Genomic DNA, 115,343 nt, shown 5'->3' on the forward strand with positions numbered 1-115,343 from the left:
TAGGGTAGCGCGCACTTTGCTAGATAGTTGCAGCTGGTGCTGACCCTGCACGTTGAGGTAGTGCATGAGGTGGTCGCTGGCTACCGAGGTCGGTGTGAAAACATAGACATCGGTGCTGGCCGTGCCTACTACTTGTAGCTCGGTGCGGGCGCGCTCGTTCCAGTCGTAGCGCAACTGCCCCTGGTACCAGTCGCGGGTAGCTACTTCGCGGGCCTGGTCGGTAGGGTTGGTAGTGTAGAAATACTGGGCGTTGAAATCGCGCCGGTCGAAGCTGGCGCGGGCCGCGGCGCTGAACTTCTCCGTAATCTGGTACGCGCCCGACAGCGAGTAGGTGTTCAGCTTCACATCGTTGCGCTGGGCATTGCTGGGTGCGTCGCGCAGCTGGCCGCTGGCCGTGTTGTTCAAGATACCGCCCGCAAAACGCAGGCCTTTCTCTTGACCATAAAAGCCGGCGTTGGTGCTTTTCAGGCCGTACTCGCCGGCCATGAAGGTGCCCGCCAGCTCGACGCCGTCGGGGCGGTGAGTGGCGGCGAAGGTCTTGGTTACGATGTTGATGAAGCCGCCCACGGCATCTGGTCCGTAGAGGGCGGCGCCGGGTCCGCGCACTATCTCAATTTGCTCTATCTCGGCCGGCGCAATGGGCAGGTAGCCCGCAAAGTGGCCAGTCAGCGGGTCGTTGAGACGCATGCCATCCAGCAGCAGCAGCACCTGGTTGAAGGTGCTACCGCGCAGCGTAATGTCGGCTTGAGCACCAAAGCTGCCGCGGCTTTGCACTTCCAGAGCAGGTAAAAAGCGCAGTAGGTCGTCGAGCGATGTGACGGGGTAGCGGCTGAGCGCCGTGCCGGGCACCACGGTCACGTAGCGGCCAGTTTGGCCCGCTAGCTGCCCTAGGCGAGTGGCATACACGGTTACTTCTTGGAGGCGCTTGGTGCTACTATCGGCAGGGGCGACCAGTTGCTGCGCCTGCGTGGCCAGCGGAAAAGCCAACGCAAAACTTGCGGCAGCTGGTAAAAGTCGGGGCATACAAGGGGCGTAAAAACGGCCGCAAAGGTAGCCCTACTCTGCCCGGGCACATACCCTAGGTCCTAGTATATGCGTATAAGCTGGCAAGCGCGGTGGCCCTTTCCCCACGCTTTATTCTGTGGCCGACACCGTTCTTTATGCCCAACCCTACGGGGATATGATGCTCGCGCCCGAGGTTCCCTGCGTCGTTATAGCCTGGCATGGCTTTGCCAACAGCGAACAGTTTCGCGAGCTTATGGACCGAGGCCTGGAGCTATATCGAGCCGAAGCCCAGCGCACCCAGCCCCTAGGGTGGCTCGCCGACACGCGCAACCACAGCGCCATCCGGGCTGCCGACCAGGAGTGGCTGGCTACCGACTGGAACCGGCGGGCGTACCTAGCTGGCATTCGGCACGTGTGCTTCGTAGTGCCCGACAGCGTGGTTGGCCAGATTACCATCAATACGTTTTCTGCTAACGCCCTGGCTCACCTCGATTATCCCATCACCACCAGCCTGCACCGCACCCTAGCCGAAGCCAAGACAGAGCTGCGCGCCACGCTGCTCGGTCACTAAGCCTCCAGCGCCTACCTAGGGGCCGTGGCGGCCCGCTCGCGGCTCAGCAGGATGCCCAGCGCTAGGCTCTGGCTGTATTGCACGCCGGGGTCTTGGTCGTAGTCGTAGAGCAAGATGCCGCTTAGGCTCACGTTGATATACTTATTTACCTTGGCCGTGATGGTGAGGTCGAGGCGGTGGTCAATCTTTTGGGGCGTAAAGGTTTCGTAGTTACCAAACAGCACGTAGCGCGCCTTTAGGTTTGCATTGGGGCCAAGCGGCTGGTCGAGCTCAGCCAAGGCTTGCGCGGCTAGCACCTCCCAGCGCACCGTGCGGCCGGGGTCTACTCCGTAAATAACATCGGTGGGCGTGCCCTGAAAGCGCGCTAGGTCACGCACCACCGTGAGGCGCGGTGAAAAGGGCGACAGCCGCAGCTTGAACCGCGCCGACGGATGATACTCAATGCCATAGGAACTAGTGATGTAGCCCGGCGCCAGAAAGCTCGACACGAGCCGCGGCTGGTCGTTGTCGTACTGGTAGCCGGGGGCAAACTGCGTCAGCAAGTTTACTGCCGTAAACAGACCCCACTTTTTGGTGAGGTCGTAGCCGTAGTTGGAATCAAGCCACAGCCGGTCGAGGGTTTTGCGGTAGCCCTGGCCCTTAGCATATTGAAAGGCAAATAGAAAATCGGCCTGGTTGGCCCAGGTGTGGCGCTCGCGGTGGTAAGTGGCCTTGCCATTGAAGAGCGCGCTCACGCCAACGGTGCTGGCACCGCCGCCCTTCCAGTTATCCGACAGCAGCGACTCGTTGACGTTCAGGCCCACTTTTAAGCTGGTGCCCCAGTAGCGCACCTGCCCCGAGTCGGCAGCCGCTGGGACCGTTTGGGCCAAAGCTGGCCGCGCGCCGGCCAACGCAACTAGTAGCGTAAGCAGTTTTTTCATACATACACCCTTAAAACTGGTGCAAAAGTAAGAATCGCCTTGCACCACCGCCGCTGCTTTGGGTCACTTAGGGGCCATCAGCTAGCACGTAGCAGCCCTGAATTAGACCAACGCCACCCCACAAAAAAGCGCCCACCGCCCGATGTAAGTCAGGCGGTGGGCGCGTACGGCTAGCGGCTGCTATTCCGTTTCAGGCTGGTCGGCCGGGTCGTGCTGCGGGCCCTCATACGAGCTGGCATCGTTGTCGTAGCTGGCAGCTTCGGTGGCGTAGATGTGCTCCATCTGCTCCATCACCTCGTGGCCATGCACGTCTAGGTCCTTGAGCACGCCGTCGGCGATGTCATACACCAGGCCGTGCAGGCGCGGGGGCTTGGGGCCGCGCATGGCGTTCTGAATAATGTTAATCTTGGCCAGGTTACTTACCTGCTCTATCACATTGAGCTCGACCATGCGGCGTAGGCGCTGTTTTTCGTCCTGAATGCGCAGTAGTTCGGTTTCGTGCAGGCGCACCACGTCGCGGATGTTGACCAGCCAGTTGTCAATCAGCCCGTACTGCTTGCTATTGGCGGCTGCCGCTACGCCACCGCAGCCATAGTGGCCCACTACCATAATGTCCTGCACGCCTAGCACCTCCACGGCGTATTGCAGCACACTCAGCAGGTTCATGTCGGTGTGCACTACCATATTGGCAATGTTGCGGTGCACAAACATTTCGCCCGGGCCCGTACCCGTGATGCCCGAGGCCGGCACCCGCGAGTCGGAGCACCCGATGAACAGGTAGCGCGGCGTTTGGCCATTGGCCAGGTTGGCAAAGAAGTCGGGGTCCTGCGCGTTTTTAGTGGCAACCCACTGCTTGTTATTGTCTAGAATGGTTTGGATACCAGCCATAACGATGCGCTAGCTAAAAGGTGAGTAATAAGTAAAGCGCCGCGAAGATACCGGCCCTGGCCTGTCGTTCGGCATTATCAGCTGCCCTAATGCGGCGCCCTAGCCGCTATACGGCACACGCCATAGCCTTGTCCACATAAAGCTTACGTTCTACAAACCAGCACTAACCTAGGGCCTGGTAATTGTACTACTTCTTAGGTCACGTACTGCCCTAGGTCTAGGCGGGCCGATTGGTAAAAGCTAAGCCGACAGCGCCTTCACTTGTTGCGCTGCGGCTCACCGACAACGTTACCGGTAACGATGCCGCAAATAAATCGCCACCGCGGCTTGCGCCGACGGCTGCCGCAGGTTAGTATTCCCCTACCAAGTTTCTAGCTGGCCTCCTAGGCTGGCACGGAATCGTTTTATTTTGCGCCGCTCCCACCCCGTCGCGCTAGCCCCTTCCGGGACCTAGCCGTTTCCATTCCTTTATGAAGCACTTGCTGCTTGTTCCGGGCGCCTTGCTGGCGCTTGCTGCTGCTCGCCCCGTGGCTCCTACCCCTCCGGCCCTGCCTACCACCGCTGCCGAGCTGCCCGCCGTGCGGCAAGCTCAGTTTAAGAAGGATACCTTTAGCCTGCGCCAGTACGGGGCCGTAGCCGATGGCCAAGCCTTGAACACGGAAGCGTTTCAAAAAGCTATTACGGCCTGCGCTTCGAAGGGGGGCGGCACGGTGCTGGTGCCCGCCGGACTGTGGCTCACGGGGCCCATTGTGCTGCAAAACAATGTAAACCTGCACCTAGCGCCGGGCGCGCTGGTGCAGTTCACGGCCGACCGCAGCCAGTACCCGCTCGTGAAAACCACTTGGGAAGGCGAGGACGCCATTCGTAGCCAAGCGCCCATCTCGGGGGTTGATTTGCAGAACATTGCCATCACGGGCCGCGGCACGTTTGATGGGGCTGGCGATGCTTGGCGGCTCGTTAAAAAGAACAAGCTCAGCGAAGGCGAGTGGAAGAAGCTCGTGGCCTCGGGCGGCGTGCTCAACGACAAGCAGGATACCTGGTACCCCTCAGCCTCTTCGCGCAAGGGCAACCAGCTGGTGGCGGCCGGCACCCCGCGCAAGAGTCTGAACCCCGCCGACTTCGATGATATCCGCGATTTCTTGCGGCCCAACATGCTCAGTCTCACGCGCTGCAAGCAGATTTTGCTCGAAGACTTTACCATCCAAAACTCGCCGGCTTGGACCATCCACCCCCTGCTGTGCGAGGATATTACCCTGCGCCACGTGACCGCCAAAAACCCCTGGTACGGCCAGAACACCGACGCGCTGGACCTGGAGTCGTGCCGCAACGGTCTGGTAGAAGGCTGCACTTTCGACGTGGGCGACGATGGCATTTGCATCAAGAGCGGCCGCGACGCCGAAGGCCGCAAGCGCGGTGTACCCACCGAAAACTTCGTGTTTAGCCACTGCAAGGTGTACCACGCCCACGGCGGCTTCGTGATTGGCTCCGAGATGTCGGGCGGTGCCCGCAATCTGTTTGTGAACGACTGCGCCTTCCTAGGTACCGATGTGGGGCTGCGTTTCAAGACAACGCGCGGCCGCGGCGGCGTGGTCGAAAACATTCACGTCGATGGCGTCGCCATGACGGATATTGCTGGCCAAGCCATCTTGTTTGACATGTACTATGCCGCCAAGGACCCTGTACCAGCGGCTGGCGAATCGAGCGAGCCGCCCGTGATTGCGGCGCAGCCACTAGACGAGGGAACCCCGCAGTTCAAAGGCTTTTACATCAAGAATGTAGTGTGCAAGGGCGCTGAAACGGGCATCCTGGTGCGCGGCCTGCCCGAGATGAACATCAAGGATATCAACCTTGAAAATATTACCCTAGAAAGCAAAAAGGGCATGCTGTGCCAGGAGGCTGAAAACATTCGCCTCAAGAATGTTACCCTGCTTTCGACCCAGACCAAGCCCGTGCTCGAAGTACAGAACAGCAAGAACATCAGCTTTGACAACTTGCGCTACGCCAACGGCGCCGACTTGCTACTGCGCGTAACCGGCGACCGCAGCCAGGGCATCCGCGTGACCAATACCAACACCAAGCTGGCTAAGAAGGACGTAGAACTGGGCCAGAAAGTAGGTAAAAAAACGGTAGTGGTGGCCACGCGCTAGCTTAGCCTCTCGCCCCCTCCGGGAGAGGGGAGCCTAACGTCGCTTTTGCTGATTTTTCCGACTGAAATAATTGCTGCTTTGCGTCGCCAAGTCGTCCGGCTCCCCCTCTCCCGGGGGGAGGGGGCTGGGGGATGGGGTACCACACTCAGGGTAGCTTTACTATATGAAATTTCCCGCCCTCCTGCTTACCACTGCCCTCGCAGCTCCGCTCCTTGCCCCGGCCCAAACGCAGCCCTTGTCGCAGCGCATGGCCGATGCATTTATGGTGTGGCAGCCCGACTCCATCGTGGTGGGCGACCGCAAAACGGCCCGCTGGGACTACGAGCAGGGCCTGATGGACCGGGCCTTGGAGCGCGTATGGCAGCGCACCGGCGACCCTAGGTACTTCACGTATCTCAAAAAGAATATCGACCAGTTTGTGGGCAAGGATGGCAGCATCCGCACCTATAAGCTGGAGGACTACAACCTCGATAACATCGCCGTGGGCCACACGGTGTTGCTGCTGGCCCAAACCTCGGTGCCGGAGCAGGAGAAGTACCGCCTGGCCGCCGCTACCCTGCGCAAGCAGCTCGACACCCACCCGCGCACCAAGGCGGGCGGCTTTTGGCACAAGCAGCGCTACCCCAACCAGATGTGGCTCGACGGCCTCTACATGGCCGAGCCCTTCTACGCCGAGTACAGCGCCCTCACCGCCGACAGCAAGGGCCTCGACGATGTAGCCAAGCAGTTTGCGCTGATTGAGAAGAACCTCGTAGACCCCAAGACCGGCCTGCTCTACCACGGCTACGACGAAAGCCGCGAGCAAAAATGGGCCAACAAAACCACCGGTCAGTCGCCCAACTTCTGGGACCGCGGCATCGGCTGGTACGCCATGGCGCTGGTCGATGTGCTCGACTACTTGCCTGCTGGCAATGCGCACCGGGCCGAGCTTATAAAGGACATCCAGCGCCTAGCCCCGGTGCTGGCCAAGTACCAAGACCCTAAAACAGGCACCTGGAGCCTCGTGATGGGCCAGGAAGGCCGCAAGGGCAACTATGCCGAGGCCTCGGGCTCCAGCATGTTTGTTTACGCGCTGGCCAAGGGCGCCCGCCTAGGGTACCTCGACAAGAAATACGCGGCCATAGCCAAGAAGGGCTACGATGGCTTGGTAAAGAGCTTCGTAGCCACTGACAATGGCGCGCTGGCCTTCAATGGCACCGTGAGCGTGGGCGGCCTGGGCGGCTCGCCCTACCGCGATGGCTCCTACGAGTATTACCTCAGCGAGCCGCTGCGCAAAAACGACCTGAAGGGAGTGGGGCCATTTATCCTGGCGAGCGTGGAAATGGAGATAGCGGCCGAAAACGCCGTGGGCCAAGGCAAAACCGTCGGATTGGATTATTACTTCAACCACGAGTTGCGCAAAAACGCCTTCACCGGCCAGCCCGAGCAATGGCACTACACCTGGGAAGAGCGCACCCACGGCGGCTTCTGGCTATGGGGCAACCAGCTGCGCGAGTTGGGCGCCAAGACCGTGGCCGTGCCTGGCGCCCCCACGGCGGCTTCGCTCAAGGGGTTGAATGTCTATGTTATTGTGGACCCCGACACTAAGAAGGAGAATCCCGCGCCCAATTACATTCAGCCAGCCGACAGCAAAGCCATTACTGATTGGGTAAAGGCCGGCGGCTCGCTGGTGCTGCTGGCCAATGACACGGCCAACTGCGAAATCCGCCACTTTAATGAGCTAGCCAAGAATTTTGGCGTGCAGTTCACTGACAAAAGCATCAACATGGTGCAGGGTAGCCAGTTTGAGCAGGGCCGCGTAGACCTAGGTGGCGGCAAGGCCGTGTTTGCGCAGGCCAAGACGGCTTACGTCAAAGAATTATCGGTGCTACGCGTGCAAGCGCCGGCCCGCCCGTTGGTGAGCAACGCGGCCGGCCAAGTCATTATGGCTACGGCTACCCTAGACAAGGGCAAGGTGTTTGTGCTCGGCGACCCATGGCTGTACAACGAGTACACCGATGGGCGCAAAATACCGGCGGTATATGAAAATTTTCAGGCCGGCAAGGACTTGGGCCGTTGGTTATTGGAAAAATAAAACAAACCGATAGGTGGCAGGACTGCAGCGCAGCGCTACTTTCGCCGTCAAACCACCTATTCCAAGTTTTTCATTTTCCCACCTTGAACAAGCTCGCTACCCTCGACTACATAGTCTTTTTCGTCTACTTTTTAATAGTAGCCGGCTATGGCATTTGGATTTATAATCGCAAAACCGGCCACGATGGCACGGTAGAAGGCGACTCCAAAGATTATTTCCTCGCCGAGGGGTCGCTGACGTGGTGGGCCATTGGCTCGTCGCTTATTGCCTCTAATATTTCGGCCGAGCAGTTTGTGGGTATGGCCGGCTCGGGCTTCAAAATTGGCCTAGCTATCTCGGCCTACGAGTGGATGGCGTCGGTGACGCTCATCATCGTGGCCACGTTCTTCATCCCGGTGTACCTGAAGAATAAAATCTTCACGATGCCGCAGTTCCTGCACCAGCGCTACAACGGCACGGTAGCCATGATTATGGCCATTTTCTGGCTCGCGCTGTATGTGGTCGTGAACCTGACCTCGATTCTGTACCTAGGCGCCATCGCCGTGAGCAGCGTATCGGGCCTGAACCTGACCTTCTGCATGTACGCGCTGGCTATTGCGGCCGTCATCATCACGCTGGGCGGCATGAAGGTTATCGGCTTCACCGACGTTATTCAGGTGTTCTTCCTCATCTTGGGCGGTTTGGCTACCACTTACTTGGCCCTCAACCTGGTATCGGAACACTTCGGCACCACGGGCGTGGTCAATGGCTTTAATCTGCTGATGAACGAGGCTAACAATCACTTCCACATGATTGTGAAGCGTGACGACCCCAACTACCTCGACTTGCCCGGCCTCACGGTACTGCTCGGCGGCCTCTGGATTGTGAACCTCAACTACTGGGGCTGCAACCAGTATATCACGCAGCGCGCCCTAGGTGCCGACCTGCCTACCGCCCGCGGCGGTCTGCTATTCGCAGCCTTCCTCAAGATGCTGATGCCCGTGATTGTAGTGCTGCCCGGTATTGCGGCTTACGTGCTCTATAAGCAAAATGTATTTGGTGCCACCGAGTTTGGCTCGGGTGCTGACCTCAATCCCGACCGTGCTTACCCAGTACTACTCAACATCTTACCTGTTGGCCTAAAAGGATTATCGTTTGCGGCGCTCACGGCGGCCGTAGTGGCCTCGTTGGCTGGTAAGGCTAATTCGATTGCGACCATCTTCACGCTCGACGTGTACAAGAAGGTGCTGAACGTGAACGCCTCGGAAAAGAAGCTAGTAGCCGTGGGCAAAATCTCGGTGGTGGTATCGATGCTGCTAGGCATCCTCATTGCGCCGCACCTAGGCATCGACAAGAAAGGTGGTTTCCAGTTCATTCAGGAGTACACGGGTTTCGTGTCGCCGGGCATCTTCGCCATGTTCATTCTGGGCTTCTTCTGGAAGAAAACCACGTCGAGCGCCGCGCTCTTCGCCACCATTGGCGGCTTCCTGTTCTCGATTGTGCTCAAGTTCCTGCCCGGCATGATGGACCTCTCGTTCCTGGCGCCCTTTGGCTTCGCCGTGAAGCCCGAAGGCTCTAGCATCTACGAGATTCCGTTCCTCGACCGCATGGGCATCGTGTTCGTGTTCTGCATCGTGGGCATGGCCATTATCAGCCTCATCGAAGGCCACGGCCGCACCAACCCCAAAGGCCTGGAAATCGACAGCAGCATGTTCCGCCCCCACCGCAGCTTCGCGATTGGTTCGGTGGTGGTGCTCGCTATCATCACGACGCTCTACACCATTTTCTGGTAAGGCGGCGCGGCTCCGGGGCCTAGGCGGCCGTGGGGAAGCGCTGGCTCGCCAGCCTTGCTTCCCCACCCTGCCCTTTGCCATGCTGCGCATTGCTAAAACTTCGTTGCTGACACTCACTGGGCTCTGGGCCCTGGCTTTCGCGGCCAGGGCCCAGAGCCCAGCTGCTTCTACCCTCTCCCAGGTCTGGGTACCCGACCTAGGCAACGGGATGTACAAAAACCCGGTGCTCTACGCCGACTACTCCGACCCCGACGTGGTGCGCGTGGGCACCGACTACTACCTCACCTCGTCGAGCTTCAGCTCGGTGCCGGGCTTGCAGATTCTGCATTCCAAAGACCTCGTCAACTGGACGATAATCGGCACGGCGCTACCCGTGCAGCCACCCCGCGACCGCTACGACCAGGCGCAGCCCGGCAATGGCGTGTGGGCCCCGGCCTTACGATTTCACAAGGGCGAGTTTTACCTCTACTACCCCGACCCCGACCTCGGCATCTTCGTGACGAAGGCCAAGAACCCGGCCGGGCCGTGGTCGGCGCCGGTGTGCGTGAAGCAGGCCAAGGGTTGGATAGACCCCTGCCCCTTCTGGGATGAAGATGGCCGCGCCTACCTCGTGCATGCCTTCGCGGGCAGCCGGGCGGGCATCAAAAGCGTTATCCACGTCAGTGAAATGGCGCCCGACGGGCTGAGTTTGCTAGGTGAGGATAAACTCGTTTTTGACGGGCATAAGGACCATCCGACTATCGAGGGGCCCAAGTTTTATAAGCGCCACGGCTACTACTACATTTTTGCGCCGGGCGGTGGCGTCAAGCCCGGTTGGCAGGTAGTGCTGCGCTCCAAAAATGTCTTTGGGCCTTACGAAGACAAGATTGTGCTGGCACAGGGCAAGTCACCCATCAACGGGCCGCACCAGGGCGCCTGGGTCGATACGCCCGATGGCAAGCAAGATTGGTTTCTGCACTTTCAGGACCAGGGGGCCTACGGACGAGTGGTGCATTTGCAGCCCATGACCTGGAAAAACGATTGGCCCGTTATGGGCCTTGACCCCGACGGCGACGGCACCGGCGAGCCCGTGCTCACCTACCGCAAGCCCGCCGTGGCAGCCAAAGCCGCCCTTGCCACACCCGCCACCTCCGACGAGTTCGCGGCCAAAACCCTGGGCTTGCAGTGGCAATGGCAGGCCAACCCGCAGCCTAGCTGGTACTCGCTCACAGCCGCACCGGGCAGCGTGCGGCTGGCCGCCGCGCCGCGCCCACCCGCTTACCAAAACTTCTGGCAAGTGCCGAGCCTACTGGTGCAGAAGCTACCCGCCGAGCAGTTTATGGCCACTACCAAGCTCACCTTCCGGCCCCAAGCCGAGGGCGAAAAAGCTGGGCTCGTGATGATGGGGATGGATTATGCCTACCTAGGCGTGACCTACCAAGCTGGCAAGTTGCAATTGGCCCAGGTAGTGTGCACTAGCGCCGACAAGGGTGCGACCGAAGTATCCTCGCCCGTCGTTGCCGTGCCCGCAGGCCAGCCACTGTACCTGCGAGTAGCCGTGCGGCCAGACGCCAAGTGTCAGTTCAGCTACAGTCTCGATGGGCAGCAGTTCACGCCCCTAGGTGCCGAGTTCACGGCTCGTGAGGGCAGATGGGTGGGTGCGAAGATGGGTGTGTTCTCTCTCAGCCCTAACACCACAGCTACCACTGGCTACGCTGATGTAGACTGGTGGCGCGTCGCGCCGATAGCTAAATAAACCGAGTGCGTCGGTCATGCAGCGCGCAGCGAAGCATCTCGCGTGCTGACGCCTGCGAACGTTGGAGAATACTGCGCCACGCGAGATGCTTCGCTACGCGTTGCATGACAGTCGTCAATAACTTATAGCTGATATAAAACCATGAAAAAAAGCAACCTATGCCTAGTTCTGAGCTGGCTCCTACTCCTAGCCAGCGTTGCGCCGGCCCAAGCAGCAGTGCCAACTGGGCCCATCGGCACCTTCACCGTAGCCCAGGATGGCTCGGGTGACTTCCGCACGGTGCAGGAAGCCATTAACGCCGTGCCCGATTTGCGGAAGAAGGAAACTACCATTTTCATCAAAAAAGGCACTTATAAGGAGAAATTGGTACTGGCAGGCAGCAAGACACTAGTGCACCTCGTAGGCGAGGACCGCGACAAAACCATCTTGACCTTCGACGACTACAACCAGAAGAAAAACCGCTTTGGCGAAGAGATGGGCACCTCGGGCTCATCGAGCATTTATATCTATGGCACCGATTTCACGGCTGAAAACCTGACTTTTCAAAACTCGGCCGGGCCAGTGGGTCAAGCGGTGGCCGTGTGGGTGGCCGGCGACCGGGCCAAGTTTAAGAACTGCCGCCTACTGGGCTTTCAGGATACGCTTTACACCTTTGGGCCAGGCAGCCGGCAGTACTATAAGGACTGCTACATCGAGGGCACGGTCGATTTCATCTTCGGCGCGGGCACGGCGTGGTTTGAAGACTGCACCATTTTTTGCAAGCGCGGTGGCTTCGTCACGGCCGCTTCTACGCCCGATACGGCGCGCTACGGCTATGTCTTTCGGCACTGCAAAATCACGGGTGACGCGCCCAAGAACTCGTTTTTCTTAGGTCGGCCCTGGCGGCCCTACGCCAAAGTAGTGTACCTAGGCTGCGAGCTAGGCGCCATCATTAAGCCCGAGGGCTGGGACGAGTGGGGCAAGGAAAGCAACAAGCAAACCGCCTACTACGCCGAGTACCAGTCTACCGGCCCCGGCGCGGCGCCCAAGAGCCGCGTGGCGTGGTCGCACCAGCTCACAGCCGCCGAAGCTGCCCGCTACACTCGCGCCCAGGTGCTGCGCGACTGGAATCCCGACCAACCCCAGCCCTAGGTTCTTTCGCCATGAAGTACATTGCTCAAGCGGCCCTGCTCCTACTGCTGCCGCTAGCTGTCCTAGGCCAAGCTACCCCGCCCAAGCCCGCCGATGGCATGCCGCCGGCCCGCCCGGTGCCCCCGCCCCAGGTGCTGCTGATGCACGTGGCCCAGGATGGTTCGGGCGACTACCGCACCATTCAGGAGGCGGTGAATGCCTCGCGCGATTTGTCGCAGGTCACGGTCACCATTCAGATTAAAAACGGCATCTACCGCGAGAAGTTGGTGGTGCCTTCGCATAAAACGCACGTGCGGCTGGTGGGCGAAAGCGCGGTGGGCACCATTATTACGGGCGCCGACCATACGGGCGACGCTGCGGGTCACGTCACCTACACCTCGCACACGGTGCTGGTGCAAGCCAATGACTTCACAGCCGAGAATATCACCTTCGAAAACGCGGCCGGGCCGGTGGGCCAGGCCGTAGCCCTGCACGTGGAGGGCGACCGCGCCACCTTCCGCCACTGCCGCATGCTGGGCAACCAAGACACGCTGTTTCCGGCCGTCGAAAACAGCCGGCAGTACTACCAGGACTGCTATATCGAGGGTACTACGGATTTCATTTTTGGTACTGCCACGGCCGTGTTCGACAACTGCGAAATCCGTAGCAAGCGTAATTCATACATTGCGGCGGCGGCCACTACCGAGCGGCAGGCATACGGCTTTGTGTTCCGCCGTTGCCGCCTCACCGCCGACTCGGCGGCCCACAAAGTGTACCTAGGGCGGCCCTGGCGTCCTCATTCGCGCACGGTCTATCTAAACTGTGAGCTAGGGCAACACATTTTGCCCCTAGGCTGGGATAACTGGCGCGATGCAGCTAATGAGAAAACTGCTTACTATGCCGAGTATGAGTCTACTGGCCCCGGCGCTAGCCCTGCGGCGCGCGCAAAGTGGACACACCAGCTCACGGCTAAAGAGGCCAAACGCTATACGCTGGCCGCCATCTTTAGCGGAGCAGCATCTTGGCTTCCAGCCGAAAAATAAGAATATTTTTTATAACTTTACTTAGAATCCGGGCAACTGCCTGGATTTTTAATTTGCTATAATTCTTGCAAACAGCAACATTGCTGGCAGAGATTTCGTAGGTAAACTCATCTATAAGTATTTTGTTTTTCTTATATTTAGTAAAAGGCATACTGCCTTCGCTAGGTATAAGCTGTACTGGGCTTTCGAGAAAGTCTTTCTTCACACCTTTTTTCATCTATGCACCTTTCTACCCGTCGGGGACCTACGCGGCCAAGCCGATTGCTTCGCCATGCACTATTTTTTATTAGTCTGATTTTCAGCAGCCAAGCTGCACTAGCCCAAACCCCTGACGCGACGGTAGCCCAAGATGGCAGCGGCAATTTCCGGTTGGTGCAGGCTGCTATCGACGCGGCCCCAGCTGGCCGCACCACGCCTTACGTTATCTACATCAAAAACGGCAAGTACAAGGAGAAAATCAATACTCCTGCCACTAAGCCTTTTCTGCAACTAGTGGGCGAGAGCGTCGGCGGCGTCACGCTGACTTACGACGATTACGCGGGTAAGACCAGCCCGTCGGGCGGCACGTATAGCGCTGGCAGTTCGGCCTCGGTCATCGTGGCCGCCACCGATTTTAGCGCTTTCAATATCACGTTTGAAAACTCGGCCGGGGTCAACCCCGACTTGTTTGCGCTGGCCCTAAACATTAGTAGCGACCGGGGTGCGTTTCGCAACTGCCGCTTCCTAGGTGGGCAAAATACGGTTTATACTAGCAGCAGTGGTACCCGCCAGTACTTCCGCAACTGCTTTATCGATGGCAATACCGACTTCATTTTTGGTAGCGCCACGGCTGTGTTCGACCGCTGCGTTATTTATCCCCGAACCCGGCCCGACAATGGCGCCACCGGCTACATTACGGCAGCCAACACTCCTGCTACCCAAGCCTACGGCTACGTTTTCCGTAATTGCGTAGTTCCTGCAAACCAAGGCGTTACCACCTACAACCTAGGCAGAACCTGGCAAAACGATGCTACTACCGCGGCTGGAGCCAAGGCCAATAACAAAGTTGTTTTCTTAAAGAGCCGCCTAGGTGCCGGTATTATCCGGCCCGAAGGCTGGAGCGTATGGGATGCGGGCACCGATGTTACCTTGACTACTTACGGCGAATACCAATCGCGTGACTTTCGTGGCAACCTGGTGGCTGTAAACCAGCGCGTAAGCTGGGCAAGACAATTGGCTGCTGCCGACACGGCCCAGTACCAGACTGCCAGCGTCCTAGGTAACTGGGACCCTTGCTCGGCAGGTCCTGCTATGTGCGCAGCTTTCACGCCGAGCATTGCCACCGCCAACTTCTTGGGTGCAGCAACTCCTACGGGACTAGCATTCAGCTGGAACGCTAGCTGGGCAATTAGCCAAGTGCAGTTCGAGCTCATGCGCAGTGCTACCCGCAAGGGCACGTATGCTCGCGTGAGCCAGCTTACGGCACCTAATGACACCACGTATAATTTTCGCACTACCGATGCCCCAGCTATAAGCGGCACCTACTTCTATTACCTACGCGCTACCAAGGCTGGCCTAGCTGCATACACCAGCGATACGCTGGCAGTGTCGGCCGTTGGCACCGTCACGGCTACGCTCAACGGCAAGGGCACCACTGCGCTGCAAGTGTATCCCAACCCAGCTACTGAGGCGCTAACGATAGCGCATACCCCAGCTGGCGCCGACGCTACGCTGCTAGTACTAAGCCTCGACGGGCGGCGCGTGGCGAGCCTACGCCCTACAGTTGGCTCGCTCGAAACGCGCTTGTATCTCAGCCAGTTGATTAGCGGCACGTATTTGCTGCGCTACACTGACAGCAAGGGCACGCAAGTAGCGAAGTTTACCAAGCAATAAAGCCACCACCAAAAAGAGCGCCCGTAGCAGCGAAGATACTTCGTCACTACGGGCGCTCTTTTTGGTGCCAGCCCTGCGCGCTAGCAGGCCACTACCGGCAGTTGCGTCGATTCGCGAAGTTGCATGGTGGTGGGAATGGTGGTTGTGGTGATGGGCAGCGCGGGGCGCTGCTTGCGCTCGATGAGGTCTAGCAGGCGCTCAGCAGCGGTCTGGCCGATTTCCTTGGCGGGCTGCACTACGGTGCTCATCGAGGGCGACAACAAATCGGCCACATTGAGGTTGGTGAAGCCGATGAGCGATACCTCGTCGGGAATGTGGATGCGGCGCTGGCGCAGTGCCCCCAGGCACCCTAGGGCCAGCCGGTCGCTGGCCGTGAAGAAGGCATCGGGCCGGGGCGTCAGGGCCAGCAGCTCATCTACCAGCGGTCCTACCTCGTTGGGGCCGAAGGTGCCGAAGCGCACCAAGCTTTCATCGTAGGGCAAGCCATTTTGCTCTAGGGCAGCCCGATAGCCGGCTAGCCGCTCCTGCGTGATACTGAGCCAAGGCTGAATAGTGAGGTGCGCAATGCGCCGCCGCCCAGTCTTGATAAGGTGCTCGGTGGCAGCGAAGGCGCCCCCAAAATTGTCGGCCACCACCCGGGGCGTATTCACCTCGGCCGATACCCGGTCAAATTGCACAATGGGCGTGCCCTGCTGCTGTAGCTCCTGTAGGTGCGTCAGGTCGGAGGTTTCGCTGCTGAGCGAGATGAGCACGCCATCGACGCGGCGGGCTAGGGCCTGGCGCAGGTTGGCTATTTCGCGGTCGTAGGTTTCGTGGGTTTGGAAAATGAGCACATCGTAGCCCCGGCGGTTGGCCACATCTTCAATGCCATTGATAGCCTGCGAAAAGTAATAATTGGCAATCTGCGGCACGATAACCGCGATGGCCTTGCTGCTGCTTCCCTTCAGGCTGAGCGCAATGGGGTTGGGGCGATAGTGCAGGCGCGCCGCACACTCCATCACAATGCGCTTGGTTTCGGCATTTATCTCATAGCTGTCGCGCAAGGCCCGCGACACGGTCGAGACCGAAATATTCAGTTCGCGGGCAATGTCTTTGAGGGTGGCGGCTTCCAAGCTAAAATATAATTAAAATGCAAATATTGGGCTAAAAACCCGGCCTAGGGTTAGCATCTAAAGGTATCACTTAAATCGATGCCGAGGGCTACCCATGCTTTTGCCGGCTCATGAGGCGGGTTTTGGGAACGTTACCGATAACGTTTGCGCAAATAAAAACGCTCCGAGCCTTCATCAGGCGCCCATCCTTCGCTAAACTTCGAGACCCAGGGTAGCCTCTGCCTAGCTCAAATCTGGCATTTTATCCTGCTAAAGTTTAAAAAATAGTTTTTGGCCCGGCCGGCGGCTAGCAGCCCGCCCCTACCTGGCCCTAGGCTCGCTGGCAGTCTTGCTGGCTCGCAGCCCTTCGCTCTTGCTACTTATTTCAATTCCCACCCATTTTTCTCCTGCTGCTCTTATGAAAAGACATTTCCTGTTACTCTGGCTTGTGCTGTGCGCCAGCGTGGGCGCGGCCCTGGCCCAAACCCGCGCAGTGAGTGGCATCGTCAAAGGGTCGGACGGCGAAACCCTACCGGGCGTGACGGTGCTGCTGAAAGGCACCACTACTGGCGCCTCTACTGCCGTCGATGGCGGCTACACCATCAACGTGCCTGCCGATAACAAAACGGCCACGCTGCGCTTCAGCTTCGTGGGCTACGTGAGCCAGGAAGTAGCAGTGGGCGACAAAACCACTATTAACGTTACACTGGTATCGGATGTGCAGTCGCTCGATGATGTAGTAGTCATTGGCTACCAAGAGGTTCGGCGCGGCGACGTGACGAGCGCCATCTCGTCGGTGAATGCCCAGCAGATTAAGGATATCCCCGTAAACTCGGCCGCTGAGGCTCTGACGGGCCGCTTGGCTGGTGTGCAGCTGACCTCTTCGGAAGGCACGCCCGGCAACAACAACGTGCAAGTGAAGGTGCGTGGCGGCGGCTCCATTACCCAGGACAACTCCCCGCTCTACATCGTGGACGGCATCCAGATTGAGAACGCGCTGTCGGTTATCGCCCCGCAAGATATTGCCTCGGTCGATGTGCTGAAAGACGCCTCTTCGACCGCTATCTACGGTGCACGTGGCGCCAACGGCGTAGTTATCATCACCACCAAGGGCGGCCGTGAGGGTCGCACCTCGGTGTCATACAATGGCTTTGGGGGCTTCCGCAAGCTAGCTAAGAAGCTCGATGTGATGGGCCCGGCCGACTACCTGAACTGGGAGTACGAGCGGGCGCAGCTCACGGGCTCGGGCGCCAGCGTATCAGGCGGCACCAATACGTTCCGGCAGGTTTTTGGCTCGCTCAACTTCAACGGCGACACCCTGAACAACCTGCGCAATCTCCCCTACCAAGACTGGCAGGAGCAAGTATTTGGCCGCAGCGCCATTCAGCAAACGCACAACGTATCGGTGAGCGGCGGCACCAAGGCTACGACCTTCAACCTGAGTTTGACCCGCAACCTAGAGGATGGCATTCAGTTGGGCTCGGGCTACGACCGCAAGCTGGTGAACTTCCGCATCGATACCAAAGCCAGCGAGAAGTTTCGCCTGGGCTTCAATGCCCGCTTCAACGACCAGGAGAACCTAGGCGCCGGCACCGGTGCCGCCCTAGGTACCTCCAGCAACGGCCAAGTGGTGAACACCGGCTCTAGCGTGACGTCGCGCCTGCGCAACACGGTGCAGTACATCCCTTTCAACCTGCCCACTAGCGTGGCGGGCGTGGACCCCACCGCCAACTTCGACCCCGACTTCTTCGCCAATTCGTCGCTGGTGAACCCGGTGCTGGCTATTAATAATGAGTACCGCTCCGATAAGCGCCGCACGTTCAACATGGGCGCGACGGCGTCGTTCAACATCCTGCCGTCGCTGGTATTCCGCTCCACGGGTGGTTTTGACATCACGTACAGCGACCTAGGGACCTTCAACGGGCTGTACTCGCCGACCATTCGGCAGGCGGCGGGCGGCTACCAAAACCTGCCCTTCGTGACCATCACCAACGGCATCACGACCACGCTCAACAACTCGAATACTCTTAACTATACGCTGAAGAAAGACAAGCACACGTTCTCGGCATTGCTGGGCGAGGAAACCTACCGCCAGCGCACCACCCAGAACTTCGTGCAAACGAACTTCCTGCCGGCCGACATCACCGCCGAGCGCGCCCTAGCTAACATCAACCAAGCCGTGCTGCCGGTGGGCACCGTGGCCCAGCCTGTGCTGCCGAGCACCGGCATTCCGGTGGACTACGGCCTGGTGTCGGGCTTCACGCGCCTCAGCTACGACTACGACGGCAAGTACCTGCTGTCGGCCACGGCCCGCCTCGACTACTCTTCTAAGTTTGAGCCCGGCGCTACCCGGCGCGGCGTATTCCCCGGTGTATCGGCTGCGTGGCGCATCTCGCAGGAAGACTTCTTCAAGGACTACCTCAACAAGGTGTCGGACCTGAAGCTGCGCGTGAGCTACGGCCAGGCTGGCAACAACCGCATCCCGGACTTCCTGACCAAGCAGCTCTACCAGGCCGGCAACGTCAACTACGCTCTCAACCACGTGACGACGCCCGCCACGGCCCTCACTACGCTGGCCAACCCCACGCTGAAATGGGAAGTGACGACCACCCGCGACATCGGCGTGGACATGGGCTTGTTCAACAACCGCGTGCAGTTCACGGCCGATGTGTACTACAACACCACCCGCGACCTGCTGATTGCGCAGCCGCTGCCGGGCTTCTCGGGCTACACCTCGCAGTTCCGCAACATTGGCTCGACTTCTAACAAGGGCCTCGAACTGCAACTGAGCGGCACGGTCATTCAGACGGAGAACTTCACCTGGTCGGCCACGGCCAACGCTACGTTCAACCGCAACAAAATCACGGACCTAGGCGGGCTGGCCGAAATCCCGAGCATTCAGTCGGGCTGGGCAGGCACTGCCCTATCGGGCCCCGACTACGTGGCCCGCGTGGGCCAGCCAGTAGGCATGATGTACGGCTACGTAACCGACGGCTTCTACACGACTAACGATTTCAAATCATACAACTACGCCACCCGCACCGGCGTGCTCGCCGATGGTGTGGCCAGCAACGCCGCTGTGACGGGCACCGCTGTGGCCATTGGCACGCTCAAGCTGCGCGATGTGAACGGCGACGGCCAGATTACGGAAGCCGACAAGACGGTCATCGGCAACTCGAACCCCAAGATGATTGGGGGCCTCAACCAGCAGTTCACTTACAAAGGCTTCGATGCTAGCGTATTCCTCAACTTCGTGCTGGGCAACGACCTCTACAATGCCAACAAGATTGAGTTTACGACCAGCACGGCCAACACCTCCTACGCCAACCTGCTGAGCGAGATGAACAACCGGGTGCGCTACACCGACAATAACGGCGTGCTCATCACCGATGCCAACACCTTCAACCAGGTGAACGCCAACGCTACCATCTGGAGCCCGGTGCGCGGCAACTACCTGCTGCACTCCTACGCCATCGAGAGCGGCTCGTTCTTGCGCGTCAACAACATCACGGTGGGCTACTCGCTGCCCAAGGGCCTGCTGAGCCGCGCGAAGGTGCAGACGCTGCGCTTCTACGTGACGCTCAACAACCTGTACACCTTCACCAAGTACTCGGGCTACGACCCAGAGGTGAACACCCGCCGCAGCACCCCGCTCACGCCGGGCGTCGACTACGCCGCCTACCCCCGCAGCCGCGCCTTCCTGTTTGGTCTCAACCTAGGGCTGTAATCTTTTCCCACCCGCACTTTAGCTAGTTTCTAGCCTTATGAAAGTTTTTAATTTCACTTCGCGGAAGGCCACGGCGGCGGTGCTGCTGGCCGGGGCGGCCGGACTGGCCACTTCCTGCAAAAGCTACCTTGATATAGAGCCCACTGCCCTCACTACCACCGAGGCCACGTTCAGCACAGTGAGCGGCGCTACCAGCGCCGTGCTGGGCGCCTACGACCCGCTGTCGGGCGACAATACCTACGGCACCCGCATCAGCATGTACTACCCCTACGATACCGATGAGCTCATCGGCTCGTCGGGCACCTTCGACACGGGGCGCCGGGGCATTGCGCGCTACAAGTCCTTTGCCAGCAACACCGAGATTATCAACCCTTGGAACAACTTGTACCAGGGCGTAGAGCGCGCCAATGTCTGCATCAAGTACATTCCGCAGATGGCGCTTTACACCACCGGCACTAGCGCCGACACCGCCGCCCTGCACCGCCTCTACGGCGAGGCCCTGACCTTGCGGGCGCAGTACTACTATGAGCTGATTCGCAACTGGGGCGATGTGCCGGCGCAGTTCGCGCCCTCGAGCTACGACCAAGATTTCAACCTGCCCAACGGCAACCGCAACCAGACGCTGACCGCCCTGATTACGGACCTAGCCACGGCCGAGAAGCTAGTACCCTACCGCTCCAACGCGGGCATTGGCAACGAGCGCATTACCAAGGGCGCGGTGAAAGCGCTGCGAGCCCGCATTGCGCTGCAGCGCGGTGGCTACTCGCTGCAAGGCAACACCATGACGCGCCAAACCGACTACCTCGACTACTACCGCATAGCCCGCCAGGAGTGCCAGGAGCTGATGAGCCAGCGCAGCCAGCACACCTTGAACCCGAGCTACTCGGACTTGTGGCTCGGCTTAAACCAGCAGCGCCGCGATGCTGCCAACGAAATCATTTTTGAGGTGGGCATGGCGGGCTCCACGGCCACCGGCGACTCGAAGCTGGGCTACTACAACGGCCCGCGCCTGAATAACTCGCCCACCTACGGCTCGACGCAAGGCGCCGTGACGGTGGTGCCGACCTACTTCTACGCGTTTGACTCGACCGACGTGCGCCGCGACATCACGGTGGCGCCCTACCAGTTTGCCAATGGCAGCAACAACCAGTCGGGTGTGGCGCTGAATACGATTTACGATGGTAAGTTTCGGCGCGACTGGCACAGCCCCGCCCTACCTGGCACCAACAACTACCTAGGCTACAACTGGCCCCTCATCCGCTTTGCCGATGTGCTACTGATGTTTGCCGAGGCTGATAATGAGCTAAACGGTCCCACCACGGCGGCTCGCGCTGCGCTGCTCGAAGTACGCACCCGGGGCTACAATGGCAATGCCACCCTTGCGGCGGCTAACCTCAACACTGGCAGCAAAGCCGACATGTTCAACGCCATCGTCAACGAGCGCCTATTGGAGTTTGGCTCCGAGGGCATCCGCAAGTACGACCTGCTGCGCTGGAACCTGCTGGCCTCCAAGCTCAGCGAAACCAAGGCCAACCTAAACCTGCTGCGCCAGGGCCTAGCCCCCTACCAGAACGTGCCGCTCTATCAGTTTTACCGGGTAGTGAGCGGCAAGGTGCAGTGGACGCGCTCCTTCTTCAAGCCCACGCCTGCGTCTCTTCTGCCCACTACCCCAGCCACGCCACTACCTAGCGGAATTGTCCGCGTCAACTGGCGCCAGTCCATCGACGGCACCTACGTGGCTAACCTGCAGCCCAATGGCACAGTGGTGCCCATCAGCACCACCACGGGTGGCACCACCACGACCACCAACGTCAACAGCACGGGCACGGGCATGGCGGCCGAGTACGTAGCGGGCCTCGGCAAGGAGCTGCTACCCATTCCGCAAACTACCCTCGATACCGACCCAGCCCTGAAGCAAAACTTCGGCTACTAATTACCAAGCGCCTGAGCGGCTACCTAGGTAACCGCTCAGGTGCCGGCTGGCCTTTCTTTTTACTGATGAATTACTCGTTGCTCGTTGTTGCTACTCTTGGCCTGGCTACGGCCCACCTAGGCGCGTGCCGCAGCCACTCGTTGGCGCTGGCCCCCAGGCTGGCGCAGGCAGCAACCCAAGACAGCACCGCCGAGAAGATGCTCGCCTTTCAGCGCAGCGTGGGCGGCTGGCCCAAGGCCGTGAACGAGGTAAAAGTGGACTACAAGCGCTCCATGAGCGCCACCGACCTACAAGATGCTCGCCGCGATGCCAGCCGCGAAGATGCTACCATTGATAACAACGCCACGACTCGCGAAATCACTTACCTGCTAGGTGCTTTCAAAACCACCCAGAACCCGGCCTATCGCCTAGGTGCCGAAAAAGGCATCCGCTATCTGCTCAAGATGCAGCAGCCCAGCGGTGGCTTTCCGCAGTACTACCCGCTCAGCAACCTCTACCGCGCCCAGATTACCTACAACGACAACGCCATGGTGCATGCCCTGCAAGTGCTGAAGGCGGTGGCTGATAAGAAAGGGGACTTTGCCTTGGTAGACCCCACCCTGGTGGCGCCGGCCCAACGCGCAGTGGACCTAGGTGTGCAGTGCATCCTGAAAACGCAGTATGTGCAGCACGGCAAGCGCACGGTGTGGTGCGCCCAGCACGACCGCCGCACGCTGCTACCCTGCCCGGCCCGCGCCTTCGAGCTGGCCTCACTGAGCGGCGACGAGTCGGTAGGCATTACCGAGTTTTTGATGAGCCTCGACCAGCCTAGCCCTGAAGTGCGCCGCGCCGTGGAAGCAGCCGCGGCCTGGTTCGAAGCCTCCAAAATCGAGAATATGGCCGTGGCTGACATTACCGACCCCAAGCAACCCAAGGGCCGCGACCGGGTGATGGTGCCCTCGCCCGGCAGCACGCTGTGGGCCCGCTTCTATGACCTTGATACCAACCAACCTATTTACGTGGGGCGCGATGGCGTGAAGCACGCCCGCCTAGCCGACATCGAAAATGAGCGCCGCATCGGCTACGTGTACGCTAGCACCTGGCCCGAAAAGCTTTTGACCCGCGAGTACCCCAAATGGCAGCAAAAATGGAAACAGTGAGCAGGTGAGCCCATGACAGGCTTCGCAGGCTTAGGGTATTCATTTGAACAAGCCCTGACCTAGGCGCCGGGCCGACCGGCCACTTCTCAACTATCTACCAGCAGTTGCTATAAAATCTTTGCAAAAACATGCCTGTTCTCTCTCAACTTTTTACGCAAGCCGGCGCGGCCAAGCCCACGGTTGTTCTTCCTACCCCGGCGCTGTTTGAGCTTCCCGAAAAGGTTTTGCAGTTTGGTACCGGCGTGCTGCTGCGCGGGCTACCCAATTTCGTGATTGACCAAGCCAACCGCCAGGGCATTTTTAATGGCCGCGTGGTAGTCGTAAAAAGCACCGACGGCGGGGGCGACGCTGCGGCTTTTGACCGCCAAGACAACCTGTATACGGTGTGCGTGCGGGGCGTGGAAGACGGCCAAACCATCAGCGAGGACGTGGTGTGCGCCGGCATCAGCCGCGTGCTATCGGCCAAAAGCCAGTGGGCCGAGGTGCTGCAAGTAGCCACCAGCCCCGACCTGGAGGTGGTGCTTTCAAATACTACTGAGGTCGGCATCGTGCTCGACGAAAACGAGGACCTAGGGGCCACCCCGCCGCGCTCGTTTCCGGGCAAGCTGCTGGCGGTGCTGCACGCCCGCTTCCAGGCCTTCGGCGGCGCTCCCGACAAGGGCCTCGTGATAGTGCCTACCGAGCTGATACCCGACAACGGCACCAAGCTGCGCAGCATTTTGCAAGAGCTGGCCGAACGCGCCGCCCTAGGTTCCGATTTTATGCACTGGCTCGCCACAGCCAATACCATCTGCAACTCACTGGTTGACCGCATTGTACCGGGCAAGCCGGCGGCAGAAACCTATGCTAGCCTTACCCAAGAGCTGGGCTACGAGGATGAGCTACTCACCATGTCGGAAGTGTACCTGCTGTGGGCCATCGAAGGCGATGAGCGGGTGAAGGAGGTGCTGAGCTTTCAGCAGGTGCACCCCGGCGTAATTGTGCAGCCCGATATCGACCTGTTTCGCGAGTTGAAGCTGCGCCTGCTCAACGGTACGCACTCGCTCAGCTGTGGGCTGGCCTTCCTGAGTGGTGTGCCCACCGTGCGCGAAGCCATGGAAAGCGACTGCCTGGCCACCTACGTCCGCAACCTGATGCTGGCCGACTTGCTGCCCGGCATCCCCTACCCCGTCGATGAGAAGGTGGGCCAGCGCTTTGGCATGCAGGTGCTTGACCGCTTTCGCAACCCCGCCGTGGAGCACCGCTGGCTAGCCATCACGCTCAACTACTCGGCCAAGCTGCGCATGCGCGTGGTGCCCGACCTGCTGCACTACTACGAGCGCTTTCGGGCCGTGCCGCAGTACGTGGCCCTAGGCTTTGCAGCTTACTTACTCTTCGAGCGCGGCACCCGGCAAGAAGGTGATAAGTGGTACGGCGAAACCCAAGGCCAAGAGTATCTCATTCAGGATGAGCAAGCGGGCTACTTTGCCGACCTCTGGCAGCGCCTCCCCTCCGCCGAACTCGTGCAAGCGGCCCTAAGTAACCAAGCCCTCTGGGGCACCGACCTCACGGCTCTACCCGGCTTTGCCGACAGCGTAACACGTTACCTCACCCAGCTTCAGCAAGAGGGCGCTGCTGCTACGCTAGCCACGGTGCTCAATAAGAATCAGAAAGCCGCGGTGTAGCGCGGACGTTTAATCCGCCAGTAGAGACGAGCTTACCCACGCGCGGATTAAAAGTCCGCGCTAGGGAGCAGTTAGCACAAATAGGCTACCATCGTATTGGGCGCTGCCGCAAATACTGCTGACCTTTGTCCCATTGCCTTGTTTAGCAGGGATGAAACCTGCCAAGCGCTAGCTGATACTTGCTACTTGTTAATTGATATTTGCCATGAAGCACCTAGTTGCTAAAATCCACCCCGCCGACAACGTACTCGTTGCCCTCACCGACCTGCCCATCGGCACGCCCGTAACCTGGGATGGGGTGACCGTGACGACGACCGAGAAAATACCCGCGAAGCACAAGCTCGCGCTGCATGATTTTGCGGTAGGCGACGAGATAACCATGTACGGCGTGCTGGTGGGCAAAATGTCGGCCCCCGTGGCCACCGGCGGCCTACTCACCACCGGCAACCTCAAGCACGCCACCAACTCGTACCAGGAAGGCCAACACTCGCAGAGCTGGGCCCAGCCCAATGTGAGCCAGTTTGAAGGCCGCACTTTTATGGGCTACCATCGCCCCGATGGGCGCGTGGGCACGGCCAACTACTGGCTAGTTATTCCGCTGGTGTTCTGCGAGAACCGCAACATCCAGGTGCTCGAAGAAGCCTTGGTGAATGACCTAGGCTACGCCCGCCGCAAAAGCTACCAGCCCCAGACTCAGGCCCTCATCGAGCTGATGCAGGCTGGCAAGTCGGTAGAGGAAATCCTGGCCACCGACTTGCACTCGGCTGAGGTAGACTACCAGAAGCCCAAGCTGTTCCCGAACGTAGACGGTATCCGCTTCCTCAATCACGAGGGCGGCTGCGGCGGCACTCGCCAAGATGCCCAAGCCCTGTGCGGCCTGCTGGCCGGCTACATTACACACCCCAACGTGGCTGGGGCCACCGTGCTCAGCCTAGGGTGCCAAAACGCCCAGGCCACCATGCTGCAAGACGAGATAAAGCTGCGCGACCCCAATTTCAGCAAGCCGCTCTTCATCCTGGACCAGCAGACCTTGGGCACCGAGGAAACTCTCGTGAGCACGGCCCTGCGCCAGACCTTCGCGGGCCTTATGCAGGCTAACCAACAGCAGCGCCAGCCGGCGCCCCTCAGCAAGCTTTGCATCGGGCTGGAGTGCGGCGGCTCGGACGGCTTCTCGGGTATCTCGGCCAACCCCGCGGTGGGCCACACGTCCGACATTTTGGTGGCCCTAGGTGGCTCCGTTATCCTATCCGAGTTCCCGGAGCTGTGCGGCGTAGAGCAGGAAATGGTAAACCGCTCGGTAGACCACGAAACGGCCCAGCGCTTCACCTCGCTTATGAAGTCGTATGGCGATAGCGCCATCGCGGTGGGTTCGGGCTTCGACATGAATCCCTCGCCCGGCAACATTCGCGACGGTCTGATTACCGACGCCATCAAGTCGGCCGGCGCAGCCCGCAAAGGTGGTTCATCGCCAGTGGTGGCCGTGCTCGATTACCCCGAGCTCGTGACCAAGCCCGGCCTCAACCTGCTCTGCACCCCCGGCAACGACGTGGAAAGCACGACCGCCGAAGTGGGCTCGGGCGCCAACGTAGTGCTCTTCACTACCGGCCTCGGCACGCCCACCGGCAACCCAATTGCGCCGGTCATCAAAATCAGCACCAATACCAAGCTGGCCCAGCGCATGCCCGACATCATCGACCTGAACACGGGCACCATCATCGACGGCGAAGAAACCATTGAGCAGGCCGGTGAGCGCATCCTCGAATACGTCATTCAAGTGGCCAGCGGCCTGGAAGTGCATGCTGTGCGCCACGGCCAAACCGACTTCATTCCGTGGAAGCGCGGCGTGTCGCTGTAAGTAAAAATACGCCTGTCATCTTCAAAATACGTCTGTCATCCTGAGCTTACGAAGGACCTTATCGCGGTTGTAGTCATCAGAGATACTATTTCAACGTCTTAGTTCTGACGTGAGAAGGTCCTTCGCAAGCTCAGGATGACAAACGGTTGCTCATTGCTAATTGCTCATTATAATTATGACTCCCTTTCTCTCCGACGACTTCCTGCTGCAGACGCCCACCGCGCGCACGCTCTACCACGAGCACGCCGCGCCGCAGCCCATCATCGACTACCACTGCCACCTACCGCCCGACCAGATTGCCCAAAACCGGCAGTTTGAGAACATCACTCAAATCTGGCTCTATGGCGACCATTATAAGTGGCGGGCCATGCGGGCCAACGGTGTGAATGAGCGTTTCATCACGGGCGACGCGTCGGACTGGGAGAAGTTTGAGAAGTGGGCTGAAACGGTGCCCTACACCGTGCGCAACCCCCTGTACCACTGGACGCACCTAGAGCTGCGCCGCTACTTCGGCATCACTGAGCTGCTGAACAAGGACAGCGCCCGCCGCATCTACGAGCAGTGCAATGCCCTACTGCAAACGCCCGAATACGCGGTGCAGGGCCTGCTGCGCAAGATGAACGTGGCAACTGTGTGCACCACCGACGACCCCGCCGACTCGCTGGAGCAGCACCAAGCCATTGCGACCCAAGGTTTTGAGACGCGCATCCTGCCTACCTTCCGCCCCGACAAGGCCATGACGCCCGAGGCGCCCGACTACCCCGCTTACCTCCAGCGCCTGGGAGCAGCGGCGGGCATCGAAATTCGCGCTTATGCCGACCTGCTGGCGGCCCTTCGCCAGCGCCACGACTTCTTCGCCTCCCTGGGTGGGCGCTTGTCGGACCACGGCCTGGAGCAGATTTATGCTGCTGACTACACCGAAGCCGAAGTGGCCGCCATCTTCGATAAAGCGCGACTCGACCAAGCACTGACCACCGCCGAAATTGAGCAGTTTAAGTCGGCCATGCTAGTCGAGCTGGCTATCATGGACTGGGAGAAGGGCTGGACCCAACAGTTTCACCTAGGGGCACTGCGCAATAATAACGCCCGCGCCCTGCGCCAGCTGGGTCCCGACACCGGTTGGGATTCGATTGGCGACTTTTCGCAGGCGCAGGCGCTTTCGCGCTTCCTCGACCGCCTCGATAACCAGGACAAGCTAACCAAAACCATCCTCTACAACCTCAACCCGGCTGACAACGACATCTTCGCCACCATGATTGGCAACTTCCAAGATGGCTCGGTGGCCGGCAAGATGCAGTTTGGCTCGGGCTGGTGGTTCTTGGACCAGAAGGACGGCATGGAGAAGCAAATCAATGCCCTCAGCAACATGGGCTTGCTGAGCCGCTTTGTGGGCATGCTCACCGATTCGCGCAGCTTCCTCTCCTTCCCGCGCCACGAATACTTCCGCCGCATCTTATGCAACCTGCTGGGCCGCGACGTGGAAAACGGCGAGCTACCCGCCGAGGAACTACCCTGGCTGGGCCAGCTAGTCGAAAACATCAGCTATGGTAATGCTAGCCAGTACTTTGGCTTCGACCAAACAGCCGCACCGGTGAGTTCAGGAGAGTTGGTGGCAAGCTAGCTGATTTCTTTGCCGTAGTGCGGCATTTCAGTCCGCGAGTGCCGAGCGCGTAGCTAGGCTGCCTTAAAGAGCCACGCACTCGCGGACTGAAAATCTGCGCTACTTGCCTATCGACTATCGGCAACGATTACGCTAAAAAATCTTCTTAAACTGCATTTTTGGCTCTAGTCGGCGCCTACCTTTCCGGTCTTAAATTTCCCTAGGTGCCGCTATTGAGCAACTACTAGCCGAAGGCGCGCACCTAGTTTCTTTCGTATATGAAGCAAGTCGTAACCTTCGGCGAAGTGATGATGCGGCTCTCGCCGCCGCTGAACTACCGGCTCCCCCAAACGGCCACTCTCGAAGTAACCTACGGCGGCGGCGACGCCAACGTAGCCGCCGCGCTCGCCCAAATGGGCGTGCCCGCCGCCCACGTCGGCGTGTTTCCAGCTAATGAACTGGGCTATGCAGCCGCCAACCACCTGCGCCGCTACGGCGTGGATATGAGCCGCTGCCTTTTCACCGAAGGCCACCGCCTAGGGCTGTATTTTCTGGAAGTAGGTGCCTCGCTGCGGCCCAGCCGCATTGTGTATGACCGCGCCGATTCGGCTTTTGCGAACCTTGACCCGGCTGCTTTCAACTGGGACGAACTGCTAAAAGACGCGGGCTGGCTACACTGGACGGGCATCACGCCCGCCATTTCGGCCGCCGCTGCGCAGGCCACCGCCGATGCTATCGCGGCGGCGCGGCGCCTAGGTATCACGGTTTCGGCCGATGTGAACTACCGCCGCAACCTGTGGCAATATGGCCAAAAGGCCCAGGACGTAATGCCCGACCTCGTGGCTGGCTGCGATATCGTAGTCTGCACCGAGGGCGACGCTGACGACCTGTTTGGCATTAAGGCGGAGGAAAACTCCGACAACGGCTTTATCTCGATGAGCCAGCAGTTGACCCAACGCTTCCCCCAAATCAAGCGCGTGATTGCGACGCGCCGCCAAACCCAAAGCGCCTCGCACGAGCGCATTTGCGGCCTGCTGTGGGACCAGGGCGAGTTTTTCGAAACGCCGTTCTACGACATCAGCCCCGTGGTAGACCGCATTGGCGGGGGCGACTCGTTTATCTCCGGCTTTATTTACGGCGATGCCCACTACGAGAGCCGCGAGCAGGCCCTGTCTTTCGCCACCATTGCCTCGGCCCTCAAGCACACCATTCACGGCGACATTAACCTAGTAGCGCCGGCCGAAGTCGAGCACCTTATGCAGGGCAACCTGACGGGGCGCCTCCTGCGGTAGTCTATTTAAGCTGTTAGCTATCAGCTGCTAGCTGCTAGCTCCCCTAGGTGGGCCAAGGCAGCTTCCTTTCCACTTTGAACAGGTAGCCAACAGCTAGCAGCTGATAGCTAACAGCTCATAAAAATGTCTTCTTCTGAAGTCCTCGCTCAAGTACTTGCGGCGCCACTGGTGCCGGTTTTCTTCCATGCCGATGCGGCCCATGCCCAAGACATGGTGCGGGCCTGCTATGCAGGCGGCGTCCGGGTGTTTGAGTTTACCAACCGCGGGGCCAACGCCTTCGAGGTGTTTCAAGAGCTAGCCAAGCTCACGGCCACCGACTGCCCCGAGCTGGTGCTGGGCATTGGCACCATCTACAATGCGGCCGACGCCGAGCGCTTCATTGGGGCGGGCGCAGCCTTTGTGGTGCAGCCCATTACGACTGCCGACGTGGCCGAGGCCTGCCAGCGCCACGACGTGGCCTGGGTGCCCGGCGCCATGACCCTCAACGAGATATACGCGGCCACCCAACTCGGCGCGCAGCTAGTGAAAGTATTCCCGGGCAACGTAGTCGGGCCCGACTACATCAAGGCAGTGCGCGGGCCTATGCCGGCCACCAAGCTCATGGTAACGGGTGGCGTCGAGCCCACTGAAGCCAGCCTCGCCGAGTGGTTTGGCGCGGGCATCAACGCCGTAGGCATTGGCTCGCAACTCTTTAAGGGGGCCAGCGACCCGGCCGTGGTTACGGCCCGCGTGGCTCCGCTGATGCGGTTTATTTCTTCTTTGCAGAAATAAGAGCGGCAGGCAGCGCGCAGCGAAGCATCTCGCTCATTTTCAGTTAACCTATCTTCTATGAATCCCACCCTTCACAGCTCGCCGCCCGGCACCGACACCTCGGTGGTAGGCAAGTACCGCTGGACTATTTGTTCACTGGTATTTTTTGCCACCACCATCAACTACCTCGACCGGGCAGTTATCTCGCTGCTGAAGCCCTACCTCGAAACGGCGTTTCATTGGAATGCGGGCGACTACGCCAACATTGAGATTGCCTTCAAGCTGGCCTACGCGGTGGGTATGGTGGGCGTGGGGCGCATTATCGACAAGCTGGGCACCAAGCTGGGGTATGCTATCTCAACAGCCTTGTGGAGTCTGGCGGCTATGGGTCATGCGTTGGTTAGCAGCACGTTTGGCTTCGGGGTGGCGCGGGCTTTCCTAGGTGTCACGGAGGCCGGCAACTTCCCGGCAGCCATCAAGACTACGGCCGAGTGGTTTCCGCAGCGCGAGCGGGCGCTGGCCACGGGCATTTTCAACTCTGGGGCCAATGTGGGAGCCATAGTAGCGCCGCTTACGGTGCCGCTCATTGCCGAAACCATTGGCTGGAAGTGGGCTTTCCTCATCACGGGAGCGCTGGGTTTTGTGTGGCTGGTGCTGTGGTACGCCGTGTATGAAACGCCGGCCAACAGCAAGCGCCTGAGCAAGGCGGAGTTTGACTACATCAACGCAGACATCCCGGCAGGCCTGCCCGCTGAGAGCGCGGTAGTAGAGGAAAAACCAAAGACCTCGTGGGCTACGCTGCTGGGCTTCCGCCAAACGTGGGCCTTCGTGATTGGCAAGTTCCTCACCGACCCTATCTGGTGGTTTTACCTGTTCTGGTTGCCTGACTTCCTTGGTAAGCAGTACCACCTCAAGGGCACGGCCATTGCGTTGCCGGTAGCGGCGGTGTACGTGCTGTCGAGCATTGGGAGTGTGGGCGGTGGCTACCTGCCGTTAGGCTTTATCAAGCGCGGCATGCCCGCCTTCCAAGCCCGCAAAACGGCCATGCTGCTCATTGCCTTTTGCGTGTTCCCAATTGTGTTTGCGCAGTACCTAGGCGAGCTAAACATGTGGCTGGCGGTGCTGGTAATTGGCATTGCGGCGGCGGCTCACCAGGCCTGGAGCGCCAATATTTTCACCACTGTATCGGACATGTTTCCGAAACGGGCAGTGGGCTCGGTTACGGGTATTGGGGGCATGGCGGGTGGCCTGGGGGGAATTGCGCTGTCGGCGCTGGTGCAGAAGCGCATGTTCGTGTATTACGAGGCCCTAGGCCAGCTCAATAAGGCTTACTTCATCATGTTCCTGATTTGCGGCGGCATCTACCTGCTAGCCTGGGTTATCATGTTTACGCTAGTGCCGCGCATGGAGCCTATCAAGCTCGACGCCGACGATATCCTTCCCACCGCTTCTTAAGCTGCTTTTTCTATGAAACGCTCGTTTATCGCCGGAGCCCTACTGGCCTTGCCCGTGCTCACCTATGCCCAAACGCCCGAGACGCGGCTACAGCAGCCTACCAGCAGCAAGGCGCTAATCACGACGCTACCCACGCCCCTAGGTGGCCAAATGACGAAGAAAAACGCAGCGGCGGCCCAAGAAGTGGAGAACCTAGAGCGCCAGCGCTTCGCAGCCCAAGTCAGCAAAGACTACGCTTTCTTGGAAAAGGTTTTCGCCGACGACCTCGTGTATACCCACGCCAACGGCAAACAAAACGGCAAGCTCGACTACCTCCAGAGCATCCGCGATGGCAAAAGTGTGTATGACAAGATTGACGTGGAGAACATTAGCGTGCGGGCCTACAACGACGGTACCGCAGCTGCGGTGCATGGCCAAATCGTCATTTACCAGCCTAATAAGCCCGATGGCACGCCCAACGTGGCCCACATCAAGTACGTGACGATGCAGATTAAAGACCCTAAGAAAGGCTGGCAAGTCGTGCTGTGGCAGTCGCAAAAGCAGCCAGAAGCCAAATAGAAATACTCTTGTCATTGCTTCGTTGTCCCCCCTCGCAATGACAAGAGTATTTTATTGATTAAGTATCATTTATGTCCCCTACCCCTACTCACGACGAACTAGCTACCCCCGTTGGCACCACGCTCGAGCGCTACATCATGCGCAAGCAAGCTGAGTTTCCGTTTGCCACCGGCGAGCTGTCGCAGCTGCTGCGCGATATTGCACTGGCCAGCAAAATCATGGTGCGGGAAGTGAGCCGCGCGGGTCTCAATAGCATTGCTGAGGCAGTAGGCCCCGAGGGCGAGCAGGGCGCCCCGCGCCACCGCCTAGGAGAGGAGGCGCACATCCGATTTGTGCGGGCCCTTACCAATGGACGCGAGTGCTGTGCCGTGCTGAGCGAGGCGCGGCCCGACATCATCGACACGGGCAACCACGAGGGCAAGTACGTGGTGGCACTCAACCCGCTCAATGGGTCAGTGAGCCTGGACTTTAACGTGAGCACGGGCACCATTTTCAGCATTTACCGGCGCGTGAGCCGCTACGGCGGGCCGGCGCGGGCCGAAGACTTTTTGCAGGGCGGGCGAGCGCAGGTGGCGGCCGGCTATATCCTCTACGGCTCCAGCACTATGCTCGTGTACACCACCGGGCACGGTGTAGCAGGCTTCACCTACGAGCCCAGCCTAGGCGAGTTTTTCCTGTCGCACCCCCAGCTCACCATCCCGGCACAAGGCCAGGTCTTTTCGTGCAACGAAGGCAACTGGTTTGACTTTCCCGAGTTTGCCCGCACCTTCCTCACTACCTGCAAGGAGCGCCGCTACACCGCCCGCTACGTGGGCTCGCTGGCAGCCGACTACCACCGCAACCTCTTCACGGGCGGCGTGTATCTCTACCCACCTACCGCCGAGTGGCCCAGCGGCAAGCTGCGCCTGCTCTACGAGTGCTACCCTATTGCTTTCATAACGGAGCAAGCCGGTGGTGTTGCCGTGACCGGCGCCGACGAGGTACTCGAAGTGCCCCCTACTAAAGACCTGCACCAGCGGGTACCGCTTTTTGTGGGCTCGGCCGAGCTGGTGCGCGAGCTGCAAGCCGTAGCTAACGCCTAGGTGCCGCCCCTGTAGCGCGGGCCGAGGCGACCTAGCTAGCTTGGTTTACACCTCCGATTAGGTTACTTAGCGCCAACAATGCGGCGGGCAAGTCGCTTTTTATCCTGTTCTTTCACCGATTTGTGCGGCGTTGGCCGTGCGCACCTTTTCTCATGTCCAAAATTGTTTCGCCTGAGGTAGAGTTCGGCAAGCTGCTGAACGACGTCAAGCAGGCTGTTCCCGAAGTGTTTTCGCCCACGGGCGGCTACCTCAACCTACTAGAAGGCAAGTGGCAGGAGCCCGGCGACCCGCGCCCCTTCCACTCCCCCATCGACGGCTCGGAGATTGGCTCACTGCCCATGCTCAAGCACGATGAGGCCCTGCGCGCTGTGCGCTTTGCCAAAGGCGAAGCAGCCGCCTGGGCAGCTACCGACCTCGACGAGCGCCGCGCTAAAGTGCAGGCTTGCCTCGACCAATTGCGCCCGCACATCGACCTCGTGAGCAAGCTGCTGATGTGGGAAATCGGCAAAACATACAAGCTGGGCTTCAACGACATTGACCGCTGCATCGAGGGCGTGCAATGGTACGTGGACAATATCGAGAGCCTACTCGGCGACCGCCGCCCCCTAGGTCTGGTAAGCAATATTGCGTCGTGGAACTACCCGATGTCGGTGCTTATGCACGCGGTGCTGGTGCAGGTGCTGGCCGGCAATGCTGTGATTGCTAAAACGCCCACCGACGGCGGCTTTATCTCTTTGAGCCTCACCTTCGCCATTGCCCGCCGCTGCGGCCTGCCCGTGACGCTGGTGAGCGGCCCCGGCGGCGAGCTGAGCGACGTGCTGGTGAAAGACCCGGCCGTAGACTGCCTCTCCTTTGTGGGTGGGCGCTACAACGGCCGCAACATCGCCGACGCCCTCAGCCAGGAGCACAAGCGCTACATGCTGGAGATGGAAGGCGTGAACACCTACGGCATCTGGGACTACTCGCAGTGGGACGCGCTGGCCGACCAGCTCAAAAAGGGCTACGACTACGGCAAGCAGCGCTGCACAGCCTATGTGCGCTTTGTGGTGCAGCGCTCGCTGTTTCCCGAGTTCTTAGAAACGTATACCAAGGCCATCGGCAGCCTGCGCGTGGGCAACCCTACGCTGGTAGACAACCCCGGCGATAAGCTGCCCGACCTGGCCTTTGGCCCGGTCATCAATGCCCGGCAGGCCGAGAGCCTCGATGAGCTATTCAACAACGCCACCAAGACCGGCGCTATTCCGTTCTACCAAGGCAAGCTCGACGACTCGCTGTTCTTGCCCGGCCAAGACCGCTCGGCCTACCGCGCGCCGCGCGGCCTGGTGGGCCTGCCCCGCCAAGCCGAGCTGTACTTTAAGGAGCCCTTCGGCCCCATCGACAGCATCGTGCTGGTAGACCGCGTAGAAGAGCTGGTGGGCGAGATGAATATCTCGAATGGCGCCCTCGTCACGGCCCTAGGGTCTGACGACGAGAAGTGGGCCAACCGCACCGCGAAGGAACTGCGGGCCTTCAAAGTAGGCATCAACAAGTTGCGCAGCCGCGGCGACCGCGAAGAAGTATTCGGTGGCCTAGGCGAATCGTGGAAAGGTGCCTTCGTGGGCGGCAAGCTGCTGATAGAAGCCGTGACGCAAGGCGCCCCCTCGCAACCGGTGCTCGGCAATTACCCCGACGCTATTCTGCTGCCCGAGAAGGCGTAGCACTTTCTAAGACAACTATTTCGGGGCCGTTTTCCAGTAGGGAGGCGGCCCCGTTCTATTTCCCACCCCTTGTTGTATGTCCAAGCTTCTCACCGCCCTGCTGGCGCTACTCGCCCTAGGTGCCGCTGCACAGCCTTCGCCGGGCAAGCTGCCTAGCCCCGTCATCGACTGGCGGGCGGCTACTACGCTGCCTACCTACCTTTTGCAGCAGGTGCACGCGCAGTACGAGCCACGGCGGGCCGAGCTGGATAAGGCCCTAGGGTCAGCGACGGGCACCCAGGCCTACCGCGACTCGGTGCGGACGCGCTTTCGGCGGGTGCTGGGGCCGCTGCCGGCACGCACGCCGCTGCGAGCGCGGGTGGTGGGCACAGTGCCGCAGGTGGGGTTTCGAATTGAAAAAGTCGTGTACGAAAGCACACCGCGCCACCACGTCACAGCTAACTTGTACGTGCCCGAGGGCAAGGGCAAAAAGCCAACCGTGCTGCTCTTTTGCGGGCATGAGAACACCAGTAAGGCCACGCCCTCTTACCAGCAAACGGCCCGGTTGTTTGCCCGCAATGGCTTTGTAGTGCTCGTGATTGACCCTATTTCGCAGGGCGAGCGCATGCAGCTGACCGATGCCAGCGGCAAGCCGCTCACCCGGGGCGGCACCACCGAGCACACACTGCTCAATGCCCAGGCGGCGCTCCTAGGTCGTTCATTGCCCGCCGCCGAGCTGTGGGATAACGTGCGCGGCCTCGACTACTTATTCACGCGGCCCGAGGTGGATGCGACCCGCGTGGGCTGCCTCGGCAACTCGGGCGGGGCCACTCAAACGGCCTATTTCATAGGGTACGACGACCGCGTGCAAGTGGCCGCCTTGTGCAGCTACGTGGCCAGCGGCGAGCGCAACCTCAGCCTCACCGGCCCCGCCGATGGCTGCGTGCAGTTGCCGGGCGCGGGGGCAGTCGGCCTCGACATCGCCGATTGGCCCATCATGTTTGCGCCCAAGCCACTGCTATGGCTCACAGGCCGCTATGACTTTGTAGACCAGACCGATATGGAGGCCGCCTACGCCGATACGCACCGCGCTTACGCGGCCCTAGGTCAGCCCGAGCACACAAGTCTATTCACCTACGACGATGGTCACGGCATCTCGGCGCCCAAGCGGGTGGCGGCCGTGGCATGGTTTCGGCGTTGGCTAGGGATGAGTGGGCCAGCGGTACCCGAGGAAACGCCGCTGGTAGCCCTGCCCGAAGCCGCCCTGCGCTGCACTACTACCGGGCAGGTCAATACCAGCTTCAAGGATGAAGAAACCTTGTCGGCTAGCTACTTAATTGAGGCACGGGCCCTCGCTAAACGCCGCCCCTCCTACTCGCCTGAGGCGCTGGCGGCGGTGATAAGAAGACAGCTCGGCATTGATAATACAGGTGGCAACTCCCTCAACATTGACCTACGCGACACCTTGCGCCTACCCAACGGCCAGGCTTGGCAGAACATTCTGCTGCGCAACGCGGACCAGCCACCGCTACCAGCGCGCTTGCTTTTGCCTACTGGCCCCACCCCTACCCGCCTGGTGCTGTGGCTGCCCGACCTAGGGATGGCCACGGTGCTGCGCGACAGCGCCGCCCGCCTGGCCGCCTACCAGCGCCAAGGCACGGCAGTGCTGCTAGCCGACCTGCGCGGCCTGGGCGAAACTGCCGACCCCGCCACATTTAACGACCCCAAGTACTACAACCAGGAGTATCGCCCTACTCAACTGGCTCTGCACCTAGGGCGCCCGCTGCTGGCTCAGCGCGTGGCCGATGTGCGAACGCTCCTCAGCTTTTCGCGCAACGACAGCCGCTTGCGAACCCTGCCCATTTTGCTGCGCGCCGATGGCCGGGCGGCGCTGGTAGCCATGCACGCGGCGCTGCTTAGCCCACTAGTGCCAAAGCTTCCCGTAGCGAATGCCACCGAACAGGCTGGCGCTACTTCGGGCACCTACATACCTCAACTAGAGCAAGTGCAGGTGAGCGGCGGTCCTTCTAGCTTTCAACACTTTCTAGAAAACCCAACGACCAAGGATGCCTACTCGGAAGTGCTGCCGAGGGTGCTGCGCACCTACGATGTGTCAGACCTGCGGCGAGCTCTAGGTAGCCGGCTAGTAAATTATTGAGTTGGCACAGCAAAAAGCTGTTTTTAGCTGCACCATATAGACCTTGAGCAAATAGATACATAAAGAGATAGCCATTAGCACCAACTTTGAATTACTTATTCATTGCCGTTCTTCCTGCTTCGTATGAAATCATTTGTTCTCGCTGCCACGCTATTACTCACGGGGCTGGCTACGCGCCCGGCCCAGGCGCACACGCTCGCCTCTACGCGTTTGGTCCCGCGGGGCTTTTGCTTGTTTGGCCGGCCCACGGTGCGCCCACTCACGCGATACCTCGTCGCTACGCTACACCTCACGCATAGGCAGGCAGTAGCAGTGCAGCGCACCTTGCATGGCCACGCGGCCAAGCGCCTTGCACCTGAGCAACTGTCCCTGAGTCTAGGCCCCGTGCTAAGCCCCGAAGTGCAAGAGCAATTACTGGCTATGCAAGAAAACGCCGCTTCTTACCGAACGCTGACGTACCTCACCGCCCACCATTAGTCTACTCGTAGCAGAGGCTTACCGACAAGGCCCTACTTCCTTGACTTGTGCCCTGGCTACTCAGCTACAACTGCTGCATGGCAGCTTAGCTGGGCTCATCCAGCTTGGTGGGGCGGCCCTCAGGGCCCGGAAACCGGCTGGCGGCCTGGTCGGGCTCTAGGGCGGCAGTAGTTTCTTCGGCCGTTTCGGGCTGCTGCACCGTGGCGAGCTGAGTGTCGAGCGCAATCTCGAAGCGGTCTAGTTCTAGCTCAACCTGGCGGATGGCTTCTTCGCTAAATGCCCCTTCGCGGTGCAGCTTCACCAGCAGTTGGCGCTGGTGGTCGGTCATGGTGAGGCGGGCGCGCAGCAGCTTCTCAAACTCGTTAGCGGCGGCCGATTCAGCTTCGGCCGGGGCATCGAGGTCGGTGGCCTCGTTGGCGGCAAACGCACCGTGCAAGCGCCGCGCCTGACGGCGCTGGATTTCGCGCAAGGTTAGCAGGTTGGGGTCAGAGTCGGTGGCAATAAGACTTTCTAGGTAGCGCAGCGATTCGTTGGTGAGCGTCAGGCGCAGTTGCTGCTCTTCGGCCGCCCGCTGGGCCGGCGACTCCTGCACCCCTAGGCGGCGCACCAGCCAAGGCAGACTCAGGCCCTGCACCACCAGCGTGACCAGGATAACCACGAAGGTGATAAACAGCATGGTATTGCGCTGTGGAAACGGCTGCCCGCCGCGCACCACAAATGGCAGACCTAGGGCCGTAGCCAGCGACACCACACCCCGCATGCCGGCCCACGACGTGATGAAGAGATTGCGCCGGGGCGACCGCTCCTCCTTCCGGCCCAGCCAGCGCCCCAGCCATTCGCCGAGGAAGGACACCGGAAACACCCAGCCCAGCCGGATAGCAATGGCCACCACACTCACCAGCAGCCCATAGCCCAGCACTGGCCAGAAAGCGCTCGAACCGATGCCCTCCAAAATGGTGCGTAGCTGCAAGCCAATCAAGATGAAAACTAATCCGTTGAGCAAGAAACCAAACACGTTCCAGAAGCTGTGCTTGAGCAAGCGGGTTTGCTTGTCGTAGATGTCGTGCGAGCGGCGGCTCATCATCAGGCCCATGGCCACCACCGCCAGCACCCCCGACACGCCCAAGTGCTCGGCGCCTAGGTACACCCCAAAGGGCAGCAGCAGGGTGAGGGCCGTAATTTGGGTGGCGTCGGTTAGAATATTCTGAACGCGCACCATCACGTAGCCGACGACCACGCCCACGGCCACGCCGCCGCCAGCCACCAGCCCAAAGTGCCAGCTGGCATCCCAGAGGCCGAAGGTGCCACTCACTACCGCCGCCACAGCGTAGCGGTAGGCGATGAGCGCCGAGGCATCGTTCACTAGGCTTTCGCCCTCCAAGATGCTGGTGATGCGCCGCGGCAGCCCCAACCCCTTGGTGACGCTGGTGGCGGCCACCGCATCGGGCGGCGAAATGATAGCGCCAAGCACGAAGCCCATGCCCCAGGTAAAGCCCGGAATGAAATAATGCGCCAGCGCCGCAATAACCGTGGTGGTGAGCAGCACCAGCCCCACCGCTAGCAGCAGAATTGGCCGCCGATTGGCCACAAACTCGCGCCACGAAGTATTGTAGCTGGCCTCGTAGAGCAGCGGTGGCAAGAAGATAAAGAACACCAAGTCAGGCTCTAGCTTCAGGGGCGGCAGGCCCGGAATAAGCGCCAGCAGCCCCCCCGCCAATACTAGGAGAACCGGGTAAGGCAGCTTGAGCTTGGGGGCCACGGCCGACAGCCCAACCAGCAGGGCCATGAGGAAAATGACGATGGAAAGATGCTCCATAAACCAGTAGTAGAAGTAGCCCCAGGCCAGCGCCGCGGCCAGCCCAGGGAGCGCCCACCAGTGGCGAGCAAACTACTCTATACGGCAGCTAGCGCCATCCGCCTATCTCCACTAGCGTCTCCTAGGTGAGGCTACTCTTCCAATATCCGTAGCTGCGCCTCCAGCTCAGCCTCCGTAATTGGGTAAGGCTGGCCGCGCCGAATGGATTGATACACGGCCTCAAACAGCCCAGCGTAACTGCCGGGCCCGGCAGCTACAGAAGTAGTGGCAAGCGTGCCATCGGGCCCGAGCACCGTGAGGCGGCCTTCTTGGCCTGGCTGCTCCTGTCCAAAAGCGGGGTCAGTGGGTTGCATACCGGCTTGCAGCTGAGCTTCCTGCGGGTCAGTGCGGTCCTTGCGGTAGCTACCTAGGGTGCCGTGCAGCACAAAGGCCGGGCCGGGGTCGGCCACCAGCAGGCTTGAGGTTAGGTACACGTGCAGGCCGGCCGGGTAGTGCAGATGTAGGCTAAAAAAATCATCAACGAGCGAGTGCGCCCGGTATGCGCCCTGCGCTTTCTCTACCCGTAGTGGCGGGCCAAACAAACTAATGGCTTGGTCAACTAAGTGCGGCCCTAGGTCGAAAAGCAGGCCCGAGCCCGGCACGCCCGCTTCTTCCTTAAATTTCTTAGGGTTGAGCGCCGGCTTGAAGCGGTCGTAGCGGAAATGCACCTCGATGAGCTGGCCGAGCTGGCCGCTTTTCACCACGTCGCGCACGCTGCTAAAGTCAGTGTCCCAGCGGCGGTTTTGGTAGGCCAGCAGCTGGCGGCCCTGCTGCTGGGCCAGCGCTTGCAGCTCGCGCAGCTCGGCCGCGGTGGTGGCCACGGGCTTTTCGAGCAGCACGTGCTTGCCAGCCAGCAGCGCCTGCCGGGCCAGGTCGGCGTGCGTAAAGCTGGGCGTGTTCACCACTACCAGCTCCAGGGCGGGGTCAGCTAGCAACTCGTCCACGCTGCCGTAGCTTTTTATGTGTGGGTAGTCGGCCTGCATGCGCTGCTCGTGCCGCTGCACCACCGCTTGCAAGTCGAAGCTGGGGTGCTGGGTCAGAAACGGTGCGTGAAATATTTTGCCCGACATGCCGTAAGCCAGCAAGCCGGTTTTGATGGGTGCAGAATCGGTGGAGAGCGTCATAGCGCGCAAGGGTTCATAAAGGCAAAGAGGTTTCGCAAGGTAGAACCAGCCACCTTGCGAAACCTCTTTTTACTTCGCGAAGCTGCCTCCCTCAAAGCAGTAAGGTCATGCGCCTTCTCTTGGCGAAACCTCTTTTTACTTCGCGCAACCTCGCGCTTACGCTTCGGCCTCGGCCAGCTCTGGTACGCTTACGGCTGCCCGTAGCGGCGCAGCCAAGCGCACCACGCACACGCCCGCCTGGCGCAGCCAAGCCGCACGTGCCAATTGACCAAGCCCAATGGTACCAGTTAGATAGCTGCCCCGCTGGGCCGAGCGGAACTGCTCATGCACCACCGTAAAATCGGCCTCATCGGGAGCATTGGCTTCGTCGGTAAACGTCACGAGCACATCTACTTCGGCCGCATCGGGCGCTAGGTTCAGATGAGCGTTTTGCTGAATTTTCTTGTACTCATAGCGGTAGCCATAGGTGAGCGCCGACAAGTCTGACAGCACCGCCGACGCCGTGGGGAACGCCCCCGCGCCACGCCCTAGGAAGAACTGCCGGTCGGCAAAGCCGCTCTGCGTCACGAGGCCATTAAACTCGTCGTGCACGTTGCTTAGCTCGTGGCTAGGGGCCACTAGGGTCGGTAGCACCGCCGCCGCAATGCCGCCTTCGGGCAGCCGCCGCGCCTCAGCTACTAGCTTGATGGCCAAGCCCTGCTCGCGGGCATAGGCCGTAGCCAGCGGGCTAATGCGGTCGATACCCACGGCCAGTAAGTCTTCGGGCCCGGCCACCAGCCCAAAGGTGTGGGCCAGCAGCAGCACCAGCTTGTTGCGAGCGTCGAGGCCCTCCACATCAAGCGCCGGGTTGCTTTCCGCAAAGCCCAGCTTTTGGGCCTTGGCCAGCGCATCGCCGTAGGTTTGCCCATCGCGGTTCATGGCCGTCAGGATGTAGTTGGTAGAGCCATTAACGATACCCTCCACCGAGTCGAGCAAGTCGGTATCGTAGTACTCTTCTAGGTTGCGAATGACAGGAATACTGGCACACGCGGCTGCTTCGTAGAGCAGTGGCACGCCCGTGTTTTTTTGCAGCTCGATAAGCTCGGGCAGGTGCTCGGCCAGCATTTTCTTATTGGCCGTCACCACAGCTTTGCCGTTCAGTAAGGCTTGCTTTACAATAACATACGCCTCGTCGGCATTGTCAATCAGCTCCACGATTACGTCTAGGTCCGGGTCGTCGAGCAGGTCTTGTTTGTCGAACGTAAACAGCTCGGTGGGTAGCGTACGGGCTTTGTTGCGGTCCTTCACCGCAATGCGGCCGATGCGGGCGCGCAAGCCGGGCGTGCGCTCTAGCACCGCGTGCAAACCCTGGCCCACCACGCCAAAACCGAACAGGCCGATGGTAATATTAGTACGAGTCATGATGGTAGTTATCGCTATAAAACGACTGTCATGCTGACGAAGGAAGCATCTTACCAGGTTAGAACCCCACTTGATAAGATGCTTCCTTCGCCAGCATGACAGTCACTTTTCAGCTTTATAACGTATTGTTGATTAAGCTACTACCAACTCACCTTCTTTCGTCACTACGTGCTCTTCCTTGGCAGCGGCCAGTTGGTCGAGCGCCTGGGCTAGGTCAGCAATGAGGTCGGCGGCATCTTCGAGGCCGATGCTCAGGCGCACCAGCCCATCGGCTACGCCCGAAGCTTGGCGGGTGGGAGCTGGAATTGACTTGTGGGTCATGGTGGCGGGGTGGCAGAGCAGGCTCTTCGCGCCGCCTAGGCTTTCGGCAAGCTTGAAGTACTTGGTCGACGTCACCAGCTTGGTAGCGGCTTCGATGGTATCTTCGGTGAGGGCCAGGGCAATGATGCCGCCGAAGCCACCCGATTGCTGCTTCTTAGCTACCTCGTGGTTGGGGTGGCTTTCGAGGCCGGGGTAGTACACGCGGGCCACCTCAGGGCGCGTTTCCAAGAATTTAGCCACTTCAAGGGCCGAAGTGCTGGTGCGCTCGATGCGCAGCGGCAGCGTCTCAATACCCCGAATGGTGAGGAAGCAATCGAACGGCCCCAGGATGCCACCCGAAGCATTCTGAATGAACTTCAGCTCTTTAGCCAGCTCTTCGGTCTTGGCTACGGCGATACCCGCGATGAGGTCCGAGTGGCCACCTAGGTACTTGGTGCCGCTGTGCACCACCAAGTCGGCACCCAGCTCGATGGGGCGCTGCAAGATGGGCGAGGCAAACGTGTTATCAACGCAGAGCAAACAGTTGTGCGCCTTAGCAATAGCCGAAATAGCGGCGATGTCCGATACCTTCAGCGTGGGGTTAGAAGGCGATTCCAACCAGATGAGCTTAGTCTTGTCGGTGATGGTTTTGGCGACGTTCTCGGCGTTGGTGGTGTCGCAGTACACGATGTCGATACCTAGGCGGCGGTACACGTGCTCAAACAAGCGGAAGGCACCACCGTAAATGTCGTCGATGGCAACTATCTGGTCACCAGCCGAAAGCAGCTTTACTACCGCATCAATGGCGGCTAGGCCGCTAGCGAAAGCGTAGGCCGCGTGGCCGCCTTCGAGGGTGGCTACCAGGTTTTCGAGGGCCAGGCGAGTGGGGTTGCCGGTGCGGGCATAGTCGAAGCCTTTGTTGACACCGGGAGCTTCCTGCACATAGGTGGAAGTCTGGTAGATGGGCACGGCGATAGCGCCGGTTTGCTCGTCAACGGGAATGGAGTGGAGGAGGCGGGTTGCAACAGACATGGCAAGAGAAGTTTATTGTTTGATTGGAACAGTAAACCCCTATTTCCCAAGCACCTAGTCAAGAATCTCTTACCGAAAGAGCGTAAAAAAAGCCCTTCCGACAAGTCAGAAGAGCGTACACCGCGGCCGCGGCAAGGCATCTTTTAGACTTATCTTCTTCTAAGCTTTGGCCGAAGCCGCGTCTCAGAACAGGAATTAGCACCTTCACATTACTGCTGGTTGCTAAGGCATCACAGGGCCTGTCCCTCCGCCTTTCTTGATAAGTGCCCCGGTAAAGGAGCATGCCACAAAGGTAGAAGCGTAAATTTTGAAAATGCAAGCATTGGCGAAAAAATATTTTTTATCGTCGTCAGCAAGGCACTTTCCTCTCACTGGCAAAACAGCGCGCTATATTCATTAGCATACAACGCTTTATTACTGCTAATGCCTCTGGCTATTTTATCATATAATTCGGCACTCTTACAGACAACCAAAGGCTCAAGCCATCGCCTAACTGTCAGCTAAGTACGCTGTGCAATCGCCGGGCTAACTTCTTTATTTAGACGCAATAAAAACATCAAAAGCTCAAGCTAAACCGTAGCGTAGAATAATTACATAGCTAGCCGCCCTAGGTGGCTATTCGCTTCACCTCTCCTACCCTACTGCCTTATGAGTCTCCAATTCATTCAAGAGCCGCTCGACAAAGCCACACCGCACGTGGTGCCGGCCCAGGCCGTGACGCTCAATGTCAACGGCGAAGACCACACCATTCAGATTGCACCTTGGACCAGCCTGCTCGACGCCCTGCGCGAGTACATGGACCTGACTGGCACCAAAAAAGGTTGCGACCACGGCCAGTGCGGTGCCTGCACCGTCCTCGTTGATGGCAAGCGCATTAACTCTTGCCTGGCGCTGGCTACGGTGTATCAGGGCAAGAAAATTCAGACCATTGAGGGCTTAGGTACCGAGGATAACCTTTCGCCACTTCAGCAGGCGTTTGTAGACCACGACGCGTTCCAATGCGGCTACTGCACGCCGGGCCAGATTTGCTCGGCGCAGGGCCTCATCAACGAGGGCCGCTGCAAGACCGAAGACGAGGTGCGCGAGCACATGAGCGGCAACCTCTGCCGCTGCGGCGCTTACACCAACATCTTGTCGGCCGTGATGGAAGTGCTGCACGACGGCGACGTAGTGGTCGATAACGGCGTGCTCATCACCGTTCCGGTAGCGTCTACTAAAGCCAGCTCGGTCGAATAACCCCTTATCCTTAGTCCCTTATGAATAGTTTCACCCTTACCCAAGCCACGGCCGCCGACGAGGCCGTGCGCGACTTAACCAGCCACGATGGCGCGGCCTATCTAGGCGGCGGCACCAACCTCGTGGACTTGATGAAGTACAACCTCGAGCGGCCGACCCACCTCACTAGCCTGGGCTTGCTGCCACTCACCGACATCACGAGCCTGCCCGATGGCGGCCTGCGTCTGGGCGCGCTGGCTACTAATGCTGATACGGCCTGGCACCCCGAGGTAGAAAAGCGCTACCCGCTGCTGAGCCAGACCATTTTGGCCGGGGCTACGCCGCAGTTGCGCAACGTGGCCACCAACGGCGGCAACCTCAACCAGCGCACCCGCTGCTACTATTTCTACGACTTGGCCACGCCCTGCAACAAGCGCGAGCCCGGCACCGGCTGCTCGGCCCTCACCGGCCCCAACCGCGTGTGCGGCGTGCTAGGCACCAGCGAGAGCTGCATTGCCACCCAGCCCAGCGACATGTGTGTAGCGCTGGCGGCCCTAGAGGCCGTGGTGCGCGTGCAAGGTCCTGACGGCGAGCGCACCATCCAATTTGACGACTATCACCGCCTACCGGGCGACCACCCCGAAAAGGACAACACCCTGAAGCCGGGCGAGCTGGTCGTGTCTATTGACCTGCCCGAGGAAGGCTACGCCGACCACTTCACCTACCTCAAGCTGCGCGACCGCAGCAGCTATGCCTTTGCGCTGGTGAGCGTGGCGGTGGGCTTGAAAATGAGCGGCAACACCATTGAAAAGGCTCGTTTTGCCTTGGGTGGCGTGGCCCATAAGCCTTGGCGCGACCAAGAGGCCGAGAAGATGCTGGAAGGCCAAACGGCTTCGCCCGACTTATTCCGCCAAGTGGCCGCTAAGGTGTTTGCTGAGGCAAAGGGCTATGGCGAAGGCTCGCTGCATAACTCATTTAAGATTGAGCTGGGCAAGCGCGCCATCGTGCGGGCACTCAAGCAAGCCACCGAGATGAGCCAGGTAGTCAACCCGAACGTGTTTTTAAATTCTAATCCGTAAGCTAGTATGAGCCAGACTATTGCCACCCCGCCTACCGTGCGCCTCGACAGCGACGTGATTGGCAAACCTATCAACCGCACCGATGGCCCGGCCAAAGTGAGCGGCGCGGCCAAGTATGCCGCTGAGTTCGGCGTAACCGGCCCGCTGTGGTACGGCTACATCGTGAGTAGCCCCGTAGCTAAGGGTAAGATTACCAAAATCCACGCCGACGAGGTGCTGGCCATTCCGGGCGTGCAACAGGTGTTCTCGCACGAGAATGTGCCCTCCTTTGCCTGGTTCGACCGCGCTTATAAGGACGATGTGGCCCCCGGCGGCTCGCCCTTCCGCCCGCTACACGAGCCCGAAATCATGTTCAACCAGCAGCCGGTGGCGCTGGTGGTAGCTGAGACCTTTGAGCTGGCCCGCTACGCCGCTTCGGTGCTGCGCATCGAGTACGATGTAGAGAAGCATAACACTGACCTAGACTCGGTTATCGGTGAAGCCTTTGATGCTCCGAAGGGTAAAACGGGCTTCGTGCCCCCGCCCAAGCCCAAGGGCGACATGAACAAAGCCTTTGCCGAGGCTCCGCACAAGGTGGCCGGTGAGTACATCCACCGCGCGCAGCACCACAACCCGATGGAGATGTTCGCGACCACCGTGGACTGGCTGGGCGACGGCAAGAAGATGAAAATCTACGATAAGACGCAGGGCGCGCCCAACGTGCAGCAGTATATCGCCAAGATTTTCGGGTTGAGCACCAACGAGGCGCGGGTTATCTCGAAGTTCACGGGCGGCGGTTTTGGCTCGGGTTTGCGGCCCCAGTACCAGGTGTTTCTGGCCGTAATGGCGGCCCTGGAGTTGGAGCACTCGGTGCGGGTAGTGATGACGCGCACGCAGATGTTCAGCTTTGGCCACCGGCCGCATACGCTGCAAAAGCTGCGTATTGCTTCCGATGACCAAGGTCACATTCAAGCGCTGGAACACAAGGCATTGGCTGAGACTTCTCAGTTTGAGAACGCAACCGAAACAGTGGTGAACTGGACGGGTATTCTTTACAACTCGCCCAATACCAACTTCGATTATCAACTGTCCAAAATCGACGTGTACACGCCGCTCGACATGCGGGCACCGGGCGCGGCTACTGGCAACTTTGCCAGCGAAAGCGCCATCGATGAAATGTCGTACAAGGCTGGCAAAGACCCGCTCGATTTCCGCCTGCTCAACTACACTTACAGCGACCCCACCGAGAATAAGCCCTTCACCAGCAAGCGCCTCGACGACTGCTACCACGAAGGCGCCGCCCGCTTCGGCTGGGACCAGCGCAACCCCGAGCCCCGCTCGATGCGCGATGAGAAAGGCATGCTCGTAGGCTGGGGCGTGGCCGCTGGCTGCTGGGATGCCTCTATGCAGAAAGCTGCCGCCAAGGCCGTGCTTTCGGCCGATGGCCACCTCACCGTGAACAGCGCCACCAATGACCAAGGCGCTGGCACCTATGTTATTATGACCCAGATGGCCGCCCAGACCCTCGGGCTGCCCATGAAGCAAGTAACATTCAACCTAGGTGATACCAACATGCCCGCCGCCCCCGTGCAAGGCGGCTCCTGGACGGCCAACTCGGTGGGCGCGGCCGTGAAGGATGCCTGCCAGGAAGTAGGCAAGAAGCTGCTCAAGCTGGCCCAGAAGATGGATGACTCACCCCTAGCCGGCGCAGACTTCGAGGACGTGCAATTTGTGGACGGCCACATCCGCGCCAACGAGGACATCACCCGCTCGGTGGCTATCGAAGACATTCTGGCTGCCAGCGGCGAAGAGAAGATTGAGGCTGACGGCAAAGCCGGTCCCAATCCCATCAACCAACTGAAGTACTCCATGCACTCGCACAACGCGGTGTTTGTGGAAGTGAAGGTGGACGAGGACCTAGGTACCATCCATGTGACGCGTGTGGTAAATGCCGTGGCCGCCGGCCGCATCATGAACCCCAAAACGGCCCGCAGCCAGGTGCTGGGCGGCACGGTGTGGGGCCTGAGCATGGCGATGATGGAGGAAACTTACCTCAACAACGAGCTCGGCCGCTACATGAACCATAACTATGCCGAGTACCACATTCCGGTGAACGCCGACATCCACAAAATCGACGTGATTTTCGTGGAGGAGGAAGACGACATCGCCAGCCCCATCGGCGTTAAAGGCGTTGGTGAAATCGGGATGCTGGGCGTAGCCGCCGCCATTGCCAACGCCGTGTACCATGCTACCGGCAAGCGCGTCCGCGAATTGCCGTTGACGAGTGATAAGCTGCTGTAAACTAGTAGTAAGTTGGATAAGAAAGCGCCCCGTAGCCAATTGGCTGCGGGGCGCTTTCTCGTTAGAAAAATTCTATCATTAAATGTGAATCATTTTCCATTGCCTCAAGCAAAGGAAGTATTTTTTCGAGTTCTTCATCCTTGGTAAGCCAATCGTCTAATTGTGGTGCAAAAAACCTATCCGCTTGACTAGAATTGTACGTTGACGACTGGGCGCATATTATAATATTATAAGGCGTTAAAAATCTAGTTCTAGCTACTGGACGTTCTTCGAAATAAATAAGCTTACCATCCCTGAACATTGCACCATCTTCGCGTTCCTCATCTTTAATTATTTCACCCCTATATAAAGCATAATTTTCCGATGCATATTTTCTAAAACTGAGCTGCGCGGCAATACTAAGAGCAGAGTCTTCTGAATCTTCAAGCGCAGGAACCCCCTTTGTTTTTAAATAAATAAATTCCTTATAAGGTCTTGAACACCTATAAACAGCAACCTTATCTATCTCTAATTCATTCGAACCAAATCGGCATCTCGTTTCACTTAAAACCTCAAATTCCTTAATTGGCATTGATGCTCCACCTCTAAACCACCATATTGGTGTAGCAATGCCACCTTTCCTTAAATTGCCATCAGGATACTGACTAAAAGAAATAGGCTTAGCTAAAAGCAGTTTTAGTCTTTCTATAATTTCTTTCGGTTCGTTAAACCATCTCAAACCACGAACTCCTGGAAACGCTTTACTTAGCCTACCAGAGAAAAAATCATATTGCCTTATTTTAATCTCGTACTTATCATCCCCTATCTTTGAAATGCCATATTCTAGCGTTTCTTCCTCATCGTCTCTTACATTATCATTATCGTCTGCATTCTCAATATTTCCTGTATTACCAGTTATTTTCTCCGTAATCGCTTGAGCTAGTTGCTTACAATCATAACCTTTTATTGATAAATACCCAACTGTTTGCCTAATACCAGGTATCACCGTATCATCTAGCCTAAATGGCAAAATATATTCTTCACTGTTAGCAAAAGCCCTAGCTTGTGCACTTTCCCTTTCATGATTCGTCCACAGCTTTTTTGCATAATGACTAGAAATAAACATAACGCAAAACTTGGATTTATTAGTATATATATCATCTAAATGCGTATAAAGGTCTTTACCCCATAAGCTTATTTGCTCATATCTGTCATAAAACACCTTCAATCCGCTTTTTTTCAGCAGACCTGCAACACAGTCTACAAAGTCTCTATCTTCACCTGCGAAAGAGAGAGTTACATCATATTCAAAAGAATTATTCATGAAGAGTAGCTGTTCGAAATCAGAATACTTACTCAGCCCAACAATAGTGGCTGATAGTTGTGGTTATATTCTCTGCAATTTACATGGTTTCAGAATATAATCTAACTTGACCGCAACATACTGTCTACAGCGACGCTAGCGGGCAGGCCGTTTTAGAAGAGAATACCCTACGTGCTAGCTGTCAACGCGTCGGCGCTTTATAGCTTTACCTGCTTCATTCAGGTGGGCCTGCAAATAACCGCCATGAAAGTTGACCGAACGTTGGGTCTTAGTGACCTAGTACAAAATCCTGTTGGAGCGCTGAGAATGAACTGGGCTGGGGCCCGTATTTTTCAAGATTCGTCCAGATTGCAGGCTGCCACTTGGACTGCCACAGTAAATTTGTGGCCGAGGTAACGGGCTTCCCAGTGAACATCCGTTGCGCTCACGGGATGACACGCACCCCAATAACTGGCTGTGCAAATGCGGGTTTTAGCCCGCGCTTACGTCCAAAATCCCGTTTTTTCGACCACCTAGGGCTGCCCCGCCCCTTACGATAAGGCTCACCATGAGTACCCCCTCCACCTCCGACACCCCTAGCCCCAGCGCTACCCCAGGTAAGCCACTAGTTGGCGTTGTCATGGGCTCCAGCAGCGACTGGGACACTATGCAGCACGCCGTGCAGATTCTCACGGATTTTGGTGTGGCCCACGAAGCGCGTGTGGTATCGGCTCACCGCATGCCCGACGACTTGTTTGCGTACGCCGAACAAGCCGGCCCGCGTGGCTTGCAGGCCATCATTGCCGGCGCGGGAGGGGCCGCCCACCTGCCGGGTATGCTAGCTGCCAAAACCACGGTGCCCGTGCTCGGCGTACCGGTAGCCAGCCGCCACTTGCAGGGCGTGGATTCGCTGCACAGTATCGTGCAGATGCCTAAGGGGGTACCCGTGGCCACGTTTGCGATTGGCACAGCCGGGGCAGCTAATGCTGCGCTGTTTGCGGTCAGCCTGCTGGCCCTGCACGATGCGGACCTGGCGACCAAGCTAGCTGCGTTTCGCGCCGCCCAAACCGAGGCCGCCCGCGCTATGACCCTGCCCGTATGAGCGCCGCTAGTCACGAGGTAGCTATGACCCCGATTTTCCCCGGCAGCGTGGACACCGCAGGCCAACGAGCCACCCTAGGGGTACTGGGGGGCGGCCAGCTGGGCCGGATGTTTGTGCACGCCGCCCAGCGCCTGGGGTACTTCACTGCCGTGCTGGAGCCCGACGCGCAAAGCCCCGCCGGGCTAGTGAGCCACCACCACATCCAGACCAGCTACGACGACCCAGCCGGACTGGCCGAACTGGCCCAACTGTGCCAGGCCATCACCACCGAGTTTGAAAACGTGCCGGCCCAGACTCTGCAAATGCTGGCGCAAACCCGCCCCGTGGCACCGAGCGCGGCCGTGGTGGGCATTGCCCAAAACCGCATCGAGGAAAAAGCTCATTTCGCGGCCTGTGCCGAGGTATCAGGCGTGACCTGCGCGCCCTATGCGGTGATTGAAACGCCGGCCCAGTTACAGGTCGTGCAGGCCGAGCGGGCAGATTTACTGCCCGGCATCCTGAAAACGGCGCGCATGGGCTACGACGGCAAGGGCCAAATCCGCGTTAAGTCTGCCGACGAGTTGGCCGCCGCCTGGGCCGAGCTGGGCGGCGTGGCCTGCGTACTGGAAAAGATGCTGCCGCTCACCGCCGAGTGCTCGGTGCTGGTGGCGCGCGGCTGGGACGGGCAGGTTGTCAGCTTTGCCCCGCAGCGCAACGTGCACGAGGCAGGCATTCTGGCCGTGACCCACGCCTACGAAGGCGCAATGCCCGCCGCCCTGGCTGAAAGGGCTCGCGAGGCGGCTGTGGCCATTGCGCAGCACATCAGCTACGTTGGGGTACTGTGCGTCGAGTTTTTTGTGGTAGAAGACGGTAGCGAGCACGGTGGCCTAGTCGTCAACGAGATGGCTCCGCGCCCGCACAACAGCGGCCACTACACCATAGATGCCTGCGACGTATCGCAGTTTGACCTCCAGGTGCATGCCATGGCGGGCTTGCCCATGCCGCAGCCACGCCAGCATTCGCCGGCCATCATGCTCAATTTGCTAGGCGACGTGTGGTTTAACGCCGATGGCCAGCCGCAGGAGCCGGACTGGTACGCCGTGCTGAGTTTGCCGGGCACGCACCTGCACCTATATGGCAAGCTGGAAGCGCGCGCCGGCCGCAAAATGGGCCACCTGACCATCACTGGCCCGGATGTCGCCGGTGTCAAAGCCGTGGCGCACCGCGCCGCAGAGCTGCTCGGCTTGCCGGGACTGGATGCTATTTAAGTAGCAGACTTATTCTTGAAATTAAGAAGACCGCAAAAAGCGCGTTAGTCATGCAGAGCGCAGCGAAGCATGACTAACGCGCTTTTTTATTGCTTCCTACTTTGCTATTCGCCGCCCTTAAAAGCTGCCGCGAACTCCTTGGCAAAGTCTTCCAGCTTTACCTTACCTAGGGTGGGCTTGTGCTGCTCGTAGTCTTCGGCTAGGGTGCCGTTGGTCATGCTGGCGTAGATGTCCACGATATCGGCGGCAGTGCTGGCGGGCAAGCCGTTTTGCAGGAGGTTATCGCGCATTTGCTCGTCGGTGAAGCCGACCCAGCGCAGGTCGGGCCGGCCGATAGCGGCACCTAGGGCCTGTGCTACTTCGTCTTGGGTGCGCTCGTCGCTGGCCACGTAGCGGATGGTACGGCCGGCCGGGGCAGCAGGGTTAGTTAGCTCCTCGGCGGCAGCGGCGGCGATGTCCCTAGGGTGCACCAGCGCCACCCGGTAATTGCCGGCGCAGTTGGCACCTAGGAAACCGGCATTTTTTATCATACCTACAAAGCCGTAGTAATTGGTAAAGAAGGATGTAGGACGCAGGTGCGTGAGCGCGAGGCCCGGCACCGCCGCTAAGATTTCCTCCGCATCGTGCGAGCCTAGAATGCCGCCCGTGCCGTGGTCGCGGTGCGCGCCCCAGCTGCTGAGGTGCACCACCCGCCGCACGCCCGCTTGCTGGATGGCTTGTGCGTAGTGCTGGCCGATGCGTTGGAAATAGGCCCGCGAATCGGCCTCGCGATGGCCGCCGCCTATCATAGCATACAGGGCATCGGCCCCGGCGAAGGTAGCGGCCAGGAAGTCCGCATCTTCGAATGAGCCAATGGCGGCGGTGGCCCCTAAGGCTTCGATGGCGGCCTGGCGGTCGGGCTGGCTGCTGATGACCGTGACGGCGTGGCCTTGCTGCACGAGCTCGGTAGCGAGCGGCTTGCTGATGTTCCCTAGGGAACCAGTGACGATGATTTTCATGTCACAAAGCTCCAGCTGGCTAGGGAGCGCGGGAAGGGCAAAAGGGCGGGAGCTTTGGGCGAAAGGGCGGAAGTAGTGCTGTTGCGCGGACTTTGTAGTCCGCGACCAGTTGCCCGCTCACGCACACGGACTACAGAGTCCGCCCCACAACACTACTTCACAGCCGCTGCCGGTAGCTGGCCGGCGATACCCCCGTATTGGTGCGAAAAAACCGGCCGAACGTGGACTGGTCAGTGAAGTGCAGCGTGTCCGCAATTTGGCCGATAGTGAGGGCGGGGTTTTGAAGTAGCACATGGGCTTCGAGCAGCACGGCCTCGGCCAGCCACGCTACGGCGCGCTTGCCGGTAGCTTCCTTCACCGTTTCGGCAAGGTGCTTGGGACTGATACAGAGCTTGTCGGCGTAGAACGCCAGGCTGCGCTCGGTGGCGTAGTGAGTGTTCACCAGCTTTTTGAAGTCGGCCGCAATGAGCTGGCTGCGCGACTGGGTGGCAGTAGGTGAAGTGTGCTGTGCGCTATAGATGGGCGCCGTTTCGTGCAGCAGAATGCGGATGAGGCTGCGCAAAATCTCCTCGCGGTAGGCGTGCGGCGCTTCGTATTTCTGCTCGATGGTGCGCAGCAGGGCCGTCATACTTGCCGCTTCGGCGGGTGGCAGGGTTAACACGTGGCGGGCGTCGCGCTCAAAAAACGTGAACGTGTCCAGGTTTAGGCTGCCGGCCGCAATGAACTCCTTGGTAAAGAAGATGCTGAGCCCATCAAAATCCTCTGCTATAAACGGCCACTGCTTGATAACGTAGGGCGAAAGCACCATCAGCGAGCCCGGCCCTAGGTCGTAGGTTTCGAGGTTGACTTGCAAGCGGGCGCTGCCGCGCAGCACGATACCGATTTTATAATACTCGCTGCGATACGGCCGGTCGATGGGTAGGCGCGGCGCTGCACAATTGGGACCTAGGAAAAACACGGCCGCCGGTTTCTCCTCCGTAGATGCGAGGGCAGTTAGCTGGTAGACGGGGACGTTGACGCTCATAAAAGCAAAGTACACGCTAGTGACAAAAAAATGGAATGAGCGTTGTTCGGTATAACTAAACAACGAGCCGTCAGGCCGCGCGTAGCGAAGCGGCTCGCTCGCACTGTTATTGATGTAAGAGGTTACTGCTCCACGCCAGCTGTTTCGCTATGCACTGCAGGACGGTTCCTACTTCATAGTCTTGCCCAGAAACCCTGCCTCCCGCTAAGCGGTTCATACAACCACGCAGCTACCCTAGGCGTACTGCCCACGTTACTTTTTTCCTGATGACCGAACTCCAACGCCTTTTTCTGGCCTACGACCAGCACCGCGCCGCGCGCCGCCCCTGCGCGCTAGCCACGGTGGTGGAAGTAATTGGCTCGGCCTACCGCCGCCCCGGCGCCCGCATGCTCGTGACCGAAGACGGCGAGCTGACCGGGGCTATCAGCGGCGGCTGCCTCGAAGGCGATGCGCGCCAGCGGGCGCGGCGGGCCATCTTTCAGGGCGAGCCGGCGCTCGTGACCTACGACACCCGCGACGAAGACGACCCGCGCCACGGCCTGGGCCCCGGCTGCCAGGGCGTGGTGCGCATCTTACTGGAGCCGCTCGATTTTGCTAACCCCGACAACCCACTGGAGCTTCTGCGCGGCTTTGCCCAGTACCCTGTGCCGGCCGTGCTGGCTACCATTTTCGAAACTGACGCCAGCGGCCTAAAGGCTGCCGTGGGCCAGCGCGTGCTGCTCACTGAAACGGGCGCAGTGCGCGGCACCCCACTGCTAGCCGCCCCACTGGCTGAGGCCGCCCGCGCCACCTTGGCGCAGGGCCAGCCCCAGATTTTGACCCTCGATACCGACGCTGGCCCGGTGCGCGCCTCGCTCGAAGTGCTGCGCCCGCCACTGCGCCTGGTAGTGTACGGCGCCGGCAACGACGCCCAACCGCTAGTGCGCCTGGCGGCCTCCCTAGGGTGGCACATTACGGTGGTCGATGGCCGGCCCAACCTAGCCACCACGACCCGCTTCCCCGAGGCGGCCGAAGTGCGCCTTATACCCGTGCGCGAGCTCGAAACGGCTACCCCCGACCCACTGGCCTACCATGTGTTGCTGAGCCATAACTACGCCTACGACCTAGCCGCGCTGCAAACGCTGCTGGCTTCGCCCGCGCCCTATATCGGCTTGCTAGGCCCTCGGCTGAAGGCGCAGCGCTTGCTCGATGAGCTAGACGCTTTTCCTACCGCTCAGGTGCAGCAGCTGCGCGAGCGCCTGCACAGCCCCATCGGCCTCGACCTAGGTAGCGAAACACCCGAAGAAATTGCCCTAGCCATCGTGGCCGAAATACAGGCGCAGCACAGCGGGCGGCAGGGCCGGCCCCTGCGCGAGCGGGCGGGCACGGTACACATTCCAGCCGATGTCTGATACAGGCAAAGTACTGGGTTTCAACGAAACCTTTATCCCGGCCATCATAGCGGGCACCAAGATTCACACGATTCGGGCGGGGCAGCGGTGGCAGGCGGGCGATGTGGCCCATTTCTGCGCCCGAGCCCAGCAGCCCGACCAATACGAGTTTTGGCCCCCGCAGCCACTGCGGCTAGTGCAGGATATTGAGCTAACTGCCAGCGAGCTGCGCGTCGATGGCCGCCCCCTAGGTCCGGCCGAGCTGCGGGCGTTGGCCCAAGCCGATGGGTTTGAGACGGCGGCCGACCTGTTCGCATTTTTTGCCGATAAGCCCCTCCCCTTCCGGGGCCAACTGGTACACTGGACCGACTGCCGCTATTAGAATACCACCTTGGCTTACAGCCACATCGCTAGCTAGTGATAACTCTGGTAGCGAAGCGCGAGTTATATAGAAATTCCTTTCTTTCAGCTCATGCGTTTCAAAACTGGCCGGCGCGCCATCTCGCTTCGGCGGCAGGCGGCCGCTCCGCTCCAATTCAATCCCTTTGTTTTTAGTCGTACCTTCTTTTTGTGGGTGGCGGTCGGCCTGATTGGCGGCATCATTGCGGGGGCCTACTGGCTGCTGCTGGCGCAGTTGCTACGGCTCCTAGGGCTGGTGTCGGGCTGGTGGGTAGTGCCCCTGATGGGCGGCGCTGGGCTGCTGGCGGGCCTCATCATTCATCGCCTCGGCGACCCTGGCGAGATGAGCTTGCTGGTCAATAACATTCGCTTTCGGGGCGGCAAGCTCGACCCGCGCCACAGCGTGGCCATGGTGTTTTCGTCACTGCTTTGCATTGCCAGCGGCGGCAGCGCCGGCCCCGAGGCGCCGCTGGTGCAGGTGACGGGCTCCACGGCGTCGTGGCTGGCGCAGAAGCTGCGAGTGCGGGGTGAGGGCTTGCGTACGCTCAGCATTGCGGGCATGGCCTCGGGCTTTACGGCGCTCTTTGGTGCTCCGCTCGGCGGCGGGCTCTTTGCCCTCGAAATCTTGCACCACAAGCATCTAAGCGAATATTTTCAGGCCCTGATTCCGGCTTTCGTGTCGAGCTGCGCCAGCTTTGTCATCTTCATTCTGATAACGCACATTGGCATCGGGCCAACCTGGCACTTCCCGATGGGTGGCACGCCGCAGCTCAACGATGCCTTCTATGCCGTGGGCTACGGCATAGTGGGTACGGTGGTGGGCTGGGGCTTCATTGCGCTGGTGCGGCAGCTGCGGCGGGTTTTCGGCCAGCTGCGCGTGCCTATCTATGTCAAAATGGGCGGCGCAGGACTGCTACTAGGGGTGCTGGCCTACTACGTACCGCTGGCGCGCTACTTTGGCCACGAGGAGCTAGCCGAGCTGCTAGAAGGACACTTTACCGTGTCGTTTTTAGTGGGGCTGCTGGTGGCTAAGCTAGTAGCCATTGCCCTCACCGTCACGTCGGGCTGGCGTGGTGGCTTCATCATTCCGCTTTTCTTCGTGGGAGCCACCCTAGGGCTGCTCATTCACACGGTCTTTCCGTCGCAAAGCCTGCCGCTGGCCATGATAAGCTGCATGGCTGCTATCAACGCTTGCGCCACGCGCACGCCCATCAGCACCGCTATTTTGCTGGCCACACTCACGGGCTTTCAGCAGCCGGTACCTATCTTGTTTGCCAGCCTTACGGGGTTTTTCCTGGCTCCTAAAACGCCGCTTATTAATGCTCAGTTGGCCGTGCCAGGTGCAGAAGAGGATTAGGCTAGCTAGCCTCAGCTAATGACTTTTTGTTTTTAGCCTAGCCCCCGCCTGTCATGCTGAGCTTGCGAAGCATCTTCTCCCGGTTGAGATAACCTAGCGTGAGAAGATGCTTCGCAAGCTCAGCATGACAAGTAGGGCCAGATGCCATTTTCTTTTGGAATGAGCCCGGCCGCTTGAGGCCACTTGCTTACTTAAATACCACGGGCACAACGAACCGCACGGCGGTGGGCTCGCCGTTTTGTAGGCCGGGCTGCCAGCGGGGTAGCGCGGCCACGGCGCGCAGTGCCTCGGCATCGCAGTTAGGGTCAAAGCCCTTGATAATGCGCGTACTAGTGATGGTACCCTGCGGCCCCACCACAAACTGCACGTAGACTTTGCCACCGCCCGCGGGCACCTGGGCGGGGCGGCGTATGGTAGCCCCTAGGTACTGCGCCAGGGGCAGCGGCCCCAAAAACTTGGGCATCTGCTGGACTAGCTGGGGCACGCTGCTGTCGGCATCGGCGGGCTCCTTGGCGGGGGTAGCTACGGCGCGGCCAGCGTGCCACGTCATCTTTTGGCGCAGTGTGCCATCCTCGTTCCAATACTGCCATGTGCCTTCGCGCTGGCCGTTGGCAAAACGGCCCGTAGTGCGCTTGGCCCCCGAGCGGAAGTAGTAGGTCACGGGTCCATCCTTCACCACGGGCGGCCCCGGCCACCCTAGGGCTTCCATCTGCCGCTCGCCGGTGAGGTAGAAGTCCTGGATGCGGCAGCGGCCCGAGTCGGCCGGGGTAGTCCAGCCATAGTATACGGCGTTGGGGCGCTGCACGCGCCGCCAGTTGCCATCCCAAAAAGTAGTGTCGGGCACTGGCCGCGCGGGTGGGGCCAGCAGAGTAAGCAGCAGCGCGAGCGCGTTCATGTAAAAAACAGTTTGACAGATGGTTGGCTAGCAAGAAGCAGCAACCCACCTGTAATCAGCATGAAGGCTCAAGGTGCTGACAGCGCCCACCATAGGCTGCCTGATTGTCGCCCTTCTCGCGGCGGTTGTTCGCCCACTTATCGTGCCCTAGGTGCTTGCGAAAGGTGGAAATGCGTGCCAGCACTCAAACTTCTACCTAGCCTAGCCGTTTGGGGAAGCAACCCTTTTTTACGTAATGCTGCATCGCTACTTACTGCTAGTCCTATTCGCCACGCCGGCGGCGCGCCTGGCAGCCCAAGAATCTCCTACCCCCGCCGACACCCTCAATGCTCGCGCCTTGCCCTCGGCTACGGTAGTGGGCTATGGCCAGCAGCTGCCCTTGCGGCGCACGGCGGCCGGTGTTGGGGTTATTGACCAAACTATTATTCAGCGGTTTAATGAAAACTCGCTGGCCTCGGCCGTGAATACGTTGCCCGGCGTGCGGCTGGAGGAGCGGGCCACGGCCAGCTACCGCATCAGCGTGCGCGGCAGCACGCTGCGCTCGCCCTTCGGGGTGCGCAATGTGAAGCTGTATTACTTCGACATTCCCTTCACGGAAGCCAACGGCACCACGCCGCTCAACATCTTGGACCCCGCCCAGCTAGGTCGCATCGAGGTGCTGAAGGGGCCGGCGGGCAGCGTGTACGGCGCCGGTACGGGCGGCGTGGTGCGCCTCGAAAACCGCCGCCCCGCCGCTGGCCAAAGCCAGGCGCAGGTGGGCTACTCGGTGGGCTCCTATGGCTTGCGGCGCTTCACGGCATCGGCTGAGGCCAGTGGCAAGGGCACTGACTACTGGCGGGCGCAGTATGCACACCAACAACTAGATGGCTACCGCCAGCAGAGCTCCCTGCGCCGCGACGTGTTTGCGGTAGATGGACAAATGAGCCCTTCTGACAAGCAAACACTCTCGGTGCACGCGCTCTACACCGACCTCTACTACCAGCTGCCGGGCGGCCTCACGCGGGCGCAGTTTGAGCAGAATCCACGGCAGGCACGGCCGGGCACGGCAGCTGCGCCTGGCACGGTGGCGCAGCAGGGCAGTTACGCCTCGCAAACCGGCCTCCTAGGGCTCACGCACGAGTATCGCTTTTCGGAGCGCTGGAGCACCACGGCTACCGTGTACGGCCGCAGCACTCGCGTAGCGACGCCCTATCTAGTTGATTGGGAGCGCGATGCCATCCTAGGTGGTGGCGGGCGGGCTACCCTTAATTACAAGGGTTCGCTGGCTGGGCGCGTGCTGCGGGTGCAGGGCGGCGGCGAGTTTCAGACCTCGTTCACCGACTCGCGCAGCTACCTCAACGTGCTAGGGAACCCCACCACGCTGCGTTACGACGACGAAATTTCAACCCGCACGGGCTTCGTCTTTGCCCAAGCCGACTACGAGCTACCGGCTGGTTTCTTGCTCACGGCGGGCGCCAGCTACAATCGGTTGCGCTACCAAATTGCTCGCGTGAGCAGCGCAGCCACTAACCCCAACGGCTATGTCGTAGAGCAGACATTCCGGCCCGAAGTATCGCCGCGGCTGGCGTTGCTGAAAGAACTAACGCCTACCATCTCGGCCTACGCCAGCGTGAGCACGGGCTACTCGCCCCCCACCGAGGCCGAGCTACGGCCCTCGGATGGCAGCATCAATCGCGACTTGCAGGCCGAGCGCGGCACCAGCTATGAGGTGGGCAGCCGCGGCACGCTGCTAGGTGGGCACCTGATTTTTGACGTGGCGCTGTTCGATTTTGAGCTGCGCAATACCATCGTGTCGCGCACCGATGCGCAAGGCTTCCAGCTTTACGCCAACTCAGGCAACACCCACCAGCGCGGCGCCGAAGTGGCGGCCAGCGGCTGGCTATGGCGGCCCGCCACCTCGGCCGAGGCCCTGAGCCCACCGGCCGGGCTGCGCCTGTGGGGCAGCTACGCCTACAACCACTTCCGCTTCGGCACTTATGAGTCGGCCAGCGGCCAGAGCTTTAGCGGCAACCGCCTCACGGGCACCGCGCCGCATACGCTTAGCGCGGGGCTCGACTTTAGCGAGCACCTAGGGTTTTACGCCAGCCCCACGCTCAGCCATCAGGCCATGATTCCGCTCAACGATGCTAACACTGACTATGCAGCGGGCTACTGGGTGTTTGGGGGCCGCGCGGGCTGGCGCCGAACCTTGATGGGCCGGCTGGCCGTGGACCTCTACGCTGGCGTCGAGAACGCGGGCGACCGTCGCTACAGCCTCGGCAATGACCTCAACGCCTTCGGGGGGCGCTACTTTCAGCCTGCCGCAGGCCGCAATTACTACGGCGGGGCGCAGGTGGGCTGGCGCTGGTAGTGAGGCGCACTTTTAGTGCGGTTCTGCTGCTAGGTTGCTGGGGTCGTGGTCAAAGTACTTGCTTACAATCCGGCCGGTTCTTCGGTCAACCTCGGCGCTGCCACGCTTCCCTAGGCCTACGAACAGGATATGCGAGGATAGGACAAGCGAAGAAATGCGGCCGGCCGGAATTTCTGCTTTGAAAGGCGCCACTACATTAGTCGCCCACAGAAGCTTATTTTCTCGAAAGACCGACAACCGCCGCCCATCGGCGCTGACCAGGTACACTGTCTCCCCTGCCCCCCGCACGCCACGCATCTTCGTAGTAATGCGGTGGATGCCTTTAAAGTGGCCGCCAAAATCATCCAATTCTTGGTCGGGCTCGGTAGAGGTGCTATCGGTAGGCAATGCCTTTTGCGCTAGTAGCGGCGCTGGCAGCAACGCTGCCCAAATAAGTAACCCAAAGATTCGTCGCATAGCTCAACGGAATAGAAAAAGTTGAAACGCGCCACTATTTGGCGCTTACTTAAGCTAGATGCCGCTCCCTGCTTTATTGCCCACGGCAATGCAGGTTCTTTTGCTACGTAGGGCCACTATGTCGTTGGCTTTACACCTGCCAGCGCACTAGTAGCTGCTAGCGGACAACGATTTAGGTATTTCAATTGGCAGAACGACGCCAAGCCACCCTAGGTATTAGCTAGACAATGAGGCTGGCTACTAGCTAGGGCTTAGCTAGTCTGGCTAGCAGCCGAGCAGGCAGCTAGTTTTCAAGAGGATAAGCACCAAATTTTTTAGCCAAAAGCTAAAACGCACACGCGGGGCAAGCCGTATTGTTAGCAACTTTCTTACCCCTACAGTTATGAAAAAGACCCTCGCTTTCCTCGCTTTAGTAATTGCTACCATCGGTACGGCGGCTGCCCAAGAAGGCCGCACTGGCGGCGCCAATACCGGCGGCACCAGTACCAATACCAACGGCAACAACAATGTCAGCAGCGGCAATAGCTCAAACACCAGCAGCAGTGCCGGCAACAATAACCCCACCACTGCTAAGCCCAACTACAAGGTAGCCCCCGGCTCTAGTGGTACGCGCACTGGTAGCAGCAAAGGCTCGGGCAAAGCTGCCTCCAACCAAGTAGTTAGCTCGGGTGGCCAAGGCCACAACACTACACACGACCCCAAAGGCAAAGTGCTAGTAGCCCCTTCGGTGACGACGGGCAAAAACGCTAAGCAATAGTTGGCTAAGCAGCCACTCAGCGCTGCACCCTAAAAAAGCTTTCCCCTCCCTTGCTAGGTTAGCGAAGGAGGGGAAAGCTTTTTTAGGGCGTCTAACCACTTTACAGTGTAACGCCGATGCCTGGCCCAAACAATAGGAAGGGTTTGCCTTTCGTGAGCAGGTAGCCACCGCCTAGGTAGAGCGGAAACGTGAGCCGCGCTCCCGTGCGCACTGGTACTACCGAGCCCAGCACCACAAGCCCTAGGTCGCGCTGCACGTCAGCGTTATTGGACAGGTTGAAGGCGTTGAGGGCCACGAAACCAGCTCCGATGCGGTAGGGCCGCAGGCGGTTAATGCGGTCGGGAGAGTAGAAGCTGAGCTGCGCCAGCGTAGCCAAGCTAATACCGCCGAAGCTGTTGTACGTAGATTCGCCTTGGTACTTAGTGAGCAGGCCGGCCGGAAAGCTGACGCTGATATCGAAGTTGACGTGGCGCCGCAGCACCAGCTCTACCTGCTGCGAGTAGCCCTTGGTGCTGTACTGCCGGGCATCGTTGCGCACCGTGATAATGATGCGGTACCAAGCGTCGAGGTCGTAGGTTTTGCGCCCTAGGATGCTATTGAGGCTAAAATTACCTACTTGGCAATCAGCCCCCTGGTAGTAGGCATAGCGAGGCGAGGCCTCGCCGGGGCAAATCACGAGTTGGTCCACAGTGCGCTGGTCGATGAGGTTGCCCTTGTCATCCACCGTCCTAATGTCCATACTCAGGTACTGGCGGCCGTAGAGGTTGCCCGCCTCGTCGATGGCGTTGGCGTTGAAGCTGAACACCAAGTCGGGAATGGTCTTGTCGTAAAGCACCGGCCCATTGAGCTGCGTGATGGGGTGTGGCCCATCGCCGTAGTTCACCTGCACAAAGTTGAGCGGGTGGGGCCGCTGGGCCTCCTTCACATTCAGCCCAAAGTCAGTAGCGTTGCTGCCATCGAAGATGGTAATGCGCCGGCGCACGCTGCTGAGGGGCACTTGCACGCGGTAGATAAGCGCTTTTTCGGAGCGGGTCGAAGAATCGGAGGGAATGACGGTGCCGCCATCGAAGTGGTAGCGGCCCTTCAGCAGCGACTCGCCTTCGAGGCGCACGTCCACGGTTTCGCCGGGGTTGATAGTGGTGTTCGAGCTCCAGTCGCCGCCCCGGTGCAGCACGCTCAAGTTGGCAATGCGCGGCCTAGGCGTGATATCGAAGTTGGTGATAAACTTGGCCAAGTCATTATCCTTGATATAGAGGTAGCCGTCGGACTGGCGGTGGGTATTATACACGCGCAGCTGGCACAGCACGCGGTCATTGGAGAGGTAGCTGCGGGTGTATAGCTCGGCAATGAGGGCTCCGCCGGGCTCCTGCTGGGCTTCGAGGCGGTAGGTGCGTTGCAGCTCAAAAGCGTGCCCATTGTCGAGCACAAACTCGATGCCGCGGGTGCGGCCCTCGTCGTCGTAGTTCACGTCTTTGCGCTCGGCGGTGAGGAAGCGCAGGCGGCTGGCCTTCACCGCGAAGTCGAGGCGCAGCGGCGGCAGCTGGTAGCTGAGGTGACCAGTGGGGTCGAGGTATGGGCGCTCGGCCAGCGTCTTGAGCGTGAGCGTGCGCACCCCTAGGGCATTGGGCACCACGTGCAGGCGCAGGCCGCCCTGCTCACGAGCCAGGCGGTAGTCAATGTCTTGGCCTTTAGTCCATTCATTGTTGACCCGCACGTTGGCAATGTTGTTGGTATTGACTTCAATAACTCGCTCTTCGCCAACAAACAGCTCATTGTCGAGCACCCGCGCCGTGAGCGTGGTATTAGTAAGTGGTAGCAGGCTCACTACCTGCTGGCGCATGGTGGCCCGCAGCGCCGCGCGGCCCACCGAGTCGGCTGGCGCTTTTACGGGCGCCCCGGCCTGCACAAACGTGAGCCGCACGAAGGGCATACCAGTTAGGTTATGAAAGCGTAGGGTGCCGCGGTACTCCCCGTTGGCAGCGGCCACTAGGGTGTCTTGCAGCACGTAGTCGGCTGAGGGCAGCAGGCGGGGCGGGCGGCCGGGCTGGGTGGGCGTCAGGCGCAGCTCGGCTGCCTGGTCGTCTTGGTGGTAGTAGAAGTATAGCCGCTCTTCGCCAGCCACCGGTATCATTTGCTCACCTAGGCGATATTGGGTGGTGTCGAGGGTGAGGGAGAGGCTGCGTAGCAGCGGCGCCTGGGCACGGGCCGCCCCACTCAGCAATAACAACAACGCCAGTAACCAACCATTCTTTTGCATACTCAGAGCCTAGGTAACGGGCGCAAAGGTCCGTCTAAAACTGGGCTTTAGCCAATACAGTGCCGCTTTTTAGCCCTAGGCCTACGGATTGGTGCCTGGGGTGGGTGCTGCCGGCGGGGCTACTGCGCCATCTCGGCGGGCCCGCACCCGCTGCCGGTAGGCCTTCCAGTCGTGCCAAATGTTGCCCACAAACAGGTTGAGGCGGTAGCTGTAATACCAGCCGTTGAAGTCCTCCTTGTAATCAATCTCCTTGAGCGACACGCGGTAGCCGGCCGCTGCGCTGATGCCCACCCACCGCGTGGGCTTGAGCAGTACGCCCAGCCCTACTTCGGCCGGCACAAACAGGCCGCGATTGTCGGTGGTCACCTTGCCGTTTTCGTCGGTGATGGTGTAGTGGCTACGGCCCAGTCCTACATCGACGGGTACGCTTAGCTCGATAAAGCGGCGGCTAAGAAAGGTGTAAGAGAAATTGGGCGTGAAGTAGGTCAAGTTCAGCGCCGGCGTGAGGGTGTCTTTGAGCTTGCGATTTTTGCCCCTGCCTAGGTAGGTGTATAGGTCGGCGTAGCTGCGCCGCAGCGTGTAGGCGCCCAAACCCAGGCGGTAGCGCTTGCCCCGCGGCACCACCCCAATATTGAGACCAATGATGCGCACCGCCGACGCCTGCACAAACGAGTTGCGGTTGTCGATAACCAAGCTGAGGCGCGGGGCTTGGCGCGGCAGTGCAGGCGGGCTGCCGGCAGCGCCAGGAGCTTGGGCCCCAGCCGCACTGGCTACCAGCAAGCCCCCGCCCAGCGCGAGCCAGCAGGCACGCTGGGGTTGAAGCCAAATAGGTAGCGTGTGCGTCACTGCGCTAGGAATAAGAAATGGGCCGAAGGTTTAACCTGCAAGTTAGCACTAGCGCAAGCGGGTGGCCGCGGCGGCCCAGGGCTGCTGCTCGCCCGGCATTTTTTACCATTCGCCGGGCTGCTATACCGCTGGCTGGGTAGGTGCTTCGGGGGGCTAGGCCGGGCGGCTAGGTTTGCTTCATCCTTTCACCAACGCCCCCTTTAGCTATGTTTTCTTCGCTCCTCCCCCGCGCCGCTGTTGCCCTCACACTGCTGCTGGCTGGGCCGACAGTCCAGCCGGCCGCGGCCCAGGCCACTACCACCCAGACGGCGCATCCGGCCTTCACGGTGCAAGTGGTGGGAAAGGGCCGGCCGGTTATTCTGATACCAGGCCTTACCTGCCCCGGCGCGGTGTGGGCCGATGCAGTAGCCCGCTACCAGAAGCAGTACCAGTGCCACGTGGTGTCGCTGGCGGGGTTTGGTGGGGTGGCCGCCCAGCAGCCAGTGTCGGCGCACCTGCTGCAAGATGTACGCGACCAGTTGCTGGCTTATATCAAAGCCCAGAAGCTAACCAAGCCCACCGTTGTGGGCCATAGCCTAGGTGGCTTCTTGGCGCTGTGGATGGCCAGCACCGACCCGGCAGCTCTCGGCCCGCTCGAAATCGTGGATTCGCTGCCTTTTATGTCGGCTATTCAAATGCCCACCGCTACCGTCGAATCGGCCCGCCCCATGGCCGAGCAACTGCGCAAGCAGGTAGCGCGGGGCCACCTCACACTGGCCGCCGAGCGCCAGATGGTAACGCCACTCGTTACCGATTCGGCCCGCATCACGCAGGTGGCGCGCTGGGGGCTGGCCTCCGACCCCAGCACCGTGGCCCAGGCCATGTACGATATGTACACCACAGACCTGCGCACCGATATTAGCCGCATCAAGCAGCCGGTGCTGGTGCTCAGCTCGTGGGCGGGCTACAAGGCCTACGGCGCCACCAAAGCCAGCACGCTGGCCATCTACACGCAGCAATACGCCCAGCTGCCCCAGGCCCGTATCGAAATGTCGGAAGCCGGCCGCCACTTCCTGATGTACGATGACCCACAGTGGTTTTTCACCCAAACTGATGCTTTTTTGCAGCAGCCAGCCACAGCTAAGCGCTAGCCTAAGCTAAAAATAACGTTTGCTACGCAGCGCGTCTCCCCGCTGCTGTGCGGGTATGGCGCGAGGCGTTTTGCGGCCTTTCGCATGGCCTAACAGTGTGATTCTTAGAAACAGCTTCGATATGTCTCCGAGTGTACGCCGCCAGCGGCTTTATTGGACGATTCAGGTGGTGGGGTGGCTGCTGTACGCTGGCCTAGGGCTGTTGCTGATAAGCTTGTTTGCCCCTAAGGTGCAGATAGGCGCTCCCATTATTGCCATTCAGGTGGCGATGCTAGGGGTACTGCTGCTCACTAGCCACGCGCTGCGCGCCTACTGGCGGTGGCGCGGGTGGTGGCAGCGCTCGGCTGGGGGGCTGCTGTGGCGGCTGCTACTCGCCAATGCTGTAGCGGCGCTGGCCAGCCAGCTGGTGCTAGGCTGTATTATCGCATTTATCATCCGGCCGCCAGCCAGTTTAGGCGGCCTAGCGGGCAGCGGGCAGTTTGTGGGCTATGTGTTGCAAACCTATTTTGTGCTGTGTCTCTGGACGGCCTGCTACGTGGGCCTGCACTACCTAGGCCGCTACCAACAGGCCGAAGTGGCCAAGTGGCAGCTGCAAGCCGCCGCTCGCGAGGCCGAAATGCGCACCCTACAAGCCCAGCTCAACCCACACTTCCTGTTTAATGGCCTCAACAACATCCGGGCCTTAGTAATGGAAGACCCTGCCCGCGCCCGCCTCATGATGACGCACTTGGCCGAATTGCTGCGCTATACCATGCAGCGCAACGGCGCCGAACAGGTGCCCCTGGCCACTGAGCTCGAAATCGTGGAAAACTACCTTCAGCTCGAAGCCCTGCAACTAGAAGAGCGCCTGCACTATGTCCTCGACGTGGCTCCCGACGCCTTACCCGTGCTCGTGCCCCCCATGACCTTGCAGCTGCTGGTCGAAAACGCCATTAAGCACGGCTTGGCGCCGCGCCCGGCGGGCGGCAGCCTCAGCCTGACGGCCCACCTCGACGCAGCTGGCACCGCCCTGTGCGTGACCGTGCGCAACACCGGCACCTACCAGCCGCACCCCGGCCACTCGGGCGTGGGCGTGCGCAACGTGCAGGAGCGCTTGGCGCTGCTTTTTGGCCCGGCCGCGCATTTTCGCATCGGCCCCGACCCGCAGCAGCCCGATACGGTGCTGGCCGAACTCTCTCTACCGCTTACAATTCCGCAGTCTAGCTTACATGAACGCGCTGCTTATTGATGACTCGCGCCTGGCGCGCACCGAGCTGCGCCACTTGTTGCGGGCTTTTCCCGAAGTAGAAGTGGTAGGTGAAGCCCGCCACGCCGACGAGGCCCGTGCGCTGGTGCAAGAGCTGCAGCCCGACGTGCTATTTCTCGACATCCACATGCCGGGCCAAACGGGCTTCGACCTGCTAGCCTCGCTAGAAGGGCCCACGCCACAGGTTATTTTCACTACTGCCTACGACCAGTACGCTCTCAAAGCCTTCGAGGTAAACGCCCTCGACTATTTGCTGAAGCCTGTGAGCGAAAGCCGCCTGGCCGCCGCCCTGGCCAAGCTTCGCCCACCGGAGTTAGCTGCTACCGCCCCTCCCCCGCTACCTACTGCCGCACCGGCTTTGCCACCGCTCGCGGCCCACGACCAAGTGTTTGTGAAGGAGGGCGAGCGCTGTTGGTTTGTGCGGCTGGCCGATATTCGGCTGTTTGAAATCAGCGGCGGCGCTACGCGGGTGTATTTCGAGCAGCACCAGCCGCTCATTCCGCGCACGTTGCAGCAGCTAGAGGCCCGGCTCGACCCTAAGGTATTTTTTAGGGCCAACCGCCAGCAAATCATCAATCTGCACTGGATAGCCGGCATTGAGCCCTGGTTTAGCAACACGCTCAAAATCAAGTTGCGCGAAGGCCCCGAAGTGGAGGTATCGCGCAACCAGTCGGGCCTGTTTCGGGAGCTAATGAGTTTGTGACGCGCGAGCCGGCAGCTGCGCCACGATGCGGGCCACCACCTGCTCGGGCGTCTCGCTATTTGTGAGCTCGATGTGGATGCCATAGGTCGGCTTTTCGAGCGTCGCCAGCTGCGAGTCGAGCATCGAGGCCTTCATGTAGTGGTCGTGGCGGCCCTCCAGTCGCTTTTCGAGCAGTTCATGGCTGCCATCCAAAAACACCCAGGTAAGGGGCAATTGCTCGCCGCCCTGCAAAGTTTGGCGGTAGGTTTCCTTTAGGGCCGAGCAGGCCAACACAGCACCACCAGCGGCTTCCCACTCGCCTAGGTGGGCGGCGAGGGTGGCCAGCCAGTCGTGCCGGTCAGCATCGGTGAGCGGATTGCCGGCGGCCATCTTGGCCACATTGGCGGCCGAGTGGTAGTCGTCGCCGTCGTAGAAGGGCCGGCCTAGCTGCTGGGCCAGCAGTTCGCCAATAGTAGTCTTGCCGCTGCCCGACACACCCATGACGATGATGTTTGCTTGGTTCATGTAAACAGAACAAAAACCCAGTGGCCGATTTGTTTAGGCAACGGGTCTTTTAGCTCCTTACGGCAGGGCTTAAAAAAAAGCTAACCTAGGAAAGACCTTGCTACTTACAGCGGCCGCAGCAGCACGCGGGCCGGAGCTCCATCGGCCCCTACAATGAGTAGCGGCAAGCACAGCAATTCGTACTCGCCGGGCGCGATGTGCTGCAAGGCCAGCCCCTCTATCACGCAAATACCTGCATCGAGCAGCGCGTGGTGCGCATCGGCTTTGCCCACTGAAAGGTAATCGACCCCCACGCATATCACACCCGCATCGCGCAGGTAGGCGGCGGCGTCACCATCGAGGGCCACAAAATCGGGCTGAAAAGGAGCTGTGCTCCACTCACCTTCCGAGATACGGGTTTTGAAAAGCAGCCGCGCACCAGGCTTGATGGTTAGCTGCTGCACTTCGGCTAAGCTGATGCTTTTGGGGTCTTTGATGGCAACCACCGTGGCCGGGCCCATGAGGCGCCCTAGGTCGAGCGTAGTAATGTCGCCGCCATCGCTGCTAAAGTGCAGTGGCGCATCGACGTGGGTGCCGGTATGGCCGCTCAGGTGCAACTCGGTCACGTTGGCCGCATCGCCCCGGTCCTGGCTGAGGGTGCGGCTCACGGTCACGCCGAGGTTGTCGGGCCAGTGCACCATGTTGTCGCGGATGGGGGTAGTGGCATCGAGCCAAGGAGCAGGAACAGGCATGAGTGATAAGTAATTGGGAGTGATAAGTTGTGGGCGTAACGGGCAATAAGCGTGATTAGCGTAATAAATAATGAGCGCATTACTTATTACGCTAATCACGCTTATCACCTATTTACCCATTGTGCCGGGGCTGCAAGAGCTTGGCAATAAGACCGGTCCAGCCGGTTTGGTGGCTGGCGCCGAGGCCGTTGCCGTTGTCACCGTTGAAATACTCATGAAAGAGTAGATTATCCTTAAAGTTGGGGTCGTGCTGCAGCACGTCATTGTCGCCGAAGCAGGCACGGTGGCCGGTGTCAGGGTCGCGCAAAAACAGCTTGGTGAGGCGCGCCGTGAGAGCGCCGGCTACGTCGAGCAGCGTCACATACTGGCCCGAGTGCGTGGGATATTCTACCTTAAAATCATCGCCGTAGTAGTGGTGAAACCGTTGCAGCGACTCAATAATCAAGAAGTTAATGGGCAGCCAGATGGGGCCGCGCCAGTTGCTATTGCCGCCAAATAGGTCGTTTTGCGACTCGGCTGGCTGGTAGCTAACGGTGATATCCGTATCGCGGAACACGTAGGGATGCTCTAGGTACACCCGCGAGAGGCTGCGTACCCCATAGTCGGACAGGAACTCGGCTGTGTCCAGCATGCGGTACAGCAAGCGCTTGAGACGGTGGCCGCGCAGCAAGCTCAGCAGCCGGGTAGCAGCCTTGCCGGGCTCTTGCCAGTGCGAAACCAAGGAGGCCAACCTAGGGCGATTGGCGAGCAGCCACTGCATGCGGGCCACAAACTCGGGCGCGGCCGTGAGCACGTCTTCATCGAGCACCTCTACCGCAAACATCGGAATCAGGCCCACGATGGTGCGCACTTTTAGCAGCTCGTGGCCGCCCTCGGGCGTGTTGAGGGCGTCGTAGTAAAACTCATCAATGTTGTCCCAGAGGTCGAGGTTGGTCTCGCCCACGTTGGTCATGGCCTCGGCAATGTAAAGGAAGTGCTCGAAGAACTTGCTCGCCATGTCCTGGTACACGGGGTTGGTCTTGCTCAGCTCAAGCGCGATGCGCATCATGTTCAGGGCAAACATGGCCACCCAGGCCGTGCCATCGGCCTGCTCGAGGTAACCGCCCACCGGCAGCGGCGCCGAGCGGTCAAATACGCCGATGTTATCTAGACCTAGGAAACCGCCTTCGAAGATGTTGCGCCCGTCGCGGTCCTTACGGTTGACCCACCACGTAAAATTCAGCAGCAGGCGATGGAACATGACCTGCAAAAAAGCGGCGTCGCCGCCATCGTCGCGGTGCTTTTGCTCCATCTTATACACCCGGAACGTAGCCCAAGCGTGCACTGGCGGGTTCACATCGTCGAAGCGCCACTCGTAGGCCGGCAGCTGGCCGTTGGGGTGCATGTACCAATCGCGGGTCAGCAGCCGCAACTGGTTTTTAGCAAACTCAGCATCGACCTGCGCCAGCGGAATAGCGTGAAATGCCAAATCCCACGCCGCGAACCACGGGTACTCCCAGGTGTCGGGCATCGAGATAATGTCGTTGCTGTCAAAGCTTTTCCAGTCAGCGTTACGGCCCTCCAGGCGCTCAGGCGGCGGGGCTGGCTGGCTGGGGTCACCCATCAGCCAGCGCGGCACATTATAGTTGTAGAACTGTTTGCTCCACAACATCCCCGCCAGCGCCTGGCGCTGCACATTGCGCGCATCGGCATCAGTGATGTCGTGCTGAATTTCAGCGTAAAACTGGTCGGCCTCCTGCTGCCGCTGCGCCAGCACGGCGTCGAAGTCGGCAAAGGGCTCGGCCTGGCCCGGCGGACCTAGGCGCAGGCGCACTCGCCGTGTGGCCCCGGCCGCCAGCACTAGTGGGTAGTGCGCGGCCACCTTAGTGCCCGTGCGCGCCAGGTTTACGGCTTGCTGCGCCCCGTTAACTATATAGTTATGAATGCCGTCTTTGAAAAACTCGCCCGACGACGCACGGCCATACAGCCGCTCATCGTTGCTCTCATTGTCGCAAAACAGCAATTCGGGCTGCTCATCGGCATACCAGGCAAGCTCCGCTAGGTCCTGATGCGCTAGGCGCACCGCCCCCTCAGGAGTAGCGCTTAGGGTCGGCTTCTCGTCTTCATAGCCCCAGTCCCAGGTGTTGCGAAACCATAGCTGCGGCAGCAGGTGCAGCGTCGCCTCATCGGGCCCGCGGTTCACCACGGTGAGCTGAATCAGCAGGTCTTCGGCATCTGCCTTGGCGTACTCAATAAATACGTCGAAGTAGCGATTGTCCGCAAAAATGCCGGTGTCTAGTAGCTCGTATTCCGGGTCGTGGCGCGTGCGCTTGCCGTTCTCGTGCAGCAGCTGCTCATACGGGAAAGCCCCTTGTGGGTACTTGTAGAGCATTTTTTGGTACGAATGCGTAGGCGTGGCGTCGAGGTAGTAGTACACCTCTTTCACATCCTCGCCGTGGTTGCCCTGGGCGCCGCTCACCCCAAACAGCTGCTCTTTCAAAATAGCGTCTTGCCCGTTCCACAAGGCTAAGCCCAGGCACAGTAACTGCCGGTCGTCGCAAAAGCCCCCCAGGCCCTCCTCGCCCCAGCGGTAGGCGCGGCTGCGGGCCTGGTCGAAGGTGGTGTAGTTCCAGGCGTCGCCGCCGGCCGAGTAGTCTTCGCGCACGGTGCCCCACTGCCGCTCGGCGAGGTAAGGCCCAAAGCGCCGCCACGGCTTCTGATTGGCGTTGGCTTCGGCCAAGCGTTGGTATTCAGGAGTCACTGCTTCGAGTTATGAATTGAAATAATAGGTCATTCGGAGCACAGCAAAGCATCTCGCGTGGCGCAGTAATCAATGACGTTCGCAAACGTCAGCACGCGAGATGCTTCACTACGTTCTGCATGACAGGCGACAAGACACTGTCAACTCCTATTTCTACCCGCCCGCCTCGAAGCCGGGGTACAGCGTCATGCCACCATCCATGAAGATGGTTTGGCCAGTAATGTAGTCAGCCTCATCCGACACTAGCCAGGCGGCTAGGTTACCAATGTCCTCGGGCACGCCCACACGTTTGTACGGGATGAGCTCTAGCAGCTTAGCTTCCGCCTCAGGAGTGCTCCAAGCATCGTGGTTGATGGGCGTTTTGATGGCGCCCGGCCCGATGCTGTTGATGCGAATTTTGTGCGGCGCCAACTCTTGGGCGGTGCTCTTCATGAGCTGCAAAATGCCGCCCTTAGTAGCCGCGTAGTTGACGTGGCCGGCCCACGGAATGACTTCGTGCACGCTGCTCATGCAAATGATTTTGCCAGTAGCCTTGCTCACCTCTGGCTGCGGGCCGCGGCGCACAAACTCGCGGGCGGCTTCGCGCAGGGTTAGGAATTGGCCGGTCAGGTTCACGTTGATAACCTTTTGCCACTGCTCTAGGGTCATTTCCAGGAAGGGCGCATCGACCTGAATACCCGAGTTGGCCACCACAATGTGCAGGGTTCCAAAGCGCTCAATGGCCTGCCGGAACATGTCCTGCAAATCGGCTTCGTCGCTGACATCGGCCTGCACGGCAAAGGCGGTACCGCCGGCATCGGTAATCTCCTTGACTACGGCATTGGCGCCGTCTTCGTCGTGGGCGTAGTTGACTACCACGGCGGCGCCGTGCGCGGCCAGGGCCACCGCTACAGCAGACCCAATACCAGAACTAGCACCTGTGACGAGCGCATATTGCCCCGCCAGGCGGGATGAAGAAGTAGGCATAAAACAGCGTATCGGAAGAAAAGCAACGTACCCACCACGGGCCCGCACTGTCCTAAAGACGCGCTACAGCGGGCTGAGGTTTTGCTTCAGGTTATCAATAGAAGCGGCCCACTAGGCTTAGCCGGAGCATACTTACCAGTGTGGAGCGATGAAATCGTGGGGTTAGTCGGCAGAATTGGAAGTGCCGCCGAGTCGGCCGCAGCGCCCCTACCCTAGGCCGCTAGCTTTGGCAGCACCGCGGCACTGCCCCTAGCAGCGGCGCAAGTATCACCTTACCTTTCAACACTATGCGCATGCACTCTTTGCAGCTGGCCCTAGTAGCCACTGCTCTTGCCACTACCGGCCTTGTGGCCCGCGCCACCCCGCTAGCCGCCCCCGCCCAAGAGGCCCCTGCCCAAGCCCGCCAGGGCCGCGGCGACATGTTTAAGGACCTCAACCTTACGGCCGACCAAAAAACCAAGATCGAAGCCCTCATGCAGGAGCAACGCGCCAAAGGAGGCATGCGTGGCAGCCAGTCGGGCCCACCTACCGACGCCGACCGCCAAGCCATGCAAACCCGCCGTGCCGAAATGGAAGCCAAGCTTAAGGAAATCCTCACGCCCGAGCAGTTCACTAAGTACCAGAGCATGCGCCCCCAGCGCGGCCCGCGCCCTAGCGGCGATGCACCGGCTAACTAGGCGGAGCACTAGATTGTCATTTACTAAAAAGCCCGCCAGCAATGCTGTTAGCGGGCTTTTATGCTTGTTATTTGTGTAACCCCACCCCCGACCCCTCCCCTCCGGGAGAGGGGAGCCGACCGTAAATAGACGTCTCGCTTACGTACTCAGTCGTCAGGCTCCCCTCTCCCAGAGGGGAGGGGCTGGGGGTGGGGTCATGCGCGACCCTAGGTCCAGCGGCTCAAGAACTGCGCGAAGGCCTCTTTATACTGCTCACCCACGGGGATGGTCTCGGTGCCAATTTGCACCGTGAGGCGGCGCACCGATTCTATTTTGTCGAGCGCCACAATAAAGGAGCGGTGGATGCGCAAAAACCTACGAGCGGGTAGCTTTTCTTCCATCGCCCGCAGGCTCATCAGCGACAGCAGGGCGCGGGGCGTGCTCTTGAGGTGCACCTTCACGTAGTCTTTCAGACCTTCCACGTACAGGATGTCGCTAAGCGCTACCCGAATAAGTTGATATTCTACTTTCAGGAAAATATGGTCTTCCTCGGTCGGAGGCACGGGAGCGCTAGCTTCGGCGTGGCCCTGGGCCAGCTCAGCGTAAGCTTTGGCCTTATTGGCGGCGCGCAGAAACTCCTCGTAGTTGAAGGGCTTGACCAAATAGTCTAGGGCATCAACCTTGTAGCCTTCCAAGGCATACTGCGGGAAGGCGGTGGTGAAAACGATGCGCGGCGCGGTAGCCTGCTGACCTAGCACACGCGCCAGCTCTAGGCCGGTCAGCTCTTGCATCTGAATGTCGAGAAAGGCTACGTCAACCTTTTCCGTTAGCTCGTGTAGTCCCTTCAAGGCTTCTACGCCGCTACCGTAGCGGCCCACCAGCTTCAAAAATGGCGTTTGCTCGATGAAGGTGCAAAGCAGCGCTAGCGCCAAGGGCTCGTCATCAACGGCAATACAGGAAACGGTCATATTCTTTATTAGTCGTAAGGTTGAAGTCTGTCCTACTTGGTTACGTAAGGACAGATGTGTTTTATTACCCGCCCCTAACCCACCTGCAAGGCTAGTTGTACGTCAAACTCATTGTCGGGCGTGCGTTCGGTGACGTGCAGCGCGTAGCGGCCGGGATAAAGCAAGTCGAGGCGGCGGCGAGTATTTACGAGGCCGATGCCATTGGAGCCGGCCAGGTCGGCGCCCGTTTTGGGCACTAGGGTATTGCGCACTTCTATTTCGAGGCGGTCGGGCGCGGGCTGCTTCAGGCGAATGACAATGCGGCTGGCCTGGGTGGCCGCCACGCCGTGCTTGAAGGCATTTTCGACAAAAGGCAGCAAAATCATGGGCGCGATGAGCACCTCGCGTACGGGCTCGGGGTGTTCAAACACCACCTGCACGCGGTCGGTAAGGCGCAACTGCATAAGCGTGATGTAGTCTTGCACAAAGGCCACTTCCTGGCTGAGTTGGGCCTGGCCGGCGGCCGTGTCGTAGAGCACGTAGCGCATCATGCGCGAGAGGCGGTGCAGGGCTGCCCGGGCGCGCTCACCGTCGATGAGCGTGAGCGAGTAGATGTTATTGAGGGTGTTAAAAAAGAAGTGCGGGTTAATCTGAGCCTTGAGCAACGACAGCTCGGCCTCGGTGCGCTGCTGGTCGAGGCGCTCGCGCAGCTGGGCTTCGTGCTGCCAGTGCTGTACCACCGTAATGGCCGTGGCAATGCCCAATACCAGCAGGGTAATGAGCATCGTTACCAAATCGAACCGCGGACCGCGCCAGCGGGGTGGCCCTGGCGGGCGACGCGGTAAGCCGTTGCTAGCATCGGCTGCATGAAAGGCTTGGCGCATGAGTTCGGGCAAGTGCAGCGCGTTTTCGAGGCCCCGGCTCAACAACTGAATGGTAGCAGCCATCACCACTAGCACTACTATAAACCAGCCGGTGCGCCCCTTCAGCAGTAGGCGCGGCACGCTCACGTAGGCCGTTAGGTAAAACACTGCCACCCACAGCAGCAGCAGCACTCCCTGCTTTACCCAAAACTGCGCGGGCAAGGACATGCGGGCCGACATGGGCTGAAAAACGAGAAGCGTCAGCGCCAACAGCCCCCAGGCCAGCACGTGGATGAGGGGCGTGAGGTAGCGCCGAAAAGTGAAAGCAGGCATAGTCGAAGGCAGATATTGCTTCAAAAGTACTGGCGGGCCCTACCCACCCGCGCATACTCCCGACTACCAGGCCGATTGTGCCGACTGCCACCGGCTTTCGGGGGCTAGTGCCGCTTGGTCTAGTGGCCGGCTTTAACTTAGCAGTTACTCTTTCCCACCCACTATTTCTTTTCCTGTGTTTCCTAGCTCTACGCTTGCCCAATGGCTGCGGGGCGGGTCGCGCCGCGCAGTGCGCCCGTGGCTGGCACTGCTACTAGGGCTGCTAGCCCACTGCGCGGCCGCCGCCCCCGAAGACACGCTCTTCATCTCGCCTGCCCGCCCCAATCTGTTTTTGGAGGACCGCTTCTACAGCGTGCTGGAAGACAGCAGCGGGCACCTGCCGTTGCGCGTAGTCAGCAGCCCGGCTTGGGCAGGGCGCTTTTCTACCCTTACTGGCACCGCGCCGCCCAACATTCAGCATACCAGCAGCACGTATTGGTTGCGCCTCACGGTGCTGCCCCGCCCTACTCTCGTGCACGACTGGTACCTCGAGCTGTACGACCCGCACATCGGTGAAGCCACGCTTTTTCGGCCCCTAGGTCCCGGCCGGGCGGGCTACGACAGCCTCGTAACCGGCGCCAGCCATCCCTTCGCCAACCGACCGATTTCTTACAAGAATTTCTTATTTGACTTGCCGCAGCGGCCAGGCCAGGCGGCCACTTATTACCTGCGGCTGCACTCCGATACGCGCACCAGCTTTCGGGCCATGCTGCACAGCGGCCCCCGCCTCATCCCCGAGTTAAGCTTGCAGTACTGGCTGCTGGGCGGGTTCTACGGCATTCTACTCATTATGCTGCTGTATAACCTCTTCCTATATTTCTTTCTCAAGGAAGAGTCTTACCTCTACTACGTGCTATACGTGCTGAGTGGGGCGCTGCTGTTCTTGTCGGAAGACGGCTTGGGCTTTCAGTACTTGTGGCCAAACAGCCCGCTGTTCAACCACTTCATTGGGGCGGCGGCGCCGGTGCTGCTGCTGCTCACCTTTGGGCAATATGCGCGCACTTTTCTCGACCTAGGGGCCCGGCGGCCGGCGCAAGACCGCGCGGTGCGCTGGGTGGTGGCGCTGAGCGTGGTCTTGCTGGTGCTTGATGCCTGGGTGGTGCACTCGGGCTTCAGCTTTTGGCTTTATCTGCTACCGTATGGCCTGCTATACTACGCCGCCTGGTATGCCTACCGGCGTGGGCTGCGGCCGGCGCGCTACCTACTATTGGCCCAGGCGCTGGTGGCTGGCAGCCTAGCCTTCCTCATCAGCCGCAAGCTGGGCATCGATTTCTACAACAACGCCTACACGGTGTATAGCCTCAACGTAGCATTTGTGTTAGAAGTAGTTATCCTCAGCTACGCGCTGGCCGACAAAATCAAGGGCATTATGGACACTACCCTGCGCACACAGCGCAGCCTGCTCAAGCAGCTTCGCAAAAAGCACCACGCCCAGGACCAGCTTGTGGTGCAGCTGCGCGAAAACCAAGCCCTGAAAGACCAGCTCAACACCGAACTCGAAGCCCTGGTGGCCCAACGCACCGATGAGCTGCGCCAGCAAAACGACACTATTGCTGCCCAAAACCGCGAGCTACTGGAGCGCAATAGCCTGCTGGCCTTGCAGTCGGCGGCCATTGAGCAGCTCAACCGCGACCTGCGCTTGGATTTGCAGGACCAAAAAGCTGCCCGCATTCAGGCCCGGGAAGTTGACTTCGGTGAGTTTAGCCAGCTGTTTCCTGACAAAGGCGCCTGCCTACGCTACCTAGCCGACCTGAAGTGGGCGCCCGGCTACCGCTGCCGCAAGTGCGGCCACGAAAAAAGCTGCGCCGCCCGCGAGCCACACGCTCGCCGCTGCACACGCTGCCGCTACGTAGAGTCGGCCACTACTGGCACCCTGCTCCAGAAATGTAAGTTTGCTCCCGAAAAGGCGCTCTATGCTGTGTTCTTATTGCACGCGCACCGGGGACACTACGCCCCAGCCGAGCTAGCTCGCGTGCTCGAGCTACGCCCCGCCACTAGTTGGGCCTTTGCTCAGAAAGTGCTGGCGGCTCTCCAGCGGCGTCAGCAAGCGCCCAGCTACGAGGAAGGGGAGCCTTGGACGCATGTGCTACTGGAGGTAGAAGCTGAACTTGACAACCAAGAAACAGCGGCCGAAGCGCCGGCCCTGCGTGCTACTGGTTAATGGCTTTTTATCCCTTTCAGGATGAAAGCCGACCTAGGAGATAGCAACAATCGTTTGCATTATTCTTTTTTCATAAAAGAAGATAAAATCCGCGTTGTTTTTTAGCTAGAGGCACTTGTCGGGCAGAAGCGCCCTTAAGTGTCATCAGAGCACAAATGGGTACCTAGGGCGTGTGTCGTAAGCGTACAGCAACGTAACACAATCGTGCAAAAACGGCCTTCTACAGGGTTTTTAAGGGGTTTTGTGGCTTGCATTTGCCAAACAAGCCGGCCTAGCTTTGGCCATCATTTCCCACCCTGTATGAACCAAAATTTCTACCGCACTGTGCTGCTTCGGCGCACGATGGCCTTGTTAGCGTGCGGGCTGCCGGTGGCTTGGGCAGCACCCGCCTTGGCCGCTAGCCTTGCTCCTACTGGCCCTACGCATATCGTAGCTACTATCCCCGTAGCAGGCCGCGTCACGGGGTCTGATGGCGCGGGCTTACCCGGCGTCACCGTCTTAGTGCGCGGCACTAGCACGGGCACCTCCACAGGGCCCGATGGCAGCTTCAGCTTGAATGCCCCCGAGGGCAGCACCCTCCTCTTTAGCTTCGTGGGCTTCGTCTCGCAATCGGTGGTAGTAACTACTGCCAATGCGAGCACGCTTAGCGTTAAGCTGGTCGAGTCGGCGCAGGGCCTCAATGAAATTGTAGTAGTCGGCTACGGCACCCAGGAGCGCGCCGACGTGACAGGTGCTATCTCGTCGGTGTCGGGCCGCGACATTGCCAGCCAGCCGGTGGCCGACCCTACCCAAGCGCTGCAAGGCCGCGTGGCTGGCGTCACGGTGACCCAGAACTCAGGGGCGCCGGGCGGGGCAGGCGGCACCTCGGTACGCATACGGGGCGTGTCGTCGGCGGGCAATAACTCGCCGCTGTACGTGGTCGATGGCTTCCCGCTGCCTTCTAACGATGCGAACTTCAACGGGGTGGAGAACCAACTCAACTCCATCAACCCCAACGATATCGAGAGCATTGACGTGCTTAAGGATGCCTCGGCCACGGCCATCTACGGCGTGCGGGCGGCCAATGGCGTCGTCATCATCACGACCAAGCGTGGTAAGGCGGGCACGGCTAATATCTCGTTCGATGGCTACCGGGGCTTCCAGCAGGTGTGGCGCAAGCTCGACTTGCTCAACTCGCAGCAGTACGCCGTCATCAACAACGAAAGCCTGATTGCCAAGGGCGACCCCATCAATCCGAAGTACGCCGACCCTAACGCACTAACCACAAATACTAACTGGCAAGATGCTGTCTTCCGGCCCACGGCCGTTATTCAGAACTACACCTTGTCGGCTACTGGGGGCAGCGAAAAGGCCCGCTATGCCTTGTCGGGCAGCTACTTCCAGCAAGATGGCACGCTCATTGGCTCTCAGTTTGAGCGCTTCACCATTCGGGCCAACGGCGACTTGCAGCTCAACAAGTACGTGAAAGTAGGCAACAGTCTGGCCGTGACGCACCAAGAGGACCGGCAGCTCAACACGGGTAACGACGAGTTTGGGGTGCTCAACAACGTGCTGCAGACCCCACCTACCGTGCCGGTGTACAATCCCAACGGCACCTGGTACGAGCCCACCGCTACCAACGATAACTACGTAGAGCCCAACCCGGTACTACAATCGCTGATTACGCACTCCAAGTTTGTGCGCAACCGCATCATCGGCACGTTCTTCGCCGAGGTCGAGCCGCTCAAGGGCCTGCGCTTCCGCACCAACGTGGGGGCCGACCTGATTTTTGACAACAACAACGGCTTCACGCCGTCCCTAGGTCCCAATTCGCCCCGCAACTCAATCGCGGGTGCCTATTCCTCCAGCAATTACAACCCGACGTATCTCATTGAGAATACGCTGACCTACGACCGCACTATTGCCGATAAGCACCACCTGACGGTGCTGGCGGGGCAGTCGGCGCAGCAGTTTCAGTACACCTACCTGTCGGCGGGCCGCTCGGGCTACATCAGCAACCAGCTGCAAAACATCAACGCTGGCCCGTCGGCCAACCCGAGCTACCCCATCACCAACGGCGGCGTAGGCATTGAGCCTACTACCGACAAACTGGCCAGCTACTTCGGGCGCCTCAACTACGAGTTTGCAGGCAAATACTTGCTCACGGCTACAGCCCGCTACGATGGCTCGTCGCAGTTCAGCACCGGTAATAAGTTCGGCTTCTTCCCAGGCGCATCTATTGGGTGGCGCATTTCGGAGGAAAGCTTCATCAAGGACGTGCCGGCCATCAGCAACCTGAAGATTCGGGGCGGCTACGGCAAAGTAGGCAACCCCTTGAATGCCGGACGTTTTGCTTACCTGGCTACTATTAATACAGGCATCACGTATCCATTTGGCAACCCGCCCGTGGTGCTGAATGGTGCCGGCCCTACCCGCGCTCAAAATAGCGAGCTGCGCTGGGAGGATAACTACCAGGCGAACCTCGGGGTGGACCTAGGGCTGTTTGAAAACCGCATCGAACTGACGGTGGACGTGTACAACCGCCGCTCGCCCAACCTACTCGCGCTAGTGCCGGCCTACTACGTGTCGGGCACCTACGAATCGGTGCCGACCAATGCCATTTCGGCCTACAACCGCGGCCTCGATTTGTCTATCAACACCCGCAACCTGGTGAGCGACGGGGGTGTGAACTGGACGACCGGCCTCACGTTCTCGACCTTCAAAAACCGCATCAGCGACCTCAATGTAGCCCAGCCCTTCAATGGCGTTACGACTCGCACGGGCACGGCCATTGTGCGCTACGACCAGGGCCAGCCCTTCGGTGCCTTCTACGGCTACATGGCCGACGGACTGTTCCAAACGCCTGAGGAAGTTCGCAATGCGCCGGTGCAAACGGCGGGCAGCAACCCTGGCACCAGCACCGCCGCTGGCGATATTCGCTTCAAGGACCTGAACGGTGACGGCCAGATTACCGATGCTGACCGCACCTTCATCGGCAGCCCCATCCCGGCCTTCACCTACGGCATCAACAACACGGTTAGCTACAAAGGCTTTGACCTCAACGTGTTCATACAAGGCTCGCAGGGCAACGACGTGTACAACCTCAACCGGGTGTACACCGAAGGCGGCCTCTATAGCAATGGCAACAGCAGCACCCGGGTGCTCGGCCGTTGGACCGGCGCTGGCACCAGCACCGACGTGCCCCGCGCTGTAGCCGGCGACCCCAACCTGAACCTGCGCGTGAGCAGCTACTTCATCGAAGATGGCTCCTACCTGCGCGTTAAGCTGCTGACGCTGGGCTACAACTTCCCTAAAACGCTGATTAACCGCTTTACCGGCCAAACGCTGCGCGTGTACGTGAGCGCCCAAAACCTGCTTACCCTGACCAAATACACCGGCTTTGACCCCGAGCTAGGGTCGTCGGGCCTCGACCGGGGCATCTATCCCCAGTCGCGGGTATTCCTAGCCGGCTTGAATATTGGTTTTTAGTCTATTAAATAGTTTTTGTTAGTGCGAGGAGGAACGACGAAGCAATCCTTCCTTCACGCATGACTGACGCCATTCTGACGCGAAAGATTGCTTCGTCGTTCCTTCTCGCACTGACAGCCGTTCGTTTTGACAAATACTCCTTCTTTCGTTTCCCCACCCATGCGTTCCCTTTCTACTAAACTATCGGCCGCTACCCTCCTAGGAATGGTCTTACTCAGTGGCTGCGGCGAGAAGTTTCTCGACGTGAAACCCACCGATTCGATTACAACCGAGAACTTCTATCAGACTCAATCGGATGCCGTTCAGGCTACTACGGCGGTGTACGCGCAGCTCGGGCGCGGCGGGCAGTACAACTACGCGCTGTGGGGCATCGGCGAGATAATGTCGGATAACTCCTTCACAGGGGGCGGCGGGGGCGGCGACGGCGCCGAAGAAATTCAGCTCGACTTCTTCAACATCCCGAGCAGCAACCCCATGACCACGCGCCTCTGGAATGGCTGCTACGTGGGCATTGGCTCATGCAACCTCGTGCTGCAAAAAGTACCCGGCATCAGCATGGACGCCACCCTGCAAAAGCGCTGCCTGGGCGAGGCGCAGTTCATGCGGGCCAAGTACTACTTCGACCTCGTGCGGGCCTTCGGCGACGTGCCGCTCATCCTCACGCCCCCGGCCAGCCCGGCCGAGGCACGCATTCCGCGCACACCCGCCGAGCAAGTGTATACCCAGATTATTAGCGACTTGCAGGCGGCCATTGGGTCTTTGCCCGAAAGCTACGGGAGCACTGAGCTAGGGCGCGCTACCAAGTGGGCGGCCACCGGCCTGCTGGCCAAAGTGTACCTAACCCACGGCGACAAGCAGCTGGCCGCCCAGCGCGCCCGCGAAGTCATCAATTCGGGCAAGTACTCGCTGTGGGCTGACTACGGCGACAACTTCAAAGTAACCAACGAGTTTGGCAAAGAGTCGCTATTTGAGGTGCAATACACAAATGGCCTAAACGAATACACCTTCGATGGCCTAGGGTTCGCGGGCAACGAGTTTTTTGGACCTAGGGGCCAGGGCCTGGTGCCGCAGGGCGGCTACGGCTTCAACATCCCCGAGCTGGAGTTTGTGCAAGGCTACGAGGCCGGCGACAAGCGCAAGGCCGTAACTATCTGGTCGCCCGGCGACCCCTACCCAGCTGGTAGCGCTAGTGCGGCCCAGCCCGCCTCGCTGCCCGGCTCGCCCTATGGCTTCAACTGCAAGAAGTGGTTTGTGGGCAAGGTGAACACCAACGTCTGGGACTCGCCGCTCAATTTCCCAGTACTACGCTTGGCCGAGGTGTACCTCATCCTGGCCGAGGCCGTGGGCAACACCACCGAGGGCCTGGATGCCATCAACAAAGTGCGCAATCGCGCCGGCCTAGGCAACCTCACAACGGCCACGCCCAACTTTGCCGATGCCGTGCTCAAGGAGCGCCGCTACGAGCTGGCGTTTGAAGACGACCGCTGGTTTGACCTCAAGCGCACGGGTAATCTCCTCAAAAACCCGGCGCTAGTCGCTAAGGGCATCAAGCCTTTTAACGACCTGCTGCCTATTCCGCAAGCTGAGCGCGACGCCAACCCCGCACTCGTTCAAAACCCTGGCTATTAATGGTTAATTATTATTTGTTAGTGGTTAGTTGTTACAACAGCAACTCTTTACTGTGAGCATTAACCACTAACAATTAACAACTAATAATTGAAACTTCCTTTCCCCACCCGATTTTATATGTTCAGCCATTTACGCAGCGCGGCACTGGTGCTGGCCGGTGTGGCGGCCCTAGTGGCCTGCCGCAAAGACGAGGTCACCAGCCTCGAAGGGCCCGTGCCCACGCCCGGCTTCACGGTGCAGCTCAATACCAGCCAGTACCCGGTGGTAGCCACGTTCACTAATACGACCACCGATGCCTTTCTCTACCAATGGGATTTTGGCGATGGCTCGCCACTGGCATCGGGCCAGAATGTGACTCACACTTACAAAGCAGCCGGCACCTACCAGGTAAAGCTGACGGCCGCTGGCCGGGGCGGCACGGGCATTTCGCCGCAGCAGCCCGTCGTTATTCCATCTACCTGCGGCAATGCGGCGTTTGGGGCACTTACGGCCTGCGCAGGCACGGGCGCTACTTCCTGGACGCTCTCCGACCAGCCTGGCGCCGTGGTGCGGCTCTCAGCCAGCGGGGCGGTGCTGTTGTCGTCTACCACGCTTTCGGCCTGCCAGCTTGATGACCAGTTTTCGTTTACTAGCGCCTTCACCTACAGCTACGACGCCGGCGCGGGCACCTATACCAATGGCGCCTGCGGCAAGGCCCTAAGCGGTAATTCCGACTTCATATACAAGCCCAATGGCAACCTAGGGCAGATTGTGCTGCAACGCCCCAAGTCCTTCATCGGCCTGCCCGACTCGGTGGCCAACAAGACCTACGACATTGTGGAAGCCAGCAGCACCAAGCTGCGCCTGCAAGGCACCAACCCCGACGGCACTAAAACCGTGACCACCTACATCCCGCAGCTCTCGGCGCTCGACCGCACCAAGCAGTTCCTCACCGGTGGCTCGTCGCGCACCTGGACGCTCGATAACACCGTGGCCAACGCCATCATCGTCGGCACCGAAGCCAATCCCGGCGCCTACAACGTGAGTGGCTCGGCGGGCAGCGTGCCCGCTTGCCAAGCCGACGATGAGTACACCTTCAGCAGCACCGGCGCCTTCGGCTACGATGCTAAAGGCGAGACCTTCACGGCGGGTGTGTACACGTGCCAGCCGGGCCGCACAGACAATAGCACCACTTTTACGTTTGGGCCGGCCACTGGCGCCGGCATCGCGCAGCTCACGCTGGCTAAGACCGGCAGCTTTATCGGCGTAACCGATGCGCCCACTAGCCGCGTGTACCGCATCCTGTCCATCGACAACCAGCACATGACCCTGCGTGCTGGCAGTTCAACCGACCCCACCGTTTTCACCTTCCAGCTGAAAGCGAAGTAGCGGGTAAGCAACGCTTTATTTCCCACCCAATTTCTTTATCCTCATGCCTTATCTAGTAACTCCTACCCTACTGCGCAGCCTGTCGGCGGGCATCGCCCTCTTGCTTTCAAGCGGCGGCTGCACACAGGAGCCACCCGGCCCGGTCATTGCCGACACGCCTACCGGGGGCGGCACCAGTACGACTGTCAACGCTGACCCGCGCGATTTTGCGCAGTACACCGAACTAAAGTGGAGCGACGATTTTGACGGCAGCAGCCTCGACCAATCCAAGTGGGTGTACGAGGTGAAAGATGTGTGGTACAACAACGAGCTGCAAGCCACCACCAACCGCCGCGACAACGTGACCGTGACGGGCGGTAACCTCAACATCAACGCTATAAAGGAGAGCTACAACGGCCGCAGCTACACCTCGGGCCGCATTATTACCAAGGGCAAACAGGACTTCAATTTTGGCCGCGTTGATGTGCGGGCCAAGCTGCCCAAGGGCAAAGGCATTTGGCCCGCCATCTGGATGCTGGGCTCGAATGACAGCACAACTCCCTGGCCCGCTTGCGGCGAAATTGATATTATGGAGCTGCGCGGCAGCTCACCTACCGTCAATAATAGTACCGTGCACTACGGCACGAGCAATGCCGACCACAAGTACAAGGGCACGCAATACACGCTACCAGCCAACGCCAGTGCCGACTTCAGCTCCGACTACCACGTGTTCAGCCTAGTGCGCAGCCTCAACCAGATGCGCTTTTACGTGGATGGTAACTTGTACTATACGCTCACGCCCAACGATGTATCGCCCTACCCCTTCAATAACCCGTTTTACGCGATTTTGAACCTAGCCGTGGGCGGCGACTTCGACGGCAACCCCGATGCCAGCACCACCTTCCCGCAGACCATGCTGGTTGACTACGTGCGCTACTATCAGTACAAATAGCTCTTCCTTTTCTGTCCCTAGTGGTCCGGGTCTGGCAATTGCCAGGTCCGGACCATTTACTTTTTATCGTACTCGGCAATGCAGCTTCGCCGCCCCTCACTACTGCTTACGGATATCCTAGGTGGTCCTCTGCTGCAAGCTGCGTACTGGCAGCCTATAGCCGCGCTTAGTATCGCACTGCTGCATAATTTAATTTGAAAAATTTATTGCTGTTTATCAGCTACTTAAATTTCTAACTAACATTTGTTAGTAAAAATAACTAACATTTGTTAGCCGATTTCGAATAAGGCTGTACATTTGTCCCACCCACTCTTCATTCCCACCCGCGTTAGTAAGAGCCCGTTTGATTTTCAGGAGTGGTGGCCCCCGCCGCCACTCCTCCATCCTACCCCAGGCTGCATCCCACCCCTCTCGCCCGGCGGCTCCTCCACCCACCCTTTCCTCACTCTCGGATGGGCTCTTACTACTACCGTCGAACGCCCTGCCTGGCTCCCTGCCAGACAGGGCGTTAGTGTATGCACTATGACCAAAATCGCGAAACCCCCTAAGCGCCAAATTATTCTAGAAGAGGCTGCTAAGCTTTTCAAAGACAAAGGCTACGGCGGCACCTCCATGCGCGACATTGCGGGGCAGGTGGGCATGGAAGCGGCCAGCATGTACAACCACATCAAGTCGAAGGACGAGATTCTGGACAGCATCTGCTTCCGCATCTCAGACGTGTACATTGCGCACCTGCGCGAAGTAGAAGAGCTACCGCTCTCGTTTGGGGAAAAGGTACGGGTTCTTATCCGGCTGCACATTCAGCTGATGGTGGAAGATGGCCCAGCCGTATCGGTGGCCAACCACGACTGGAAGTACCTACCCAACGCGCGCCTCACCGAGTTTACAACGGCGCGCCGCCAGTACGAGAAGGGCTTTGCCGCGCTCATCGCGGAGGGCATCGCGGCCGGCGAGTTCCAGGCTGTCAACCCCACAGTGGCGCTTTTTACCATTCTGTCGGCCGTGCGCTGGGTCGAATTGTGGTTTCAGCCTGGGCGTAGCCTCTCGGCTCAGGAGCTAGAAGACCATATCATTACGATGCTGCTTAAGGGCCTAGAGCAGAGATAACTGCGCCTACACCTAGGGCACTCAGAATGGGCATTTAGCTCAACCGCGGCGTATGTAATTTGGGCGATATGAGGCCCGAAGTAATCCGACCAGGGGGGCTAGGCCGTACCTTGCTGCTACCTAGCTCTCCTTCCGCAATTATTACTAGCTTCATTTATGCTCGCGCCAGCCGCTGGCCCGGACGGTAACGCCCAGGCCATTGCGATTCGGCTGCTTGCCCGCGACCCCTTTAGCCAGTGGCTTGGCCTGGCTATCAAGGATGTTCGCCTGGGCTACTGTAGCCTTTGTTTTCGTGTCCGGCCCGATATGCTCAACGGGTTCGGTGCCCTGCATGGCGGGGTCGCTTTTGCGGCGGCCGAGTCGGCGTTTGCGCTGGCGTGCAACACGCACGGCCGCCAGAGCGTGAGCCTCACTGCCACCATGGACTACCTCGAAACCGGACGCCTCGGCGATGTGCTGCTGGTAGAAGCCCGCGAGGAAAGCCTCAAAGACAAGGTGAGCATGTATTTGCTGCGCCTCACCAACCAGCATGGCACGCTGCTGGCCATGTTTAAGGGCACCGCTTACCGCACGCGCCACGAGCTGCTGTAGGCCGAACCTAGGGCACTGGAAATTTCGTTGAGCGAATAGGACGGAGTTGCGGCAGGGTTGCCGTATTTTTACCGCCTCCCCACCCTGCTTCGCGCCCGTGTCCGGCTACGTTCTCTTCGTTGATACCGAAACCTCGGGCCTGCCTGCCGACTGGCGGCGCCCGTATGCGGAGCCTGGTGCCTGGCCCCATGTGGCCCAGATAGCCTGGCTGCTTTATGGCCCCGATGGGGAGCTTGTTAAGACTGAGAACCACTACGTGCGTCCCAGCGACTACGACCTTTCGCCGGCTTCGACGCAGATTCATGGCCTCACGCTGGCTTTTCTGCACGACAAGGGCAAGCCGCGCCGCGAGGTAATGCAGCGCTTGCACGACGACCTAGTGCGCTACCAGCCGCTGGTGGTGGGGCACTTTCTAGTGCTCGACTTTCATATGATGGGCGTCAGCTTTCACCGCTCGGGACTCAGCAACCCGCTGGTGGACTTAGGGTTACCCACCTTCTGCACCATGCGCCTCACCGAGCGCTTTATGCAGCCCATGCGCCAGCAGTACCTGCGCCTGGCCGAGCTGTATCAACGGCAGTTTGGGCGGCCCATGCTACGCCAGCACGATGCCCTGGCCGACGCCGAAGCCACGGCCCAGTGCTACTTCGAGCTACAGCGTACCGGTGACATCGACGCCGAAGCACTGGCTTCACAAGCGCCTATCTTGCCGCCGCCCACCCACGCGGCCCTGGCTGCCGCTCGGCGCCCCTTCTGGAAGTACTGGCTAGGGATGATTTAATTTCGCCCTATTATTCGTCTGTCATTGCGAGCGCAACGAAGTGGAGCGCGGCAATCTTTCCTTCACGTTAGGAATACTACCTCAACGTGAAGGAAAGATTACCGCGCTCCACTTCGTTGCGCTCGCAATGACAGCTATCTGTTGTTATTTGCTGCTCGCTACAATTATTACCAATGACTGACCGCCTTGCTTTTTTGCGCACCGTTGAGCCCTTCCACCTGCTGCCGCCCGAGGTGCTGGAAGAAGTGGCCGCCTTGCTGCAGGAGGTAACCCACCCGCGCGAGGCGCTCATTTACCGCCAGGGCGAAACCAAGCTGCGCGGCGTCGATTTAATTATTGAGGGTGCCTACGACACGTTTTTTTACGATGGCCAGCGGCAACGGCGGCTGCCCGAAGTGTACGGCCCCGGCGAGTGCTACGGCGGCGTATCGGTGCTGCTCAACAAGAAGCGCTCGCTGCGCACGGTGCAGGCACGAGCCGGCACGCGGGTATACTTCCTGCACCGCAACGACTTTCGGAGTCTGTGCCTAGGATACGATTCTTTCTTCCAGTACTTTACAAACCGCTACGGTAAGCTAATGCTGGACGACGAGTACGCCCAGCTAGTGCACCCCGGCCCGCAGGCGCCCCAGAACTTCATTGCGGCCGACGAGCTATACTCGCGCCGCATGGGCACCGTGGAGCTGCGCCCCGTACAGGCCTGCCCCGGCAGCACGCCCACTTACGAAGTGGCCCGCCTCATGGCCAAGGCCCGCAGCAGCTGCTACTTTGTGCTCGACGAGGCGGGCAAGGACGTGGCGGGCTACGTCACCGACATTACGCTGCGCGACAAGGTGGTGGCCGACCTAGGCGATGCCCGCCTGCCCATTAGCACCTACATCGACTCGCCGACGCGCTCGGTGAGCAGCGAAGCCTTTGTGTATGAGGCCCTGCTCTTGATGTTCCGAACTAAAACGCGCTACCTGTTAGTAGAGCAGGATGGTGGCTACCTAGGCTTCATCAGCCGCAATAAGTTGCTGGCCGAGCAGGCGCAGTCGCCCTTCCTATTTATTCAGGGCGTGAAGCAGGCAGTGTCGCTGCGCGAACTGCGGCGCAACTGGCAGAAGGTGCCGGACATCGTGTTTCAGCTGCTCGACCGCGGCGTGAAGCCCGAAATAGTGAATCAGGTTATCACAACCGTGGCCGACACTATCGCGCTCAAGGTTATCGAGGACGTGATTCGGGAGATGGGGCCACCGCCGGCCAAGTTCGTGTTCATCGTCCTAGGTTCGGAAGGGCGGCAGGAGCAAACTCTGCTCACCGACCAGGACAATGCCATCATCTACGAAGACAAGGCCAACGAGCACCGCGAGGAAGTGCGCGACTATTTCCTGCGCTTCGCCACGGAGGTTTCGGACCGCCTCAACGAGATTGGCTTTAGCTTCTGCGACGGCGGCTTTATGGCCAAAAACCCGAAGTGGACGCACTCGCTCTCGCACTGGAAGCGCAATTACCTAGAGTGGCTGCGCGAGTCGAACCCCGAAAACGTGATGCGCTTCGCGGCATTTTTCGATGTGCGCTACCTCTACGGCGAGGCCGATATCCTGGATGAGCTGCGCGACTTCTTGGACGTGGAGCTGCAAAAGCCGCTCGACCGCTTCCTGCACTACATGGCCATCAATGCCTTGCAGTACGAGCCGCCGCTCACGTTTTTCAACAACATTCGCACCTTCGCGGTGGGCGACCAACAGGTGATTAACCTCAAGAAAATTATGTCGCCCATCGTGGATTTGGTGCGCGTGTTTTCGCTGCAGCATCGCGTCTTTGCCACCAACACGGGCCAGCGCCTAGCAGCGCTACGGCAGCTGGGCGTGTTTAGCGAGAAGGACTACCAAGAGCTGCTGCAATCGTACTATTACCTCATGGGCATGCGCTTGAAGAAGCAGTCGGTACAGATGATGCAAGACAAAATGCAGCCCGACAACTACCTAGACCCGAAGAAACTGACTAAGGTGGAGCGCGTGACGTTGAAGGAAATCTTTAAGGTAATCTCTGATTTTCAGGTCAAAATTAAGGTCAACTTCGCCAAGCAGCTCTAAGCCGCACGTAGTGGCGGAAGCACCCTAGGGCGCAATTTTGGCAGTGCGCTATCTATTAAGGTTGTCATGCTGACGAAGGAAGCATCTTATCACGCGCGCTTAGTGTGTTTCAACACGACAAGATGCTTCCTTCGTCAGCATGGCAATTATTAAAATAAGCGCAACTACTAGTTACCTGTGTTTTATTGGCTGGTAAGTATCCATTTTTATAATGTCTTCTGATTCTCTGCCTTCTGACCTTGAACAAGCATCGGCCACTACGCCCCCCAGCGCGGCCGACTGGCTGGCCATCGCGCAACGCTTGCAGGCACTGGCTCAGGCTGGGTTAGCTTACAACCCACCCGTGTTCGATGCCGAGCGCTACGAGGAAGTGCTCGCGCTTAGCCTCAAGATGATGAGCAACTTATCGGGCCAACCAGTAGCGACGTTTGCGGAGGCATTTGCAGTAGAACATGGCTACCCGACGCCCAAAGTAGACGTGCGAGCGGTGCTGTTTCGAGGCACCGACGAGGTGCTACTGGTGCAGGAAAAGATAGACGGCGGCCGGTGGTCGCTGCCCGGCGGCTGGGCCGATGTGGGCTCCACTCCTTTTGAGGTGGCGGTGAAAGAAGCCTGGGAAGAAACCGGCCTCAAAGTGGAAGCCGTGCGCCTATTGGCCCTGTGGGATAAGAAGAAGCACCCTCACCCACCGCAGCCCTGGTACGTGTACAAAGTCATGGTACTGTGCCAAGTGGTAGGGGGCACTCTCCAACTAGACACTACCGAAACAACGGGCGTACGCTGGGTGCACCGCTCCGAGCTGCCCCACTTGGCCCTTTCAACCGACCGCGTAACACTGTCGCAGCTAGAGCAGTTGTTCGATTTTGCCGAGCACCCAGACCTGCCGACGCTGTGCGATTAGCGACGGCCCTAGGTGGCCGAAACCTAATTCTTCTTACTTATGCCGCAGTTTCCGGCTGCTGAGGCCCGCGCCGCTACCCTGCCGTGGATTCGGCTGGCGCCTGATGCGCCGTACTTCCTCACCGATGCGGGCCAGCCGTGGACACCTATCGGGCAGAATGATGCCCTGACCTGGCCTGACCTCATGGGCTTGTTTCGGCGCCAAAATGTGGCGGCGGTGGAAGGGCACCTAGCCTGGCTAGCCGCGCACGGCGTGACGTGCCTGCGCCTAATGCTGGAATACTGCCAGACCGAGCACCGCTACCTAGAGCGGCCTCTAGGGCGGTTTCAGCCCAATATGGTGCGGTTTTGGGACGACCTCTTTGCCCTGTGTGAGCGCTACGGCCTGCGGCTGCTGCTCACGCCCTATGACACCTTTTGGATGAGCCGGCGCTGGCGCCACCACCCCTACAACCGCACCCACGGCGGGCCCTGCACTCAGCGAACGCAGTGGCTGCGCAACCCCGGCATGCGGCAGGCCATTAAGGACCGGCTGACCTTCGCCACCGAGCGCTGGAGCGGTAGTGGTGCGCTGTTTGCCTGGGACTTGTGGAATGAGATTGACCCCGTGCACGCCGGCAAGCGCCCGGCCGCGCTGGCTGAATTCGTGAGTGACATTAGCGCGCACCTGCGGGCGGTAGAGCAGCGCTGCTTTGGCCGGGCGCACCTGCAAACGGTGTCGGTGTTTGGGCCAGTGCTGGGCCACTACCCGGCCGTGGCCGAAGTCATTTTCCGGCACCCGCTGCTTGATTTTGCCACCACTCACCTCTACGACAAGGCCACCATCGACAACCCCAAGGATACCCTAGGGCCGGCGCTGGCCACCGGCCGGCTCGTGCGCGAGGCCTTAAGTGAGATGCCCGCCACGCGGCCGTTTTTTGACAGTGAGCACGGGCCCATTTACGCGTTTAACAACCGGCGCCGCACCCTGCCCGAGGCGTTCGACGATGCGTATTTCCGGCATATGCAGTGGGCGCACTTTGCCTCGGGCGGCGCGGGTGGTGGGCTGCGCTGGCCTTACCGCCAGCCGCACGTGCTCACCCACGGCATGCGGGCGGCGCAGCGCAGCCTAGCGGCCTTTGCGCAGTTGCTCGACTGGCCGAGCTTTCAGCGGCGCAACCTCAATGAGGAAGTGCAAGTTTCTAACCCGGCTTTTGCGGTCTTTGCCTGCGGCGATGCCCGGCAAGCGGTAGTGTGGCTGCTGCGGCAGGACCGGCTTATTACGCGTCGCGGCACCCGGCGGGCGCCTAGGTCACAGTTGGGCCAGCTCACTTTGCCAGGGCTGGCGGCTGGTTCTTACACTGTCTATCTGTGGGATACGGCGGCGGGCACCGCCCTAGGGCAATTGTCGTTACAAGTCACTGGGCAACTCCTGCATATAGATTTGCCGGCCGTCAAAGGTGAATTAGCGCTAGCCATTGTGCCGGCCTAGGTCGCACCAAGTAGCATTAATAGCTGTTAAGGGGTAGCTCGGACTTTGTAGCGCGAGCGTAGCAATCATCCTACGTTCACCTGCGTACCGCTCGCTGCGCTCACGCTCGGACTACAAAGCTCAGGCTACTTCTCCACTTTACTTTGATTTCAATGGCTACTGCCCTTCAGCTTGACCAAGCTACTTTCGAAAACCCTTTTGTAGACGAACTGCGTGGCGAGGTGTCAGGCAATAAAGGCTCGCGGCAGGTGCCCGGCTACCACTATTCGCGGGTGACGCCGACCCCGGTGCGCGAGCCCAAGCTGCTGGCGTGGTCCGATGAGCTGGGCGACTACCTAGGACTGGCTAAGCCCGTAGGGCGCGGGGCCGCGGAGTCTATTTTGGGCGGCAACATTCTGCTGCCCAGCATGAAGCCTTTTGCGGCGCGCTACGGCGGGCACCAGTTTGGCAACTGGGCGGGGCAGCTTGGCGATGGCCGGGCTATCTCGCTGGGCCAAGTGGCGGCCACCGACGGTTCGCCTTGGGAGATTCAGCTCAAGGGCGCCGGCCCTACCCCCTACTCGCGCCGGGCCGATGGCCGGGCCGTATTGCGCTCGTCGGTGCGCGAGTTTTTGTGCAGCGAGGCCATGCACTACCTCGGTGTGCCCACCACACGGGCGCTGAGCCTAGTCGCCACCGGTGATGAAGTGGTGCGCGACATGTTTTATAACGGCAATGCCCGGCCCGAGCCCGGCGCCATTGTGGCGCGAGTGGCGCCTACGTTCATCCGCTTTGGCAACTTCCAGATAATGGCGGCCCTCGGCGAAATGGACAACCTGCGCGCGCTCGCCGACTACGTTATTAGGCACCACTACCCCGAGCTGGGCGAACCCTCGCTTGAGGTGTACGTGCGCTGGTTTGAGGAAGTAGCCCGGCGCACGGCCGTGATGGTAGCGCACTGGATGACCGTGGGCTTCGTGCACGGCGTGATGAACACCGACAATATGTCGATTCTAGGCGTCACTATCGACTACGGCCCCTACGGCTGGCTCGAACCCTACGACCCCGACTGGACGCCCAACACCACCGACTTTGGCTCGCGGCGCTACGCCTTTGGCCAGCAGCCCCACGTGGCCATGTGGAACCTGATGGCCCTGGCGCAAGCCCTAGGGCCACTGGTGGCCGACCCGCAAGCCCTACGCGCCGGCCTCGACGTGTACGCCGACACCTTCTCCGCCACCCAGCACGAGCTGCTACTACGTAAGCTCGGCCTCACCGCGCTCGACAACGCCAGCGACCATGCTCTCACTGAGGCGCTGCCCGCTGCTCTCGCCGAAGCCGAGGCCGATATGACCATTTTCTTCCGGCAGCTTTCCTACTTGCCGGCCGCGCTGCTGACGGCTGAAGCCCAAGAAGAAAAGCTGTTTAACGAACTACTCGCGCAGTCTACTTATACCGACGCGCCGGGCGCAGACCTAGGCCTGCGTGAGTGGCTGCACCGCTACGCGCTCCGCCTGCGGCAGGAAACGGCTAGCCCGGAGACTATCCAGGAAGGTATGCTGGCCGCTAACCCCAAATATGTGCTGCGCAATTACCTCGCTCAGCAAGCTATTGAGGCAGCCGAGGCTGGTGATTTGTCGAAACTCAACACACTATTTGAGGTGCTAAAAACTCCATTTGCTGAGCATCCCGAGCATGAGGAGCTAGCCGCGAAGCGGCCCGAATGGGCTCAGGATAAGCCCGGCTGCGCCACGTTGTCGTGCAGTTCGTAGGGCTGCATATGCAGAGTGCGCCCCTTAGTTTATAATCTATCATAAACACGCATGTCATTGCGAGCGCAGCGAAGCAATCTTTCCTTACACCGTCTGGCTTACGTCAGCTAACGTGAAGGAAAGATTGCTTCGCTACGCTCGCAATGACATGCGTGTCTTGATGTTGAAACCGCTTTGTCTCCCGTAAGAGCTAGTGGTCGAAGGCTGCATCCAGCAAGTGGCGCACGGCGCGGCGCGTGTCGGCGGGCCGCTCGATGAAGCCTAGGTGGCCTACGCCTGCCAGCCACACCACGGTGCAGTAGTCGGGCAGTAGGCTTTCCTCGTGGGTCTTTTCGGGCGGCACGGCATGGTCGTCTTTGCCCGCAATGAAGAGCACGGGGTAAGTAGCTTTTTCGAGTACCGCCCGGCGGTCGGGGCGCTGGGCCATGGCGTCGAGGCTACCTAGGGCCACGGCCAGCGGCATTGCCGCCGCGATGGCTTGCAGCTGCTCGATAGCATCGGTCAGCGACTCGCGGTGCACGGGCGACAGCTGAGACTGCAAAAACTCTTCGGCGTAGGCAGCCACGCCGTGCTCCTCCAGGAAGGTGCGGTTGCGCGCCCGGTGCTCGGCGTCGTGCGCACTATCGGGCAAAGCAGACGAATGAAACAGCCCTAGGCCGGCCACCAGGCCCGGGTACTTTTCGGCAAATGCCAGCGCCACGTAGCCGCCCATACTGTGGCCCACCAGTACAGCGCGCCCTACACCGGCGGCAGCTAACTCGGCTCGCACGGCATCCGCCGCGGCTTCGAGGCTGTAGTCGGGGGCTGCATCAGCAGGGCCGTAGCCGGGCAAGGCGGGCGTGAGCACTTGGTAATCGCGGAAGTGGTCATCTAGGAAGTCAGGCCAGATGGCTGGGCTTTCGAGGTAGCCGTGCAGAAAAACGACGGTTGGCAGAGGAGTGCTCATGGGGCCCTGCATACGCGCGCAGCAGGCGCCTGTTCGATAAAAATTGGATGGGCGGCACCTTAGCAGAACGGTAGCATTGGGGGTGGGCACCTAGGCTGGCGCTAGGCTCGGCCATAACTCCGCAGCCCTGGGCCGCGCTATAAACGGGCCACTATTTCCTACCCTATGGCTACTCTCAAACTGCGCGGCAACGACCTGCGCAAGCTCGGTTACCCCGAAGGCCGCGCTATCACCTTGGCCCTAGACATCTTGGCCGACCGACAGCTCAGTAAACTCGATAAAGGCAGCGCGCTGGCCCTGCTTCAGAAAATAAAAGACGACCCCTACGCCTACCTGCGCGACTCGCTGTGGCGCGACTTGGCCAAAGAATTTGTGCCCGAGCCCAGCCGCAATGTCGTCCTAAACCCGCAGGTAAAAGATTATCGCCGCTACGGCGAGGCCTTTATCGAAGACGGCGCCCGCCGCCAAATGGACACTGCCATGCAGCTGCCCGTGACCCTCGACGGCGCCCTGATGCCCGACGCCCACCAGGGCTACGGCCTGCCCATTGGCGGCGTGCTGGCAGTGGACAATGCCGTGATACCCTATGGTGTGGGCATGGACATCGGCTGCCGCATGGCACTTTCCATCTTCGACCTGCCGCCGCGCTACCTAGGGCAGCGCACCCAGGAGCTCAAGAAAATGCTGCACGCCCACACCCGCTTTGGCGGCAAGGAAGTATTCAAGCACCCCGCCGACGACCCCATTCTCGACCGGCCCGAGTTTAAGGAAATCGCCGTGGTGCGCGGCAAGCGCGAGGCGGCCATCAACCAGCTGGGCTCGTCGGGCTCGGGCAACCACTTCGTGGAGTGGGGCTTGGTCGATATTACCACCGAGGACAACGAGCTAGGCGTACCCGTGGGGCAGTACCTAGGGCTGCTGTCGCACAGCGGCTCGCGGGGGCTGGGCGCGGCCATTGCGCAGCACTACACCAAAGTGGCCATGGAGAAATGTCCGTTGCCGCCCGAGGCGCGCTACTTGGCTTGGCTCGACCTCGACACCCAGGAGGGCCAGGAATACTGGCGGGCCATGAACCTAGCCGGCGAATACGCCTCTGCCTGCCACCGCGACATTCACCGCCGCCTCAGCCAGGCCCTAGGTGAAAAGCCGCTGGCCAAGGTCGAGAACCACCACAACTTCGCCTGGAAGGAAACCCTTCCCGATGGCCGCGAGGCCATTGTGCACCGCAAGGGCGCCACCCCGGCGGGCCAGGGTGTGCTAGGCGTCATTCCGGGCTCGATGACAGCGCCCGGCTACATCGTGCGCGGCCGGGGCGAACGCGACTCTATACAGTCGGCCTCGCATGGGGCCGGGCGGCGGCTCTCGCGCACCCAGGCCAAACAGCAGGTGAGCGAGGGCGAGTTGCGCCGGCTGCTGCGCGACAAGGGTGTGGAGCTCATCGGCGGTGGTCTCGACGAGGCCCCGATGGCCTACAAAGACATTCACCAGGTAATGGCCCACCAACAGGACCTAGTCGATGTGCTCGGCTCCTTCACCCCGCGCATCGTGCGCATGGACGCGGGCGGCAGCGGCGGCAGCAAGTACGGCGGCGAGTAGCGCGGCGGGGCAAGTGCAAAAATCCTGAACTAAGCAAAAGGCGCCGGCTTGCTGAGCAAACCAGGCGCCTTTTGCTTAACTAAGCTACTACCTCCAGCAGTGGCTCAGCCGGCTGCTGGCGCATGGTGCGAGCTAGCACATAGGCAAAGCCCGACCCGGCCAGCGCCATGCCCACGCCCACCAAAGAGGGCGACGTGTAGCCGTAGCCCATTGCAATGGGCAGCCCGCCCCAAAAGGCCCCTAGGGCATTGCCCATATTAAAAGCCGCCTGCGTGACCGAAGCTCCCAGCATTTCGGCCCCCTTCGACGACTGTATCATCAAGATTTGAATGGGCGCGGCCAAGGCCAGCGACCAGCTGCTGGCCAAGAAGGTCAGCACCAGCGAGGCGATTTGATTTCCGGACGAGAAGAAGATAACCAGCAACGTAGCGGCCATCGCCAGCAGCAGGAGCAAGCAGGCCGTCACCGGTTTCATGCGGTCGGCGAGCTTGCCGCCCACCACATTGCCCACTACCATACCTAGGCCCACCAGCATCATAATATAGGGCACGTAGGTAGCCGGAAAGCGCGAAACCTCCGTCATGAGCGGGGCAATGTAGCTCACCCAGCAAAACAGCCCGCCTGTGCCGATGGCCGTAATAAGCATAATGAGCCACGTAGCGCGGCGCCGAAACAGCAACAATTCCGACGCGGCGCTGCCTGTGTTTTGAGCGGGCAGCGCTGGCAGAAAATAGTGAATAGCCAGCAGCGTGAGCAGACCGGCGCCAGCCGTGCCGCCCAGCGCCAAGCGCCACGAGTAGTGCTGCCCTAGGTAGGTGCCCAGCGGTACCGTGAGTAGATTGGCTACAGTGAGGCCCGCAAACATGTTGGAAATAGCCTGCGCCTGCTTGCCAGGGGCTGCCAGCCGGCTCGCCACCACCGAGCCCACCCCGAAGAAGGCTCCGTGCGGCAGCCCTGCCAGCAAGCGCGCCACAAACAGCACGGCATTGTTGGGCGCGAAGGCTGAAAACGCATTAAATACGGTAAACAGCACCATCAGCAGCACCAAAATGCGCTTGGGCGGCAGCTGGCGCCCGAGGGTGGTGAGCAGCGGCGCCCCAATGACGACGCCCAGCGCGTAGGCCGAAATGGCATAGCCCGCTGCCGGAATCGATACGCGAAAATCGTGGGCAATACTGGGCAGCAGGCCCATCATCACAAACTCGGTGGTGCCGATGGCCAGGCCGCCCAGAGCGAGTGGCAGAAGGTTTTTATTCACGTTACAAACGTTGGATGCAGCCAGCCGGCTGCTACACTAAAAAGGCCCGCCTAGGGCGAGCCGTTAGGCAAAAGTACGTCTAAGCCTTGCGAGCCGCCGGGCAGCTGCGCCCGGTTTGGTGGCTTGGCGATGCCCCCAACCTAGTAAGGTCAACTATATCCTTTTGCCGCGCCAGCCAGTAAGCACCGCACCCGGCGACCGCAAGCGCGGCGCCTGGGTTCTAGGTGAGCGCCCGCGCCGCCTCCATGCCTTAGCCGCCTCTGGCTAAGCAGCCTTCATTTCTCTCCTTTCTATATAGTATGGCTGATTTACAAGCCCTCATCTTCGATATGGACGGCGTTATCATTGATAACACGCCCGTGCAGGCTCGCGCCTTTCAGTTACTTTTTCGAGACCTAGGCCTGGAGGCCGACGCTACCGAGCTGCTGCGTAGCCTTAATGGGATGCCCGCTACCGACATTCTAGAAAAACTATTTGACCACCCCGTACCCGAAAAAGAATTAAAAAAATACGCCGACCAGCGCGAGTTCATGTACCGCACGCTATACTGGGACGAGCGCCGACCCCTAGCAGGTCTGGTAGACTTTCTAGAAGGCGCCCGCGCCAGTGGCCTCAAGGTGGGCCTGGGCACCGGCTCGGCCAATGATACGCTGAGCTACATTCTGGATTTTCTTGACCTGCGCCGCCACTTCGACGTGGTAGTAGGCGCCGATGATGTGGAGGAAGGCAAGCCCCACCCCGAAACCTACGCCGTGGTGGCCGAGAAGCTAGGCGTTAAACCCGAGCACTGCGTGGTCTTTGAAGATGCCACCCTAGGCGAGCACGCCGCCTATAAGGCGCGTATGCATTGCGTGGCCGTGACATCGACACTGGCTGGCAGCGAGTTTCAGGCGCCGCTGGCCATTATCCGCGATTTTACTGAGCTGACGCCGGAGCGCCTGCGCACGCTATTTGGCGAGGCTGGCGAGGTACCAGAGGCCGACGAAGAAGTTACCGAAAGTAAAGACTTGGCTCCTGCCTAGGTCTCCTTGCACAAACTTCCTACAGTAAAATGAGCGCCTCCCCAAGCCGCGAGCCCATCCGCTCGCGGCTTGGGGAGGCGCTCGAATGTTTTGCCGGGCGCTTGCCGTTGCCAGTGAGCCTACTACTCGCCCTAGGGCAGCGCTAGCAAACCAAACGAGCAAAAAGGCTGCAACAGAAACCCCGCCGCTTCTGTTGCAACCCCACCCGCGCCTGTCCCCTCTTTAGCGCCGGTGTACTATCTTAACTCGTATTCTTACTATATAACTGGCTATGAACGCTGAACCTGAACAAGCGAGCCCGCACGACGACTCGCGGCGCACCTTCCTCAAGCAGTCATCGGTGCTAACGGCGATGGCCTTGGTGCCCAGCCCCGTAGTCACAGCGGCTGCGGCCGAGCTCGACGAAAAAGTAGCTGCCGCTTTTGAGAAAATACCATTGTCGCTCAAAGTGAACGGCACCAAGCACAAACTGCAAGTAGAGCCGCGCACCACGCTGCTCGACCTGCTGCGCGAACAATTGCACCTCACCGGCACCAAAAAGGGTTGCGACTACGGCCAGTGCGGCGCCTGCACGGTGCACGTCGATGGCCAGCGCGTGAACTCGTGCCTGAGCTTCGCGGTGATGCACGACGGCCAGGAAATCACGACCATCGAGGGCCTGGCCAAGGGCGACGACCTGCACCCTATGCAGGAGGCCTTCGTGAAGCACGACGGCTTTCAGTGTGGCTACTGCACGCCGGGCCAGATTATGAGCGCCGTGGCCTGCGTGCGCGAGGGCCACGCCGGCTCGGAAGGCGAAATCCGTGAATACATGAGCGGCAACATCTGCCGCTGCGGCGCTTACTCCAACATTGTGGCGGCCATCCAAGACGTAAAGCAGGGAGGCCAAAAGGTATGAACCAGTTTCAATACGTGCGGGCTACCAAGCCCCAGGGTGCTATCGACGCGGTAGCCAAAGACCCCACTGCCAAGTTCATTGCGGGCGGCACCAACCTGGTCGACCTGATGAAGCGCGGCATCATGACGCCGCAAAAGCTGGTGGACATCAACCGCCTGCCCCTTGCCAAAATCGAGCGCCAGGACAAAGGCTTACGCCTAGGTGCCCTAGCCCTGAATTCGGCGGTGGCCAACGATGCGCTGGTGCGCCAGCACCAGCCGCTACTGGCCCTGGCCCTCAACGCTGGTGCCTCGCCGCAGCTGCGCAACATGGCCACTGTGGGCGGCAACATGCTGCAACGCACCCGGTGCAGCTATTTCTACGACCTTACCATGCCCTGCAACAAGCGCGAGCCTGGCAGTGGCTGCGGCGCCCTCGAAGGCATTAACCGCATGCACGCCATCTTCGGGGCGAGCGACAAGTGCATCGCGGTGCACCCCTCCGACATGAGCGTGGCCCTGGTGGCCTTGGACGCTACCGTGCTCGTGAGCGGACCTAAGGGCGACCGGCGTATCGCCTTCGCCGACTTCCATCGCCTGCCCGGCGACACGCCCGAAAAGGATACCAACCTCGAGGCCGGCGAGCTGATTACGGCCGTTGATATTCCCGATGGCCCCTTCACTAAGCACGTGCACTACCAGAAGGTGCGCGAGCGCGCCAGCTACGCCTTCGCCCTCGTGAGCACGGCGGCGGCGCTCGACCTCGATGGCAACACCATCAAGGCCGCCCGCTTGGCCATGGGCGGCGTGGCCCATAAGCCTTGGCGTCTCACTGCCGCCGAGCAGTCGCTGGTGGGCCAGCCCGCCACGGAAGCCAGCTTCCGGCGCGCCGCCGAAGTAGCCATGCAAGGCGCCAAAGCCTTTAAACACAACGCGTACAAGCTGAAGCTGGGACCCAATACAATAGTGCAGGCTCTCCGCACCGCCGCGGCGGCCTAAGTAAAAGTCTATCACTTCTCCTCTGTCATGCTGAGCTTGCGAAGCATCTTATCACGCAAGGTTCTGACCTGATAAGATACTTCGCAAGCTCAGCATGACAGAGAAGAGGTAATAGATGTGGTTTATAGCAACTAGCAGCAACGCTCAGCAATAGTATATTGATTATGAAAGCGCAACAGAAGCAAATCGGCGCACCGATGAACCGGGTGGATGGCCACTTGAAGGTTACCGGCGCAGCCAAGTACTCGGCCGAGTACGAGCTGCCGGGCCTGGTTTATGCCGTGCTGGTGGGCAGCACCATTGCCAAGGGCCGCCTCACGAGCATCGAAGCCAAGGCCGCCGAGCGCGCGCCGGGCGTGCTGGCTGTGGTTACGCACTACAACTCGCCCAAGGTGCCAGGCTACGATACGGCTGGCAAAGACCCCTCGCAACCGGCCACGGTGGGCGGGCCCATCAAGATATTCAACGACGATAAAATCCGCTTCAACGACCAGCCCATCGCCGTGGTGGTGGCCGACTCGTGGGAGCGAGCCCGCTACGCTGCCCGGCTAATAAAGGCGCAGTACGCCAAAGAAGCGCACCAAACCAACCTAGAGGACAACAAGCCACAGGCTTTTCTGCCTACTTCGGCCAAAAAGAATCCGAAGTCGCCGATGGCTGACTACCAGCGCGGCCAGGCCGATGCTTACAAGACGGGCGCTATTAAAATCGAAGGGGAATACGTGATTCCGACCGAGATGCACCACCCGATGGAGATGCAGTCCATCACGGCGCATTGGGAGGCACCCGACCGCCTCACCCTCTACGACAAGACACAGGGCACCCTAGCCACCCGCCGCGACTTTGCCAAGGAGTGGGGCCTGCCCGAGGCCAACGTGAAGGTGATTGCCACCTTCGTAGGCGGGGCTTTCGGCAACGCGCTGCACAGCTGGCCGCACGAGTCGGCAGCCATCATCGCGGCCAAGGTGGTGAACCGCCCAGTGAAGCTGATGCTGACCCGCGAGCAGATGTTTACGCAGGTGGGCTATCGCCCCTATACTTGGCAGAAGCTCGGCATGAGCGCCACGCCCGACGGTAAAATCACGGCCATCACCCACGAGAGCATTGGCCAAACTTCTACCTACGAGGAGTTTACCGAATCGACCCTGGCGCAGACGCGCATGATGTACGCGTCGCCTAACCTGACGACGCGCTACCGCTTGGCGGCGCTCGACATCGGTTCGCCCATCTGGATGCGCGGCCCCGGTGAGGCCACCGGCGCGTTTGCCCTGGAGTCGGCCATGGACGAAATGGCGCACCTGCTTAACCTCGACCCGCTGGAGTTTCGCCTGCGCAACTACACCGACACGGACCCCGAGAAAAACCGCCCCTGGAGCACTAAGTTCTTGAAGGAGTGCTACAAGCTTGGCGCCGACCGCATCGGCTGGAGCAACCGCAAGCTGAAGCCCGGCAGCCTCCGCGACGGCGAGTGGCTGGTGGGCTACGGCATGGGCGTAGGCACCTTTGGCGCGCACCGCGGCGGGGCACACGCCAGCGCCCAGCTGCGGCCCGATGGCACTGTGCTCATGCAGTGCGCTACCACCGACATTGGCCCCGGCACCGGCACGGCTATGACCCAGATTGCGGCCGATACCCTAGGTATCGCGCCCGAGAAAATCACATTTGAGCTCGGCCACTCCGACTACCCGCAGGCGGGCACACAAGGTGGCTCTTCGACAGTGAACAGCGTAGGCCCAGCCGTGCAGCAAGCCTGCTTGGCCCTCAAAGACAAGCTGCGCGAGCTGGCTGGCGCCCAAAACCCGACTTTCGCGTCGGCGAAGAAAGAAGATGTAACCCTAGGTGATAAACACCTCTCGCTGAGCAGCAACACCGCCGCCCGCGTGCCTTACTCTGACTTGCTGAAGCAGGCCGGCGCGGCCACCGTCACGGTCGAGGCCAAGCCTGGCAATGAAGGCCAGCAGTACTCCATGTACTCCTTCTCTGTGCATTTTGCCGAGGTGCGCGTGCACGAACTGACTGGCGAGGTGCGCGTGAGCAAGCTCGTGTCGTGCGCTGACGCGGGCACCATTATCAACGAAAAAACTGCTGCCAACCAAATGAAGGGCGGCGCCGTGGGCGGCATCGGCATGGCCCTGATGGAGCACGCCCGCATCGACGACCGGTTTGGCCGCTACGTCACCAAAGACCTGGCCGACTACCACGTGCCCGTGCACGCCGACGCGCCTAACATCGAAGTAGCCTTCGTAAACCAGCCCGACTTGAAAGTGAACGCCCTAGGCACCAAGGGCATCGGCGAAATCGCGACTATTGGCGTGGCCCCCGCCATCGCCAATGCCGTGTTCAACGCCACCGGCAAGCGCGTACGCGAGCTACCTATTACACCTGACAAGCTGGTGTAAGGTTGCGTATGCGTTTCTAACGCAGAGACCCCACCCCCAGCCCCTCCCCTCTGGGAGAGGGGAGCCGGCCGCAAGCAAACGTAATTGAACGTTAAGCAGTTGTCAGGCTTCCATCTCCCGGAGGGAAGGGGTCGGGGGTGGGGTCTTTGTGCTAGAAACCTGCTTTAGGGGCCAGCAGGGCATCGGCTTCTAGCAGCAATGAGGCGCTGAGGAGTAGGTCGTGCAGCCAGTGCAGCTCCTCTAGCGAAAACAGAAAGACTACATCAGAGGTGGGTCCGGGAATGCTGAGGCAACGCTCTTCGGCATCCACGATGTGCGGAGCGTTGTAGGTGCAAAGCTCGGCCACGATACCGCACCACTGACGCAGCTCGTGTGGCAGCAAGCGCAGGCCCACGTTGCCAAAATACAGGTGTAGGCAGCACCCGCCGGGGCACTGCGCAATGCCCCCTAGGGGGTTATGATGAAGGCAACGGGACATAAATGCTAAGAAGAAATGATGCGCTTGCTTTCGATGGCTCAACAGTCTTTGTGACAAGCCACCCAACCACAATTGGCTTAGAAGTGAGCTGCGGTGAAGTGCCTAGATACTATTTAGACGCATTCTAAACAGTGGCAAAGTTATCAAAAGAAGCAAAAGGCGCAAGCTTTATTTAGAAAATATCTAAATAAAGCTTGCGCCTTTAAATTTGCTCTTTCCAATAAGTCTGGGGAGTTGGCAGTGCGAATAGCCTGTATCACCGCGTAGACCTACAAAGTCTACAACCCCTCTAGCCAACGCCAGCCCGAACCTCTACGTTAGCACCTGCATGACGAAAGCCGTTTTCATCGCTACTGCCGAGCCCTACAGCGGTAAGTCGCTGGTTGCCTTAGGGCTGGTAAACATGCTGCTTGGGCAAGCCCGCCGGGTAGGCTATTTCAAGCCCCTCATCGACCACGACCCATCTAAACAGGTCGACCCACACCTAGCCACCATCGTTAGCTACTTCAAGCTGCAGTTACCAGCTGTAGACACTTACGCTTACACCCGCGCCGAGGCCCTGCGCCTGCTCGAAACCGGCGCCCAGGGCGAGCTGATTGACACGGTCATCCGCAAGTTCAAGCACTGGGAAGAGAGCTGCGACTTTACGGTGGTGGAGGGCAGCGACTTTGTGGGGCCGGGCACGGCGTTTGAGTTCGACGCCAACGTGTCGATTGCCAAGAACCTAGGCGTACCGGTTATTCTGGTGGTGTCGGGTGCCGGCAAGAGCACGGCTCAAGTCGTTAGCACCGCCCTCACCACACTGCGTAGCTTCGAGAGCCGCGAGGTGCCAGTACTGCAGCTGGTGGCCAACCGCATCACGCCGGCCCAGCTAGCCGATGTGGAAGCACTGCTGCGCAGCCAGCTGCCGGATGAGGTACTGCTGGCCGTCATTCCCGAAGACCCCAATCTGTTGCATCCCACCATGCGTGAGATTAAGGAGGGGCTGGGCGGCAAGCTGCTGTTTGGCGAAGTCGGGCTGAGCAACCAAGTCGATAACTACATTATTGGGGCCATGCAGGTACCTAACTTCTTGAATTACCTCAAGGAGAACGTCTTAATCGTGACGCCTGGCGACCGAGGGGACATCATCGTGTGCGCCTTGCAGGCCAACCAGTCGGCCAGCTACCCTAGGGTGGCTGGCATCGTGCTCTCGACCGGCTCAGAACCCGACGAGCCCGTGCGCCGCCTCCTAGAGGGTTTGCCCAACGTGGTGCCCATCTTGGTGGTGCCCACTGGCACCTTCGAAACTACTAACCGCGTAGGTGCCATTCGCTCACGCATCACGCCCGACAACCCAAAAAAAATACAGCTGGCTATCAGCACCTTCGAGCGCTACGTGGCGGTGCGCGCGCTAGAGGAAAAGCTAGTGAGCTTCCAGCCCGAGGGTCTCACGCCGCACATGTTCCAGTACCGGCTCTTGCAGTGGGCCAAGCGCCAGCGCCGCCACATCGTGCTGCCCGAGGGCAACGACGACCGCATCTTGCGGGCAGCAGCCTTTCTGCTGCACCAGGATATCGTGGACCTCACCATCCTCGGCGACCCCGACCAGGTGGCGGCTTCGGCCAAGCGCCTAGGTATCAATTTGCCTCTAGGTCACTTGCGGGTCATCGACCCAGTAAAATCTGATTACTACGCCGACTACGTGGCGACCTTTTATGAGCTGCGCAAAAGCAAAGGCGTGAACGAGGACATGGCCCGCGACCTGCTGCGCGACGTGTCGTATTTCGGCTCGATGATGGTGTACAAAGGTCACGCCGACGGCATGGTATCGGGGGCGGTGCACACCACGCAACATACCATCCGGCCGGCGTTGCAGTTTATAAAAACCAAACCCGGCGTGTCGGTGGTGTCGTCGGTATTTTTCATGTGCCTGCCCGACCGTGTGGCCGTATTCGGCGACTGTGCCGTAAACCCCAATCCTACCGCCGAGCAGCTAGCCGAAATTGCCATTTCGTCGGCCGAAAGCAGCCTAGCCTTCGGCATCGAGCCTAGGATAGCCATGCTCTCCTACTCGTCGGGCACCTCCGGCGCGGGCGCCGATGTCGAGAAAGTACGCCAAGCCACCGAGTTGGTGCGCCAAAAGCGCCCAGACCTCAAGGTGGAAGGACCTATCCAGTACGACGCCGCCGTGGACCCGCTAGTGGGCCGCCAAAAGCTGCCTGACTCCGAAGTAGCCGGCCAGGCTAGCGTGCTCATCTTCCCCGACCTCAACACCGGCAATAACACCTACAAAGCCGTGCAGCGCGAAACCGGCGCCCTCGCCATTGGCCCGGTGCTGCAAGGATTAAATAAGCCGGTGAACGACCTCAGCCGCGGCTGCACCGTGGACGACGTGTATAATACGGTGATAATTACGGCCATCCAGAGTCAGCAAGGGTAGCGTTCTTCTTTTATGTTAGTCATGCAGAGCGCAGCGTAGCATCTCGCGTGGCGCAGTAATCTCTCACGTTATCGAACGTCAACACGCGAGATACTTCGCTGCGCTCTGCATGACTAACATAAAATCGCGCGTTAACTAATAGCATATGAACATTTTCGTTATCAACTCCGGCAGCAGTTCTATCAAATACCAACTCTTCCGCTGGCCAGCCGAGCAGCCGGTATGCAGCGGCTTGGTTGAGCGCGTAGGCTCGGAGCAAGCCACGATTTCGCACAAGGTTTTTGCCGAAGGAGTCCCCACCGAGCAGCGCCTAACCCTGCCCCTCCCCGACCACGAAGCCGGCCTGCACAAAGTAGTGCACTTACTCACGGACGGCGTTATCCAAGACCCGAGCGACATTGATGTCGTGGGTCATCGCGTGGTGCACGGCGGCGAAAGTTTCAGCCAAGCCACCCCGATAACGCCCGAGGTAAAGGCCGAAATTCAGCGGCTATTTGGGCTAGCGCCGCTGCACAATCCAGCCAACTACCTAGGGATAGAAGTGGCCGAGCGGGTGTTTCCGCGGGCGCGGCAGGTGGCGGTGTTCGACACGGCTTTTCACCAAACACTGCCAGAAAAGGCGTTTCGCTACGCTTTGCCTACGGCCTTGTATACAGAGCAGCGTATCCGGCGCTATGGCTTCCACGGCACCAGCCACCAGTACGTGGCCGCGCAAGCGGCAGCCTACCTAGGGCAGCCCGATGCCCGGCTCATCACCATCCACCTAGGCAACGGGTGCAGCATGGCGGCGGTGCGCGGCGGCCAGTCGCTGGATACCAGCATGGGTTTCAGCCCCTTGGCGGGCTTAGTCATGGGCACCCGCTCGGGCGACGTAGACCCCTCCATCTTATTGCACCTGACGGGGCCACTGGGCTACTCGCCCGAGCAAGTCAACACCTTGCTCAATAAAGAAAGCGGCATGCTGGGCTTAGCCGGCTCCAACGACATGCGCGACATTAGCCAGGCGCTAGCAGCCGGCGATGCCGCCGCCCAGCTGGCTTATGACATTTACGCCTACCGCATCCGGCAGTATATCGGCGCCTACGCTGCCGTACTCAACGGCCTAGACGCTATCATCTTCACGGCCGGCGTGGGCGAGAACGACGCCCTAGTGCGCCAACTGGTATGCCAGGATATAGACTTCTTCGGCTTGGTCCTGGCTGAGGCTCAAAATCAACAGCGCCAGCCGGGCTTGCGCGACCTCAGTGCACCAGGTTCGCGGGCTAAGATTCTGGTCGTTCCGACCAATGAAGAGTTGGAGATAGCGCAGCAGTGTGCAGCACTATTTGCGTCGGCTTCCTAGGTTGCTGCTCAAGCGTGGAACCCCACCCCTACTCAGCTGTCACAAAAAAGCGCCCCGCCGGCCTAAGCCAGCGGGGCGCTCTTATAAGGTACCTAGGAAGCAAACGACTACGAAACTACTTGCTTCTTGTCGTCCTCCTCGGGCTGGCCGCTAAGCACGCCTTTGGCTACTTTCACTACGTTATCGACGGTGAAGCCAAACTCTTTCATCAGGTAATCAGCTGGGGCCGACTCGCCGAAGCGGTTCATGCTGATGCTGGCACCCTCGTCAGTAGTATACTTGCTCCAGCCGATGGGTGAGCCGGCCTCGATGCTCACGCGCTTGCGCACGTTACGGGGCAGCACTTGCTCGCGGTAGGCCTTGTCCTGGTGCTCAAACAGCTCCCACGAGGGCATGCTCACCACGCGGGTGGGGGTGCCTTCGGCTTGCAGTACTTTTTGGGCCTCTAGGGCCAGGGGCACTTCCGAGCCGGTGCCGATGAGGATGAGCTCGGGCGTGCCGCCCTGGGCTTCGCTCAGCACGTAGGCGCCTTTTTGCACGTTGCCGGCGGCGGGGGTCAGCACCGACTGGTCGAACGGGAGCCAGCCCTGACGCGACAAGATGAGGCACACCGGCGACTTGGGCGTGTTCATGGCAATGCGCCAGGCTTCGGTGGTTTCGTTGGCGTCGCCGGGGCGCAGCACTACGATGTTGGGCACGGTGCGCAGCGAGGTCACTTGCTCGATGGGCTGGTGCGTGGGACCGTCTTCGCCCAGGCCGATGCTGTCGTGGGTGAACACGAACGTCGAAGCCGACTCGGCAAGGGCCGTGAGGCGAATGGCGCCGCGCATGTAGTCACTGAACGTGAGGAAGGTACCGCCGTAAGTACGCAAGCCGGCGTGGTGGGCAATGCCATTCATGATGCCGCCCATGGCGTGCTCGCGCACTCCAAACCAGATGTTCGAGCGCTCGTAGTGGCCGGGCTGGAATGAGTCGTCGCCCGACTTGTCCATCTCGTTCGACGAGGCCAGGTCGGCTGAGCCGCCGAACATGAACGGTACGGCTTTCTTAATGGCCGTGAGGGCTTTGCCCGAAGCCTGGCGGGTGGCCAGCTTGCCATCAGCGGGCGTGTACACAGGCAGGTCTTTGTCCCAGCCTTCGGGCAGGTTGCCATTGAAGGAAACGTGGAACTGCTCAGCCTCGGCGGGGAAGCTAGCCTCGTATTCCTTGAACTTGGCGTCCCACTCCTTTTGCAGCTCGGCGCCTTTCTGGCCGGGCTGGCGTAGGTGCTCGTACACTTCGTTGGGCACGACGAACGTAGCCTCGGGGTCCCAGCCAAAGAACTCCTTGGCCTTCTTCACGTTGTCGGGGCCTAGGGGGCTGCCGTGGGCCTTATTGGTGCCGGCCAGTGGCGAGCCAAAACCGATGATGGTTTTGATGGAAATAATCGACGGCTTGTCTTTTACTTCCTGTGCAGCCTTAATGGCGGCCTCAATCTCGTCAATGCTGTTGCCGTCTTTCACGTGCGAGGTGTGCCAGCCGTAGGCATCGAAGCGCTTCATCGCGTCTTCGGTATATGCCAGGCTAGTGGGGCCGTCAAGTGAGATGTCGTTGTCGTCGTAGAGGAAAATTAGCTTGCCGAGCTGCAAGTGGCCGGCCAGCGAAGCAGCCTCAGCAGCAATGCCTTCCATCAGGTCGCCGTCGCTCACGATGGCGTAGGTGTAGTGGTCCTGCACGCCCTCAAAGCCGGGCTTGTTGTACATAGCACCTAGGTGCGCCTCGGCCATGGCCATGCCCACGCCGTTGGCGAAGCCCTGGCCCAGTGGGCCGGTGGTTACTTCGATGCCGGGGGTCACGTTAGACTCGGGGTGGCCGGGGGTGCGGTGGCCGGGCTGGCGGAAGTTCTTCAGCTCCTCCATGCTTAGGTCGTAGCCATAGAGGTGCAGCATGCTATAGAGCAGCGCCGAGCCGTGGCCAGCCGACAGCACAAAGCGGTCGCGGTTGGGCCACTTGGGGTCTTGGGGGTTGAAGCGCAGGAACTTCGACCAGAGCACGTAGGCCATGGGGGCCGCCCCCATAGGCAGGCCGGGGTGGCCAGAATTGGCTTTTTGGACCATGTCCACCGACAGCAGGCGGATGGTGTCAATGCTCAGTTGGTCGATAGAGACAGCTGGATTGGGCATGAGGGAGAGAAAAAAGTGGGGAAAGCCAGGTGAATTGGAATGCGAGGGTATACGCCCTAGGGCGCGCCGTGGGCACCCCGAGCGGCCGTAAAGGTAGGGCGCCGGGTGCACGCACCAACCTATCCGGCTGCTTGCGGAATCTTCCCGTATGTAGGTGAGGTTCCTGCCTCAATTCATCCTTAAGCTTATCCAAGCTGGGCCGGAACTACGTATTTTGCCGCATGAAATCCTTTTCCCTCCGGCGCGTGCTGGCTATTGGATTTTTATTACTCCTGACCTTAGTACTAGGGCTAGGCGCGGCGGTGTGGCTACTCGGGCGCGACTATACCGTGCGCTACTTGCAGCGCACGGTGCGCGAGCAGCTCACCAAAAACTCGGGCTTGGTGCTGGCGCCCTTCACGGTAGAGCTGTCGCCATGGCGCGACTTTCCGCACGTTACGGCGTCCCTAGGTCACCTTTCGCTTACCGATACCAGCCACCACCGGGCCGTGCCCGTGCTGCGCGTGGGCCACGCCGACTTGCGCCTAGAGCTGGTAGACCTATGGCACCGCAAGGTGCGCGTGACGCGCCTCGAAATCCACGACGCCGACTTTCAGCAATACGTCGATTCTACGGGCCACAGCTGGGGGCTGCGCGGCAAGAAAGCCCGCCGCCAGGGCGAAGGCAAGGACCCGCTGCTGAATTTCAATCTCGACTCCATTGTGGTGTACAACTTCCACATGGTCACGAAGAACGACTACGCCCACAGCACGCTGGCCGGGCAAGTGCAGCGCGCACGCCTCACGGGTGGCATCCGGCAGGGCGCATTGCGGCTGAGCGGCGTGCTCGATGGCTACCTGGAGCAGCTGGCCAACCGCTCGGGCACGCTGCTGGCCCACGAGCCAGTGCGTGCCTGGCTCAACTACCGCTACGCCTTCAAGGCGCGGCGCGGCGAGTTTTGGCGCACCCGCGCCACCCTCAACGGCGATACCATTCGCATCGGCGGCACGCATACGGTGGCCGCCGACCAGCCCACCGGCACCATGCTGCACTTGCAGTTTGCGGGCACCCAGCCGCTGGTGGCGGTGTTGCACGCGGCCTTGCCGCCGCGCTTGCGGCCCTACCTGGCCGGGGCCACCAGCCCCAGCCACGCCCGCATCGTGTACACCATTTCGGGGCTTAGCGGACCCACCGTGCGCCCCCATACAGTGCTGACCTTCGCCTTGCAAAACGCTAGCTTGGCCTGGCCCGACGCGACACGTCGCATCAACCGCTGGGACTTGCAGGGCACTTACGACAACGGCCCCGCTCACAATCTGAGCACGGCCAGCGTGCAGCTCGACCGCTGCCGCATCTACTCGCCAGTGGGCCAGCTCGACGCCACATTTTTGCTGCGCAACTTCTTGCGGCCCTATGTGGAGGGACACCTAAGCGGGCGCACCGAGCTGCCCGAGCTGGCTTCCGTGATTTCGCCCGGCCTATGGCGAGCTACCAATGGCATTGCTGACCTCGACGTGCAGCTGCGCGGCCCCATACCGCCCCTAGGCGACCAAATGCTGGCCCGCACCCAAAAGAGCCTGTCGGTGCGCGGCACCGTTGAGCTGCGCAGTGCGGCATTCAGCGTGCCGGCCCGGCGCATCAAGATGGCCGATGTAAACGTGCACATTGGGCTGCGCGATAGTCTGTGGCGCCTTACCAACGCTTCGGGCACCTTGGATGGCATGCACTTCAAGGCCGCAGCTACCACTACTTACCTGCTCACCTACCTCACCGGCCAGCACCCGCGCACCGAAATCACGGGCAAGTTTGAGGTTGATGAGCTGCACATAGACCGCTTACGCGCCCTAGGCAACGCCCCTACCCAGCGCGTGCTAGCCGCTGCTACGGCCCAGCGGCAAGGCAGGCGCTTTCGGCAGCGCCGCAATGCCCGCAAAATGGCCATGACTATGGGCAGCCACTTGCTGCCCGACGAGGTACGGCTCAATGTGGACCTGCGCTGCGGCCGCCTAGTACTGGGCCCGGACACACTACGTAACCTAGCCGTGAATCTGCGCCACGACGGCAAGCAGGTAGAGCTCTCGCGTATTGAGGCGCGTGTTTGGGGCGGGCGGCTTTTTGGGCAGGCCAGCTGGCCTACCGACACGACCAACGACGTGGCGCCCGTCAATTTTCAGCTCGGGATGCGGTTTGCCAGCATCAACTACCACAAGCTGATTACCCGGCTCTCGCGTCCGCCGGGCGCGGTGGCGCTGCGGCGACGGGCGGCCCTAGCGGCCCGTAAGGGCAATGACCCCGCCCCCACCCCGGCGTTGCGCGAACTGCTGCTGGCCGCCGATGGCTCATTTACCTGGGACATTGGCGAGCTGGTGCTGCCAGTGGGCGAGCCCCTGCGCGACCTGCACTTACGCTTTGAAAAAACCGACTCGCTGCTGCGCATGCCTTACCTGCGCTTTGTGGCCCCGCAGGGCGGAGTAGGGCGCGCTTCGGCAGCGGCTCTTGTCTCGGGCATCCACCTCACGGCCGCCACGGCCGATGTTGACCTGCGCTATTCCTCACTCGATGTGCAGCAGCTGCTACGCATGCTAGCCAGCCTCAAGCCGCCCCGCGACACCACCAAGTTTCAGCCGCGCGCTGTGCTAAAGGCTGCCCGCCGCGCGCGCCGCATGGCACGCCTGCGCGCCCGCAATCGGCCAGCAAGCGCGCCTTCGCCGGCCGGAGCGCTGCTGGCCAGCGGTGGCCTCACGGCGGTGCTGCGCGTGCAGGCCGACCGCGTGCACTACAATTCTATCGAAGGAGGCAAATTTCAATTGGTATCGCACCTCAGCCACGGCGAGGCCCGCGTAGACGAATGCTCGCTCGATGCCTTCGATGGTCATATCTCGCTGCACGGGCTGCTGCGCACCGATGGCGGCCGGCGGCACCACCCGCTGCGCGTGCAGGCCCTACTCGAAGATATCAAGCTGCCCGATTTATTTGCTACGGCCAGCAGCACCATGCGCTTTCAGGTGCTTACCGAAGACAACATCAAGGGTACGCTCCGCTGCGCCGCCGTCCTGCACACCGACCTCGATTCAACGTTCTTGCCCGTGCGGGCCGACACCTATGGCTACCTCAAAGCCGACTTGCGCGACCTAGAGCTGCTAAACGTGGAAGCACTAGAGCAGTCCTTTAAGCTCGTGAAGAAGGAGCGCACGGCTCATTTGTTTTTCGAGCCGGTTAGCACAGAATTTATCCTCAACGGCGGGCAACTGCTCATTCCGAGCTTACGCCTAAATAGCAACCTGACCGAGCTCGAAGTAAGCGGCCGCTACAACCTCGATGGCCGCGCCAACCTCTACGTGGGCATGAACCCACTCAACGTGCTGTTTGGCAACAACAAGCGCCGCATCGAACGCATCCAGAATGGCGAGCCCATGCGCCCCCGCTCGCCCCGCCTTACCTACGTAAACCTGCGCCGCGATGTGCCCGGCACCAAGTATCAGGTCAAGCTTTTTCAGAAAAAAGAGCAACAGCAGCAGCAAGCGGCCTTGCGCCAGCAGTCGCGCCAGTTGCTACTCACGCAGCGCCTCGACACCACCATGCGCCTGCTGCCGCGTAACCGCCTTACTGGGGCCGCCGGCACCCCTGCTGGGCTACCGATGCCCTAGACCCCACCCCCAGCCCCACCCCTCCGGGAGAGGGGTGCCAACCGCAAGTAGATGTAAGCTGACGTCATCCAGTCGTCAGGCACCCCTCTCCCGGAGGGGAGGGGCTGGGGGTGGGGTATGCGGCTGCCGAGCTACGCCAGAATAGCGTCGATACGCGCTAGCTCTTCGCCACTAAACTGATGATTAGCCACGGCGCCTACGGCGTCGGTGACTTGCTGCGGCTTGCTGGCTCCAATGATGACCGAGGTCATGCGCGGGTCTTTCAGCACCCAGGCCACCGCCATTTGGGCCAGCGACTGGCCGCGCTGCTGGGCCAGTTCGTTGAGTTGCCGAGCTTTAGCAATGTTCTCGGGGTTGAGCTGGCCTTCCTCGATGGCGCCATTACCTAGGCGGCGCGCGGCGCGCGAGTCGGCCGGCACACCTTGCAAGTATTTGTCAGTGAGCACTCCTTGAGCCAAGGACGAGAAGGCAATGCATCCTACACCTTCGTCGGCCAGCGCGTCGAGCAAGCCTTCTTCGGGCGTGCGCACTAGCAGCGAGTACTTGGGTTGGTGAATGACGCAGGGCGTACCTAGGTCGCGCAGAATAGCGCAGGCGCGGCGGGTCTCGTCGGGCGAGTAGCTGCTCAAGCCCACGTACAGCGCCTTGCCCTGGCGCACCAGTGCGTCGAGGGCGCCCATGCTTTCTTCGAGCGGTGTTTCGGGGTCGGGGCGGTGGTGGTAATAGATGTCCACGTAGTCGAGGCCCATGCGGCGCAGGCTCTGGTCGAGGCTGGCCACTAGGTACTTGCGCGAGCCGCCATCGCCGTAGGGGCCGGGCCACATGCCGTAGCCAGCCTTGGTCGAGATGATAAGCTCGTCGCGGTGCGCCCGGAAGTCATCCTTATACAAGCGGCTAAACGTTTCTTCGGCAGCCCCGGCAGGCGGGCCGTAGTTGTTGGCTAGGTCGAAGTGCGTGATACCGGCGTCGAAGGCCGTACGCAAGATGGCGCGGCAGTTACCGAGGGCGTCTACTTCGCCGAAGTTTTGCCACAGGCCCACCGAAATGGCGGGTAGCTGCAAGCCGCTGCGGCCGCTGCGGCGGTATTCCATTGTTTCGTAGCGGGCGGGGTTGGGGATGTAAGACATGGAAACGAGTGTGAGAGTGACCTAGGGCCTCTGAAAACGGCGGCTATCGTAGCTACCGCCCCTACAGCGCCCTAGGAATGATGCGAAGCTACTGCCTAGCCGTAGCCCAAACCCGGCGGCAGGCGCTACTTTACGGCCCCTAAGCTTTTTTAGTCATGTTCCGCCTTCTGCTGCTCGCCGGTTTTGCCGGTACCACGCTTAGCGCTGCCGCGCAAACTACCCCGCCCACCCGCGCCCAAGACTCGCTGTTTGTGCGCCAAAACTACCGCAAGCTCGACCGCCAGATTACGATGCGCGACGGGGTGAAACTTTACACCATTCTCTACGTGCCGCAGGATGCCGACAAGGCGCACCCCTACCCCATTATTATGGAGCGCACGCCCTACTCGGCGGGCCCGCGCGGCGAAAGCAACTACCCCCTGCGCGGCCCCGGCCCCAGCCGCGAACTCAGCCAGGAGAAGTACATCTTTGTGTATCAGGATGTGCGCGGGCGCTACCTCAGCGAGGGCCAGTTTGAGGAAGTGACGCCCGCCCTACCGGCTGCCGCGCTCGGCAAGCCGCGCCGCGCTGGCACCAGCACCACGCCCCACGACGAAAGCACCGACACCTATGACACTATCGAGTGGCTGCTCAAAAGCGTGCCCGGCAACAATGGTAAGGTCGGTATTATGGGCATTTCTTATCCCGGATTTTACGCTACGGCCAGCCTACCCGGCGCCCATCCCGCCTTAAAAGCTGTGTCGCCACAAGCGCCGGTAACGGATGAATTTATCGGCGATGATGCCCGGCACAACGGCGCGTTTTTCCTGCTCGATAATTTCGATTTTACCAACTACTTCGACGCGCCACGGCCGCAGCCTGTGGCTAAGTACGACGAGCTGTTCGACCTCAAAATCACTGACGCCTACCAGTTCTTCCTGAAGCTCGGGCCTATTAAAAACGCTAATGCGCCGCAGTACTTCAACAACCGCGCCCGCATCTGGAACGAGTACTTACAGCACGACACCTACGATGCTTACTGGCAGGCGCGCAACATCCGAAAGCACCTCACCGACGTGCGCCCGGCCGTGCTCACGGTGGGCGGCTGGTACGATGCTGAGGACCTTTACGGCGCCCTGCACACCTACCAGGCCATCGAAAAGCAAAACCCCAAAGCCACCAACCGCCTCATAATGGGGCCCTGGACCCACGGCGCCTGGAGCCGCCCCGACTGGAGCAAATTTGGCCCCTACGACTTCGGCCAAAACACCGCTCAGCACTACCGCCAAACGCTGGAAACGCCGTTTTTCAATTATTACCTCAAAGGCAAAGGCACGTTTGGCGCGGCCGAAGCAACCTTGTTTGATACGGGCCTGAACCAGTGGAAGGACTATCCGACTTGGCCGCCTAGGGCGGCGGAGAGTCGTCCGTTTTATCTTCAGCCCAATGGCTTTCTTTATGGAGTAGCGGCAGGGCAACCTGCACCTTATCAAAAGCAGTCGCACTTTCAAATAACTCGCACGCAAACTGCTGATTCGCCAACGTCGCCAACTTTCGACGAATACATCAGCGACCCGGCCCACCCGGTGCCGTACACTGCCAGCATGCAGGCCGGGCGCAACAATGAGTACATGATTGAGGACCAGCGCTTCGCCGCCCAGCGGCCCGATGTATTGACTTACCAAACCGAGCCGCTCACCGAAGACCTCACCGTGGCCGGCCCCCTAGGTATCGACCTCTGGGTGAGCACCTCGGGCACCGATGCCGACTTTGTGGTGAAGCTCATTGACGTGCTGC

General features: G+C 60.1%; 83 protein-coding genes and 1 riboswitch (2 of these 84 running past the window's edge). Of the genes, 57 read left to right on the forward strand and 26 right to left on the reverse strand.

Features of this window, described 5'->3' with window-relative positions; translation table 11 throughout:
- Positions 1-1,023: the 5' portion of a TonB-dependent receptor plug domain-containing protein gene (locus FNT36_RS17370; RefSeq protein ID WP_144850264.1), read on the reverse strand. The gene continues 957 nt to the left of window position 1, outside the view; only the first 1,023 of its 1,980 coding nucleotides appear in the window; its start codon is at positions 1,021-1,023; its stop codon lies beyond the left edge, outside the window.
- Between the two features lie 118 nt (positions 1,024-1,141).
- On the opposite strand from FNT36_RS17370, the gene FNT36_RS17375 reads away from it, so the two are divergent.
- On the forward strand, positions 1,142-1,576 hold the full coding sequence (locus FNT36_RS17375) for a hypothetical protein (RefSeq protein ID WP_144850266.1): 435 nt from the start codon (positions 1,142-1,144) through the stop codon (positions 1,574-1,576).
- An 11-nt stretch (positions 1,577-1,587) separates the two neighbouring features.
- On the opposite strand, the gene FNT36_RS17380 is transcribed toward FNT36_RS17375, so the two are convergent.
- Positions 1,588-2,496, reverse strand: coding sequence for a DUF3078 domain-containing protein (locus FNT36_RS17380; protein WP_144850268.1), 909 nt, complete (start codon positions 2,494-2,496; stop codon positions 1,588-1,590).
- A 180-nt stretch (positions 2,497-2,676) separates the two neighbouring features.
- Positions 2,677-3,384 carry a carbonic anhydrase gene (locus FNT36_RS17385; RefSeq protein WP_233636013.1) on the reverse strand — a complete coding sequence of 236 codons (708 nt, stop codon included), beginning with the start codon at positions 3,382-3,384 and terminating at the stop codon, positions 2,677-2,679.
- A gap of 470 nt (positions 3,385-3,854) precedes the next feature.
- On the opposite strand from FNT36_RS17385, the gene FNT36_RS17390 reads away from it, so the two are divergent.
- The 7 genes from FNT36_RS17390 to FNT36_RS17420 all read left to right on the forward strand — a co-directional run bounded on the left by FNT36_RS17390 (position 3,855) and on the right by FNT36_RS17420 (position 15,137).
- Complete coding sequence (locus FNT36_RS17390; RefSeq protein WP_144850270.1) at positions 3,855-5,531, forward strand: glycoside hydrolase family 28 protein; 1,677 nt, start codon at positions 3,855-3,857, stop codon at positions 5,529-5,531.
- Between the two features lie 163 nt (positions 5,532-5,694).
- Complete coding sequence (locus FNT36_RS17395) at positions 5,695-7,605, forward strand: glycoside hydrolase family 88/105 protein (protein WP_233636014.1); 1,911 nt, start codon at positions 5,695-5,697, stop codon at positions 7,603-7,605.
- 83 nt (positions 7,606-7,688) lie between these two features.
- Positions 7,689-9,377, forward strand: coding sequence for a sodium/sugar symporter (locus tag FNT36_RS17400; RefSeq protein WP_144850272.1), 1,689 nt, complete (start codon positions 7,689-7,691; stop codon positions 9,375-9,377).
- 79 nt (positions 9,378-9,456) lie between these two features.
- Complete coding sequence (locus FNT36_RS17405; protein ID WP_144850274.1) at positions 9,457-11,112, forward strand: glycoside hydrolase family 43 protein; 1,656 nt, start codon at positions 9,457-9,459, stop codon at positions 11,110-11,112.
- A 141-nt stretch (positions 11,113-11,253) separates the two neighbouring features.
- Positions 11,254-12,243 (forward strand): pectinesterase family protein, encoded by a 990-nt coding sequence (locus FNT36_RS17410; RefSeq protein WP_144850276.1) that lies wholly within the window; start codon positions 11,254-11,256, stop codon positions 12,241-12,243.
- 11 nt (positions 12,244-12,254) lie between these two features.
- Positions 12,255-13,265, forward strand: a complete 1,011-nt coding sequence (locus tag FNT36_RS17415) for a pectinesterase family protein (protein ID WP_233636015.1) — start codon at positions 12,255-12,257, stop codon at positions 13,263-13,265.
- Positions 13,266-13,484: 219 nt separating this feature from the next.
- Positions 13,485-15,137: a pectinesterase family protein gene (locus FNT36_RS17420; protein ID WP_144850278.1), complete on the forward strand. Its 1,653-nt coding sequence runs from the start codon at positions 13,485-13,487 to the stop codon at positions 15,135-15,137.
- An 80-nt stretch (positions 15,138-15,217) separates the two neighbouring features.
- On the opposite strand, the gene FNT36_RS17425 is transcribed toward FNT36_RS17420, so the two are convergent.
- Positions 15,218-16,249 carry a LacI family DNA-binding transcriptional regulator gene (locus FNT36_RS17425; protein ID WP_144850280.1) on the reverse strand — a complete coding sequence of 344 codons (1,032 nt, stop codon included), beginning with the start codon at positions 16,247-16,249 and terminating at the stop codon, positions 15,218-15,220.
- Positions 16,250-16,646: 397 nt separating this feature from the next.
- On the opposite strand from FNT36_RS17425, the gene FNT36_RS17430 reads away from it, so the two are divergent.
- From FNT36_RS17430 to FNT36_RS17495, 14 genes are all read left to right on the forward strand, one after another.
- Positions 16,647-19,955: a SusC/RagA family TonB-linked outer membrane protein gene (locus FNT36_RS17430; RefSeq protein WP_144850282.1), complete on the forward strand. Its 3,309-nt coding sequence runs from the start codon at positions 16,647-16,649 to the stop codon at positions 19,953-19,955.
- A gap of 37 nt (positions 19,956-19,992) precedes the next feature.
- Positions 19,993-21,888: a RagB/SusD family nutrient uptake outer membrane protein gene (locus FNT36_RS17435; RefSeq protein ID WP_144850284.1), complete on the forward strand. Its 1,896-nt coding sequence runs from the start codon at positions 19,993-19,995 to the stop codon at positions 21,886-21,888.
- A 65-nt stretch (positions 21,889-21,953) separates the two neighbouring features.
- Positions 21,954-23,027 carry a pectate lyase gene (gene pelA / locus FNT36_RS17440; RefSeq protein ID WP_144850286.1) on the forward strand — a complete coding sequence of 358 codons (1,074 nt, stop codon included), beginning with the start codon at positions 21,954-21,956 and terminating at the stop codon, positions 23,025-23,027.
- Positions 23,028-23,155: 128 nt separating this feature from the next.
- Entirely contained in the window at positions 23,156-24,691 is a 1,536-nt protein-coding gene (locus FNT36_RS17445) for a tagaturonate reductase (RefSeq protein ID WP_144850288.1), read from the forward strand.
- Positions 24,692-24,896: 205 nt separating this feature from the next.
- Entirely contained in the window at positions 24,897-26,546 is a 1,650-nt protein-coding gene (locus FNT36_RS17450) for a UxaA family hydrolase (RefSeq protein ID WP_144850290.1), read from the forward strand.
- 175 nt (positions 26,547-26,721) lie between these two features.
- On the forward strand, positions 26,722-28,167 hold the full coding sequence (gene uxaC, locus FNT36_RS17455; protein ID WP_144850292.1) for a glucuronate isomerase: 1,446 nt from the start codon (positions 26,722-26,724) through the stop codon (positions 28,165-28,167).
- A gap of 257 nt (positions 28,168-28,424) precedes the next feature.
- Positions 28,425-29,438, forward strand: a complete 1,014-nt coding sequence (locus tag FNT36_RS17460) for a sugar kinase (RefSeq protein ID WP_144850294.1) — start codon at positions 28,425-28,427, stop codon at positions 29,436-29,438.
- A gap of 123 nt (positions 29,439-29,561) precedes the next feature.
- Positions 29,562-30,209, forward strand: a complete 648-nt coding sequence (locus tag FNT36_RS17465; RefSeq protein ID WP_144850296.1) for a beta/alpha barrel domain-containing protein — start codon at positions 29,562-29,564, stop codon at positions 30,207-30,209.
- A 57-nt stretch (positions 30,210-30,266) separates the two neighbouring features.
- The gene (locus FNT36_RS17470; RefSeq protein ID WP_144850298.1) at positions 30,267-31,643 is read left to right on the forward strand and encodes an MFS transporter; all 1,377 of its coding nucleotides are present in this window, start codon (positions 30,267-30,269) and stop codon (positions 31,641-31,643) included.
- A gap of 12 nt (positions 31,644-31,655) precedes the next feature.
- Positions 31,656-32,201, forward strand: a complete 546-nt coding sequence (locus FNT36_RS17475; RefSeq protein ID WP_233636016.1) for a nuclear transport factor 2 family protein — start codon at positions 31,656-31,658, stop codon at positions 32,199-32,201.
- A 71-nt stretch (positions 32,202-32,272) separates the two neighbouring features.
- On the forward strand, positions 32,273-33,283 hold the full coding sequence (fbp, locus tag FNT36_RS17480; RefSeq protein WP_144850300.1) for a class 1 fructose-bisphosphatase: 1,011 nt from the start codon (positions 32,273-32,275) through the stop codon (positions 33,281-33,283).
- A gap of 152 nt (positions 33,284-33,435) precedes the next feature.
- A complete protein-coding gene (locus FNT36_RS17485) occupies positions 33,436-34,980 on the forward strand; it encodes an aldehyde dehydrogenase family protein (protein WP_144850302.1) in 1,545 nt (514 codons plus the stop codon).
- Positions 34,981-35,056: 76 nt separating this feature from the next.
- Positions 35,057-37,117 carry an alpha/beta hydrolase family protein gene (locus tag FNT36_RS17490; RefSeq protein ID WP_144850304.1) on the forward strand — a complete coding sequence of 687 codons (2,061 nt, stop codon included), beginning with the start codon at positions 35,057-35,059 and terminating at the stop codon, positions 37,115-37,117.
- 123 nt (positions 37,118-37,240) lie between these two features.
- Positions 37,241-37,594 (forward strand): hypothetical protein, encoded by a 354-nt coding sequence (locus FNT36_RS17495; protein ID WP_144850306.1) that lies wholly within the window; start codon positions 37,241-37,243, stop codon positions 37,592-37,594.
- A gap of 85 nt (positions 37,595-37,679) precedes the next feature.
- Here FNT36_RS17495 and FNT36_RS17500 read toward each other — a convergent pair whose 3' ends face one another.
- From FNT36_RS17500 to FNT36_RS17515, 4 genes are all read right to left on the reverse strand, one after another.
- A complete protein-coding gene (locus FNT36_RS17500; RefSeq protein WP_144850307.1) occupies positions 37,680-39,410 on the reverse strand; it encodes a Na+/H+ antiporter in 1,731 nt (576 codons plus the stop codon).
- Between the two features lie 131 nt (positions 39,411-39,541).
- A complete protein-coding gene (locus FNT36_RS17505) occupies positions 39,542-40,573 on the reverse strand; it encodes a Gfo/Idh/MocA family oxidoreductase (RefSeq protein ID WP_144850310.1) in 1,032 nt (343 codons plus the stop codon).
- Between the two features lie 156 nt (positions 40,574-40,729).
- A complete protein-coding gene (locus tag FNT36_RS17510; RefSeq protein ID WP_144850312.1) occupies positions 40,730-41,974 on the reverse strand; it encodes a homoserine dehydrogenase in 1,245 nt (414 codons plus the stop codon).
- Positions 41,975-42,106: 132 nt separating this feature from the next.
- Complete coding sequence (locus tag FNT36_RS17515) at positions 42,107-43,306, reverse strand: trans-sulfuration enzyme family protein (RefSeq protein ID WP_144850314.1); 1,200 nt, start codon at positions 43,304-43,306, stop codon at positions 42,107-42,109.
- 146 nt (positions 43,307-43,452) lie between these two features.
- Positions 43,453-43,572: riboswitch (SAM riboswitch) on the reverse strand.
- A 382-nt stretch (positions 43,573-43,954) separates the two neighbouring features.
- On the opposite strand from FNT36_RS17515, the gene FNT36_RS17520 reads away from it, so the two are divergent.
- The 3 genes from FNT36_RS17520 to FNT36_RS17530 are packed head-to-tail and all read left to right on the forward strand — an operon-like array spanning position 43,955 to position 47,880.
- Entirely contained in the window at positions 43,955-44,542 is a 588-nt protein-coding gene (locus FNT36_RS17520) for a (2Fe-2S)-binding protein (RefSeq protein ID WP_144850317.1), read from the forward strand.
- 20 nt (positions 44,543-44,562) lie between these two features.
- A complete protein-coding gene (locus FNT36_RS17525) occupies positions 44,563-45,600 on the forward strand; it encodes an FAD binding domain-containing protein (protein ID WP_144850319.1) in 1,038 nt (345 codons plus the stop codon).
- A gap of 6 nt (positions 45,601-45,606) precedes the next feature.
- On the forward strand, positions 45,607-47,880 hold the full coding sequence (locus FNT36_RS17530; protein WP_144850321.1) for a xanthine dehydrogenase family protein molybdopterin-binding subunit: 2,274 nt from the start codon (positions 45,607-45,609) through the stop codon (positions 47,878-47,880).
- Between the two features lie 61 nt (positions 47,881-47,941).
- Here FNT36_RS17530 and FNT36_RS17535 read toward each other — a convergent pair whose 3' ends face one another.
- Entirely contained in the window at positions 47,942-49,183 is a 1,242-nt protein-coding gene (locus FNT36_RS17535) for a toll/interleukin-1 receptor domain-containing protein (RefSeq protein WP_144850323.1), read from the reverse strand.
- A 547-nt stretch (positions 49,184-49,730) separates the two neighbouring features.
- Here FNT36_RS17535 and purE point away from each other — a divergent pair.
- The gene (purE, locus tag FNT36_RS17540; RefSeq protein ID WP_144850325.1) at positions 49,731-50,264 is read left to right on the forward strand and encodes a 5-(carboxyamino)imidazole ribonucleotide mutase; all 534 of its coding nucleotides are present in this window, start codon (positions 49,731-49,733) and stop codon (positions 50,262-50,264) included.
- Between the two features lie 23 nt (positions 50,265-50,287).
- On the forward strand, positions 50,288-51,511 hold the full coding sequence (locus FNT36_RS17545; protein WP_233636017.1) for a 5-(carboxyamino)imidazole ribonucleotide synthase: 1,224 nt from the start codon (positions 50,288-50,290) through the stop codon (positions 51,509-51,511).
- 104 nt (positions 51,512-51,615) lie between these two features.
- Here FNT36_RS17545 and FNT36_RS17550 read toward each other — a convergent pair whose 3' ends face one another.
- The gene (locus tag FNT36_RS17550; protein ID WP_144850328.1) at positions 51,616-52,509 is read right to left on the reverse strand and encodes an NAD(P)H-binding protein; all 894 of its coding nucleotides are present in this window, start codon (positions 52,507-52,509) and stop codon (positions 51,616-51,618) included.
- 157 nt (positions 52,510-52,666) lie between these two features.
- The gene (locus FNT36_RS17555; RefSeq protein WP_144850330.1) at positions 52,667-53,533 is read right to left on the reverse strand and encodes an AraC family transcriptional regulator; all 867 of its coding nucleotides are present in this window, start codon (positions 53,531-53,533) and stop codon (positions 52,667-52,669) included.
- A gap of 266 nt (positions 53,534-53,799) precedes the next feature.
- On the opposite strand from FNT36_RS17555, the gene FNT36_RS17560 reads away from it, so the two are divergent.
- From FNT36_RS17560 to FNT36_RS17570, 3 genes are all read left to right on the forward strand, one after another.
- Positions 53,800-54,924: an XdhC family protein gene (locus FNT36_RS17560; protein WP_144850332.1), complete on the forward strand. Its 1,125-nt coding sequence runs from the start codon at positions 53,800-53,802 to the stop codon at positions 54,922-54,924.
- Positions 54,917-55,285: an ASCH domain-containing protein gene (locus FNT36_RS17565; protein WP_144850334.1), complete on the forward strand. Its 369-nt coding sequence runs from the start codon at positions 54,917-54,919 to the stop codon at positions 55,283-55,285. Before FNT36_RS17560 ends, FNT36_RS17565 begins: the two co-directional genes overlap by 8 nt.
- Positions 55,286-55,375: 90 nt before the next feature.
- The gene (locus FNT36_RS17570) at positions 55,376-56,659 is read left to right on the forward strand and encodes a chloride channel protein (protein ID WP_144850336.1); all 1,284 of its coding nucleotides are present in this window, start codon (positions 55,376-55,378) and stop codon (positions 56,657-56,659) included.
- Between the two features lie 187 nt (positions 56,660-56,846).
- Here FNT36_RS17570 and FNT36_RS17575 read toward each other — a convergent pair whose 3' ends face one another.
- Positions 56,847-57,554, reverse strand: a complete 708-nt coding sequence (locus FNT36_RS17575; protein WP_144850339.1) for an energy transducer TonB — start codon at positions 57,552-57,554, stop codon at positions 56,847-56,849.
- A gap of 235 nt (positions 57,555-57,789) precedes the next feature.
- Here FNT36_RS17575 and FNT36_RS17580 point away from each other — a divergent pair, with 235 nt between their 5' ends.
- Positions 57,790-59,904, forward strand: coding sequence for a TonB-dependent receptor family protein (locus FNT36_RS17580; protein ID WP_144850341.1), 2,115 nt, complete (start codon positions 57,790-57,792; stop codon positions 59,902-59,904).
- Positions 59,905-59,916: 12 nt separating this feature from the next.
- Here FNT36_RS17580 and FNT36_RS17585 read toward each other — a convergent pair whose 3' ends face one another.
- Positions 59,917-60,360 carry a hypothetical protein gene (locus FNT36_RS17585; RefSeq protein WP_144850343.1) on the reverse strand — a complete coding sequence of 148 codons (444 nt, stop codon included), beginning with the start codon at positions 60,358-60,360 and terminating at the stop codon, positions 59,917-59,919.
- Between the two features lie 382 nt (positions 60,361-60,742).
- On the opposite strand from FNT36_RS17585, the gene FNT36_RS17590 reads away from it, so the two are divergent.
- Positions 60,743-61,117 carry a hypothetical protein gene (locus tag FNT36_RS17590; protein WP_144850345.1) on the forward strand — a complete coding sequence of 125 codons (375 nt, stop codon included), beginning with the start codon at positions 60,743-60,745 and terminating at the stop codon, positions 61,115-61,117.
- A 100-nt stretch (positions 61,118-61,217) separates the two neighbouring features.
- Here the strand turns inward: FNT36_RS17590 and FNT36_RS17595 are convergent, their stop codons facing one another.
- On the reverse strand, positions 61,218-63,374 hold the full coding sequence (locus FNT36_RS17595) for a hypothetical protein (RefSeq protein WP_144850347.1): 2,157 nt from the start codon (positions 63,372-63,374) through the stop codon (positions 61,218-61,220).
- 81 nt (positions 63,375-63,455) lie between these two features.
- Complete coding sequence (locus FNT36_RS17600) at positions 63,456-64,220, reverse strand: hypothetical protein (RefSeq protein WP_144850349.1); 765 nt, start codon at positions 64,218-64,220, stop codon at positions 63,456-63,458.
- A 206-nt stretch (positions 64,221-64,426) separates the two neighbouring features.
- Here FNT36_RS17600 and FNT36_RS17605 point away from each other — a divergent pair, with 206 nt between their 5' ends.
- From FNT36_RS17605 to FNT36_RS17615, 3 genes are all read left to right on the forward strand, one after another.
- Entirely contained in the window at positions 64,427-65,350 is a 924-nt protein-coding gene (locus FNT36_RS17605) for an alpha/beta fold hydrolase (RefSeq protein ID WP_144850351.1), read from the forward strand.
- A 121-nt stretch (positions 65,351-65,471) separates the two neighbouring features.
- On the forward strand, positions 65,472-66,578 hold the full coding sequence (locus FNT36_RS17610; protein ID WP_233636018.1) for a sensor histidine kinase: 1,107 nt from the start codon (positions 65,472-65,474) through the stop codon (positions 66,576-66,578).
- A complete protein-coding gene (locus FNT36_RS17615; RefSeq protein ID WP_144850355.1) occupies positions 66,559-67,299 on the forward strand; it encodes a LytR/AlgR family response regulator transcription factor in 741 nt (246 codons plus the stop codon). Before FNT36_RS17610 ends, FNT36_RS17615 begins: the two co-directional genes overlap by 20 nt.
- On the opposite strand, the gene FNT36_RS17620 is transcribed toward FNT36_RS17615, so the two are convergent.
- The 4 genes from FNT36_RS17620 to FNT36_RS17635 all read right to left on the reverse strand — a co-directional run bounded on the left by FNT36_RS17620 (position 67,285) and on the right by FNT36_RS17635 (position 72,240).
- Positions 67,285-67,803, reverse strand: coding sequence for a gluconokinase (locus FNT36_RS17620; RefSeq protein WP_233636019.1), 519 nt, complete (start codon positions 67,801-67,803; stop codon positions 67,285-67,287). The two genes, FNT36_RS17615 and FNT36_RS17620, sit on opposite strands and share 15 nt — an antisense overlap.
- A 104-nt stretch (positions 67,804-67,907) precedes the next feature.
- Positions 67,908-68,534, reverse strand: a complete 627-nt coding sequence (locus FNT36_RS17625; RefSeq protein ID WP_144850357.1) for a cyclase family protein — start codon at positions 68,532-68,534, stop codon at positions 67,908-67,910.
- 112 nt (positions 68,535-68,646) lie between these two features.
- Positions 68,647-71,274, reverse strand: coding sequence for an MGH1-like glycoside hydrolase domain-containing protein (locus FNT36_RS17630; RefSeq protein WP_144850359.1), 2,628 nt, complete (start codon positions 71,272-71,274; stop codon positions 68,647-68,649).
- 153 nt (positions 71,275-71,427) lie between these two features.
- Positions 71,428-72,240 carry a glucose 1-dehydrogenase gene (locus FNT36_RS17635; protein ID WP_144850361.1) on the reverse strand — a complete coding sequence of 271 codons (813 nt, stop codon included), beginning with the start codon at positions 72,238-72,240 and terminating at the stop codon, positions 71,428-71,430.
- A gap of 287 nt (positions 72,241-72,527) precedes the next feature.
- On the opposite strand from FNT36_RS17635, the gene FNT36_RS17640 reads away from it, so the two are divergent.
- Complete coding sequence (locus tag FNT36_RS17640; RefSeq protein ID WP_144850363.1) at positions 72,528-72,917, forward strand: Spy/CpxP family protein refolding chaperone; 390 nt, start codon at positions 72,528-72,530, stop codon at positions 72,915-72,917.
- 206 nt (positions 72,918-73,123) lie between these two features.
- Here FNT36_RS17640 and FNT36_RS17645 read toward each other — a convergent pair whose 3' ends face one another.
- Entirely contained in the window at positions 73,124-73,864 is a 741-nt protein-coding gene (locus FNT36_RS17645; protein WP_144850364.1) for a LytR/AlgR family response regulator transcription factor, read from the reverse strand.
- A gap of 74 nt (positions 73,865-73,938) precedes the next feature.
- Positions 73,939-75,039, reverse strand: a complete 1,101-nt coding sequence (locus FNT36_RS17650) for a sensor histidine kinase (RefSeq protein WP_144850367.1) — start codon at positions 75,037-75,039, stop codon at positions 73,939-73,941.
- A 175-nt stretch (positions 75,040-75,214) separates the two neighbouring features.
- Here FNT36_RS17650 and FNT36_RS17655 point away from each other — a divergent pair, with 175 nt between their 5' ends.
- The 12 genes from FNT36_RS17655 (at position 75,215) to FNT36_RS17710 (ending at position 93,314) form a co-directional block, all read left to right on the forward strand.
- Positions 75,215-77,239 carry a 7TM diverse intracellular signaling domain-containing protein gene (locus FNT36_RS17655; RefSeq protein WP_144850369.1) on the forward strand — a complete coding sequence of 675 codons (2,025 nt, stop codon included), beginning with the start codon at positions 75,215-75,217 and terminating at the stop codon, positions 77,237-77,239.
- A gap of 300 nt (positions 77,240-77,539) precedes the next feature.
- Positions 77,540-80,707, forward strand: a complete 3,168-nt coding sequence (locus tag FNT36_RS17660; RefSeq protein ID WP_144850371.1) for a SusC/RagA family TonB-linked outer membrane protein — start codon at positions 77,540-77,542, stop codon at positions 80,705-80,707.
- A 159-nt stretch (positions 80,708-80,866) separates the two neighbouring features.
- Positions 80,867-82,336 carry a RagB/SusD family nutrient uptake outer membrane protein gene (locus FNT36_RS17665; RefSeq protein ID WP_144850373.1) on the forward strand — a complete coding sequence of 490 codons (1,470 nt, stop codon included), beginning with the start codon at positions 80,867-80,869 and terminating at the stop codon, positions 82,334-82,336.
- A 117-nt stretch (positions 82,337-82,453) separates the two neighbouring features.
- Positions 82,454-83,704 carry a PKD domain-containing protein gene (locus tag FNT36_RS17670; protein ID WP_144850375.1) on the forward strand — a complete coding sequence of 417 codons (1,251 nt, stop codon included), beginning with the start codon at positions 82,454-82,456 and terminating at the stop codon, positions 83,702-83,704.
- 43 nt (positions 83,705-83,747) lie between these two features.
- Positions 83,748-84,635, forward strand: coding sequence for a glycoside hydrolase family 16 protein (locus FNT36_RS17675; RefSeq protein ID WP_144850377.1), 888 nt, complete (start codon positions 83,748-83,750; stop codon positions 84,633-84,635).
- Positions 84,636-85,157: 522 nt separating this feature from the next.
- A complete protein-coding gene (locus FNT36_RS17680; RefSeq protein WP_144850379.1) occupies positions 85,158-85,742 on the forward strand; it encodes a TetR/AcrR family transcriptional regulator in 585 nt (194 codons plus the stop codon).
- Between the two features lie 156 nt (positions 85,743-85,898).
- The gene (locus FNT36_RS17685; RefSeq protein ID WP_144850381.1) at positions 85,899-86,333 is read left to right on the forward strand and encodes a hotdog fold thioesterase; all 435 of its coding nucleotides are present in this window, start codon (positions 85,899-85,901) and stop codon (positions 86,331-86,333) included.
- 97 nt (positions 86,334-86,430) lie between these two features.
- The gene (locus FNT36_RS17690) at positions 86,431-87,114 is read left to right on the forward strand and encodes a 3'-5' exonuclease (RefSeq protein WP_233636020.1); all 684 of its coding nucleotides are present in this window, start codon (positions 86,431-86,433) and stop codon (positions 87,112-87,114) included.
- Between the two features lie 173 nt (positions 87,115-87,287).
- Positions 87,288-89,192 carry a DUF294 nucleotidyltransferase-like domain-containing protein gene (locus tag FNT36_RS17695; protein WP_144850385.1) on the forward strand — a complete coding sequence of 635 codons (1,905 nt, stop codon included), beginning with the start codon at positions 87,288-87,290 and terminating at the stop codon, positions 89,190-89,192.
- A gap of 211 nt (positions 89,193-89,403) precedes the next feature.
- Positions 89,404-90,093: an NUDIX hydrolase gene (locus tag FNT36_RS17700; protein WP_144850387.1), complete on the forward strand. Its 690-nt coding sequence runs from the start codon at positions 89,404-89,406 to the stop codon at positions 90,091-90,093.
- A 39-nt stretch (positions 90,094-90,132) separates the two neighbouring features.
- Positions 90,133-91,563: a glycoside hydrolase 5 family protein gene (locus FNT36_RS17705; protein WP_233636021.1), complete on the forward strand. Its 1,431-nt coding sequence runs from the start codon at positions 90,133-90,135 to the stop codon at positions 91,561-91,563.
- A 152-nt stretch (positions 91,564-91,715) separates the two neighbouring features.
- Positions 91,716-93,314: a protein adenylyltransferase SelO gene (locus FNT36_RS17710; RefSeq protein ID WP_144850389.1), complete on the forward strand. Its 1,599-nt coding sequence runs from the start codon at positions 91,716-91,718 to the stop codon at positions 93,312-93,314.
- 190 nt (positions 93,315-93,504) lie between these two features.
- Here the strand turns inward: FNT36_RS17710 and FNT36_RS17715 are convergent, their stop codons facing one another.
- Positions 93,505-94,260, reverse strand: a complete 756-nt coding sequence (locus tag FNT36_RS17715) for an alpha/beta fold hydrolase (RefSeq protein WP_233636022.1) — start codon at positions 94,258-94,260, stop codon at positions 93,505-93,507.
- A gap of 165 nt (positions 94,261-94,425) precedes the next feature.
- Here FNT36_RS17715 and FNT36_RS17720 point away from each other — a divergent pair, with 165 nt between their 5' ends.
- Positions 94,426-95,856 carry an RtcB family protein gene (locus FNT36_RS17720; RefSeq protein WP_144850393.1) on the forward strand — a complete coding sequence of 477 codons (1,431 nt, stop codon included), beginning with the start codon at positions 94,426-94,428 and terminating at the stop codon, positions 95,854-95,856.
- A gap of 79 nt (positions 95,857-95,935) precedes the next feature.
- On the opposite strand, the gene FNT36_RS17725 is transcribed toward FNT36_RS17720, so the two are convergent.
- Positions 95,936-97,114 (reverse strand): MFS transporter, encoded by a 1,179-nt coding sequence (locus FNT36_RS17725; protein WP_144850395.1) that lies wholly within the window; start codon positions 97,112-97,114, stop codon positions 95,936-95,938.
- Between the two features lie 299 nt (positions 97,115-97,413).
- On the opposite strand from FNT36_RS17725, the gene FNT36_RS17730 reads away from it, so the two are divergent.
- The 4 genes from FNT36_RS17730 to FNT36_RS17745 all read left to right on the forward strand — a co-directional run bounded on the left by FNT36_RS17730 (position 97,414) and on the right by FNT36_RS17745 (position 102,410).
- Positions 97,414-98,136, forward strand: coding sequence for an HAD family hydrolase (locus tag FNT36_RS17730; protein ID WP_144850397.1), 723 nt, complete (start codon positions 97,414-97,416; stop codon positions 98,134-98,136).
- A gap of 271 nt (positions 98,137-98,407) precedes the next feature.
- On the forward strand, positions 98,408-99,034 hold the full coding sequence (locus tag FNT36_RS17735; RefSeq protein ID WP_144850399.1) for a (2Fe-2S)-binding protein: 627 nt from the start codon (positions 98,408-98,410) through the stop codon (positions 99,032-99,034).
- Positions 99,031-100,011, forward strand: coding sequence for an FAD binding domain-containing protein (locus FNT36_RS17740; protein WP_144850401.1), 981 nt, complete (start codon positions 99,031-99,033; stop codon positions 100,009-100,011). The genes FNT36_RS17735 and FNT36_RS17740 overlap by 4 nt, the downstream gene beginning before the upstream one ends.
- 164 nt (positions 100,012-100,175) lie before the next feature.
- A complete protein-coding gene (locus tag FNT36_RS17745; RefSeq protein ID WP_144850403.1) occupies positions 100,176-102,410 on the forward strand; it encodes a xanthine dehydrogenase family protein molybdopterin-binding subunit in 2,235 nt (744 codons plus the stop codon).
- 151 nt (positions 102,411-102,561) lie between these two features.
- On the opposite strand, the gene FNT36_RS17750 is transcribed toward FNT36_RS17745, so the two are convergent.
- Positions 102,562-102,888 (reverse strand): hypothetical protein, encoded by a 327-nt coding sequence (locus FNT36_RS17750; RefSeq protein WP_144850405.1) that lies wholly within the window; start codon positions 102,886-102,888, stop codon positions 102,562-102,564.
- A gap of 328 nt (positions 102,889-103,216) precedes the next feature.
- On the opposite strand from FNT36_RS17750, the gene pta reads away from it, so the two are divergent.
- Entirely contained in the window at positions 103,217-105,310 is a 2,094-nt protein-coding gene (gene pta / locus FNT36_RS17755) for a phosphate acetyltransferase (RefSeq protein WP_144850407.1), read from the forward strand.
- Between the two features lie 145 nt (positions 105,311-105,455).
- A complete protein-coding gene (locus FNT36_RS17760; RefSeq protein ID WP_144850410.1) occupies positions 105,456-106,652 on the forward strand; it encodes an acetate/propionate family kinase in 1,197 nt (398 codons plus the stop codon).
- Positions 106,653-106,759: 107 nt separating this feature from the next.
- Here the strand turns inward: FNT36_RS17760 and tkt are convergent, their stop codons facing one another.
- Positions 106,760-108,814, reverse strand: coding sequence for a transketolase (gene tkt / locus FNT36_RS17765; protein ID WP_144850413.1), 2,055 nt, complete (start codon positions 108,812-108,814; stop codon positions 106,760-106,762).
- 221 nt (positions 108,815-109,035) lie between these two features.
- Here tkt and FNT36_RS17770 point away from each other — a divergent pair, with 221 nt between their 5' ends.
- Positions 109,036-112,440 carry an AsmA-like C-terminal region-containing protein gene (locus tag FNT36_RS17770; protein ID WP_144850416.1) on the forward strand — a complete coding sequence of 1,135 codons (3,405 nt, stop codon included), beginning with the start codon at positions 109,036-109,038 and terminating at the stop codon, positions 112,438-112,440.
- A 131-nt stretch (positions 112,441-112,571) separates the two neighbouring features.
- Here FNT36_RS17770 and mgrA read toward each other — a convergent pair whose 3' ends face one another.
- Positions 112,572-113,567, reverse strand: a complete 996-nt coding sequence (gene mgrA / locus FNT36_RS17775) for an L-glyceraldehyde 3-phosphate reductase (RefSeq protein WP_144850418.1) — start codon at positions 113,565-113,567, stop codon at positions 112,572-112,574.
- Positions 113,568-113,722: 155 nt separating this feature from the next.
- On the opposite strand from mgrA, the gene FNT36_RS17780 reads away from it, so the two are divergent.
- Positions 113,723-115,343, forward strand: the 5' portion of a protein-coding gene (locus FNT36_RS17780) for a CocE/NonD family hydrolase (protein ID WP_233636023.1). Its footprint extends 362 nt past the window's final position; 1,621 of the gene's 1,983 nt are visible here — the first part of the coding sequence; it begins with the start codon at positions 113,723-113,725; its stop codon lies off the right edge, out of view.

The sequence above is a fragment of the Hymenobacter setariae genome, from assembly GCF_007713685.1.
GTDB classification, from domain to species: domain Bacteria; phylum Bacteroidota; class Bacteroidia; order Cytophagales; family Hymenobacteraceae; genus Hymenobacter; species Hymenobacter setariae.

Excerpts from the sequence above, each read along its gene's own strand:
- FNT36_RS17380 (WP_144850268.1), bottom strand. The coding sequence starts at position 2,496 with ATGAAAAAACTGCTTACGCTACTAGTTGCGTTGGCCGGCGCGCGGCCA.
- FNT36_RS17385 (WP_233636013.1), bottom strand. The coding sequence starts at position 3,384 with ATGGCTGGTATCCAAACCATTCTAGACAATAACAAGCAGTGGGTTGCC.
- FNT36_RS17390 (WP_144850270.1), top strand. The coding sequence starts at position 3,855 with ATGAAGCACTTGCTGCTTGTTCCGGGCGCCTTGCTGGCGCTTGCTGCT.
- FNT36_RS17395 (WP_233636014.1), top strand. The coding sequence starts at position 5,695 with ATGAAATTTCCCGCCCTCCTGCTTACCACTGCCCTCGCAGCTCCGCTC.
- FNT36_RS17405 (WP_144850274.1), top strand. The coding sequence starts at position 9,457 with ATGCTGCGCATTGCTAAAACTTCGTTGCTGACACTCACTGGGCTCTGG.
- FNT36_RS17410 (WP_144850276.1), top strand. The coding sequence starts at position 11,254 with ATGAAAAAAAGCAACCTATGCCTAGTTCTGAGCTGGCTCCTACTCCTA.
- FNT36_RS17415 (WP_233636015.1), top strand. The coding sequence starts at position 12,255 with ATGAAGTACATTGCTCAAGCGGCCCTGCTCCTACTGCTGCCGCTAGCT.
- FNT36_RS17420 (WP_144850278.1), top strand. The coding sequence starts at position 13,485 with ATGCACCTTTCTACCCGTCGGGGACCTACGCGGCCAAGCCGATTGCTT.
- FNT36_RS17430 (WP_144850282.1), top strand. The coding sequence starts at position 16,647 with ATGAAAAGACATTTCCTGTTACTCTGGCTTGTGCTGTGCGCCAGCGTG.
- FNT36_RS17435 (WP_144850284.1), top strand. The coding sequence starts at position 19,993 with ATGAAAGTTTTTAATTTCACTTCGCGGAAGGCCACGGCGGCGGTGCTG.
- pelA (WP_144850286.1), top strand. The coding sequence starts at position 21,954 with ATGAATTACTCGTTGCTCGTTGTTGCTACTCTTGGCCTGGCTACGGCC.
- FNT36_RS17445 (WP_144850288.1), top strand. The coding sequence starts at position 23,156 with ATGCCTGTTCTCTCTCAACTTTTTACGCAAGCCGGCGCGGCCAAGCCC.
- FNT36_RS17450 (WP_144850290.1), top strand. The coding sequence starts at position 24,897 with ATGAAGCACCTAGTTGCTAAAATCCACCCCGCCGACAACGTACTCGTT.
- uxaC (WP_144850292.1), top strand. The coding sequence starts at position 26,722 with ATGACTCCCTTTCTCTCCGACGACTTCCTGCTGCAGACGCCCACCGCG.
- FNT36_RS17460 (WP_144850294.1), top strand. The coding sequence starts at position 28,425 with ATGAAGCAAGTCGTAACCTTCGGCGAAGTGATGATGCGGCTCTCGCCG.
- FNT36_RS17465 (WP_144850296.1), top strand. The coding sequence starts at position 29,562 with ATGTCTTCTTCTGAAGTCCTCGCTCAAGTACTTGCGGCGCCACTGGTG.
- FNT36_RS17470 (WP_144850298.1), top strand. The coding sequence starts at position 30,267 with ATGAATCCCACCCTTCACAGCTCGCCGCCCGGCACCGACACCTCGGTG.
- FNT36_RS17475 (WP_233636016.1), top strand. The coding sequence starts at position 31,656 with ATGAAACGCTCGTTTATCGCCGGAGCCCTACTGGCCTTGCCCGTGCTC.
- fbp (WP_144850300.1), top strand. The coding sequence starts at position 32,273 with ATGTCCCCTACCCCTACTCACGACGAACTAGCTACCCCCGTTGGCACC.
- FNT36_RS17485 (WP_144850302.1), top strand. The coding sequence starts at position 33,436 with ATGTCCAAAATTGTTTCGCCTGAGGTAGAGTTCGGCAAGCTGCTGAAC.
- FNT36_RS17490 (WP_144850304.1), top strand. The coding sequence starts at position 35,057 with ATGTCCAAGCTTCTCACCGCCCTGCTGGCGCTACTCGCCCTAGGTGCC.
- FNT36_RS17495 (WP_144850306.1), top strand. The coding sequence starts at position 37,241 with ATGAAATCATTTGTTCTCGCTGCCACGCTATTACTCACGGGGCTGGCT.
- FNT36_RS17500 (WP_144850307.1), bottom strand. The coding sequence starts at position 39,410 with ATGGAGCATCTTTCCATCGTCATTTTCCTCATGGCCCTGCTGGTTGGG.
- FNT36_RS17505 (WP_144850310.1), bottom strand. The coding sequence starts at position 40,573 with ATGACGCTCTCCACCGATTCTGCACCCATCAAAACCGGCTTGCTGGCT.
- FNT36_RS17510 (WP_144850312.1), bottom strand. The coding sequence starts at position 41,974 with ATGACTCGTACTAATATTACCATCGGCCTGTTCGGTTTTGGCGTGGTG.
- FNT36_RS17515 (WP_144850314.1), bottom strand. The coding sequence starts at position 43,306 with ATGTCTGTTGCAACCCGCCTCCTCCACTCCATTCCCGTTGACGAGCAA.
- FNT36_RS17520 (WP_144850317.1), top strand. The coding sequence starts at position 43,955 with ATGAGTCTCCAATTCATTCAAGAGCCGCTCGACAAAGCCACACCGCAC.
- FNT36_RS17525 (WP_144850319.1), top strand. The coding sequence starts at position 44,563 with ATGAATAGTTTCACCCTTACCCAAGCCACGGCCGCCGACGAGGCCGTG.
- FNT36_RS17530 (WP_144850321.1), top strand. The coding sequence starts at position 45,607 with ATGAGCCAGACTATTGCCACCCCGCCTACCGTGCGCCTCGACAGCGAC.
- FNT36_RS17535 (WP_144850323.1), bottom strand. The coding sequence starts at position 49,183 with ATGAATAATTCTTTTGAATATGATGTAACTCTCTCTTTCGCAGGTGAA.
- purE (WP_144850325.1), top strand. The coding sequence starts at position 49,731 with ATGAGTACCCCCTCCACCTCCGACACCCCTAGCCCCAGCGCTACCCCA.
- FNT36_RS17545 (WP_233636017.1), top strand. The coding sequence starts at position 50,288 with ATGACCCCGATTTTCCCCGGCAGCGTGGACACCGCAGGCCAACGAGCC.
- FNT36_RS17550 (WP_144850328.1), bottom strand. The coding sequence starts at position 52,509 with ATGAAAATCATCGTCACTGGTTCCCTAGGGAACATCAGCAAGCCGCTC.
- FNT36_RS17555 (WP_144850330.1), bottom strand. The coding sequence starts at position 53,533 with ATGAGCGTCAACGTCCCCGTCTACCAGCTAACTGCCCTCGCATCTACG.
- FNT36_RS17560 (WP_144850332.1), top strand. The coding sequence starts at position 53,800 with ATGACCGAACTCCAACGCCTTTTTCTGGCCTACGACCAGCACCGCGCC.
- FNT36_RS17565 (WP_144850334.1), top strand. The coding sequence starts at position 54,917 with ATGTCTGATACAGGCAAAGTACTGGGTTTCAACGAAACCTTTATCCCG.
- FNT36_RS17570 (WP_144850336.1), top strand. The coding sequence starts at position 55,376 with ATGCGTTTCAAAACTGGCCGGCGCGCCATCTCGCTTCGGCGGCAGGCG.
- FNT36_RS17575 (WP_144850339.1), bottom strand. The coding sequence starts at position 57,554 with ATGAACGCGCTCGCGCTGCTGCTTACTCTGCTGGCCCCACCCGCGCGG.
- FNT36_RS17580 (WP_144850341.1), top strand. The coding sequence starts at position 57,790 with ATGCTGCATCGCTACTTACTGCTAGTCCTATTCGCCACGCCGGCGGCG.
- FNT36_RS17585 (WP_144850343.1), bottom strand. The coding sequence starts at position 60,360 with ATGCGACGAATCTTTGGGTTACTTATTTGGGCAGCGTTGCTGCCAGCG.
- FNT36_RS17590 (WP_144850345.1), top strand. The coding sequence starts at position 60,743 with ATGAAAAAGACCCTCGCTTTCCTCGCTTTAGTAATTGCTACCATCGGT.
- FNT36_RS17595 (WP_144850347.1), bottom strand. The coding sequence starts at position 63,374 with ATGCAAAAGAATGGTTGGTTACTGGCGTTGTTGTTATTGCTGAGTGGG.
- FNT36_RS17605 (WP_144850351.1), top strand. The coding sequence starts at position 64,427 with ATGTTTTCTTCGCTCCTCCCCCGCGCCGCTGTTGCCCTCACACTGCTG.
- FNT36_RS17610 (WP_233636018.1), top strand. The coding sequence starts at position 65,472 with ATGTCTCCGAGTGTACGCCGCCAGCGGCTTTATTGGACGATTCAGGTG.
- FNT36_RS17615 (WP_144850355.1), top strand. The coding sequence starts at position 66,559 with ATGAACGCGCTGCTTATTGATGACTCGCGCCTGGCGCGCACCGAGCTG.
- FNT36_RS17620 (WP_233636019.1), bottom strand. The coding sequence starts at position 67,803 with ATGAACCAAGCAAACATCATCGTCATGGGTGTGTCGGGCAGCGGCAAG.
- FNT36_RS17625 (WP_144850357.1), bottom strand. The coding sequence starts at position 68,534 with ATGCCTGTTCCTGCTCCTTGGCTCGATGCCACTACCCCCATCCGCGAC.
- FNT36_RS17635 (WP_144850361.1), bottom strand. The coding sequence starts at position 72,240 with ATGCCTACTTCTTCATCCCGCCTGGCGGGGCAATATGCGCTCGTCACA.
- FNT36_RS17640 (WP_144850363.1), top strand. The coding sequence starts at position 72,528 with ATGCGCATGCACTCTTTGCAGCTGGCCCTAGTAGCCACTGCTCTTGCC.
- FNT36_RS17645 (WP_144850364.1), bottom strand. The coding sequence starts at position 73,864 with ATGACCGTTTCCTGTATTGCCGTTGATGACGAGCCCTTGGCGCTAGCG.
- FNT36_RS17650 (WP_144850367.1), bottom strand. The coding sequence starts at position 75,039 with ATGCCTGCTTTCACTTTTCGGCGCTACCTCACGCCCCTCATCCACGTG.
- FNT36_RS17660 (WP_144850371.1), top strand. The coding sequence starts at position 77,540 with ATGAACCAAAATTTCTACCGCACTGTGCTGCTTCGGCGCACGATGGCC.
- FNT36_RS17665 (WP_144850373.1), top strand. The coding sequence starts at position 80,867 with ATGCGTTCCCTTTCTACTAAACTATCGGCCGCTACCCTCCTAGGAATG.
- FNT36_RS17670 (WP_144850375.1), top strand. The coding sequence starts at position 82,454 with ATGTTCAGCCATTTACGCAGCGCGGCACTGGTGCTGGCCGGTGTGGCG.
- FNT36_RS17675 (WP_144850377.1), top strand. The coding sequence starts at position 83,748 with ATGCCTTATCTAGTAACTCCTACCCTACTGCGCAGCCTGTCGGCGGGC.
- FNT36_RS17680 (WP_144850379.1), top strand. The coding sequence starts at position 85,158 with ATGACCAAAATCGCGAAACCCCCTAAGCGCCAAATTATTCTAGAAGAG.
- FNT36_RS17685 (WP_144850381.1), top strand. The coding sequence starts at position 85,899 with ATGCTCGCGCCAGCCGCTGGCCCGGACGGTAACGCCCAGGCCATTGCG.
- FNT36_RS17695 (WP_144850385.1), top strand. The coding sequence starts at position 87,288 with ATGACTGACCGCCTTGCTTTTTTGCGCACCGTTGAGCCCTTCCACCTG.
- FNT36_RS17700 (WP_144850387.1), top strand. The coding sequence starts at position 89,404 with ATGTCTTCTGATTCTCTGCCTTCTGACCTTGAACAAGCATCGGCCACT.
- FNT36_RS17705 (WP_233636021.1), top strand. The coding sequence starts at position 90,133 with ATGCCGCAGTTTCCGGCTGCTGAGGCCCGCGCCGCTACCCTGCCGTGG.
- FNT36_RS17710 (WP_144850389.1), top strand. The coding sequence starts at position 91,716 with ATGGCTACTGCCCTTCAGCTTGACCAAGCTACTTTCGAAAACCCTTTT.
- FNT36_RS17715 (WP_233636022.1), bottom strand. The coding sequence starts at position 94,260 with ATGAGCACTCCTCTGCCAACCGTCGTTTTTCTGCACGGCTACCTCGAA.
- FNT36_RS17720 (WP_144850393.1), top strand. The coding sequence starts at position 94,426 with ATGGCTACTCTCAAACTGCGCGGCAACGACCTGCGCAAGCTCGGTTAC.
- FNT36_RS17730 (WP_144850397.1), top strand. The coding sequence starts at position 97,414 with ATGGCTGATTTACAAGCCCTCATCTTCGATATGGACGGCGTTATCATT.
- FNT36_RS17735 (WP_144850399.1), top strand. The coding sequence starts at position 98,408 with ATGAACGCTGAACCTGAACAAGCGAGCCCGCACGACGACTCGCGGCGC.
- FNT36_RS17740 (WP_144850401.1), top strand. The coding sequence starts at position 99,031 with ATGAACCAGTTTCAATACGTGCGGGCTACCAAGCCCCAGGGTGCTATC.
- FNT36_RS17745 (WP_144850403.1), top strand. The coding sequence starts at position 100,176 with ATGAAAGCGCAACAGAAGCAAATCGGCGCACCGATGAACCGGGTGGAT.
- FNT36_RS17750 (WP_144850405.1), bottom strand. The coding sequence starts at position 102,888 with ATGTCCCGTTGCCTTCATCATAACCCCCTAGGGGGCATTGCGCAGTGC.
- pta (WP_144850407.1), top strand. The coding sequence starts at position 103,217 with ATGACGAAAGCCGTTTTCATCGCTACTGCCGAGCCCTACAGCGGTAAG.
- FNT36_RS17760 (WP_144850410.1), top strand. The coding sequence starts at position 105,456 with ATGAACATTTTCGTTATCAACTCCGGCAGCAGTTCTATCAAATACCAA.
- tkt (WP_144850413.1), bottom strand. The coding sequence starts at position 108,814 with ATGCCCAATCCAGCTGTCTCTATCGACCAACTGAGCATTGACACCATC.
- FNT36_RS17770 (WP_144850416.1), top strand. The coding sequence starts at position 109,036 with ATGAAATCCTTTTCCCTCCGGCGCGTGCTGGCTATTGGATTTTTATTA.
- mgrA (WP_144850418.1), bottom strand. The coding sequence starts at position 113,567 with ATGTCTTACATCCCCAACCCCGCCCGCTACGAAACAATGGAATACCGC.